General features: G+C 67.7%; 83 protein-coding genes and 1 pseudogene. 72 read left to right on the top strand and 12 right to left on the bottom strand.

All coding sequences use genetic code 11. The annotated features are described in order from the left end of the window. The first annotated feature begins 62 nt into the window (after nt 1-62). The 11 genes from C1876_RS10295 to C1876_RS10245 all read left to right on the top strand — a co-directional run bounded on the left by C1876_RS10295 (nt 63) and on the right by C1876_RS10245 (nt 11,538). Nucleotides 63-1,031: a LysR family transcriptional regulator gene (locus C1876_RS10295; RefSeq protein WP_158544668.1), complete on the top strand. Its 969-nt coding sequence runs from the start codon at nt 63-65 to the stop codon at nt 1,029-1,031. Further along, entirely contained in the window at nt 1,028-1,228 is a 201-nt protein-coding gene (locus C1876_RS10290) for a 4Fe-4S binding protein (protein WP_114546639.1), read from the top strand. The genes C1876_RS10295 and C1876_RS10290 overlap by 4 nt, the downstream gene beginning before the upstream one ends. Nucleotides 1,229-1,395: 167 nt before the next feature. Next, nucleotides 1,396-3,732: a molybdopterin-containing oxidoreductase family protein gene (locus tag C1876_RS10285; protein ID WP_114546638.1), complete on the top strand. Its 2,337-nt coding sequence runs from the start codon at nt 1,396-1,398 to the stop codon at nt 3,730-3,732. Nucleotides 3,733-3,734: 2 nt separating this feature from the next. Beyond that, the gene (locus tag C1876_RS10280; protein ID WP_114546637.1) at nt 3,735-4,340 is read left to right on the top strand and encodes a 4Fe-4S dicluster domain-containing protein; all 606 of its coding nucleotides are present in this window, start codon (nt 3,735-3,737) and stop codon (nt 4,338-4,340) included. After that, the gene (locus tag C1876_RS10275; RefSeq protein ID WP_114546636.1) at nt 4,319-5,161 is read left to right on the top strand and encodes a DmsC/YnfH family molybdoenzyme membrane anchor subunit; all 843 of its coding nucleotides are present in this window, start codon (nt 4,319-4,321) and stop codon (nt 5,159-5,161) included. Before C1876_RS10280 ends, C1876_RS10275 begins: the two co-directional genes overlap by 22 nt. 58 nt (nt 5,162-5,219) lie before the next feature. Next, nucleotides 5,220-6,497 (top strand): MFS transporter, encoded by a 1,278-nt coding sequence (locus tag C1876_RS10270; protein WP_114546635.1) that lies wholly within the window; start codon nt 5,220-5,222, stop codon nt 6,495-6,497. A gap of 196 nt (nt 6,498-6,693) precedes the next feature. Then, nucleotides 6,694-7,491, top strand: coding sequence for a class B sortase (locus C1876_RS10265; RefSeq protein WP_244910106.1), 798 nt, complete (start codon nt 6,694-6,696; stop codon nt 7,489-7,491). 136 nt (nt 7,492-7,627) lie between these two features. After that, on the top strand, nt 7,628-8,350 hold the full coding sequence (locus C1876_RS10260) for an NPXTG-anchored protein (RefSeq protein ID WP_244910105.1): 723 nt from the start codon (nt 7,628-7,630) through the stop codon (nt 8,348-8,350). Between the two features lie 376 nt (nt 8,351-8,726). Then, a complete protein-coding gene (gene pyrR, locus C1876_RS10255; RefSeq protein ID WP_114546633.1) occupies nt 8,727-9,314 on the top strand; it encodes a bifunctional pyr operon transcriptional regulator/uracil phosphoribosyltransferase PyrR in 588 nt (195 codons plus the stop codon). 3 nt (nt 9,315-9,317) lie between these two features. Further along, a complete protein-coding gene (locus C1876_RS10250) occupies nt 9,318-10,262 on the top strand; it encodes an aspartate carbamoyltransferase catalytic subunit (protein ID WP_114546632.1) in 945 nt (314 codons plus the stop codon). Then, a complete protein-coding gene (locus C1876_RS10245) occupies nt 10,246-11,538 on the top strand; it encodes a dihydroorotase (protein WP_114546631.1) in 1,293 nt (430 codons plus the stop codon). The genes C1876_RS10250 and C1876_RS10245 overlap by 17 nt, the downstream gene beginning before the upstream one ends. 61 nt (nt 11,539-11,599) lie before the next feature. Here C1876_RS10245 and C1876_RS10240 read toward each other — a convergent pair whose 3' ends face one another. Further along, nucleotides 11,600-13,102 (bottom strand): response regulator transcription factor, encoded by a 1,503-nt coding sequence (locus tag C1876_RS10240; protein WP_158544667.1) that lies wholly within the window; start codon nt 13,100-13,102, stop codon nt 11,600-11,602. Nucleotides 13,103-13,373: 271 nt separating this feature from the next. Between C1876_RS10240 and C1876_RS10235 the strand changes: the two genes are divergently transcribed. The 4 genes from C1876_RS10235 to C1876_RS10220 are packed head-to-tail and all read left to right on the top strand — an operon-like array spanning nt 13,374 to nt 18,629. Then, nucleotides 13,374-16,481 carry a molybdopterin dinucleotide binding domain-containing protein gene (locus tag C1876_RS10235; protein ID WP_114546629.1) on the top strand — a complete coding sequence of 1,036 codons (3,108 nt, stop codon included), beginning with the start codon at nt 13,374-13,376 and terminating at the stop codon, nt 16,479-16,481. 12 nt (nt 16,482-16,493) lie between these two features. Next, nucleotides 16,494-17,123 (top strand): 4Fe-4S dicluster domain-containing protein, encoded by a 630-nt coding sequence (locus C1876_RS10230; RefSeq protein WP_114546628.1) that lies wholly within the window; start codon nt 16,494-16,496, stop codon nt 17,121-17,123. Continuing rightward, the gene (gene nrfD / locus C1876_RS10225) at nt 17,123-17,983 is read left to right on the top strand and encodes an NrfD/PsrC family molybdoenzyme membrane anchor subunit (RefSeq protein ID WP_114546627.1); all 861 of its coding nucleotides are present in this window, start codon (nt 17,123-17,125) and stop codon (nt 17,981-17,983) included. Before C1876_RS10230 ends, nrfD (C1876_RS10225) begins: the two co-directional genes overlap by 1 nt. A 16-nt stretch (nt 17,984-17,999) precedes the next feature. Next, entirely contained in the window at nt 18,000-18,629 is a 630-nt protein-coding gene (locus C1876_RS10220; protein ID WP_114546626.1) for a molecular chaperone TorD family protein, read from the top strand. A 59-nt stretch (nt 18,630-18,688) separates the two neighbouring features. Here the strand turns inward: C1876_RS10220 and C1876_RS10215 are convergent, their stop codons facing one another. After that, nucleotides 18,689-20,923, bottom strand: coding sequence for an oxidoreductase (locus C1876_RS10215; RefSeq protein WP_114546645.1), 2,235 nt, complete (start codon nt 20,921-20,923; stop codon nt 18,689-18,691). 297 nt (nt 20,924-21,220) lie between these two features. Between C1876_RS10215 and C1876_RS10210 the strand changes: the two genes are divergently transcribed. Continuing rightward, nucleotides 21,221-22,693, top strand: coding sequence for a helix-turn-helix transcriptional regulator (locus C1876_RS10210; RefSeq protein ID WP_114546625.1), 1,473 nt, complete (start codon nt 21,221-21,223; stop codon nt 22,691-22,693). A gap of 26 nt (nt 22,694-22,719) precedes the next feature. On the opposite strand, the gene C1876_RS17630 is transcribed toward C1876_RS10210, so the two are convergent. Both C1876_RS17630 and C1876_RS10200 read right to left on the bottom strand, forming a co-directional pair. Continuing rightward, nucleotides 22,720-23,142: a C-GCAxxG-C-C family protein gene (locus C1876_RS17630; protein ID WP_158544666.1), complete on the bottom strand. Its 423-nt coding sequence runs from the start codon at nt 23,140-23,142 to the stop codon at nt 22,720-22,722. A gap of 152 nt (nt 23,143-23,294) precedes the next feature. Next, nucleotides 23,295-24,230 carry a helix-turn-helix transcriptional regulator gene (locus tag C1876_RS10200; RefSeq protein WP_114546623.1) on the bottom strand — a complete coding sequence of 312 codons (936 nt, stop codon included), beginning with the start codon at nt 24,228-24,230 and terminating at the stop codon, nt 23,295-23,297. A 17-nt stretch (nt 24,231-24,247) separates the two neighbouring features. Here C1876_RS10200 and C1876_RS10195 point away from each other — a divergent pair, with 17 nt between their 5' ends. From C1876_RS10195 to carB, 8 genes are all read left to right on the top strand, one after another. Beyond that, on the top strand, nt 24,248-24,667 hold the full coding sequence (locus tag C1876_RS10195; protein WP_148707943.1) for a hypothetical protein: 420 nt from the start codon (nt 24,248-24,250) through the stop codon (nt 24,665-24,667). Nucleotides 24,668-25,057: 390 nt separating this feature from the next. Next, nucleotides 25,058-25,834, top strand: coding sequence for a molybdopterin-dependent oxidoreductase (locus C1876_RS10190; protein ID WP_114546621.1), 777 nt, complete (start codon nt 25,058-25,060; stop codon nt 25,832-25,834). Between the two features lie 150 nt (nt 25,835-25,984). Next, the gene (locus C1876_RS18185; RefSeq protein ID WP_114546620.1) at nt 25,985-28,150 is read left to right on the top strand and encodes a molybdopterin dinucleotide binding domain-containing protein; all 2,166 of its coding nucleotides are present in this window, start codon (nt 25,985-25,987) and stop codon (nt 28,148-28,150) included. Between the two features lie 14 nt (nt 28,151-28,164). Further along, the gene (locus C1876_RS10180; RefSeq protein ID WP_211309538.1) at nt 28,165-28,782 is read left to right on the top strand and encodes a 4Fe-4S dicluster domain-containing protein; all 618 of its coding nucleotides are present in this window, start codon (nt 28,165-28,167) and stop codon (nt 28,780-28,782) included. 5 nt (nt 28,783-28,787) lie between these two features. After that, nucleotides 28,788-29,669, top strand: a complete 882-nt coding sequence (gene nrfD, locus C1876_RS10175) for an NrfD/PsrC family molybdoenzyme membrane anchor subunit (RefSeq protein WP_114546618.1) — start codon at nt 28,788-28,790, stop codon at nt 29,667-29,669. A gap of 26 nt (nt 29,670-29,695) precedes the next feature. Further along, a complete protein-coding gene (locus tag C1876_RS10170) occupies nt 29,696-30,334 on the top strand; it encodes a molecular chaperone TorD family protein (RefSeq protein ID WP_158544665.1) in 639 nt (212 codons plus the stop codon). Between the two features lie 238 nt (nt 30,335-30,572). Continuing rightward, on the top strand, nt 30,573-31,919 hold the full coding sequence (carA, locus tag C1876_RS10165; RefSeq protein WP_114546616.1) for a glutamine-hydrolyzing carbamoyl-phosphate synthase small subunit: 1,347 nt from the start codon (nt 30,573-30,575) through the stop codon (nt 31,917-31,919). Then, on the top strand, nt 31,919-35,155 hold the full coding sequence (gene carB / locus C1876_RS10160) for a carbamoyl-phosphate synthase large subunit (RefSeq protein ID WP_114546615.1): 3,237 nt from the start codon (nt 31,919-31,921) through the stop codon (nt 35,153-35,155). Before carA ends, carB begins: the two co-directional genes overlap by 1 nt. Before the next feature lie 63 nt (nt 35,156-35,218). Here carB and C1876_RS10155 read toward each other — a convergent pair whose 3' ends face one another. The 4 genes from C1876_RS10155 to C1876_RS10140 form a co-directional block, all read right to left on the bottom strand. Continuing rightward, nucleotides 35,219-35,644 (bottom strand): VOC family protein, encoded by a 426-nt coding sequence (locus C1876_RS10155; RefSeq protein ID WP_114546614.1) that lies wholly within the window; start codon nt 35,642-35,644, stop codon nt 35,219-35,221. A 12-nt stretch (nt 35,645-35,656) separates the two neighbouring features. Beyond that, nucleotides 35,657-36,067, bottom strand: a complete 411-nt coding sequence (locus C1876_RS10150) for a VOC family protein (protein ID WP_114546613.1) — start codon at nt 36,065-36,067, stop codon at nt 35,657-35,659. A gap of 102 nt (nt 36,068-36,169) precedes the next feature. Then, entirely contained in the window at nt 36,170-36,799 is a 630-nt protein-coding gene (locus C1876_RS10145) for a DUF3267 domain-containing protein (protein ID WP_114546612.1), read from the bottom strand. A gap of 14 nt (nt 36,800-36,813) precedes the next feature. Beyond that, nucleotides 36,814-37,281: a UCP014422 family protein gene (locus tag C1876_RS10140; RefSeq protein WP_114546611.1), complete on the bottom strand. Its 468-nt coding sequence runs from the start codon at nt 37,279-37,281 to the stop codon at nt 36,814-36,816. 176 nt (nt 37,282-37,457) lie between these two features. On the opposite strand from C1876_RS10140, the gene C1876_RS10135 reads away from it, so the two are divergent. From C1876_RS10135 to C1876_RS18180, 5 genes and pseudogenes are all read left to right on the top strand, one after another. Continuing rightward, a complete protein-coding gene (locus tag C1876_RS10135) occupies nt 37,458-37,970 on the top strand; it encodes a helix-turn-helix domain-containing protein (RefSeq protein ID WP_114546610.1) in 513 nt (170 codons plus the stop codon). Continuing rightward, nucleotides 37,967-38,746: an alpha/beta fold hydrolase gene (locus C1876_RS10130; RefSeq protein WP_114546609.1), complete on the top strand. Its 780-nt coding sequence runs from the start codon at nt 37,967-37,969 to the stop codon at nt 38,744-38,746. Before C1876_RS10135 ends, C1876_RS10130 begins: the two co-directional genes overlap by 4 nt. A 28-nt stretch (nt 38,747-38,774) precedes the next feature. Next, nucleotides 38,775-39,623, top strand: a complete 849-nt coding sequence (locus C1876_RS10125; protein ID WP_211309537.1) for a class I SAM-dependent methyltransferase — start codon at nt 38,775-38,777, stop codon at nt 39,621-39,623. A 76-nt stretch (nt 39,624-39,699) separates the two neighbouring features. Continuing rightward, nucleotides 39,700-40,317, top strand: a complete 618-nt coding sequence (locus C1876_RS10120; protein ID WP_114546643.1) for a helix-turn-helix transcriptional regulator — start codon at nt 39,700-39,702, stop codon at nt 40,315-40,317. A 142-nt stretch (nt 40,318-40,459) separates the two neighbouring features. Further along, a pseudogene (locus C1876_RS18180) lies at nt 40,460-40,987 on the top strand (phosphatase PAP2 family protein); the annotation flags it as partial. 75 nt (nt 40,988-41,062) lie between these two features. On the opposite strand, the gene C1876_RS10110 reads toward C1876_RS18180, so the two are convergent. Both C1876_RS10110 and C1876_RS10105 read right to left on the bottom strand, forming a co-directional pair. Next, entirely contained in the window at nt 41,063-41,968 is a 906-nt protein-coding gene (locus C1876_RS10110) for a radical SAM protein (protein WP_114546608.1), read from the bottom strand. A 103-nt stretch (nt 41,969-42,071) separates the two neighbouring features. After that, on the bottom strand, nt 42,072-43,877 hold the full coding sequence (locus tag C1876_RS10105; protein WP_158544664.1) for an FAD-binding protein: 1,806 nt from the start codon (nt 43,875-43,877) through the stop codon (nt 42,072-42,074). 208 nt (nt 43,878-44,085) lie between these two features. Between C1876_RS10105 and C1876_RS17515 the strand changes: the two genes are divergently transcribed. The 12 genes from C1876_RS17515 (at nt 44,086) to holA (ending at nt 55,740) form a co-directional block, all read left to right on the top strand. Continuing rightward, nucleotides 44,086-44,799, top strand: a complete 714-nt coding sequence (locus tag C1876_RS17515) for a LytR/AlgR family response regulator transcription factor (RefSeq protein WP_158544663.1) — start codon at nt 44,086-44,088, stop codon at nt 44,797-44,799. Further along, entirely contained in the window at nt 44,796-46,127 is a 1,332-nt protein-coding gene (locus C1876_RS10095; protein WP_114546606.1) for a sensor histidine kinase, read from the top strand. Before C1876_RS17515 ends, C1876_RS10095 begins: the two co-directional genes overlap by 4 nt. A gap of 132 nt (nt 46,128-46,259) precedes the next feature. Further along, nucleotides 46,260-47,063: a dihydroorotate dehydrogenase electron transfer subunit gene (locus C1876_RS10090; protein WP_114546605.1), complete on the top strand. Its 804-nt coding sequence runs from the start codon at nt 46,260-46,262 to the stop codon at nt 47,061-47,063. Further along, on the top strand, nt 47,063-48,016 hold the full coding sequence (locus C1876_RS10085) for a dihydroorotate dehydrogenase (RefSeq protein ID WP_114546604.1): 954 nt from the start codon (nt 47,063-47,065) through the stop codon (nt 48,014-48,016). The genes C1876_RS10090 and C1876_RS10085 overlap by 1 nt, the downstream gene beginning before the upstream one ends. Then, a complete protein-coding gene (gene pyrF, locus C1876_RS10080) occupies nt 48,010-48,735 on the top strand; it encodes an orotidine-5'-phosphate decarboxylase (protein WP_114546603.1) in 726 nt (241 codons plus the stop codon). Before C1876_RS10085 ends, pyrF begins: the two co-directional genes overlap by 7 nt. Nucleotides 48,736-48,933: 198 nt before the next feature. Then, a complete protein-coding gene (gene mihF / locus C1876_RS10075) occupies nt 48,934-49,242 on the top strand; it encodes an integration host factor, actinobacterial type (protein WP_114546602.1) in 309 nt (102 codons plus the stop codon). A gap of 8 nt (nt 49,243-49,250) precedes the next feature. Continuing rightward, complete coding sequence (gmk, locus tag C1876_RS10070) at nt 49,251-49,823, top strand: guanylate kinase (protein WP_114546601.1); 573 nt, start codon at nt 49,251-49,253, stop codon at nt 49,821-49,823. Nucleotides 49,824-49,830: 7 nt separating this feature from the next. Further along, nucleotides 49,831-50,091, top strand: a complete 261-nt coding sequence (locus C1876_RS10065; RefSeq protein WP_114546600.1) for a DNA-directed RNA polymerase subunit omega — start codon at nt 49,831-49,833, stop codon at nt 50,089-50,091. A 104-nt stretch (nt 50,092-50,195) separates the two neighbouring features. Continuing rightward, nucleotides 50,196-51,413 (top strand): tRNA uracil 4-sulfurtransferase ThiI, encoded by a 1,218-nt coding sequence (gene thiI, locus C1876_RS10060; protein ID WP_114546599.1) that lies wholly within the window; start codon nt 50,196-50,198, stop codon nt 51,411-51,413. A gap of 328 nt (nt 51,414-51,741) precedes the next feature. Beyond that, on the top strand, nt 51,742-52,428 hold the full coding sequence (locus C1876_RS10055; protein ID WP_114546598.1) for a ComEA family DNA-binding protein: 687 nt from the start codon (nt 51,742-51,744) through the stop codon (nt 52,426-52,428). Continuing rightward, the gene (locus C1876_RS10050) at nt 52,416-54,752 is read left to right on the top strand and encodes a DNA internalization-related competence protein ComEC/Rec2 (protein WP_114546597.1); all 2,337 of its coding nucleotides are present in this window, start codon (nt 52,416-52,418) and stop codon (nt 54,750-54,752) included. Before C1876_RS10055 ends, C1876_RS10050 begins: the two co-directional genes overlap by 13 nt. A 10-nt stretch (nt 54,753-54,762) precedes the next feature. Further along, nucleotides 54,763-55,740, top strand: coding sequence for a DNA polymerase III subunit delta (holA, locus tag C1876_RS10045; protein WP_114546642.1), 978 nt, complete (start codon nt 54,763-54,765; stop codon nt 55,738-55,740). A gap of 240 nt (nt 55,741-55,980) precedes the next feature. Here holA and rpsT read toward each other — a convergent pair whose 3' ends face one another. Then, nucleotides 55,981-56,481, bottom strand: coding sequence for a 30S ribosomal protein S20 (gene rpsT / locus C1876_RS10040; protein WP_114546596.1), 501 nt, complete (start codon nt 56,479-56,481; stop codon nt 55,981-55,983). A 375-nt stretch (nt 56,482-56,856) separates the two neighbouring features. Here rpsT and C1876_RS10035 point away from each other — a divergent pair, with 375 nt between their 5' ends. The 17 genes from C1876_RS10035 to C1876_RS09950 all read left to right on the top strand — a co-directional run bounded on the left by C1876_RS10035 (nt 56,857) and on the right by C1876_RS09950 (nt 73,190). Further along, nucleotides 56,857-57,291, top strand: a complete 435-nt coding sequence (locus C1876_RS10035) for a cupredoxin domain-containing protein (protein ID WP_114546595.1) — start codon at nt 56,857-56,859, stop codon at nt 57,289-57,291. A gap of 100 nt (nt 57,292-57,391) precedes the next feature. Then, entirely contained in the window at nt 57,392-59,197 is a 1,806-nt protein-coding gene (gene lepA / locus C1876_RS10030; RefSeq protein WP_114546594.1) for a translation elongation factor 4, read from the top strand. A 41-nt stretch (nt 59,198-59,238) separates the two neighbouring features. Continuing rightward, nucleotides 59,239-59,427: a hypothetical protein gene (locus C1876_RS10025; protein ID WP_114546593.1), complete on the top strand. Its 189-nt coding sequence runs from the start codon at nt 59,239-59,241 to the stop codon at nt 59,425-59,427. Between the two features lie 10 nt (nt 59,428-59,437). Further along, entirely contained in the window at nt 59,438-60,427 is a 990-nt protein-coding gene (dusB, locus tag C1876_RS10020; protein ID WP_114546641.1) for a tRNA dihydrouridine synthase DusB, read from the top strand. Between the two features lie 17 nt (nt 60,428-60,444). After that, complete coding sequence (gene hemW / locus C1876_RS10015; RefSeq protein WP_114546592.1) at nt 60,445-61,557, top strand: radical SAM family heme chaperone HemW; 1,113 nt, start codon at nt 60,445-60,447, stop codon at nt 61,555-61,557. Nucleotides 61,558-61,832: 275 nt separating this feature from the next. Beyond that, entirely contained in the window at nt 61,833-62,846 is a 1,014-nt protein-coding gene (gene hrcA, locus C1876_RS10010) for a heat-inducible transcriptional repressor HrcA (protein WP_114546591.1), read from the top strand. Between the two features lie 57 nt (nt 62,847-62,903). Continuing rightward, nucleotides 62,904-64,043, top strand: a complete 1,140-nt coding sequence (dnaJ, locus tag C1876_RS10005; protein WP_114546590.1) for a molecular chaperone DnaJ — start codon at nt 62,904-62,906, stop codon at nt 64,041-64,043. A gap of 7 nt (nt 64,044-64,050) precedes the next feature. Further along, entirely contained in the window at nt 64,051-64,851 is an 801-nt protein-coding gene (locus tag C1876_RS10000) for an RsmE family RNA methyltransferase (RefSeq protein WP_114546589.1), read from the top strand. Beyond that, on the top strand, nt 64,848-66,335 hold the full coding sequence (locus C1876_RS17985; RefSeq protein WP_244910103.1) for a MiaB/RimO family radical SAM methylthiotransferase: 1,488 nt from the start codon (nt 64,848-64,850) through the stop codon (nt 66,333-66,335). Before C1876_RS10000 ends, C1876_RS17985 begins: the two co-directional genes overlap by 4 nt. A 5-nt stretch (nt 66,336-66,340) precedes the next feature. Further along, nucleotides 66,341-67,492 (top strand): C39 family peptidase, encoded by a 1,152-nt coding sequence (locus tag C1876_RS09985; RefSeq protein WP_114546588.1) that lies wholly within the window; start codon nt 66,341-66,343, stop codon nt 67,490-67,492. 111 nt (nt 67,493-67,603) lie between these two features. Beyond that, nucleotides 67,604-68,560: a PhoH family protein gene (locus C1876_RS09980; protein WP_114546587.1), complete on the top strand. Its 957-nt coding sequence runs from the start codon at nt 67,604-67,606 to the stop codon at nt 68,558-68,560. A 5-nt stretch (nt 68,561-68,565) separates the two neighbouring features. After that, nucleotides 68,566-69,033 carry an rRNA maturation RNase YbeY gene (gene ybeY / locus C1876_RS09975; protein ID WP_114546586.1) on the top strand — a complete coding sequence of 156 codons (468 nt, stop codon included), beginning with the start codon at nt 68,566-68,568 and terminating at the stop codon, nt 69,031-69,033. Between the two features lie 24 nt (nt 69,034-69,057). Beyond that, entirely contained in the window at nt 69,058-69,537 is a 480-nt protein-coding gene (locus C1876_RS09970; RefSeq protein WP_114546585.1) for a diacylglycerol kinase family protein, read from the top strand. A 22-nt stretch (nt 69,538-69,559) separates the two neighbouring features. Then, nucleotides 69,560-70,483 (top strand): GTPase Era, encoded by a 924-nt coding sequence (gene era, locus C1876_RS09965; RefSeq protein WP_114546584.1) that lies wholly within the window; start codon nt 69,560-69,562, stop codon nt 70,481-70,483. Nucleotides 70,484-70,615: 132 nt separating this feature from the next. After that, entirely contained in the window at nt 70,616-72,151 is a 1,536-nt protein-coding gene (locus tag C1876_RS09960) for a PASTA domain-containing protein (protein ID WP_114546583.1), read from the top strand. A 7-nt stretch (nt 72,152-72,158) separates the two neighbouring features. Further along, complete coding sequence (recO, locus tag C1876_RS09955; protein WP_114546582.1) at nt 72,159-72,929, top strand: DNA repair protein RecO; 771 nt, start codon at nt 72,159-72,161, stop codon at nt 72,927-72,929. A 12-nt stretch (nt 72,930-72,941) separates the two neighbouring features. Beyond that, nucleotides 72,942-73,190, top strand: a complete 249-nt coding sequence (locus C1876_RS09950) for a TIGR03905 family TSCPD domain-containing protein (RefSeq protein WP_114546581.1) — start codon at nt 72,942-72,944, stop codon at nt 73,188-73,190. Here the strand turns inward: C1876_RS09950 and C1876_RS09945 are convergent. Beyond that, on the bottom strand, nt 73,175-73,945 hold the full coding sequence (locus C1876_RS09945) for a C39 family peptidase (RefSeq protein ID WP_114546580.1): 771 nt from the start codon (nt 73,943-73,945) through the stop codon (nt 73,175-73,177). The genes C1876_RS09950 and C1876_RS09945 overlap by 16 nt on opposite strands. A gap of 295 nt (nt 73,946-74,240) precedes the next feature. On the opposite strand from C1876_RS09945, the gene C1876_RS09940 reads away from it, so the two are divergent. The 14 genes from C1876_RS09940 (at nt 74,241) to recA (ending at nt 91,867) form a co-directional block, all read left to right on the top strand. Further along, nucleotides 74,241-74,939: a response regulator transcription factor gene (locus C1876_RS09940; protein WP_114546579.1), complete on the top strand. Its 699-nt coding sequence runs from the start codon at nt 74,241-74,243 to the stop codon at nt 74,937-74,939. 12 nt (nt 74,940-74,951) lie between these two features. Further along, nucleotides 74,952-76,100, top strand: coding sequence for a sensor histidine kinase (locus tag C1876_RS09935; protein WP_114546578.1), 1,149 nt, complete (start codon nt 74,952-74,954; stop codon nt 76,098-76,100). A gap of 54 nt (nt 76,101-76,154) precedes the next feature. Continuing rightward, a complete protein-coding gene (locus C1876_RS09930; protein ID WP_114546577.1) occupies nt 76,155-76,637 on the top strand; it encodes a GNAT family N-acetyltransferase in 483 nt (160 codons plus the stop codon). A 245-nt stretch (nt 76,638-76,882) separates the two neighbouring features. Next, nucleotides 76,883-77,170, top strand: coding sequence for a 30S ribosomal protein S15 (gene rpsO / locus C1876_RS09925; RefSeq protein ID WP_114546576.1), 288 nt, complete (start codon nt 76,883-76,885; stop codon nt 77,168-77,170). 153 nt (nt 77,171-77,323) lie between these two features. After that, on the top strand, nt 77,324-79,564 hold the full coding sequence (locus C1876_RS09920; protein ID WP_114546575.1) for a polyribonucleotide nucleotidyltransferase: 2,241 nt from the start codon (nt 77,324-77,326) through the stop codon (nt 79,562-79,564). Between the two features lie 167 nt (nt 79,565-79,731). Further along, nucleotides 79,732-80,499, top strand: coding sequence for a 4-hydroxy-tetrahydrodipicolinate reductase (gene dapB / locus C1876_RS09915; RefSeq protein ID WP_114546574.1), 768 nt, complete (start codon nt 79,732-79,734; stop codon nt 80,497-80,499). Nucleotides 80,500-80,590: 91 nt separating this feature from the next. Further along, the gene (dapA, locus tag C1876_RS09910) at nt 80,591-81,487 is read left to right on the top strand and encodes a 4-hydroxy-tetrahydrodipicolinate synthase (RefSeq protein WP_114546573.1); all 897 of its coding nucleotides are present in this window, start codon (nt 80,591-80,593) and stop codon (nt 81,485-81,487) included. A gap of 217 nt (nt 81,488-81,704) precedes the next feature. Beyond that, nucleotides 81,705-83,633: a ribonuclease J gene (locus C1876_RS09905; RefSeq protein ID WP_114546572.1), complete on the top strand. Its 1,929-nt coding sequence runs from the start codon at nt 81,705-81,707 to the stop codon at nt 83,631-83,633. Nucleotides 83,634-83,734: 101 nt separating this feature from the next. Next, on the top strand, nt 83,735-86,230 hold the full coding sequence (locus tag C1876_RS09900; RefSeq protein ID WP_114546571.1) for an FtsK/SpoIIIE family DNA translocase: 2,496 nt from the start codon (nt 83,735-83,737) through the stop codon (nt 86,228-86,230). Nucleotides 86,231-86,242: 12 nt separating this feature from the next. Continuing rightward, complete coding sequence (locus C1876_RS09895; protein ID WP_114546570.1) at nt 86,243-87,379, top strand: helix-turn-helix domain-containing protein; 1,137 nt, start codon at nt 86,243-86,245, stop codon at nt 87,377-87,379. A gap of 144 nt (nt 87,380-87,523) precedes the next feature. Next, complete coding sequence (locus C1876_RS09890) at nt 87,524-88,021, top strand: YajQ family cyclic di-GMP-binding protein (RefSeq protein WP_114546569.1); 498 nt, start codon at nt 87,524-87,526, stop codon at nt 88,019-88,021. A 13-nt stretch (nt 88,022-88,034) separates the two neighbouring features. Further along, entirely contained in the window at nt 88,035-89,357 is a 1,323-nt protein-coding gene (rimO, locus tag C1876_RS09885; protein WP_114546568.1) for a 30S ribosomal protein S12 methylthiotransferase RimO, read from the top strand. A gap of 5 nt (nt 89,358-89,362) precedes the next feature. Then, nucleotides 89,363-90,568, top strand: a complete 1,206-nt coding sequence (pgsA, locus tag C1876_RS09880; protein ID WP_420870324.1) for a CDP-diacylglycerol--glycerol-3-phosphate 3-phosphatidyltransferase — start codon at nt 89,363-89,365, stop codon at nt 90,566-90,568. A 240-nt stretch (nt 90,569-90,808) separates the two neighbouring features. Continuing rightward, the gene (gene recA / locus C1876_RS09875; RefSeq protein WP_114546566.1) at nt 90,809-91,867 is read left to right on the top strand and encodes a recombinase RecA; all 1,059 of its coding nucleotides are present in this window, start codon (nt 90,809-90,811) and stop codon (nt 91,865-91,867) included. The last annotated feature ends 89 nt before the right edge of the window (nt 91,868-91,956 follow it).

Genomic DNA, 91,956 nt, shown 5'->3' with positions numbered 1-91,956 from the left:
CCCCCTGAGGCCCTTTGTGCTACCATAGGCGCACGGTTACCGCAGTAGGTAGGGGGCTTCCTGTGCGTATCGAATCCATCGCGCTGTTTCTTTCCGTCGTCGAGAAGGGGTCCATCTCGTGCGCGGCGCGCGCGTCCTATATTTCCCAGCAAGGGGCGAGTTCCGCCATCAAGTCGCTCGAGCAGGACTTCGGCGTGGAGCTGTTCGAGCGCGGCGGGACGGCGCTGCAGCTGACCACCGCCGGCGAGCGCATCGCCCGCGAGGCGGCGGCGGTGATGGCGGCGTATCGGCGTCTGCAAACGGTCGCGGCTCTGGGATGCACGGCCGACGACGCCGAGACGGGTCCGGTGCGGGTGGTGACCACGCCGCACGCCATGCACGTGCTGTCGCCCATCTTCGAAGCGTATCGCGAGGCGAGCGGTGGAGGCGAGCCGTTCGTGTTCGTTGAAGAGAGCATCTTCGACATCATGCATGCCTACCCCTCGCTCGACGAGCAGGCGCTCCACCTCGTGAACATCCCCGCGTTCATGGACGGAATCATCGAGCGCGTCGGGTCGGCGTTCGAACCGCTCGTCGTCTCGGACCTCATGCTGTACTGCGGCCCCGGATCGCCTTTCCTCGAGCGGCGCCAGGTTGCCTGCACCGAGCTGGCCGGCGCGCGCATCGCCTGCTACAACGAAGCGCTGCTGATCCGTCTCGTGCGCCACCTGCTCAAGGACGTCGAAGGTGCCGATATCTCCATGAGCACCTCCAATCTCGAGCTGCTCGGCCGCATGATCGCCGAGCCCCATACGGTCAGCTTCACCGACTCGCTGTCGCTGTTCCTCAACGGCCTTCCCGCCGGATACGCCTGCGTGCCCATCGACGACAGCGTGCGCTTCGCCACGGGCATCCTCGGCCCGGTGCGCGGTGCGGCCGCCCGGCGGTTCGTCTCGTTTTTCCGTCGCTATCTGGAAACGGTGTGCGCCGACTACGTCAAGCGCTTCGCGTTCTCGTGGCCTCCGACCCCCGTGGATGAAGCGCTCCGATGAAGCTGACCCGCTACGACATCGACCAAAGCATCTGCCGCCGGTGCGGTTCGTGTCAGCGCGTTTGCCCGCGCGGCGCCGTGCTTGAGACGGATGACCGGTCACTCGTCATCGACCCGAAGCGCTGCGACCGGTGCGGGCGGTGCCGCGACGCGTGCAAGCTGCGCGCCATCGCGAAGCGCACGGGGCTGTTCGCCTGATCATCGCTCCTCCCAGGGCCTCCCACAACAAAACCTTGTGGGAGGCCCTGCTCTTTCCTGTTTGCCAACCGGGTTCGCGGTTCTCACAATCGGGAGTATCAGACGGGCTCCGAGGAAAGGGGGTTGCGGCGTAGCGGGCCCGAAACCGAGGAAAGGAGAGAGAACCCATGTCATCGGTCATTGATCTTCCCGACGGCGGCAAGATCGTCAAGACGAACTGCTTCGAGTGCCACGCGAAATGCGGCGTGCTCTGCGAGGTGGACAAGGACGGCGTGCTGGTGGGGGTGAAGGGCAACCCCGAAGATCCACGCAGCGAGGGCCGCATGTGCGGCAAGGGGCTGTCCGCTCCCAAGATCTTGTACGATCCCGACCGTTTGCGCTACCCGCTCCGCCGCTTGGGCGAGCGCGGCGCCGGGAATTGGGAGCAGATATCGTGGGACGAGGCCATCGAATGGCTGGCCGGGCGCGTCGAGGCGCTCACGGCCGACTACGGTGCCGAGACCATCGCGTACGGCCAGGGCACCGGTCGCGGCACGAACCAGTGGACGGGACGCGCCGGCAACGCGGGCGGGCGCGTGCATCACAGCCTGTCTCCCGGCAATATTTGCCTCGTGCCCATGATGGTGCAGGCGTTTTTGCAGTTCGGCATGTTCCCTACGTTCGACGGGTGCGATTTCGACCATGCCGACTGCATCGTGTTCTGGGGCGCGAACTCGGTGTGGACCGAGCCGACCTACACGTCGGGCCAGGTGGGACGCAGCCGTGATCGCGGGGCGAAGCTCATCGTCATCGACCCGTTCTTCGAGCATCCGCTGGCTGCTCGGGCCGACCATTTCCTGGGCGTGCGCCCCGGGGCCGACGTGTACGTCGCCTACGCTTGGCTCAACGTGATCATGAACGAGGGCCTGTACGATCGTGACTTCACCTTGAAGCATACGAATGCGCCCATGCTCATCATCGAGGGTGCCGAGGTGCCCCTCAACGAAGCGCTCGTGAAGGAGGGCGGCAATCCCCAGGCGATGCTCGTGTGGGACAAGGCCACCCAAGCCTTCGCGGAAATCCACGCCAAGGGCATCGATGAGGACTTGGAGTACCGCGGCATGGTCACGACGGTGGACGGTCAGGAGGTGCCTGTCAAAACAGTGTGGCTCGGGCTCAAGGAGCGCGCCGACCGCTGGACGCCGGAAGCCGCCGAGGAGAAGTGCTGGGTGAAGGCGGACGTCATCCGGGAATCGGCCCGTACGTACGCGACGGCTCCTGCGGCCACCATCAACGTGTTCCAGGGGCTCGAGGAGCAGACGAACTGCAAGGACATCCTGCAGCTGGTGAACTGCATCATCGCCATCTGCGGCAACCTGGAGAAGCCCGGCGGCAACCTGAGCATGCCCTTCTGGAACCAGATGGGCCCGCTCACCGGCTCCGATCCGGAAACGCAGAAGGAGCTGCGCATCGTTGACGAGCGCGCGGCGGGGACGGTGTACGGTATATCGAATCCCAGCTGCCTGTTCGAGGCCATGCGCACGGGCAAGCCCTATCCCATCAAAGGCTACATCATGGTGCAGGGCAACCCGCTGTCGTGGGCCGAGAACACGGCGCTCGTGAAGGAGTCGCTGCTGAACCTCGATCTGCTCGTATGCATGGACTACTACATGTCCCCCACCTGCGAGCTTGCCGACCTCGTGCTGCCGTCCACGCACTGGACCGAGCGCGACTACCTGGCCGACGAGGTGTGCAGCGAGTGGGTGTTCGGCCAGCAGAAGGCCGTCGAGCCGCTGTACGAGCGCAGGAGCGACGTGTGGTTCTGGCGAACCTTCGGTCATCGCCTCAGCCCCGAGTGGTGGCCCTGGAAAACGGACGAGGAGCTGTTCGACTGGCAGCTTGAGCAAACCCATGCCGGCATCACCTGGGAAGAGCTCAAGGAGAAGTGGATCCACCGGGTGCCCATGATGCCCTCGCGCGATTACGAGCGCAACGGGTTCGGCACACCCACCGGCCGAGCGGAGCTCTACTCGGTCATCGAGCTCATATCGGGTTCGAAGCCCTTCCCCGAGGCGACCGAGCCGAAGGAGAGCGTGTACGCCACGCCCGAGCTGGCGGCCGCGTACCCGCTGACCGGCGTGACAGGGCGCCGTTATCCCATCTACTACCATTCGGCGTATCGCGGCATCCCTCATCTGCGCGAGATCGTGCCCGAGCCGCAGGTGATCTTCCATTCCTCGCTGGCCCGCGAGCTGGGTATCGAGCGTGACGAATGGGTGTGGATCGAGTCGCCCACGGGCCGCATCACGATGAAGGCGCGCCCGAGCGACGGCATCGATCCGCGCGTGTGCGTCATACCGCACGGGTGGTGGCAGGCATGTCCTGCCCTGGGTCTGCCGGGATATCCCGACGGTAGCTCGAATGCGAACACGTTGACGAGCGATCGGGTGTACAACGACGAGTTCCTCACGCCGGGGCTGCGCAGCACGCTGTGCCGCATCGTCAAGAAGCGGGAAGGGGAATGACCATGACCGAGGCGAAACGTCGATATGGAATGGTCATCGACCTCGACAAATGCACGGGCTGTCAAGCGTGCGCCGTGGCGTGCAAGATGGAGAACGACGTCGATCTAGGCGTGTTCTGGAGCCGCGTGTACCGCATGGGGCCGGTGGGGGAGTACCCCGACAAGCTCGAGATGTTCTACTTCCCCAATCAGTGCATGCACTGCGAGAACCCAAGCTGCATAGCCGTGTGCCCGACGAAGGCAACTTACAAGACCGAGGACGGCGTCGTGCTGGTCGATTCCTCGAAGTGCTTCGGCTGCCAGTACTGCATCTGGGCGTGCCCGTACGAGGCGCGCACCCTTAACCCGCTTACGAAAACGGTTGAGAAATGCATCCTGTGCGTGCACAAGCTGGAGCAGGGGGAGAAGCCGGCTTGCGCGTACACCTGCACGACGGGGTGCCGCGTGGTGGGCGACCTCAACGACCCGGACAGCGAGGTCTCGCGCGTGCTGGCTGCGAACGCCGATCGTCAGTACCGCGTGCACCCCGAATTCGGCACGAATCCGTCCGTCATCTACCTTGTGCCGCGGAAAGGAGCTGAGACGCTATGCGCATCCATTGGCCGTTAGTCGTATCAACCGTCTGCCAACGCGTGGGCCTCGGCATGTTCGTATGCACGCTGCTGGCGAACCTCTGCTTCGGATCGGCGTTGCCCGTCAACTACGTGGCGCTCGCAACGCTTGCATTGCTGTGCGTCGGAGGGGTGGTCTCCATCTTCCATCTGCAGACCCCCGCGCGGTTCTTCAACGCCTTCTCGAATCTCGGCTCGCACCTGACGCAGGAGGCGCTGCTCACTCCGTTTTTGGGTATCGCGCTGCTGGCCTGCGGGTTCGACGGCATCCTGTACGACCTGGCCGGTATCGGCTTGGCCGTGCAATGCCTGGCCGCGCTGCTGGCGGTGGCGTTTCTCGTGTGCACGGGCCTCGCGTACCAGATGGGCTCGCGTCCTGCATGGAACACCCCCTTCGTGCTCGGCCTGTTTCTGCTGACGGCCGCCGAGGCGGGCGGTATCGCAGCTGTGGGCGTGTGCCTGCTCGTGCGGGGCGCCGCGCCGGTTGCGCTGCAGGCGAGCGCGGCGGCGCTGTTCGCCGCATGCGCGGCGGTGCAGTTAGCCTACGTCGCGCGCATGCGCCACGTCGGCTACGGCGTGAACGTGCAGGTCGGCGCGGCTCCGTATCGTACAGCCTACCTTGCATGGTTGACGTGCGGCGTGGCGCTCGTCGCCGCGTGCCTGGCGGCCGCGATCGCGCTTTCCTCGCCGCTTGCGGCATGGGCCGCGCTCGCGGCGTCCGCGGCGGGCATCGTCGCATGGACCGTGCTGTTCTTCAAAGGCGCGCTCAAAGTGAAGATGTTCCCCCAGTACCCGGTTGATCTGAACCTCGATATGTAGACAAGGTCGCATCGCGGGCGCGCGAGGGGCGCGCCCGCCCTTCAACAAAGGGGTCTCCATGAAAAAGAACTTCATCGGATGGCGCGTTGTCGTCGCCACCGGTTTGCTGTACGCATTGCTCGGTAACTTCGGGTTGGCGGCGGCCCAGCTGGCCATTCCCGCCATGGCCGTCGATCCGGCCGTCGCCATGAACCGCAGCATGATCGGGCTCGGGTTCACCGTGTTCATCCTCATGCAGGGACTGCCGGGGCCGCTCATCGGCAAGTTCATCGCGAAGTACGGCGCGAAGAAGGCGTTCATCGCCAGCTCGGTTCTCATCATCGCCACCGGCGTGCTCATGGGTCTGTTCGCGGGCGCGAGCACCGTGGCCTACGTCGTGCTGTTCGGCGTGCTGCTCAGCTTCTCCTGCACGCTCGGCGGCCAGATTGCCACCCAGACCACCGTGGGCAGCTGGTTCGTGCAGAAGCGCGGGCTGGCCATGGCGGTGACCATGGGCTTGGGCGGCCTCGTGGCGTTCGCCTTCCCGCTCATCACGAATGCGGCGCTCGGAGAAACGGGCGATTGGCATCGGGGCTTCTACCTTATCTCCGTCATGGCGCTTTTCGCGCTCGTCATCGCGTTTCTGTTCATGAAGGATACGCCTGCGGAGGTGGGGCAGGTGCCCGACGGCATGTCGGCCGGCGCCGAGGACGCGGGTCTGCCGGCGCAGGCGGCGAAGAAGCCCGTGCCGTCGGTGTACAAGAACATGCGCTCGAAGACGAGCAAGGAAGCGCTGCGCTGCCTGCCGTTCTGGCTGATCTGGCTCGGGTCGTTCAGCGTGTTCGTCGCGCTCAACATGGCGGTTTCCTCCGGCGTTCTGTACTTCTCGGGACTGGGCCTCGACACGGGTGTCGTCGCAGGTGCGGTGGCCGTGCAGGGCATCGCGGCCGTGGCCGTGAACCTCGTGATCGCGCCGCTGGCCGACCGCATCGAGCCGGCGCGCATCCTCGGCGTATGCGCGCTCTTGACGGCGCTCGGCGCATTTCTGGCGTTCATCTGCGGGCCGGGCGACGTCGCGATGCTGTACGCGTATTACATTCTGCTCGGCATCGGGTTCGGCGGCAATACGAGCGTCATGCCCACCGCATTCGCGAATTACTTCGGCATCGAGCACTTCCCGAAGATCATGGGCGTCGTGCTGCTGCTGTTGTCGGTGTTCTCGGCGCTCGTGCCGCTCATCGCGGGCGCGATCTTCGATGCGACGGGCACGTACGCGTCCATGTTCCTCGCGGTGGCTGTCGTCGGGGCGGTTGGCGGCATCGCCTCGCTGTTGGTGCCGTTCCCCAAGAAACGCTAGCATGATCGGGCGCCCTTCGGGGCGCCCGATTGGGTTTTCGCGTCATGCCCCCGGCATCTCGACTCGGTATTCCTGCCCGGTTTCGGCGTGGGGGCGGCCGGTTTCGGCGGGCGCCTTGACCGCGTTCGCCGGTTGCCTTTGAATTGCCGGGACGGCGCGCGGCGCGTAGGCGCGCTCGAACGAGAAAGGGCTTCCTTTGGGACATTCCGGGCGCGCACGACGCGATCCGGGCGCGTTGGCGCTCGTCGTGCTGCTGGCGCTGCTGCTCGCCGGGGCGGCTGCGGGGTTCGGCTATCTCGCCTGGCAACAGCAGCAGGCGGCCGATGCGGTGCGCGCGGTCGAGCGCGAACCGCTGCCGGCGGTGGAGCGCGCCTTCGACGCGCCTGCGGACGAGCCGGCGGAGAACCCCATCGACTTCGAGGCGCTGCGCCAGGAGAACCCCGACGTCTACGCGTGGCTCTCCGTGCCGAACACGAACGTCAACCTGCCCGTGCTCCAGCGGCCGGGAGACGACTTCTTCTACCTCGACCACGACCGCTACGGCGAGCCGGCCGTCGAAGGCGCGGTGTTCTCCCAGATGGCGAACGCGACCGACTTCTCCGATCCCGTCACCGTGCTGTACGGCCACAACATCGTGGACGATGCGATGTTCGCCACGTTGCACGCCTACGAGGACCCGGCGTTCTTCGCCGACAACCCCGAGCTGTACGTCTACCTGCCCGATCGCATCCTCGCCTACGAGGTGGTGGCGGCCTACGAGTACGACGACCGGCACATCCTCAACTCGTTCGACTTCTCCGATCCCGCCGTGCGAGCGGGCTACTTCGCATCGGTGCTCGCGCCCGACGACCCGAAGGCGAACGTGCGCGACGGCGCGCAGCTCGACGCCGACGACCGCATCGTGCAGCTCAGCACGTGCCGCTCGGCGTGGACGAGCGACCCGGTGCGCTATATCGTCACGGCCGTGCTCGTGGGCGAGGAACCTGCCACGTGAGCTGCGCGCCCGCTTTCGCAGCGGGCGGCGCCGCTTTCGTCGGAGGGGTCGAACGGCATGTCTCCATGCTCTAGCATGAAGTGGCTGTGGAATGCTTGCGCCTTCGGGTAGGCGCATCGACGAGAGAGGTGCTGATATGAAGAAGAAGCTGGCCGCGCTTTTGTGCGCTGCGATGCTCGCGTGCGCGCTCCCCGCGCTCGCGTGGGCCGACGAGGCGGCTGAGCCGACGGCGGATCAGGCGACCGCACAGGAGCCGGCGGCGACCCGCTCGATCGGGCCGTGGCAGGAGAGCGCGTCGAACGAAGACGGCTCGTGCCTCCTTTCCGGCGAGACAAGGGCGGCCTCGTTCGCCGTGATCGCTACGAGCGAGGTGACCGACGACGCTCTGGACGGCATGCCCTCGTTCAGGGTCGTTGCCGAGAACGCGACCAAGAAGATCGATTTCGGCGTGGCGCTTCTCGCGGGCGGCCAATACGCCGGTTGCAACAAGCTCGAGGTGCACGTGAAGCCGAGCGCGGGCAGCGCCGGCGTCGCCAAGACGTTCGAAGTGACGAGGGCCGTCGACCAGAGCAGCTTCAACTTCACGTCCGAGATGTTCAACCTCGGCGACCAGGAGGGCGATGCCTCCTACAACGCCGACTTCGTCGTGACGCTCGTCCCCTCGAAGGTGGATGCGGACGAGCCGGCCGCCGACGAGCCTGCTGCCGATACGCCGGCTGTGCTGCCGTCCGGCGCCGACACGGGCGCGACCTCGCCCAAGACCGGCATGGACGCCGGAGCGCTGGCGGGCGCCTCCTTCGGCATGCTGGCCGCCGCCGGCGCCGTGGTCTGCGCGCTGCGCCGCAAGCTCGCGAAGTAAGCAGGCCCCGCCGTTTTGAGCGAAGCGCCGCAAGGCGCGCAGTCGAAGGACCCCGTGAGGGGTCCTTCGTTCCGTCTATGCACATTCCCATAAATTTCTGCATAAAAGGGGTTACATATCGCGGGCAAACCGCATATACTGCGAGCAGTCCTTTAAAAGCGGTACAGAGAGACCGACAAGGTAACACCCCAAGCGTTCACCTCAACAAGAACGCGAGCGAGTAGAAGCCTTCGTCTGTCGCGAGGCTTTTTTTACGCCCTGCGCCAGACGCCGCCAACTCGGAGGCGAAGCGAACGCCCGGCCCGGCCGGAACGTGCGCGGAACCTGGCGGATACGCAGGTCCGTCTGTACGCACTCGACGTTAGAAAGGGTGTGTATGAACGACGCAGGAACGGTCAAAACCGTCTGCATGGATGCAGACGAGATCGAGCGCTCGCTGACGCGCATCGCGCATCAGATCCTCGAGACCAACAAGGGCGCGGGCAACATCGCGCTCGTCGGCATCGTGACGCGCGGCGATCTGCTCGCCAAGCGCCTGGCCGAGAAGATCGAGCAGATCGAAGGGACGAAGGTGCCCATCGGCAAGCTCGACATCAGCTTCTATCGCGACGACTTCGCGACGCATCTCTCGCCCGAGGTGCACTCCACCGACATCCTGTTCGACCTCGACGGCAAAGACGTCGTGCTCGTGGACGACGTGCTGTACACGGGCCGCACCATCCGCGCCGCCCTCGACGCGCTCATGGACATCGGCCGCCCGGCCACCGTGCAGCTGGCCGTCCTCGTGGACCGCGGCCATCGCCAGCTGCCCATCCGCGCCGACTACGTGGGCAAGAACGTGCCGTCCGCGTCCGACGAGAACGTGCGCCTGTTCCTCGAGGAAACCGACGGCAAGTCCGAAGTAGAGATTCTGGAAATCGCACCGGGCTCCCGCGCGGGTTCGGCACCGCTGGGAGGTGAATAGGGCATGGCCTTCAACCACAAGCACCTGATCGATATCACGGAGTACTCCGCCGACGATATCATGACCGTCCTCGAGACGGCCACCCGCTTCAAGGAAGTCAACGAGCGCCGCATCAAGCAGGTGCCCACGCTCAAGGGCGTCACCGTGGTCAACATGTTCAACGAGCCGTCCACGCGCACGCGCTCGTCGTTCGAGATCGCCGAGAAGCGCCTGAGCGCCAACAGCCTGAACTTCGGCGGCAGCTCCACCTCCACGGTGAAGGGCGAGAGCCTCGTGGACACGGTGGAGACGCTGTGCGCCTATAAGATCGACATGATCATCGTGCGCGACAAGCACGCCGGCGTGCCGCGCAAGATCGCCGACGTTTCCGGCGCGCACGTCATCGACGCGGGCGACGGCAAGCACCAGCATCCCACGCAGGCCCTGCTCGACCTGTACTCCATCTGGGAGCGCAAGGGCGACCTCGCCGGCCTCAAGGTGGGCGTCGTGGGCGACATCGGCCACTCCCGCGTGTGCGGCTCGCTCATCCCCGCGCTCAAGATCATGGGCTGCGAAGTCACCGTCGTCGCGCCGCCCACGCTCATGCCGGCTCGCCCCGACATCCTCGGCGCCGACCACGTGACCACGAAGCTCGACGAAGTGCTGCCCGACCTCGACGTGGTGTACATGCTGCGCATCCAGCGCGAGCGCCTCGAAGGCGCGCCGTACCCGTCGCTGCGCGAGTACAACATGCTGTACGGTCTCACGAAGGACCGCGAGCACCTCATGAAGCCCGACGCCCTCATCTGCCACCCCGGCCCCATCAACCGCGGCGTCGAACTGGATAGCTACATGGCCGACCACCCGAAGCGCTCGGTCATTCTCGATCAGGTCTATGCCGGTATCCTCACCCGCATGGCCGAAATGTACCTGCTGCTCGGAGGGAGCGAAGATGGCCTTACTGCTTAAGAACGCCCACGTGATCGACCCGCAGGTCGGTCTGAACGACACGTGCGACATCCTCGTGCGCGACGGCAAGATCGTCGAGATCGGCACCGATCTCACCATGGAGAAGGGCGTCGAGCGCGACCTCGAGGGCAAGATCGTCGTGCCCGGTCTCGTGGACATCCACGTGCACCTGCGCGAGCCCGGCTACGAGCTCAAGGAAGACATCGCGTCCGGCACGCGCGCCGCGGCCCACGGCGGCTTCACGGCGGTGTGCTGCATGCCCAACACGAAGCCCATCATCGACAACGCGCTGGGCGTCGAGTACGTCCAGGCGCGCGCCGCAGCCGTCGGCAAGTGCCGCGTGCACGTGGCCGGCTCCTGCTCGCAGGGGCTCAAGGGCGACACGCTGTCCGAGATGGGCGACATGGTGGCGCACGGCGCCGTCGCCTTCACCGACGACGGCCGCGGGGTGCAGGGCACCGGCATGATGCGCCGCGTCATGGACTACGCCGCCCAGTTCGACCGCGTGGTGATGAGCCACTGCCAGGACGAGGACCTCGTCGGCGACGGCCAAGTGAACGAAGGCGTCGTGTCCACGCGCCTCGGCATGCTGGGCTGGCCGGCGGAGGGCGAGGAGATCCAGATCGCCCGCGACATCGCGCTGTGCCGCCTCACGGGCTGCCCGCTGCATGTCCAGCACCTGACCACCGCCCGCGGGTTGGACCTCGTGCGCGCCGCGAAGGCCGAGGGCCTGCCGGTCACCTGCGAGGTCACGCCGCACCACCTGTTCCTCACCGAAGACGCCATCGGCGACGACTACAACACCTCGCTCAAGGTGAACCCGCCCCTGCGCACGGCCGACGACGCCGCCGCGCTGATCGAGGGCGTCAAGGACGGCACGGTGGACGCCATCGTGACCGACCATGCGCCGCACAACGACTTCGAGAAGAACGCCGAGTTCGAGCTTGCCCCCTTCGGCATGATCGGCCTCGAGACGTCGCTCGCGCTCGTCATCACGAACCTCGTGAAGCCGGGCATCATCAGCTGGGAGCGCGCTATCGAGCTCATGGCCGCCAAGCCCCGCGAGATCCTGCGCGTCGAGCGCGTGGCCCTCGAGCCGGGCGCGACGGCCGACCTCACCGTCATCGACGAGGACGCCGCCTGGACGGTCGACGCCGCCGACTTCCTGTCGAAGGCCGTGAACTCGGGCTTCATCGGCGCCGAGCTGACGGGTCGCGCCACCGACGTCTACGTGGGCGGCTACGCCACCCTCGAGGACGGCGCCATCGTCGAGTAGCGCGCCTGCGCACCGAGCACTTCGCGGCCCCCGCATCGCCTTCGATGCGGGGGCCGTTTTGCTACCGGTCGCTCTCGCTCGGCGTCGGCGAGCCGTTGCGGGCGAGAAGCATGAGCTCCTGCTGGGAGTGCACGCAGCATTTCGAGAATATGCTGCGCACGTGCGTGCTCACCGTGTTGATGGATACCACGAGCTCATCGCGGATGAAGGGCCGGCTGCGTCCGGCCAGTAGAAGGGCGGCCACGTCGGTTTCGCGACTCGTGAGGCCGTAGGCCGCTTGGAGGGCCTGCGCCTCCTGCCTGCATAGAAGCCCGATGCCGTCTTCGCTTCCGACATCGGCGTCCATCGTGCGCATCCCGGCGTCGTCGTCTCCGCGTGCGGCGCTCGGCCGGTCGAACAGCCAGGCCGGGTTGAACCCGGTGACCATGACGGCGAAGATCACCGTCGCCATGAGCGCGATGGACACCTCCATCATGCCGTGCGCGTCCATCGACTCAACCACGTACAGGCCGATGACGCAACCGGCGAAAATGCCGAGCCCCTCGCCGAACGCATACGTGCCGAGCAGCCGCAGGGCGTTGCCATGCGAGCGGTGCAGACGCTTGCACATGCCAATCCAGCTCCCGAACTGCACACCGAACATGCCCAGGAAGTTGATGGCGTAGGCAAGCATGCGCAGCTCGGCGTTGTCGTAGTCGGCGAAGATGGGAAGGTAGCTGAGCATGAACAACGGCAGGCTCCACCGGTAGGCGAGCGAGATGTTCAAATAGCGCGACATGCGCAGGCACAGCAAGAACATGGCGAACGACAGCGCGCAGGCGAAGGAGAACGGCAGCAAGTAGTGGGTGAAGCGATCTCCGGTGAGGCCTGGGGTCGATATGATGCGGAAGAACGCCACCTGCAACCACGACACCGTCATGAGCGTGGCGAACGAGAGCAAACCCTGCCGGTCGTCTTCGCCGCGTTTCGGGAGGCTGCGTTCTGCCCGAGGAGCTTTTTTTGAGTGCTCGGCGACGTTGCCGCGCACGGCGAAGAACGTCGAAGCGGCGATCATGAGGACGAGCGCGAGGAATATGGGGATGTGCCCCTGTTTCGTAAGCAGCAGCACGAAGTACAGGGCGAAGGCCAACGTGAACGACAGCGGAATGGCGAATTCCGCGTACGCCTCGTCGTAGGAACCGAGGCGCGCTCCCCACAGCAAGATGAACAGCGCGATGGCCGTGCCGGTCAGCGCTCCGCCGAGCGGATACAGCTGCCAGAACAGGCCGGGGAAATCTGCCCATGCGGTCATGGTGACGTAATTGCCCACGACGGCGCACGCAAGCGCGAGCGCGCCCACGATGCGCCCTTGCAGCGGGCGATCGGGTATCCGGACGAAGCGGGAGGCTGCGATGCCCACGATGCCCCCCAGGGCTTCGAAGAGCCCGCTCACCATCCAGATATGCTCGAGGTTGTACACCGTCGTCACGCCGACGGGCGAGTTCTCGTAACTTGCCAAACCGCAGCCGAACAGGCTGCAGTACACCCACGCGAGGAAAAGCGCGAATCCCAATGTTTCACGCACGTACAACGATTTATAACGAGTGCAGTATTCTCTCATGGTTCCTCCCACGCTCGATTATAGGGCATCGACCCGCTGGGCTTTCTGAGGATGACAAGCTCGTCATCTCGGATGCAACTCTGTGACCAGGCACGATGCAAAACTCACTTGATCAGGTGAGGCTCGATCAATCGATTTTACCGTCAAAAATCCCTCGACTAGGTGATGAAGCCCTTGGTGCCGGAGCGCTAGACTCCTCGCTCGGAGAACCCCGAATGTCGAAGGAGGAGAACGAATGGGGGACATGAATATGGATCGACGCACGTTCGTCGAGGCGATGGGGGCGCTCGGCGCGCTGTCGCTCGCAGGCGCGAGCCTGGGAGCGCATCCGACGGTCGCCGTTGCCGCCGAGACCGCTTTCCCGGAACCCGGGACAGGCAAGCCCATCGAGGCGCGCATCGATCCCAAAACAGGGGACGTTACGGTCAACGAAGACGTGATCGTGCGGTACTCGGGCTGCGTGGGATGCTACAGCTCGTGCGGCAATCGCGTGAAGCTCGACCGGGCAACCGGGCGCGTGCTGGGCGTGGGCGGCAACCCGTACAACCCCGCGTGCGCATACCCGTACCTGAACCACGAGGAGCCGCTCGAGGAGGCGTACCGCTCGATGAGCTATGCCAACGGCAAGGGCAACATGCTGCACGGGACGGTGTGCGGGCGCGGCAACGGCACGCTCGACGCGGTCAGCCAGCCCGATCGCATCACCGTGCCGCTCAAGCGCGCGGGCAAGCGCGGCGAGGGAAAGTGGAAGCCCATCGGCTGGGATCAGCTTATCAAGGAGGTGACCGAGGGTGGCAAGCTGTTCGCCGACATAGGGGAAGATCGCGACATCGAAGGATTCAAAGCGCTCTGCGACACGTCGACGCCGATGAACCCCGAGCAGCCCGATCTGGGCCCCGTCTCGAACCAGCTGGTCATGTTGGGCGGGCGTGCCGACGGTCGCGGCGCGTTCAGCAGCCGCTTCGCCGCTTCGTTCGGCACCCTCAACCAGTACGGGCACGTGTCCAGCTGCGCCGGAGCCAATGGCGCGGGCTCGCTTCTGCAAGAATCGGTCAACACCATGATGCCGGATCCTGAAGAGGCCGAGTACGCGCTGTGGTTCGGCGGGTTCCCCGGAGCGAGCGGGATCAACTTCCAAAGCTCGGCCAAACGCACCACGAAGAACCTCGCAGCAGGCAAGCTCAAGATCGACGTCATCGATCCCACGCTTGCGAACGGCGCCGTGACGCCCACGATGCCCGGCATCAACTGGGTTCCCATCAAGCCGGCCACGAACGGCGCGTTCGCCTCGGCCCTGACGCGCAGCATCATCGACGGCAATCGCCATAATGCCCGGTTCCTGGCGTTTCCCAACCAGGAGGCCGCCGTTGCGGGCGGGTACGCCTCGCATACCAACGCCTCCTACCTCGTCATCGTCGACGAGGAGCATCCGAACTACCGCAAGCTCATGCGCGCGGCCGACGCGGGTATCGAGGCGCCCGAAGTCAAGGACAAGGCCGGCAAGCCGGTCGAGCAGTACGTCGTTGTCGACGAGTCCACCGGAGAGCCGGCCTTGCACTCCCAGTGCTCCCAGGGCGTGCTCGAGTACGAGGGCGAAGTGAACGGCGTCAAGGTGCGCACGGGCTTCCTCCTGCTCAAGGAGACGGTGAGCGCCTACACGATGGACGAGTACGCCGATATCACGGGCATTTCCGTGGACGAGCTCGAGCGCATCGCGAAGGAGTACACCTCCCACGGCGTCAAGACGAGCATCTGGGCCAATGGCGGTTCCTGCATCGCGGTCAACGGACTGGACGCCTCCATGGGCACGGTCGTGCTGCGCGCCCTCATCGGGTCGAACCAGATGACCGGCGGCAACGTGCCGTACAGCATGACTCCCGTGGCCATGGGCAACGGGGCGCGCTACAAGCTGAACGACATCGAGGGCAAGCCTGACGTATCGGCCAAGAACGCCACGGCCATCGCGCGCACGGGCAAGGCATGGGAGGGCATGGCGGAGTACGCCAACCGCGTCGCGGCTGGCGAGAAGGCTCCCAAGCCCACGCTGCCCTGGTACCCCAACGCGCCGCTTTCGGACGCCCAGACGCTTATGTCCATCGTCAACCGCTACCCTTACCAGGCCAAGATACTCACCACATGGATGAACAACGTGCTGCAGGCCACGCCGGGCGCGATGCGCGACGAGGTGATCGACCGGTTCAAGGATCCGGCGTACGTGCCCCTGCACATCGCCTGCGACCTCGTCATCGGCGAAGGCACTCAATACGCCGACTACGTCGTTCCCGACGTCAGCCAGTACGAGAGCTTCGGCATCCCGCAGGTGGGAACCGCGTTCACGGGCTACGGCAGCACGGTGCGCTGGCAGGTGAAGGAGCCCGAGAGCATCCAGCTCGACGACGGACGCCATGCGAGCTGGGAGGCGTTTTTGGCGGACGTGGCGAAGGCTTGCGAGCTTCCCGGTTGGGGCGAGGGCGCCATCAAGGATGTGGACGGCAAGGCGTGGCCGCTCGACGATGCGGTCGACTACTACCTGAAGGCGGTGGCGAACCTCGCGTACGGCGAAACGCCGGTCGAGGACATCTCGCCCGAAGAGGCGCGCCTGCAAGGCCTCGACGAGCTTCCGCCTGCGTTCGCCGATGCGGTGTCGGCCGAGGAGTGGCCGAAGGTGCAGAGCGTGCTTTCGCGCGGCGGACGCTACTGGCCCATGTCGTTCATCTTCGGGGACGACGGACGCAGCAGGTGGTACGAGGACAACTACCGCGCCTTCGTATACAGCGAGAAGCGAGCGCTCGCGAAGAACTGCTACTCGGGCGAGCGGCTACCCGGCACACTGCACTATCGGCCCCAGACGTTCAGCGACCTGTCACCCATGACCGAACGGTTCTCGACCGACGAGTTCCCGTTCACGGCTTCCGAGCACAAGCCGCGCTTCCGCTCGGTGTCGATGCTGGCGAACAGTCCCATCATGCGCGACCTGTGCGACCACAACTACATCGAGATCAACGAAGAGGATGCCGCCGCCCTCGGCATCGCCGACGGCGATGCCGTCAAGATCACGAACCCGATCGGCGACGTGAGCACGGGCGAGGCCATGGTACGCGCCGGGCAGGTGAAGGGCGCGTTCAGCTCGTCGTTCGGTTACGGGCACCGCGCTTACGGCGCGCAGGACGTCGAAGTGGATGGAACGCTGACGAAGGGCAACCCCGCCATCGCCGCGGGCGTCTACGTGACGACGATGCTCGATCCCACCGTCACGACCGACGGCGTGCTCGGCATCATCGCGGACAACGACGCTTCGTGCCCCGGACGCTCCGGCGGCATGTTCAAAATCGAGAAAGCGTAAGGAGGAGCTCCCATGAGCGAACAGAGACTGGGTATGGTCGTCGACCTCGCGCTCTGCATCGGCTGCAACGCGTGCGCGGTGGCCTGCAAGCAGGAGAACGACGTGCCGTTGACGAAATTCAACACGTGGGTGGAAAGCTGGGACGTGGACGACGGAGGACGCATCCGCCGCGCCAATCTGCCGAAGCTGTGCAACCATTGCGCGAACCCCGCGTGCGTGCACGTGTGCCCGACGGGTGCCAGCTACGTGGATGCGGACGGCTCGGTGCAGATCGACGTCGATAAGTGCATCGGCTGCAAGTACTGCATGGCCGCATGCCCTTTCGGCGTGCGCTACGCCAACGAGGAGACGGGCGACGTGCATAAGTGCACGTTCTGCCACCACCGCACGGCCAACGGGTTGCTGCCGGCGTGCGCCGGGACGTGCGTGACCCATGCGCGCGTGTTCGGCGATCTGAACGATCCCGACAGCGACGTATCGAAGCGGCTGGCCGCGGCGGACGACGCGGGCGTGCTGCTCGACGATATGGGCATGAACCCGTCGGTGCACTACCTGGGCTTGGACAAGACGATGGCGATGGAGCGCGTGTCCGCCGTGCACAAGGGCGGCAACGTGAAAACGCCGTACGAGGGGAGGCTGTAATGGTGTGGGACGGTATCGTCGCCTGCGACCTGTTCTTCGCCGGATTGGGTGCGTGGGCGTTCGTGTTCACGGTGCTGGCCGGCGGCAGGGGCGCAGCAGCGCGCAAGGTTAAGCTGGTCGGCATAGGGACGGCGTTCGTCGCCGTGGCGCTCGGCGCGCTCATCCTGGCGGTGGACGCTCGCGGCGGGCTGCTGAACCCGTTGCGCTACCTCAACTTGCTGGGCAACTTCGGGTCGGTGATGACGTGGGGCGTGGTGCTGATCAGCCTGTTCCTGGCGTCGGCGTTCGCCTGCCTCGTGCTGCTGGCGCTGCGCAAGGACCCGCCGCGCGCCCTCGAGCTCGTCGGGTCGGCGCTGGGCGTGGGCGTGTCGCTGTACACGGGCGTGCTGCTGAGCACCGCTCCGGCGTTCCCTCTGTGGAACCTCGCCGTGCTGCCGGCCGCGTTCGCGGTGTCGGCCGCTTACACGGGCTATGCGGCATACGGCCTAGCCGCGCGCATCGCGGGTGCAGACGGCCAAGCCGCGCCCGCGTGGATGGGCAAGGCGGGCATCGTGCTCCCCGTGGTCGAGGCGCTGCTGGTCGTCGCCCTTCTTGCCGTGGTGTCGGCGACGCAGGGCAGTGCCGCCCTGTCCGCGGCGGCTTCTGTGGCCCAGCTGCTGACGGGCGTGTACGCGGCAGCGTTCTGGGGCGGCGTGGTGGTCGTGGGATTGGCGGTGCCCTGCGCGCTGGCCGTCGTGCGCGGCAAGCGAGGCGAAGCGGCACCCGGCTGGATGGGTCCCGTCGAATGGATCTGCATCCTCGTCGGAGGACTTGCGTTCCGCTACGTCGTCGTGATGGCGGCTGTGCCGCTGTTCGCCTAAGGGAAGGGGTTCGAAGATGAACGAGGAGGAGCCGTTGTCGGCGGACGCATGCCGAGGATTCGCCGTCATCGCCCGCGCTTGCGTCGAGGCCTTGGCGAACGAGCCGGTCGAGGAGGTCGTCGACGGCGTGCGCCGCGCGGCGCAGGCAGTGGGCGAGGCGCGGTTCGACGGGGCGAGGGCCGACGCGGCGCTTCGACAGCGCTATTACGACCGGTTCTTCGTGTCGGCGAGCCCCTTCTTCCTGCCGCTGTGTGAGAGCACCGTGCGGGGCGCGGTGGAGGAGGGCGGACGCCTGAGGTACGCGCCCGCCGGCGGTGCGCGGGCCGATCATGTGCTGGCGTGCTATAGGGTTGCGGGCTTCGAGCACCGCGACGTCGGGGGCTTCGATTTGGCCGTCAAGACGCTGAAGCCCGATTCGATGGTCGCCGAGCTCGCGTTCATGGCTTCGCTCGCCGATGCCGCTGCCGCCGACGCGGAAGATCCTGCCGCAGCTCGCAGGGCGGCCTTCCTGCTGCGGCAGTTCGCTTGCGAGCACGCCGCCGGCTGGTTCGCCGCGGCAGCGCGCTACGCCGCGCGCGCCGACGACGATTTCTATGCTGGCGTATGCACTCTGGCGGCGCGGGCCGTTAAGGCCGTCGCCGCCTGAACGGAGGGGGATGAGGGGCGCGCGATGCGCCCCTCATCGTTTCGTGCGCGCGGCGGCGTTTAGATCGCGCGACCGACGTCGTTGCCGGCGCGGATGGCCAGCGCGATGTTGAACGGTTCGTTGCAGTCGCCGATGGCGTAGGTCTCCGCGACCGAGAGCCCGTCGAGCAAAGATGCGTTCGGCGTCATCTCGGCGCCGTCGACGATGGCGTCGCAGTCCACGGTCACTTCGGTGCCCACCTCGGTGGCGATGACGGCCTTGCCGTCCTTGGCGTCTTTGATGGACGCGCCCGGCCACACCTTCACGCCGAGGGCGTACAGCGCCGTGGTCATGAAGCGGATGGCGTGCTGCGACTGCTGCATGTCGAGCTCTTCGTTGGCGTGGGGCGTGACGATGGTGACGCGCTTCTTGCGCACGGTGAGCCACAGCGCGCAGTCGAAGGCCTGGGCGTTCGAGCCGTGCACGATCACGTTATCGCCCATCTCGGCGGCCATGAAGGAATCGAAGTCGATGACGGGCGCGTCGCCGGGAATGTCGGCCTTGTCGCGCACGCCGCCCACGGCGAGGATGACGGCGTCGGGGGCCTCGGACTCGATGAACGCCCGGTCGACCTCCTTGCCGGTGGTCACCTGCACGCCCGTGACTTCGAGCTGGCGCTTGAGGTAAGCGGTGAGATCGTCGAGGTTCTCGTGGGGTCCCTTCACCATGCTCGCAAACGACAGGAGGCCGCCGAGCGTGCCGCTCTTCTCGTAGAGCGACACCTCGTGCCCGCGTGCAGCAGCGATGCGCGCGGCCTCCATGCCGGCGGGGCCGCCGCCTACCACCATGACCTTCTTAGGCGACGAGGCGGGCTCGAGCTCGTAGGTGGCCGGCCCGTTCTCGGTCATAACGCGCTGGGTGAGCGCATTCACGCGGCAGTAGCCCATCTTGCGGTTCAGCTCGTTGCTGCCGATGTGGCAGTGCAGGCAGCGCGTGCAGGGGGCTATCTCGTCGGCGCGGCCGTCGCGCAGCTTGGACACGTACTCGTTGTCCACGGTCAAAGGCCGGGTCATCATGTAGAAGTCCACTTTGCCGTCGGCGAGCGCCTGTTCGAAGAAGTCGGGCGCGTGCGCCGGGTCCATGTACGTGACGGTGCCGCAGGGGATGGAGACGGCCTCCTTGTAGCGCGCGACGACGTCGATGAGCATGCCCGCGCCGCTATGGTCGGCGATGAGCGAACCCTGGAAGTGGCGCTTGAAGTCCCATTGCGTGCCGTAGCCCGTGGCACCCTCGATGCCGTAGAGCAAGAAGTACAGATCGCTCGCGAACTGGCAGGGATGGTTGCCCAACGGCCCGAGCCGCAGATGCATGGAGTCGCAGCCGGCAGCCTCGAACAGCTTCGCGAACTCGATGCCTTCCTCGATGGTGATGACGAGGTTGCTTGGCGAGGTCAGCGTGTTGTCGAGGTCCATGAGCGTGGCGTTGTTGGTGAGGTTGTCGTTCTCCTCGACGCAGTCGATGAGCATCTGCACGACGAAGTCGTCGCCGCACGCCTGCTTGATCTTCTCGATGCATTCGGTGATGAACCGGGCGCGGTTCTCGAGGCTGCCGATGCCGTACTGGTCCGTGCGCGTGTTGTGGTAGCGCGACAGGAAGTGCTCGCCTATGTTGAAGCCGGCGGCGTTGATCTCGAGCCCCTTGAAGCCGAAGCGCTGGATGGTCTGCGCGAGATTCACGGCGATGTCCTCGACGGCGACGATCTCGTCGACGGAGAGTTCGGCCACGTCGGGTCCGAAATGCGCCCACTGCAACCCGAGCGAGGCGCCGTGCTTGGCGCATTCGTCCACGAGGCGCGTGCAGAAGCTCTCGGCGTCCGCGTCGGCGGTCTCCCCGGTGACGAGCGATTCGAGCTCGCCTTCGACCCAGATGAGCTCGACGCCGCCCTTCGCGAGGTTCACGTAGTACTGGAAGAATTCGTCGGTGAGCCCGCCCAGGTAGGTGGCCGACCCCGCCGCCGACTTGATCATGCGGTGGCTCGACTCGATGGATCCTATCTTCACCGGCGAGAACAGCGTGGAGAAATCGGTCGTGCTCTGGCGGTAGTCGTAGTCCTGCGGGTTCACGTACGCGGCCGGGATGAGCTCGGATTCGCCCGCTGAGCCTGCGGCCGCCGATCCTGCCGCGTCCGCGCCATCCGCGGCCTTCGTCGCGGGTGCGGCGCTCGGCGCGCATCCCGCGAGCCCGGCTCCCGCAACCGCGATGCCCGCTGCGCCGAGCCCGGTCAAGAAGCTTCTTCTCGATATCTGCGTTTCCATGTTCTCCTCCTGATTGTTTCCCGTGCGCGCCGCGTCCTGCGTGTACATCGTCTGGTTGCCGTTCGCTCGCGGCGCCTCGCCTCCCTTCGGCGATGAGGGAAAGGCTACGCGACGTAAGGCGGAAACGCCTCACATGCGGCATGTGAAATAGCGGAAAGCGGGTTGGGAATTGCCACATGGCACGGGCGATTTCGAGAACAACGATTACAATAAGCCGGAAGAAGGAGACGGGGAAGGTTTGCTTGGCGCGCGGCATCGAACGCCGTGAGGTCGCGCGCTGGGGATGAGGAGGGTAGCGTGAAGGATCGCGCGATCAGATGCCTGGGCTTGTCGTCGGTGCTGCTGATCGGAGTGCTCACCATTTGGGGAGGGCTTCCCTTGGGAGCGCTCACCCGGCTGGAGCTTTCGGATATCTTGAAATGCTGGTCGATCCCCTTGTCGATCGCGCTCGGGATGACGCTGTGCCTGGCCTTGCTGAAGCGCACGCGGCCCTCCCGGCGTTTCGTCGCCGCGGTGGCCGCGGTGGCGGCCGCGTGTCTGCTCGGCGGCTTCGCGCTGCTCTACACCTCGGTCGAGGGCGTTTCCCGCGTGCTCTTCGTGGTGCTGTCGTCTTCGGCGGCGGGGGTCGGGTACGGCCTGTTCTCGCTTGTGTGGCAGGATATCCTCTCGCGGCTGTCGTTCAACGGCATGACCAAGACGCTCCTGCTCTCCCTCGCCCTGGGATCGGGGGAGTACCTGGCGTTGTCCGCGCTCCTTGGCGGAAACCTGCAGGCGGCGTTCCCGCTCCTCGTGGTCGCTGCGACCGTTCTGAGCGCGCTCGCGCTGCGCGCGCCAGACGATCCCGGCGTCGAAGGCCCGCAACCCGGCGGCCGCGCGGAAGGCGTGCGCGGCTTGGCGAAGGAGGTGGGCAGCCCGCTTCTCTGCGTGTGCGCCATCGCGTTCGCGGTGGCCTTGACGCGCACCATCACGCTCGACGGGATCGAGAATTCCGATCTGGTGAACATCGTGGCCAGCGGATGCATCATCGTCGTCTCGTTGGCTCTGTACGCGGCCTGGTGCTCCCCGCGCAGCGAGCGCACGGCGTTCGGGAAGCTCGGCATCCTGGGACTGTACCGCATGTTCTTCCCCATCATCGTCACCGCGCTTCTGGCGCTTTCCATCGTAGGCGAGCCGCTCGCGCTCGCCGTGGCCACGCTCGCCTACGTGCTGTTCTCGTTCGTGGCGGTGTTCATGATGTCGACGAGCGTCTCCATCGCGCGGAGTCGAGGGCTCTGGTCGCCGCACGTGTACGGGGCGTTTGCGGGGGTGACGTACTTCGTGTTCGCAGGAGCCACGGCGTTGGGCGCATGGGTGTACCATCCGCGCAGCTTCGGCGCGGCCACGCTCCCGGTCGTCGTGCTCGTGGTGTTCTACATCCTGGCCATGTCGTACGCGGCGATCCAAGCGCGCAAACGCAACGGGGAGGGGCGCGCGCCCGCCACCGCAGAACGGGACGGCGGTGCGCAGGCGTCCGTCGCGGCGACTGCCGTCGTCGACGAAGTGGCGCAGCGTTGCGCGATCGTAGCCGAAGAGGCAGGGCTGACGAAGCGCGAGCGGGACATCCTGTTGGTGCTGGCGAGGGGACGCGACGTCCCCAGCATCGCCAAGCAGCTGTTCATCTCCGAGAACACCGTCCGCTCGCACAGCAAGAGCATCTACCGCAAGCTCAAGATCCATTCAAAGCAGGAGCTGCTCGACCTTCTCGAGCGCGTCCCCCTCGACCGCGGGTAGCGGTGCGGGCCTTCGCGGGCTTTTTGCTACGAAGCCGGCTCTTCGCTCGCTTTCTGCATCTTTTCCACGATGAGGGCGGCGTTCTTCACCTTCTCGGCGCACTTGAACGGCACGGGCGGCTCTCCTCGGAGCACGTCGAAGCACGTGACGCCGTGGTACTTCTGCTCGAACTCGCCCAGAGCCGCGCGCACCTTGCCGAACACCACGGCGCGGCCCTCGAGGTCGCCCGGCACGCCGGTGCTGTACCGATGGCTGATGATGGCGGTGGCGGCAACCATCGCCCCGCACATCTCCTGGGTGGCGGCGAACCCGCCGCCGTACCCCTCGGCCATCTTCAGGGCCCCCTCCTCGTCCAAGCCGAGCTCGTCGGCGAAGGGCACGAGCACCGATTGCGCGCACGTGCATCCCTTCGCATACAGCCTGACCGCTTCCTTCGCTTGCTCACCCATGGAAACACCTCGCTTGCCTCGTCTTGACGCGCCGCCGCTTCTGCCTCCCATGATAGGAAAGACGACGGGAAACCACAATGAAAACCTGGTGGAAGGTGGAAGGGGAGAAGAAGCACGCGCGCACGGGCGCACGCGCCCGTGCCCCCCGGGACTCACGCCGGCGCGCCCTGCGCACCGCCTTGCTCGCCCTCGTCGTTGCGGGCAAGGTCGATGAGCTCCTGCTGCGAGTGCACGCCGCATTTCGAGAAGATGCTGCGCACGTGCGAGCTCACCGTGTTGATGGACACCGTCAGCTCGTCGCGGATGAACGGGCGGCTGCGTCCGGCCAGCAGCAGCGCGGCCACGTCGGTCTCGCGCTCGGTGAGGCCGAAGCGTCCCTGCAGGGCCACGGCCTCGCGCAGGAAGATGGCCTCGAGCTCGGCGCGCGGGGTGGCGTCGGCCCCCGGCCCCGCGTTCGCTCGGCGGCGCGGAGGGTGGGTGCGGTGGAACACCCAGTTCGGGTTGAAGCCCGTGGCCATGGCCACGAACACCACGAGCGACATGAGCGCGAACGACAGCACCATGATACCCTGCGCGTCGAGTAGCTTCACGGCGAACAGGCCGCCCAGGCTGCCCGCGAAGATGCCCGCGCCCTCGCCGAGCGCATAGCGGCTGAACAGGTCAACCGTGCTGCCGCCTCGGCGGCGCAGGTACTTGCACGCGCCGATCCAGCACCCGAACTGCACGCCGAACATGCCGAGGAAGTTGATGGCGTAGGCCAGGATGCGCAGGTTGGCGTTGCTGTAATCGAGGATGATGGGCACGTAGCTCAGCATGAACAGCGGCAGGCTCCATCGGTACGCCAGCGACACGTTCATGTAGCGCGACATGCGCATGCACAGCAACAGCATGGCGAGCGACATCGCGCAGGCGAACGAGAAGGGGATGAGGTAGTGGGTGAACCGGTTGCCCGACAGCGCGGGCGTCGAGATGACGCGGAAGAACGCGATCTGCACCCACGAGGCGAAGGCGAGCAACGTGAACGACCGCAGCCCGCGACGACCCGCTGCGCGTCCCTCCGCAGCGGCGTCGGGGGGGGGGGGCTTCATCGCTGCGCGCGAAGTACATGGACCCGAAGCACATGGCGGCCACGAGCAGCAGCACGATGAGGCCGCTCTCCTTCGTGAGCAGGATGACGAAGTACAGCAGAAACGAGACGGTGAACGCGCAGGGGATGACGAACTCGAGCCGCGCCTCGTTGAGCGCGCGCAGCCGTGCGCTCCAGATGACGGTGAACAGCACGATGGCGATGCCGCTCAGGGCGCTTCCGGCTATGAACACCTCGTCGAACAGCAGCATGCGGTCGGACCAGGCGAGCCAGATGAAGAAGTTCCCCGCCGCGGCGAGCGCCGCCGCGGCCGTGAGGAGCCGGCCGCTCTGCAGCAGCCGGTCGGCCGCGGGCACCTTGCGCGCGATCAGCATGCCGGCAACGCCGCCGAGCGCCTCGAACAGGCCGCACATGAGCCAGATGCGCTCGAGGTGGTAGGTGGTCGGCACGCAGGCGATGGGCTCCGTGGCCGAGGACAGCCCGCAGCCGAACAGGGCGCAGTACACCCACGCGAGAAACAGCGCGAAGCCGACGGTCTCGCGCCAATGGGCCACCAGGTTTTCACGGAAATGATCGATCATACGCCCTCCCTCGTATGGCATAAGTATAGCGTGAGCCTTATTGCTTGCCGCTGTCATAGTTGTGCGGCAACAAGCGTGCGACCTGGGTAAACCATAATTTCACCGGATTAAGGTGAGACGTTCTCGGTCGCAATTCCATCCTCCCCGCCCACAAAACACCTTGATCAGGTGATGATCTGCGCCCGTTTGCCCCGTAGGCTCGACGACGTTGTAATCCCTGGACGAGGAGTGAGGCAAGGAGGAGGATATGGTTCAACCGAACATGGATCGAAGGACGTTCGTCGAGGCGCTGGGCGCCTTGGGGGCCCTGTCGATCGCCGGCGTGAGCGCGGGGTCCCCGTCGTCCGTGGCGGTGGCCGCGGAATCGGCGTTCCCGCCGCCGCGAACCGGCAAGCCCATCGAGGCGAAGGTCGATCCCAAGACGGGCGACGTGTCCGTCAACGAGGACGTGATCGTGCGCTATTCGGGATGCGTGGGGTGCTACCAAGCCTGCGGCAACCGCGTCAAGCTCGACCGCAAAACCGGCCGCGTGCTCGGCGTAGGGGGCAATCCCTACAATCCGTCGGGCGCCGTCAAGCCGCTCGCGTTCGACGCGCCGCTCGAAGAGGCGTATCGCTCCATGAGCTACGCCAACGGCGCGGGCAACATCACGCGCGGCACGATCTGCGGGCGCGGCAACGGCACGCTCGACGCGGTCAGCCAGCCCGAGCGCATCACCACGCCGCTCAAGCGCGCCGGCAAGCGCGGCGAGGGCAAATGGAAGCCCATCGGCTGGGATCAGCTTCTCAAGGAAGTCACCGAGGGAGGCAAGCTGTTCGCCGACATCGGTGAGGATCGCGAGATCGAGGGCTTCAAAGCCGTGCACGACACCGTCACCCCGATCAATCCCGAGCAACCCGATCTGGGCCCGAAGTCCAACCAGATCATCATCTGGAACACGCGCGCCGACGGGCGCCGCCAGCTGAACGCGCGGTTCGCCCAGACGTTCGGGACGCTCAACAACTTCAGTCACAACTCCAGTTGAGGCGCGGCAGGTGGAGCAGGTGCGCTCTACAAAAACAGCAGTAACAGCTGCGGTCTCGATATCGACAAATCGGAATACATCCTCTGGAGCGGATCGTTCCCCGGAGGAAACGGCGGGCTTCAGACGAACAGCAAGCATCTGATCCCCCGCTTGCTCGACGGCTCCCTGAAAGTCGACGTCCTCGACCCGACGTTGGCGAACGGGCTCGTGACGCCCACGATGCCCGGTATCAATTGGATACCCATCAAGCCGACCACCAACGGCGCCCTCTACGCCGCCATCGTGCAGATCATGATGCGCGACAAGACCTACAACGCCGACGTGCTTTCGTTCCCCCAGCAAAAGGCGGCCGAGGCGGCCGGATACGGGGCGTTCACCAACGCGAGCTACCTCGTCATCACCGACGAGAGCCATCCCAACTACCGCAAGCTCATGCGCGCGGAGGACGCCGGCATCGATATGCCGGAGGAGAAGACGGCCGACGGCATGACGGTGCAGCACTACGTGGTCATCGATGCGGAAACGAACGAGGCGGCGGCGCACACCGCCTGCGACAAGGCCGTCTTCGACTACGAAGGCGAAGTGAACGGCGTGCAGGTGCGCACCGGCTTCGCCATCATGGGCAACACGGTGAACGCGCACACGCTTGAAGAGTACGCCGAGATCACGGGCGTTCCCGTGGCGGAAATCGAGCGGATGGCGAAGGAGTACACCTCGCACGGCGTGAAGGTGAGCGTCAACGCGGGCGCGGGCTCGACCGCCGGCGTGAACGGTTTCGACACCCCCAACGGACGCGAGGTCCTGCGCGCGCTCGTCGGCTCGAACCAGATGTCGGGCGGCTCTTTCCCGTCCGGCATGCCCAACGTCGAGGGCAAGGGCGCGGCGCGCTACGACCTGACCACGGTCAAGGGCCAGCCGGACGTCACGACGAAGAACGCCACCATCCTGTCGCGCGGCGGCAAGGCGTGGGAGAAGACCGACGAGTACAAGAACCGGGTGGCCAAGGGCGAGAAGGACCCCAAGCCGATGCTGCAATGGTTCGCCACCGGCACGCAGTCCGATTCGCAGGCGCTCATGTCCGCGGTCAACCAGTACCCCTACCAATGCAAGATCATGATGACCTGGATGTGCAACGTCATCCAGGGCACCCCGGGCGCCATGCGCGACGAGGTGGTCGAGCGCTTGAAGGACCCCGAAGTGCTTCCCCTGCACATCGTGTGCGACGTCGTCATCGGCGAGATGGCGCAGGTGGCCGACTACATCGTGCCCGACGTGACGCAGTACGAAAGCTTCGGCATCCCCTCGGGCGGCGGCGATTACGGCGCCGAGGTGCGCTGGCAGGCGAAGACGCCCGAGACCCCCGAGCTCGAGGACGGAAGCTACCTGTGCTGGGAAACGCTGCTGATCGACGTGGCGAAGGCGTGCGAGCTGCCCGGTTGGGGAGAAGACGCCATTCCCGACGCCGAGGGCGGCATGCACCCCTTCGACAACGTGGCCGATTACTACTTGAAGGCGGTGGCGAACCTCGCCTACGCCGACACGCCCGTCGCCGACATCGACGAGGCCGAGATGAAGCTGCAGGGGCTCGACGAGCTTCCCCGTAACTTCAAGGCCGCAGTGAGCGACGAGGAATGGCCGAAGGTGCTGAACGTGCTGTCGCGCGGAGGGCGCACGTGGCCCGACGAGTACATCCGGGGCGCCGACGGACGCTACAAGTTCCTCAAGCCCTTCGAGACGTACATCTACAACGAGAAGCGTGCGTTGATGACGAACTGCTACTCCGGCAAGCGCCTTCCTCCCACGCTCAACTACAACCCGCCGATGTTCAGCGATCTGTCGCTCATGACCGACCACTATGCGGTCGAGGAGTTCCCGTTCACGAACTCCGAGCACAAGCCGCGCTTCCGCTCCATCTCGATGCTCTCGAACAGCCCCATCATGCGCGACATCTGCGCGCACAACTACCTCGAGATCAACAAGGAGGATGCGGCGGCGCTGGGCATCAAGGACGGCGACACCGTGCGCGCCGTCACGCCGCTCGGGGACGTGTCCGAAGGCGAGGCGATGGTCCGCGGAGGCCAGGTGCAGGGTGCGTTCAGCGTGTCGTTCGGATACGGGCACAGCAACTACGGAGCGCAGGACATCGACGTCGACGGGCAGGTGACCAAGGGCAATCCGGCGATCGCCGCCGGCGTGCGCACGCACCAGATGCTGGACCCGCTCGTTTCGGTCGACGGCGTGCTGGGCATCCTCTCCGACCACGACGCGTCGAGTCCGGGGCGTTGCGGCAGCATGTTCAAAATCGAGAAGGCGTAAGGGGGTATGCGATCATGAGTGAGAAACGACTTGGCATGTTGATTGATCTTGCCCTCTGCATCGGCTGCAACGCCTGCGTGGTGGCGTGCAAGATGGAGAACGACGTGCCGCTGGGCAGCTTCAACACATGGGTTGAGAGCTGGGACGTGGAGGACGGGGGAAGAACCCGCCGCGCCAACGTTCCCAAGCAATGCAACCACTGCGAGAACCCGCAGTGCGTGAAGGTGTGCCCCACGGGGGCAAGCTACACGGCGGACGACGGCACCGTGCAGATCGACGCCGAAAAGTGCATCGGCTGCAAGTACTGCCTGGCCGCATGCCCGTACCAGGTGCGCTACGTAACCGCGTCCGGCGAGGCGGGGAAGTGCTCCTTCTGCCATCACCGCACAGCGGAGGGGCTGCTTCCGGCCTGCGTGGGCACCTGCGTGACGAGCGCCCGCTACTTCGGCGATCTGAACGACCCGGACAGCGACATCTCGCAGAAGCTCGCTTCCGGCAGCGGCGAGGTGCTGCATCCCGACCTGGGTCTGAACCCGTCGCTGTACTACTTCGACCTGTCCGAAGCCGAAGCCATGCCCGTCGTGTCCGCCGTGCATCGGGGCGGCAACGTCTACAAGCCGTTCGAGGGGTGATCCAGATGGTATGGGATGGATTTGTCGCGTGTTACCTGTTTCTCGCCGGCCTCGGCGCGGGAGCCTTCGTTCTGGGCGTGCTGACGAACGGGGCGAAGAAGCCTGCCGGGCGCATGAAGAAGATCGCGTTCGTCATCGCGCTCGTCGCGGTTGCCGTCGGCACGCTGGTGCTCGTGTTCGATGCGAAAGCCGGGCTCGGCAACCCGATGCGCTTCTTCCTGCTGGTGATGAACCTCTCGTCGGTCATGTCGTGGGGCGTCATCATCCTGAGCGCGTTCTTGATCGTGGTGTTCGTCGATCTGGTGCTTTTGCTCGTGAGGAAGAAGACGCCGAAGGCGCTCGATGCCGTCGGCCTGGTTCTCTCCGTGTGCGTGGCGGCCTACACCGGCGTGCTGCTGGGCGATGCGGGCGTGGCGTTCCCGCTGTGGAACATGGCCGTCCTGCCGATCCTCTTCGTGGTGTCGGCGGCGTCGACGGGCTTCGCGGCCGTGCTCGCGGTCACGCGCCTCGCGGCGCCTGACGAGGCGGCCAGCCTGCCCTTCCTGGCGAAAACCGGCTTGGTTCTGCCCGTTCTCGAGCTTGTTCTGGTCGCCGTCCTGTTGGCGGTGACGGCGTCGGTGCAGGGCTCGGCCGCGGAAGCGGCGGCGGGTTCGGTGGGCGCTTTGGTGAGCGGCGGCTACGCCGTGCCGTTCTGGGTGGGCTTCATCGGCATCGGCCTCGTGCTGCCGTTCTGCCTCGAGCTGGCGGGCCGCAGGAAAGCCGGCGCCGACGAGGCTGCAGGCTCCGGCACGACGCGCGCCGTCGTCGGCGAGCTGGCCGTGCTGGTGGGCGGCTTCATGCTTCGGTACCTCGTGATCATGGCCGCATTGCCGGTTGTCATCGCTTAGCGAATACGAGTCGAGAGGAATCTGCTTTGAACGACGCATCGACGTTTCATGACGCGGTTCGGCGCGTGCACGGCTGCAGCGTGCTGTTGAGCGCCTGCGCAGCCGCATTGATCAACGAGCCGACCGAGCAGGTGGTCCGGGACGTGCGTCGTGTCGCGGAGGCGCTGGGGGACTCCCGTTTCGACGGGATCGAACCCGGCGCCCCTCTCACCCAGCGCTATTACGACCGGTTCTTCGTCTCCGCGAGTCCCTACTTCGTGCCCCTCGTCGAAAGCTGCGTTCGCGGCGCGTTCGACGAGAACGGCCGCACCGTGTACGCTTCCACCCGCAGCTCGAAGGGGGATCACGCGCTTCTCTGCTACGAGGCGGCGGGATTCGACTATCGCGCGTTGCAGGGGTTCGAGGCGGCGACGAAGGCGCTCAAGCCCGACTCCCTGGCGTGCGAGCTGGCGTTTCTCGCCGCATTGGGGACTTCTGCCGCACAGGCTGACGACGAGGCGTGCGCCCGCGCCGGCGTGCGGCTCTTCGACGAGTTCGCGCGCGAGCACGTGGGGGCCTGGATTCCCCGGGCGGCGCGTTGCCTGGCAGCTGCGGACGACGATTTCTACGCCCGCCTCGTCGCCCTCGCCGCCGAGGCCGTGCAGGCGCTTGCGGGGCGAGGCTAGCCGCGTCGCCCCGGGGGCTCCGCGTATCCTATAACTGCATATTTATGTCCTAAAAGCTGAAAATACTGCATTTCTTATCGATAAAACTCGGAATAGGCGTATACTGCTCTTCAACCTTTAAGGCGGTACGGAGAGACCGACAAGGCAAGCAGCATACCTTTCCGCATTTCGTGCGCCTCACGTCGACGACGGGGCGCTTTTTTGTACGCGTGTGCTGCCCACACGGAAGGATGGAAGCTTGAGCGAGATCAGCGAGAAGCTCATGGAGGGGACGTCGAAGCCGGCGGGGGCGCCGGCGGCGCTCGTGCTCGAGGACGGCGCCGTGTTCCGCGGCACGTCGTGCGCGGCGGCGGGGGAGGTGTTCGGCGAGATCTGCTTCAACACGTCCCTCGAGGGGTATCTGGAGGTCATCACCGACCCGTCGTACGCCGGGCAGATCGTGACGATGACGTATCCCCAGATCGGCAACTACGGCGTGAACCCGGACGACGCGCAGGCGGAGACGCCCGCGCTGCGCGGCCTCGTCGTGCGCGACCTGTGCGCCACGCCGTCGAACTGGCGCTGCACGCGTACGCTGCCGGAGTACCTGCGCGCGCACGACGTGGTGGCCATCGAGGGCGTGGACACCCGCGCGCTCGTGCGGCATGTGCGCGATCACGGCGCGCAGCGCGCGGTGCTGTCCACGCTCGACGTCGACGAGGCCAGCCTGCTGGCGAAGGTGCGCGCGAGCGCGTCCCTCGTCGGGCAGAACCTCGCCGCCACGGTCTCGTGCACGGCCCCCTTCGCCTTCGACGCCGCCGCGCTGCCCGCGAGCCAGGCGTTCGCGCTCGCCGACCCGGCGCCCGCGCGCTTCAAGGTGGCGGCCTACGATTGCGGCGCCAAGCGCTCCATCCTCGAGAACCTCGTGCGCGCCGGCTGCGCCGTCATCGTCGTGCCGTGGGACACCCCGGCCGAAGACGTGCTGGCCATGGGCCCCGACGGCGTGTTCCTGTCGAACGGCCCGGGCGACCCCGAGGCGGTCGAGGGCACGTACGCGCAGGTGGAGAAGCTGCTCGGGCGCGTGCCGGTGTTCGGCATCTGCCTGGGGCACCAGATGATCTGCAAGGCGGCCGGCTCGGACATCGAGAAGCTGAAGTTCGGGCACCGCGGCGGCAACCATCCGGTGATGAACCTGCTCACCGGGCGCGTGGAGATCACCGCGCAGAACCACGGCTTCGGCCTCGTGTTCCCCAGCTTGGGCGCGCTCGTGCCCGAGCTGTCGGGCGGCCGCGTGCGGCACGAGGACGACCTGCGCTGCTGGGTGGAGGCCGGCGTCGCGCCCGTCGTGCAGAACGAGCGCTTCGGGCGCATCCGCCTCACGCACGTGAACCTCAACGACGGCACGGCCGAGGGCATCGCGTTCCTCGACCTCCCGGCGTTCTCGGTGCAGTACCATCCCGAAGCTTCGCCCGGGCCGACCGACGCCCACTACCTGTTCACGGCGTTCGCGCGGCTCATGGAGGGTCGCGAGGACTACCTCGACATCGACATCGCCGAGGATCGCCTCGCCGGCTGGTCGTTCGCATCCGGGAAGGGAGCCGCATAATGCCGAAGCGCACTGACATCCAAACCATCCTCGTCATCGGCTCCGGTCCCATCGTCATCGGGCAGGCGTGCGAGTTCGATTACTCGGGCGCGCAGGCGTGCAAGGTGCTTGCCGCCGACGGCTACCGCGTGGTGCTCGTGAACTCGAACCCCGCCACCATCATGACCGACCCCGGCCTGGCCGACCGTACCTACGTCGAGCCCATCACGGCCGAGTTCGTGGAGCAGGTCATCGCGAAGGAACGCCCCGACGCGCTGCTGCCCACCCTGGGCGGGCAGACCGGCCTCAACACCGCCGTCGAGCTGGCGCGCGCGGGCATCCTCGAGCGGTACGGCGTGGAGATGATCGGCTGCGACCTCGACGCCATCGAGCGCGGCGAGGATCGCAAGCTGTTCAACGACTGCATGGCCGAGCTGGGCATCGAGACGGCTCGTTCGGGCTATGCCTATTCCCTCGACGACGCCGAGGCCATCGTGGCCGACCTTGGCTATCCGGTGGTGCTGCGCCCGTCGTTCACCATGGGCGGCGCGGGCGGCGGCATCGCGCACGACGAGGCGGAGCTGCACGAGATCGTGGGGCAGGGGCTCGAACTCTCGCCGGCCGGCGAAGTGCTCGTGGAGGAGAGCATCGAGGGCTGGAAGGAATACGAGATGGAGGTCATGCGCGACCACGCCGGCAACGGCATCATCGTGTGCTCCATCGAGAACTTCGACGCCATGGGCGTGCACACGGGCGACTCCATCACGGTGGCGCCCGCGCAGACGCTCTCGGACGTGGAGTACCAGCGCATGCGCGCGGCGTCGCTCGCCATCTTGGAGAAGATCGGCGTGGAGACGGGCGGCTCGAACGTGCAGTTCTCCATCAACCCCGAGAACGGCCGCATGATCGTCATCGAGATGAACCCGCGCGTGTCGCGCTCTTCGGCGCTCGCCTCGAAGGCCACCGGCTTCCCCATCGCGAAGGCGGCGGCGAAGCTGGCCGTGGGCTACACGCTCGACGAGATCGTGAACGACATCACGAAGGCCACGCCCGCCTGCTTCGAGCCGTCCATCGACTACTGCGTGGTGAAGGTGCCGCGCTTCGCGTTCGAGAAGTTCCAGGGCACCGACGACACGCTGTCCACCCGCATGAAGGCCGTCGGCGAGATCATGGCCATCGGCCGCACGTTCGAGGAGTCGCTCGGCAAGGCCATGCGCTCGCTCGAGAACGGCCGCGCCGGCCTCGGCGCCGACGGCAAGGGCGACGAGGCTGCCGCGGGCGACGACGAGCTGGAAGACCTCGTGCGCCGTCCCACGGCCGAGCGCATCTTCTACCTCGCCGAAGCCCTGCGCCGTGGCTGGTCGGTGGAACGCGCGAGTGCCGTGAGCAGGGTCGATCCGTTCTTCGTGGCGCGCATGGCCGATATGGTGGCCGTGCAGGAGGCGCTGCGCGGGATGCGCCTCGACGAGCTCGACGCCGACGCGTTCCGCACCCTCAAGCGCTTCGGGCTGGCCGACGCGCAGATCGCGCACCTCACGAACTCCGACGAGCTCACCGTGCGCACGTGCCGCAAGATGCTCGGCGTGAAGCCGGCGTTCAAGACGGTGGACACCTGCGCCGCCGAGTTCCCGAGCGCCACGGCCTACCACTACAAAACCTACGACGCCGACGAGTCGGAAGCCGCTCCCAAAACGCGCAAGCGCGCCATGATCCTGGGCGCGGGCCCGAACCGCATCGGACAGGGCATCGAGTTCGACTACTGCTGCGTGCATGCGTCCTACGCGCTCGCCGAGGCCGGGTTCGAAACCATCATGGTGAACTGCAACCCCGAGACGGTGTCCACCGACTACGACACGTCCGACAAGCTGTACTTCGAGCCGCTCACGTTCGAGGACGTCATGGACATCGTGGACGTGGAACAGCCCGACGGCGTGGTGGTCACGCTGGGCGGCCAGACGCCGCTCAAGCTGGCGCGGGCGCTTCATCAAGCGGGCGTGCCCATCATGGGCACCTCGCCGGAAGCCATCGACCTGGCCGAAGACCGCGACCGCTTCGCCGCCGTCCTCGACGAGCTCGACATCGTCTACCCGGCCGCCGGTATGGCCTCCACGTTCGAGGAAGCATGCGTGGTGGCCGACCAGATCGGCTTCCCGCTGCTCGTGCGCCCCAGCTACGTGCTGGGCGGGCGCGGCATGGGCATCGTGTACGACGGCGCGCAGCTGGAGAAGTACATGGCGGAGGCGGCGAAGATCTCGCCCGACCATCCGGTGTACCTCGACCGCTTCCTCGAGGGCGCCGTCGAGGTGGACCTCGACGCGCTCTGCGACGGCGAGCAGGTGTACGTGGGCGGCGTGCTCGAGCACATCGAGATGGCCGGCATCCATTCGGGCGACTCGGCCTGCTGCACGCCGCCGTTCGCGCTGTCCGAGGCCGTGCAGGCGCAGCTGCGCTCCATCGCGCGCCGCCTGGCGCTGCGCCTGGGCGTGGTGGGCCTCATCAACATCCAGTTCGCCATCAAAGACCAGGTCATCTATATCATCGAAGCGAACCCGCGCGCCAGCCGCACGGTGCCGTTCACCTCGAAGGCCACGGGCGTGCCGCTGGCGAAGTGCGCCGCGCGCGTCATGGCGGGGGAGCGCATCGCCGAGCTCGGCCTGCCGGAAGACGACCGCCGTCTCGAGCATTTCAGCGTGAAGGAGGCCGTCATGCCCTTCGGCCGCTTCCCCGGCGCCGACACGGTGCTCGGCCCTGAGATGAAGTCCACCGGCGAGGTCATGGGCATCGCCCGCAACTTCCCGGCGGCCTTCGCCAAGACGCAGCTGGCCATCAGCTACGCGCTGCCCGAGGGTGGCACGGTGTTCATCAGCGTGTGCGACCGCGACAAGCGCGCCATCGTGAGCATCGCCCGCGACATCGCGCGCCTCGGCTTCCGCATCGTGGCCACGGGCGGCACCGCGCGCGCCCTGCGCGCCGCGGGCGTGGAGTGCGAGCAGGTGAAGAAGATCCACGAGGGCGAGGACAACGTGCGCGACATGATAGCCGCCGGCGACATCGCGCTCATGATCAACACGCCTTTCGGCCACGCCACGCGCGCCGACGGCTACGAGCTGCGTCTCGAGGCCGTCAAGCACGGCGTGACCCACGTCACGAACCTCGCCGGCGCCCAGGCCATGGTGGCCGGCATGGAGATGGCCCGCTCCGCCGGCCTCACCGCCGTAGCCCTGCAAGACCTCCCGCAGTGGGAGCCGATGCGCTGACGCTGCCGCCGGATGGCGCGCCGCGCTTCGCGCGCCATCCGGCTCTCCTGCGCTGCGGACGCTCTAGAACGTCTTGCCGCTTTCGTGGGAGAGCTGCCACGTGACGCCGAAGCGGTCGGTGACCATGCCGAACAGCTCGCTCCAGAACGTTTCCTGCAGCGTCATCACCACCGTGCCGCCTTCCGAGAGCGCGGCGAAGCGCCGGCGCATCTCGTCCTTGTCGGTCGACGTCACCACCGGGCTGATGTTGGTGCCCTTCACGAGGGGCATGCCGGAAGGCACGTCGGAGAACATGAGGGTGACGCCGCCGATGGGCACGGCGCTGTACATGATGCGGTCCCGATCGGCCTCGTTCGCGGGTTGCTCGGGACCGTCCGGCACCTGTGCGAACGTCATGAGGCCCTGTACCTCGGAATCGAACACGTGCGCGTAGAAGTCGACCGCCTGCCGGCAGTCGCCGTCGAAGTTGATGAACAACGAAAATCCCATGATCGTTCCTTTCTAGTGCCAAACGAGTTGCCACGTGACGCCGAAGCGGTCGGTGAACCAGGTGCATTTCCGCAGGTCCATCACCGGCTCGGGGCCCATCATGACGCTGCCGTCCTCGGAGAGCTGTGCGAACAGCTCGTCGAACTGCTCTTCGGTATCGCAGGTGACGAACAGCGAGGTCGCCCAGCTGAACGCCGGGGCGGGGAAGGCGGCCTCCATGTCCATGAACAGCAGCGTCTGCCCGCCGAACGTCAGCATGCCGTTGAGCACGGTGCCCTCGTCGCCGTGCGGCTCGTCCTTGCCGAACAGCACGAGCGATTCGATGCGCGCGTCGGGCAGCGTTTCGGCGTAGAACTCCATGGCCGCGCGGGCCGTTCCGTTGAAGGTGAGAAACGTGCAAAGACGCTGTGCGGGTAGGTTCATGGCGCTGCCTCCTCGAAGTTGTGGGCGTGCGCCTATGATCCTCGAAACGGGGGAGCGCGCGGCGGGCAACGGCACGCTGCTACGCGCCCGTTGCCGAACCGCTCAGCGCACGAACGCCGCGAGACCGCATTCGTAGGGGTGGTCGAGGTAGAGCACGTCGGCGCCGTCGGGCTTGAAGCGCAGCATCTTGAGCACGATGGCCAGGTCGCCGCCGCCTCCCAGGATCATGAGCATCCCGATTCCCAACCAGAGGATGGACCCGGTGGCGTACGCGACGGCCACCGGCACGAGGCCGAGCACGATGGTGGGCGCGAGCGCGCCTGCGACGTAGGCGCGCCGGGACAGCGGCTCGTCGCACGTGCAGTACGGCGTGAGGTACTTCCAAATCACGCCGAACGAGACGGCCTTCCAATGCCGCTTCGCGCAGATGCCCCACGCCAGGCCGTGGATGAGCTCGTGCACGACGATGAGCGCGAGGAAGGCGAACAGTACGAGCAGCATCCCGAGGAGGTCGAACGTGCCGCCGCCTTCGGGGTGCAGCAGGAAGAACCCGATACCCAGCAGGATGTCGAGCGGCAGCGCGAGCGCGACGGCGCCGACGTTCGCCGCGATCACGCTGATGACGAGGGGGCGGTAGCGGTAGCCCTGCGCCTCGTAGGCGGCCCGCGTGCGCTCGAAGGCCTCCTTGCGCGCCTGCTCCGCTCCGGTCAGCTCCCGTTCCTGATCGGCCATGGCCTGCCCCCCCCCTACCCGCGCTTCGCAGCCGGCGGTTTGATCGAGCCGCGCTTCATCACCAGGTCGAGCGCGCGCAGCGCATCGTGCACCGCCTGCGCCGCCTCCTGTACGCGCGCCTCGTCAAGCCCCCGCGCCTCCACGACGTGCGCGACGGCCGCGGCGTAGTCGCGCTTGTGCGCCGCGTTGAGCTCGGTCCAGTTCACGCCCGCGAACCCGTCGGCCACCGCGCGGTCGAGCGGCAGCGCGCCCCGCTCCATGAGCACCGCGATGACGGGATAGCCCGCATAGCCCTGCCAGTACGTGGCGTTGTCATCGGAGGAATACGCCGTGCCGTCCTCGCTCCACGACACCGTGTACTCCTTCGCGCCGTTCGACGAGGTTACCGTCGCGCGCCGCTCGTCGGGATGCAGCGCCACGCGCCCGTCGGCGACGGCGCTCCATGCTTCGTAGACCTTCTCAAGGGGCGGTAGCTTCTCCATGGTCCTCCTCGTTTTCGTCATGACGGAGTCCATGTTCCCCTATCGAGGCCGCAAGCGCAAGGTTTGCCGGGCGCTTTGCCAACGCATCGACACCTTCGCTGCCGCCTCTCGCATCGGCCCATCTTGTATAGTCTAAAAACTTGGACTATGATGGGGAACCGTCGAGAAAGGAACTCATGGACACTGACAAGCTTCTGCTCAATCCCGCGCGCCTGCGCATCATGCAGTACCTGCGCCTGCACGGTCGCGTGCGCACATCGGATCTCGTGGCGTATCTGGACGACGTGCCGCGCGCAACGGTGTACCACCACGTGAAGCTGCTCGAGGAGCACGGCATGATCGCGGTGGTGGAAGAGCGTCCCGTGCGCGGGGTCGTCGAGAAGGTGTACGCGCTTGCGCACGCCGGCGGCGTGGACGAGGGGGACGTGACCGTCGCGCTTTCGACCGCCTTCCACGCGGGCCTCATGCGGCAGATGAACGACTACCTGGCGCGCGAAGACCACGATTGCGCCCGCGACCTCGTGTTCTTCAGCACAGCGGTGCTCAACCTCGACGACGCCGAGTACCGCGCGCTGCTCGACGAGCTGGCCGGCGTGCTGCGGCCCTACCTCGATCGCGCGCCCGCTGCGGGGCGCGCGCAACGCAGCCTCAGCCTGATATCGTCGCCGCCTGAAGGGGGCCGCGCATGAACTTCCACGAGTTCGGGCCCGAAGACGCCCCGTGCATCATCCTGATCCACGGCGGCGGCAACTGCTGGTGGAACTACCTGCGCCAGGCGCGCGCCCTGTCGGATCGGTACCGCGTGGTGCTGCCCACGATGGACGGTCACGGCGAGGAACGCGACGTTCCCTACGTGTCAACCGAGGCCACGGCCGACAAGTTGCTGGCCTATATCGACGAGCGGTGCGGCGGCAGCGTGTTCGCGCTCGGCGGCGTGTCGCTGGGCGGCCAGATCGTCATGGAGCTGCTGGCGCGCCGTCCCGACGTGGCCGAAAAGGCCATCATCGACGGCAGCCTGTGCATCCCGCAGCCGTTCATGGCCCGCTGCTGCACCGCGCTCGTGCGCACGTGCTGGGGCCTCATGTTCGGCGAGAAGGCGGCGCGGCGTCAGATCGAGGCCATGCCGAAGACGCTGCCGGCGAAGATGCTCTACCCCGACGAGCTCGTCGCCTGCTACCTCGAGGACATGCCGCGCCTGCCCAAGCAGACCATGGTGAGCATCTACGACACGTACATGCGCCGGTACCGGCTCAAGGACGGCGTGCGCGCCACGAAGGCCGAGGTGCAGTATTGGTACGGCGAGAAGGAGATGGAATGCGTGAAGAAGTCGGCCCGGCTCTTCCAGAGCTACGTGGGGTCGGCTACCCTTTACGAAGCGAAGGGCTACGACCACGGCTACCTGTCCATCTACCTGCCCGACGAGTGGCTCGCCCGCGCCGTGCCCTTCTTCGAACGCGAGGCCTGATGCCGGTTCCCGATCGAAAGCGATGCCGATGACGCTCTACGACGACCTGGCTTCCCTCATGAAGCCGCCCGAGCGCTACGCCGTCACCGGCGAGCCGTTCTGGGACGACGAGCATATCTCCTCCCAGATGCTCGCCGCCCATCTCGACCCCGCCTACGAGGGCGCGAGCAGGGCGCACGCGTTCATCGACCGCTCCGCCGCATGGATCGCCTCGGTTGCGCCGCCCGAAGGGCACCCGCGCCTGCTCGATGCGGGCTGCGGCCCCGGCCTGTACGCCGAGCGCCTCGCGCGGGCGGGCTACGCGGTCACCGGGGTGGAATTCTCGCGCCGCTCCATCGACTACGCGTCCCGCGCGGCCGCGCGTCAGGACCTCGCCATCGACTACCGCCTGCAGAACTACCTGGAGCTCGACGCGGGTGGGCCCTTCGACGCAGCCATCATGATCTACTGCGACTACGGCGCGCTGTCGACGGAGGACCGCCGCACCGTGCTGCGGAAGCTGTACGCGCACCTGAAGCCGGGCGGCCTGCTCGTGCTCGACGTCTTCTCGCCGTGCGCCTTCGACGCCTTCGCGGAAGGCCGGACCTGGGAAGACCATCCCGACGGCGGGTTCTGGCGGCCGGGCCCGCACCTCGAGGTGCAACGCCGCCTCAAGTACGGCGACGACGCCACGCTCGAGCAGATCGCCATCGTGGACGAGGCGGGAGCTGCTGCCTGCCATCTGTGGAACACGTACTTCGCGCCCGAGGCCCTCGCGCGCGAGCTGGAAGCGGCGGGCTTCGCCGTCGAGTCGCTGCACGGCGACGCGGCCGGCGCCCCCTACGCCGCCGACAGCCCCACCATCGCCGTCGTGGCCCGCGCCTGCCATCAGGCGTGATGGGCGACGACGCGAAACGTGTCTTGCCGCCACGGCGCGGGTCGGCCATCCTGAGAGCCGAAAGGAGGGCATGCCCGTGGAATTTCCGGAAAAGCTCAAGACGCTGCGCGCCGAGCGCGGCTTGACGCAGGAGCAGCTGGCCGCGCGCCTTTACGTGACGCGCACGGCCGTGTCGAAGTGGGAGACGGGCGGCGGCTCGCCGAACCTCGATTCGCTGCAGGCCCTCGCGCGCCTGTTCGACGTGTCGGTGGACGACCTCCTGTCAACCGACGACCTCATCGTGCTCGCCCGCGACGAGCGCCGTTCGACCGCGGCGAGCGGCGGCCTCTTGGCGTTCGGGCTGCTCGACGTGCTGGCCGTCCTGTTCGTCTTCCTCCCGCTGTACGGGGTTCGGGACGGATCGTTCGTGCGCATGGCGGGCCTCGTCGAGTATGGGTCGTCCGTCGGGTACGGCGTTTCGTTCGCCTGCATCGCCGTCGCCGTGGGCGCGCTCGTTGCCGTGGGCGTCGTGGAGCTCGTCTGCGCCCGGCACGATGCGGCGCGCATCGTGCGATCGGCGGCGTTCGCCGGATTCGCGGTGCAGGCTGCGGCCGTCGTCCTGCTCACGGCCGCCATGCAACCCTACGCCACGACGCTTCTGTTCGCGCTCCTCGTGGTGAAGGCCGTCATCGGCTATCGCATCCTGCGTTCGTAAGGCCCGGTCGGAGGCGGCGACACGCACCGTGTCGCCCTACGCGGGCACCGTGACGAACCGTCGCTTGCCCGCCGCCTCGGCGCATCGTTTCATGGCGGAAGGCGGTTGCCCGCACGGGTGCCGCGAACCCTGAAACGAAAGGATGCCGATGGATACCCCGATGACCTTCGCGGCCGGATGGCTCAACGACGTGTTCGCCCCCTTCGACCTCGCCGTGCTCGGAGCGCTGCATGCGCTTGCGGAAGGCGCCGGTTTCGCGCTCACCCCGCTGTTCGAGGCCGTGAGCTTCGTCGGCGAGAAGGGCGTGTGCTTTTTCGCGCTCGCGCTCGTGCTCATGCTGTTCAAGCGCACGCGGAAGGCGGGCGTCTGCGTGTTCGTCGCCCTCTGCCTGGGCGCGCTCGCCTCGAACGTCGTGCTCAAAGACCTCGTGGCCCGTCCGCGGCCGTTCGAAAGCTCGGCGCTCTACTTCGACTGGTGGCGGTTCGCCGGCGCGGCGCCCGAAGACGGCTTCTCGTTCCCCTCGGGCCACATGACCGCCGCGTCGGCCGCGACGGTGGTCCTCATGCTGGTCGCTCGCAGCCCGAAGGCCGTGCTCGGCGGCACGCTCGTCATCGCGGCCATGGGTACCGCGCGCTGCTACCTCGTGGCGCACTATCCCTCCGACGTGCTCGCCGCCCTCCTCGTCGGCGCCGCCGCAGCCGCCGCAGCCTACCTCCTCGTCGACGCCGCGTGGCGCCGGCTCGGCTCAGCACGCCTCCACGCGCGCGATGTACGTCGAAGGGTCGTCCGTGTGGGCCAGGTACCGGCCGAGGTCGTCGGTGTTGACGGAGCATACGCCGTCCAAGCGCGTGCGCGCGCCCAATCCCAGCCCCAGCACGTTCGCGCCGGCGTGCTCGAGAGCCAGGTAGCGCGACGCCTCGCCGGCGACGGCGAAGCGATGGGGCGCGTACTGGGTGAATCCCCGTGCGGTCAGCAGCGCGGTCGCGAACCCCAGCAGCTCCGCACGCATTTCGAGCCATGCCGCGCGCGCGGCATCGGAATCGCCGTCCCGCCTGTCGCCCCGTTCGAGCGGGAAGAGGGAGAGGTGGCGCGCTCCCCGCTTCAGCACGTGGTCGATGCTGCGCCGCAGCGACTCGCCCGTCTGCCCCTCGATACCCACCACCAGGTCGAACCCGAGACTGAGCGCCGAGGAGCCGAGCACGGTCATGGTGACGTCGAGCGCGGAGGGGTCGAGGAAGCGCCCGAGGCGCCGGTATTCGGCGGGGTTCGCCGTGGCGAAATCGAGGTTGAGGCGGCTCACCCCACCGCGGCGGCAGGCGTTGAGCGTCTCGACGCTCACCATGCCGGGATGCGCCGTGATCGTGATCTCCGCGTCGGGTGCGACGGGCATCAGGCGCGGTAGACGCTTGAGCAGGGCGCCCAAGGCGTCGTCGAACATGTGCGCCGCGATGCCGCCGCCCACCCACACGGCTTCGACGGGCGCATCCTGGAAGTCGGGCGCGCTCGCCTCGAGCTCCCGCTGCAGCGCGTCGGCGTACGCGTAGCGCAGCTGCGAGCCGCCCGCGTCGAGGGTGCGTCGGGTGCAGTACGCGCACGGCTTCGGGCAGAACGGCACGGACAGGTAGAGGATAAGCGGAGCGGGGGAGGTCATGGGTCGTTCCTGTCGATCGGGAAGCGGGAGGGGCGCGCCGGCAACGATGCCGCCCGAGAGGGGGAGGACGGTCGTTCCCGGCGCGAGGGAGGGGCGGTATGCGTTATGACAGCGTGGCCAGGTGCTCGCCCAGCAGCGCGCCGAACACGGTGGCGAACCCGATGCTGATGCCGTTCATGGGCGCCGTGTACTGCAGCGGGAAGCGCCCGCCCGAGGCGTTGCCGGTGGCGAACAGCCCTTCGATGGGCTCGAAGTTCTGATCGAGGCATTGCCCGTTTCCGTCGATGAACAGCCCGGCCAGGGTGACCAGCACGATGTTGGCGTTGCGCTGCAGCTTCTCGGCGTAGTACGGCGGCTCGCTGATGCGGAACATCATGTCGGCGGGCTTCGCGTAGTCCTCGTCCTTGCCGGCCGCGGCGTAGGCGTCGTACGTGGTCACCGCGTCGACGAAGTTCGCGGCCGCGTCGCCCTCGAAGCCCAGGTAGCCGGCCAGCTCCTCGAGCGTGTCGGCCGTCCACAGGCTGTCGTTCACGCCCGCGGCCCCCGCGTCGACGGCCGATTGCAGCGTCGTGGCGATGGCGTCCAGGGCGGCGTCGCTGATATCGCTCGCATTGAAGTGTCCGAGCGCCTGGCCCTGGGCGAACGCGCGCCAATGCCCGCCGTCCCACACCTGGATGATCGAGCTGTCGATGGGCTGGCGCGCGGATTGCACCCCGGCGACGAACGGCACGCCGAACGCCTCGTTGCAGTAGCGCTTCCCGTACTTGTTGATCCACAGGCCCGCCGCCGCGCCGAACGTGCCCATCGGCAGGGCCGACGTGCAGCCGCCCATGGCCGCGCGCGGTCCCAGCTCCATGACGCCGCCGGCCCAGATGCCCATCCTGATGCCGTAGCCGTCGCGACCGGACCCCAGCAGCTCGGTGTAGGGATTGGACTCCTGCACCTCGGTGCACAGGGCGTTGTACATATCGGAGTTCGCGCTGAAGTCGCCCGTGGCAAGCACCACGCCGATCTTCGCGTTGAACCGGTACATCGTCTCGCTCGCGTCGTCCTGCGCGATGACGCCGGTCACGGCACCGTTTTCCTTGACCAGGGTACGAGCGCTGTACCCGTAGAACGCTTGCGAGCCCGAGCTCGCCTTCAGGCCCGCGTCCACCGAGGCCGTGCAGAACGCCCCGGACGTCTCGAACGCGCCGGAGCCCAGGTTGATGACGGCGGGGTACGTCCAGAAGTAGCCCTTCTTGTACTGGTAGCTTCCATCGTCCACCAAACCGTTCACGCCCGTCACCGCGCTCAGATCGGGCTGCAGCTCCATCATCCAGTCCACCAGCTCGCCGTTGCGATGCGCGAACTGCTTGATGAGATCGGGGTTCGCCCGTCCGGCCGACTGCAGCTGGTAGCTGTCGATGAAGTCCACGGGGTCGAAGGTGCTCTTGGGAACGCCGAGCACCTCTTCCTGCCAGGTGGAGTTGAAGTGCCCGAGCTGGCCGCCGTAGGTTTCGAACGCGTCCTTCTGCTGCGTGTCGAGCACGATGCACGTCAGCCCCTGCTCGCACGCCATGCGGAAGCACTGCGAGCCCGCGTAGCCGGCTCCGACGATGACCACGTCGGCCTCGTAGGTGTCGGCCAGGTCGCTCTCGGCGATCTCGGGCGCTTCGCCCACCCAGCTGCGGCGCATCGAGTAGTAGACGGAATTCCCGTTCGCGTCGGTCTGCAGCACCGCGTCGCTTCCCGTCGCGGCCTGCGCGGCCGTCCCGGCCGTCTGCTCGGTTTCGGCCTGCGCGCTGCTGCCCGGCGCGCAGCCGGTCAAACCGGCTCCCACCGCCGCCGTTCCGGCCATGGCCGCTCCCATGAGGAACGATCGACGGGAGAACGCCGTTCCCTTCCCCTTTGACGTGTTGATGCTCATGGCAATCCCTTCTCTTGTGTGCGTGCTTGCCCTCGCGTCCGCATTCTGCTTCCGGGACGGGTGGGCGGCAAGGGAGGCGGAATACTTGGCCTTGAGCGGCAACCGTTTGGGCGCAGGGAGCGCCGCCGGACTTGCTATACTTCCATCGGGCCCGCGCGCTGCGGCGACGGGCCGTTCGATCGGAGCGAACGGGCGAGGGGAGGCTGCTGTGGAACGCGTGCGGGTCTGCATCGTCGAGGACGACGAGCGCGATGCTGCGCGCCTGCGCGCCGCGCTGGAAACCTTCGCGCGCGAGTCGGGCGTGGCCTTCGAGGTCGACGAGCGCCGCGACGGCGCCGATCTCGTCGCAAGCTACCGGGCCGATGTCGACGTGCTGTTCCTCGACATCGAGATGGATCGTCTCGACGGCATGGAGACGGCGCGACTCGTCCGCGAAACCGACCAGGACGTCGTCATATTCTTCGTCACGAACATGATCCAGTACGCCTTGGAGGGCTATACGGTGAACGCGTCGGGCTACATCGTCAAGCCGATCAAGTACCCGCAGTTCAAGAAGCACCTGCAGCGCACGCTGCTCGCGCTCGAGCGACGGCAGGTGCGCCTCGTCCCCCTGCGCAACGGGCGCGAGCGCGCCTACGTCAACAGCGCCAAGATCGTCTACGTGGAAACATCGCGCAAGCGCTCGCTCGTGCATACCGACACCGACGACATCCCGTGCAGCGAGGCCCTGCAGGCGGTGGAGAAGAGGCTCGACGCGAGCCAGTTCTTCCGCGTGCACGCGTCGTTCCTCGTGAACCTGGCCTACGTCGACGCGGTCACGGCGAAGGACGTCGTCGTGCGCGGGGTCGCCATCCCCGTGAGCAAGCATCGCAAGCGCTTCTTCATGCAGGCGCTCGCCGACTACAAGGGGCGTTCGCTGTGATCACCGACTACCTGATCGACACGACCGATCTCATCTGGCAGGTGCCGTGCCTGCTCGAGTGCGCGCTGTTCTTCGCCTTCGCGTCCAAGCTCGAGGCGCGCCGGCGCTTCGACGGGCGCACGGCCGCCCTCGCGGCGCTGCTCGCGGCCTACCAGATGCTCGTCACGCTGCTGCATCAGCGGTTCTACCTCGACTACGTCCTGTGCGCCGCCGGCTTCTTCGCCTACCTGTGCCTCACGAAGCGCTCGAGCAAGCAGCAGAACCTCTACGTCAGCTGCGTGTTCCTGCTGTGCATCGAGGCGGGTAAGATCGTCGCCATCGACCTGCTCATGCAGCCCTTCGTCGGCGCGCTTCCCGTCGGAGCCCCGCTTGCCGTCACGGCGGTGAACTTCGCGCTCACCTTCGCCGTCTCGGCACTCGTGGCCTTCGTCGTGGGGCGGTTCCTCTTCGAAAGCGGCGCCGAGAACCTGTCATGGCCGCAGTGCCTGTCCATCCTGCTCCCGCTCGTGCCGTTCATGTTCCTGCGCTCGCAGAACTACGCTTACGAGATGACCGGCGGCACGCTGTACCAGGACATGGTGCTCACGCTGCTCATGCTGCTGGGATGCACCATCGTCATGATCGTCGTGAACGCCAAGAACCTGTCCTCGGTCGTCAAGCGCGCGGAGCTCTTGCAGATGGAGGCGCTCATCCAGGAGCAGCACCGGCATTACGCGACGAAGAAGAGCGCCGCCGACGCCGTCAGACGGCAGTACCACGACTTGAAGCATTACCTGGGAACGCTCGAATCGAGCCAAGACGTCAAGCAGGTGCGCGCGTTCGTCGACGGGATGAACCGCAGCATCGTGCCCTACGAGACGTTCGTCGAGACGGGCAACGAGGCCGTGGACATCATGCTGGCCGAGAAGGCCGCGTGGTGCCAGCGCGAGCGCATCCGACTCGTGCCCTTCGTCGATGCGAGCCGGCTCGGCTTCATGAGCAGCTTCGATCTGTGCGCCCTGTTCGGCAACGCGCTCGACAACGCGATCGAGGCCACCGTGCCGCTCGAAGACGACGCGCTGCGGGAAATCCTGATCGAGGTGTCGAACGACCGCGGGTTCGTCCTCGTGCGCGTGTCGAACAACTACGACGGCGAGCGTCTCGGCAAGGAGCGCTGGCTCGCCACGACGAAAAAGCAGCGCGATCGGCACGGGTTCGGCATGGAGAGCATCGCGTCTATCGCCGAGAAGCGCGGCGGGGCGATGAGCTACGAAGCCCGGGACGGCTCGTTCTCCCTGAACGTGGTCATTCCCCTGCCCGCGTGCCCGACGGACGCGCCGAGCGCCTGATTTCTGTCTTTTCTCGCGCATTCGCGCAAGGTGCAGGCCCTCTCAGCAGCGGTGATGCTACAATCAGCGCCGAAGAGACACGCATGCCGCCGCCGACGACGCGGCGGCTTCGACGAGAGGGAAGGTACGTACGTGGCGCATGTCAACGAACGGGCGCGCATCCTCGGCAACGCGAAGGTTGGCCCGAACCTCTACCTCATGACGCTCGAGGCGCCCGACATCGCGGTGTCCATCGAGCCGGGGCAGTTCGTGCATATGAAGGTGCCGGGCATGGAGGCGCACATCCTGCGCCGCCCGTTCTCGGTGTACGCGCGCGACGCCGCCGCGGGCACGCTCGAGATCCTGTATCAGGCGGTGGGCTTCGGCAGCGCGCACATGACGGGCCTCGAGGCCGACGGCCCGTTTGCCGGCGAGGCCGAGCTCATCGGGCCGGTGGGGAACACCTGGCATCCGGCGGGCGCCCGCCGCGCGCTGCTCGTGGGCGGCGGCGTGGGCGCGGCGCCGCTGTTCATGCTGACCGAGTCGCTCGTCGCGGCCGGCGTGCGCACCGACGTGGTGCTGGGCGCGCAAACCGAGGCCGCCCTCACGTGCCGCGCGCGCTACGAGGCGCTGCTGGCCGCGCCGCCGCGCTGCGCGACCGACGACGGCAGCTTCGGCCGCGAGGGCTTCTGCACGACGCTTGTCGAAGAGGCGCTCGCCGAGGCGGCGGACGCGGGGGAGCCGTACGACTACCTGGCCGTATGCGGCCCCGAGCCCCTCATGAAGATCGTGGCGCGCATGGCGGCGGACGCGGGCGTGCCCTGCGAGGTGTCCATGGAGAAGCGCATGGCGTGCGGCGTGGGCGCCTGCCTGTCGTGCGTGGTGGACACGGTGGACGGCAAACTGCGGGCCTGCGTCGACGGCCCCGTGTTCGATGCGGCGAAGGTGGTGTGGTAATGGCTGGAATCGAGAACGCGCTGCCGCTCACGACGGCGCCGACGAACGTGGCGCTCGCCGTCAACCTGGGCGGCCTCGCCATGAAGAACCCCGTGACGGTGGCGTCGGGCACGTTCGCCGCCGGGCGCGAGTACGGCGACTTCGTGGACGTGGAAAGCCTGGGCGCGGTCACCACGAAGGGGGTGTCTTTGCACGGCTGGGAGGGCAACGCGAGCCCCCGCATCGCCGAGACGCCCTCGGGCATGCTCAACTCCATCGGCCTGCAGAACCCCGGCGTCGCGCACCTTAAACAGGTCGACCTGCCGTGGCTGCAGGAGCGCGACGCGACGGTCATCGTGAACGTGTCGGGCCACAGCTTCGACGAGTACGTGCAGGTCATCGAAGCGCTCGAGGACGCGCCGGTGGACGCCTACGAAGTGAACATCTCGTGCCCGAACGTGGACGCGGGCGGCATGACCATCGGCACGTGCACCGATAGCGTCGAGGCCGTCGTGTCCCGCTGCCGCGCCGCCACGAAGCGCCCGCTCATCGTGAAGCTCACGCCGAACGTCACCGACGTCACCGAGATCGCCCGCGCCGCGGTGTCCGCCGGCGCCGACGCGCTGTCGCTCATCAACACGCTGATGGGCATGGCCATCGACGCGGAGCGTCGCCGTCCGCAGCTCGCGCGCGGCGTGGGCGGCCTGTCGGGCCCGGCCGTGAAGCCGGTGGCGCTGCGCATGGTGTGGGAGTGCCACAAGGCGGTGGACGTGCCGCTGCTCGGCATGGGCGGCATCTCGAATGCGGTCGACGCCGTCGAGTTCATGCTGGCCGGAGCCACAGCGGTGGCCGTCGGCACCGCGAATTTCGTGAATCCGCACGCCACGGTTGAAATCATCGACGGAATAGCGCAGTATTGCGAAAGGCACGGCATCGACGACGTGCAGGATCTGATAGGAGCGTTGGAATGGTGAGTTCGTTCGAAGAGGTGCCCGCGCGCGACCGCGTGATCGTGGCGCTCGATTGCGGCATCGAGGAGGCCTTCGACCTCGCGGACCAGCTGCAGGGCAAGGCGACGTGGATGAAGGTGGGCATGACGCTGTTCTACGCGAACGGCCCGGCCATCGTGTACGCCCTCAAGGAGCGCGGCTTCAAGGTGTTCCTCGACCTCAAGTTCCACGACATCCCGCATCAGGTGGAGGGCGCCGCGTACGCCGCCGCCGGGAGCGGGGCCGACATGCTGACCATGCACACCGTGGGCGGCGTCGACATGATGGCGGCAGCGCAGAAGGGCGCCGAACGGGCGGCGGCCGAGTACGGCCATCCCGCGCCGGCGACGCTCGGCATCACGGTGCTCACCAGCATGAACGACGCGGCGCTTGCCGAGACGGGCGTGAGCCGCGCCATGGCCGACCAGGTGGTCGTGCTGGCCGAGCAGGCGAAACGCGCCGGCATCTCGGGCGTGGTGGCCTCGCCGCAGGAAGCCGCGCGCCTGCGCGAGATCCTCGGGCCCGACGCCTACATCGTCACGCCGGGCGTGCGTCCCGCCGGCAGCGACAAGGGCGATCAGAGCCGCGTCGCCACGCCGGCGCAGGCGTTCGAGAACGGCGCCTCGCACATCGTCATCGGACGTCCCATCACGCAGGCGGCCGATCCGGCGGCGGCGTTTGCGGCCATCATCGCCGAGCTATAGCGCCCCTGCGTCGACGCTATGCGCCCAACCTGGTAAAATGACGATTAGGCGACGAAACATCGACAAAGGTGCCAACAGCTTCTAGAATGTGTGACCGCGCGCTGAAATTTTTGCAATTTGTGGTAAAAGACAAGGTGAAGTGGGCGAATGCGTGATAGTATCACGACATCGCTTTTGGAACAGAAGGAGAGAAACACGATGGCTATTCCTCAACTCAGCCCTGAAGAGCGCCAGGCCGCTTTGGAGAAGGCGAAGGCGGCTCGCATCAAGCGCGCCGAGGTTCGCGACGAACTGAAGTCCGGCAAGCTCACGCTTGAGAAGGTTCTCGAAATGAAGAACGATCCGGTTGTGGGCCGCATGAAGGTGTCCACCCTCATCGAGACGCTTCCCGGCTATGGCAAGGCCAAGGCTGAGAAGATCATGAAGGAACTCCAGATCGCCGAGAGCCGCCGCCTGCGCGGTCTGGGCGAGCGTCAGCAGACCGCTCTGCTGGAGCGCTTGGGCTAATCGCATCCATGCGCCACGGCAATCTGTTCGTCATTTCAGGGCCATCGGGTGCCGGCAAAGGCACGCTGGTGGCCCGACTTGTGCATGAGGTGCCCGACGCCTGGGTATCCATGTCGGTGACCACGCGCGCGCCGCGCGAGGGCGAGGTGGACGGCGTCCACTACCGCTTCGCCTCTTCGGAGGAGTTCCAGCAGCTCGTCGACAGCGACGGCCTGTTGGAATGGGCGACGTACGGGGGAAACTGCTACGGCACGCCCCGCGCGCTCGTCGAGGAGCACATCGCCCGCGGCGACCAGGTCATCCTCGAGATCGACGTGCAGGGAGGGTTCCAGGTTCGCAGCAAGTTCCCCGCGGCGCACCTCGTGTTCATCGAACCGCCCTCGCTCGACGTGCTCGAAGCGCGCCTGCGCGGCCGCGGCACCGAGTCCGACGAGGCCATCGCTACGCGCATGGAAACAGCGCGGGTGGAGCTTTCCCGCAAAATGGAGTATGATATACGGCTGGTAAACGACGATTTGGACGAAGCCGCCGAAGCATTGGTGGGCTACGTGAACGAACAAGCCGAGAAAATACGAGGTTAACACGCATATGAGCATTATCGAACCGAAGATCGACGTCCTGCTGAACGAGACCGACAACGATCGTTTCCTGCTGTGCGCACTCGCTTCGAAGCGCGCCCACGACATCAACGACATGATGCGCGGCCAGCGCGATCGCGCCATCCAGCTGCAGACGGCCGTGGAAATCGCCCGCGCCGCCGACAAGAAGCCGCTGTCGCTCGCCTTCAACGAAGTCGCGCGCGGCGAAGTGTCGTTCGACCCGACGTCCATCGACGTCAAGAACCACTAAAGGTCGCCGTTCTCGCACGGTGAACCCGGTAGACAATGAAAAGCCGCGCACGGATTCGTCCCGGCGCGGCTTTTGCTGTTCGTCCCTCTTCACGTTAGGCCATCATGACTGAATTCCAACGCATCTGCCTCGTCCATTACCACGAGATCGGGCTCAAGGGCCACAATCGCTCGACGTTCGAGATGAGGCTGCTCAAGAACCTCGAAGCGCTGCTCAAGCCCTATCCGGTGGTGACGATCCACCGCATCGCAGGCCGCCTGTGCGTGTTTTTGCGCGAGGGCACCGCATGGGAGACGGCGAAGGAGGCGGCCGACCTCATCGGCAAGGTGCCGGGCGTGGCGCGCGTGTCGTGCGGCTTCAAATGCGAGCGCGACCTCGACGTCATGACGGAGGCGGCCGTCGCCGCCATGGCCGAGGCGGGCGACTTCGACTCGTTCAAGGTGGCGGCGCGCCGCAACCACACCGACTTCGCCACGGGCTCGATGGACATGAACCAGATCATCGGCTCGGCGCTGTGCGCGGCCTACCCCGACAAAACCGTGAAGATGAAGAAGCCCGACCTCACGGTGGGCGTCGAAGTGGTGCAGAACGCGTCGTACGTGTACGCGCGCTCGCTGCCGGGCGTGGGCGGGCTGCCGGTGGGCAGCTCAGGCGTCGTCATGAGCCTGCTGTCGTCGGGCATCGACTCCCCGGTTGCCACGTGGAAGCTCGCGCGGCGCGGCGCGGTGTGCATCGGCGTGCACTTCTCCGGCCGGCCGCAAACCTCGGACGCGAGCGAGTATCTCGTGGACGACATCGCGCGCGTGCTCGAGCGCACGGGCTGCATCGGGCGCGTGTACACGGTGCCGTTCGGCGACTACCAGCGCGAGATCGCGCTGATCGTGCCGCCCGAGCTGCGCGTCATCATGTACCGCCGTCTCATGTTCAAGGTGGCCGAGGAGCTGGGTCGCCGCGAGCGCGCCGGCGCGCTCGTCACGGGCGAGAGCCTGGGGCAGGTGGCCTCGCAGACGCTCGACAACATCCGCTGCACCGACGCGGCGGTGGACATGCCCATCTTCCGCCCGCTCATCGGCACCGACAAGCTGGAGATCATCGCGGACGCCGAGCGTTTGGGCTCGTTCGAGATCTCGTCGCAGGATGCGCCCGACTGCTGCACGCTGTTCATGCCGCGCAGCCCCGAGACGCACGCGAAGCTGCCGATGGTGCTGGAAGCCGAGGCGGCTCTGCCCATCGAACGGTGGGTGACCGAGATCGCCGACTCCGCCGAGATCCGCGACTACGCGTGCCCGGCGTACAAGCCGAAGAAGAAGCGCACCGCCTAGCGGGCGGTTGGCGCGGCCCGCCGCGCGCGATCAAGCTGGCTCATGCGAAGCGGCGTCCGAGAGGGCGCCGTTTTTTTGAGCTTCGGGGCGGGGCGCTGGGGCGCGGTGCGCGCTTGGGCGGGACGCTCGGCGCGCGCTGGATTCGCGTTGGATTCGGGGGTGGAGCGTGCTGGAAACGCGCTGGATCGTCGCACGTCGCGCGCGAGATGAACGTTCGATGCGCGTCGGAAAGGCGCAAGACCCACGGGATCGTTTCGCTGGACGCACGCCATCGATGTGCTGGATGCGGTTGCTATGCTGGAGGGGCAGGCAACGCGAGGAGGGCGGCATGGGGTTCGTGGAACAGGCGGAATCGTGGCGGGCGAAGGCGCACCTGAGCGGCGTGCGCCTCCCCGTGCTCGTGGGCGTGACGGCGCTCGCCGCGCTCGTGCTCATCGGCGCAGGGTCGGCGCTCGTGCATGCGGCCGCGTCCGACGGGTTCTCCGTCTCGCGTGACGACGGCGTGCTGGCGCAGGGCGGCGAAGCTCGGGGAAACGAAGGGGAGGCCGAAGCAGCGCCGGTGCGCATCGCGGTGCACGTGGGCGGCGCGGTGGCGGAGCCGGGCGTGCGCGAGCTGGACGAAGGCGCGCGGGTGCAGGATGCGGTGGATGCGGCGGGCGGGTTCGCCGAGGGAGCCGCGCGCGACGCGCTCAACCTGGCGCGCGTGCTCGTCGACGGCGAGCAGATCGTCGTGCCGACGTTGGACGAGGTCGCTGCGGCGGCGTCGGGAGGAGCGGGCGAGAGCGGCACCGCGACGCTCGAAGGTGCGACGACGGCGGGCGGCAAGGTAAACCTCAATAGAGCGACGGCGGCCGAGCTCGATGCGCTGCCGGGCGTGGGGCCTTCGACGGCCGAGAAGATCGTGGCCGACCGCGAGGCGAACGGTCCCTTCGGCACGGTGGAGGATCTCAAGCGCGTGTCCGGCATCGGGGACAAGAAGTTCGCCGATTTGGCCGACCTCGTATGCGTCGGGTAGGCGACGTCCCGCTGCCGCCGCGCCCGTCGCTGCCGCCCGTGCTGGGCTGCGCGCTCGCGCTGTGGGCCGCCTGCGCAGCAACGCTCGCGGTCGCCGAGGGGCTGTCCGTCGCGGCATGCCTTGTGCTGGGCACGCTCGGCGCGGCGACGGGCGCGGCGTGCGCCGCGGGGCTGTGGCGCCTGCCGGGCGCGCTGTGGTGGTGCGTCGCGTTGGGGGCCGCGCTCGGCGTAGCTTGTGCCGGCGGCTGCGCGGCGGCCCTGCACGCCGCGCAGGAGGAGGGGGACGGCATGGCGGGACGGTGGCGGTTCGAGGCGATCGGAGACGGCTCGACCGGCTTGTTCGGCGCCTCGTGCTTCGCGCGCGTCGAGCTGCCGGGGACGGGTTCGACCACGGTGCGGCTGAACTTCGACGGCGACGAGGAGCCTCCGCGCTACGGCGACGTGTTCGAGGCCGATGCGACGCTCACGGTTCCCTCCGGCACGTCGGCATCGTACTGCTGGCGGCAGGGCGCGGCGCTGAGCGGGTCGGCGCGCGCGGTGGAGCGCGTCGAGCGGGATGACGCGCTGGGAGCCCTGCTCGCCTTGAGGAACCGTGCGATCGAGGTGCTGGCGCAGACGGGGCAGGGCGACGGCCCGGCGGTGCTCGCGGCCCTCGTGTGCGGTTGGCGCGGCGCCCTCGAAGAGGGAGACGCGTACGCCGCCTACCAGGTGACGGGGCTCGCGCACCTCGTGGCGGTGTCGGGAGCCCACCTGTCCATCGTGGCGGGATGCGCTTCGGCGCTGCTGGGGGCCCTGCGCGTCCCGCGCCGAATCGCGCTCGCCGTGCAGGGCGGGCTGCTGCTGTGCTTTCTCGTGTTGGCCGCCGCTCCGCCGTCGGCCGTGCGCGCGGCGGTCATGGCGGGGGCGGGCATGTGCTCGTTCGCCGCGCGGCGGCGTCCCGCGGCGCTCAGCGCGCTCGCCGTGTGCATGATCGCCTGCATCGCACTCGCGCCGCACACCGCGCTGTCCGTCTCGTTCGCGCTCAGCGCGCTTTCAACGCTCGGCATCGTGCTGTTCGCCGGCCTGTGCTCGGCCTGGATCGCCCGCATGGTACCGCGAGCGCCGCGCCTCGCGCGCGATGCGCTCTCGCTCACGTGCGCCTCGAACATCGCGGCCACGCCGCTTGCGGCGGCGCTGTTCTCGCAGCTGCCGCTCGTCGCGCCGCTTGCCAACATCGCCGCAGCGCCGCTCTTCCCGCTCGTCTGCGCCGGAGGTCTCGTCGCGGTGCTCGGCGCGCTCGCCGCGCCCGCGGCCGCGCCCGTGCTGCTCGGGTGCGCGTCGGCGGGGGCGACGGCGCTCACCGCGCTCGTGCGGGCGCTTGCGACGATTCCCAACGCGAGCATTCCGATGGCCCTTCCGCTCGAGGTCGCGCTCGGCGTCTCGGCGGCGGGTGCCGTTGTGCTGTGGCTCGCTTGGCCGCACCCGCGGCTCCGCATCGTGCTCGGCTTGGCGGCCTCGTTGTGCTGCGCGGCCGTCGCGGCGTTCGTCGTCATGCCGCGGGTGGCAGGCGACGAGATCATCATGCTCGACGTGGGGCAGGGCGACGCGTTCGTGGTGCGCAGCCGCGGCGCGGCGGTGCTCATCGACACGGGCAACCAGGAACGCCTGCTGCGCGAGGCGCTCGCCCGGCACGGCGTGTACCGTCTCGACGCCGTCCTCATCACGCACGGCGACGACGACCACAAGGGCGCGCTGACCTCGCTCGCCGGCGTCGTGGACGTGGGACGCGTGCTCGTGGCGCAGGACGCGTTGTCGTGCGGATGCGGCTCGTGCGCAAGCCTCGTGGCGGACGCGCGAGCGCTCGTGGGCGACGAGGGGGTCGCCGGCGTGCGGCAGGGCGACGAGCTGCACGTGGGGGCCTTCGACCTCGCGGTGGTGTGGCCCGAGCGCTTCGTCGACGAGGGCGGCAACGCCGACAGCGTGTGCCTGCTGGCCGATGCCGACGTCGACGGCGACGGAGCGTCCGACTGGCGCGCGCTGTTCACGGGGGATGCCGAGCACGAACAGCTGCGCGCCCTCGTCGATGCGGGCCTCGTCGGGGCGGTGGACATCTACAAGGTCGGCCATCATGGGTCGAGAAACGCGCTCGACGACGAGGAGGCCGCCGTGCTCGCGCCGCGCATCGCGCTGGTCAGCGTGGGGGAGCGCAACCGCTACGGCCATCCTACGAAGGAGACGCTCGCGCGGCTCGACGCCGTGGGCGCGCGCATCTGCCGCACCGACGAAGAGGGAGATGTTTCATGCAAATTGACGGACGATCGGATCGAGGTGGAAACCCTGCGCTAGAATGGACGGCATGGCTACTCAAAAGAAACAAGAAGCACCGCTCTTGCCCGTGTACCTCGTCGTCGGCGAGGACGCGCTCAAGCGCGATACCGTGATGAAGCGCCTTCGCGCGCGCCTGTCCGCGATGGGCGACCTGTCGTTCAACTCCGACGAGTTCGGCGGCGAGACGGCTGCGGGCGCCGACATCGTGACGGCCTGCAACACGGTGCCGTTCGCAAGCCCCGTGCGCCTCGTGGAAGTGCGCGCGGCCGACAAGCTCAAGAAGGCCGACGCCGAGGAGCTCGTCGCCTACCTGGGCGCGCCGAACGAAACCACCGTGCTCGCCCTCGTCGCCGAGAAGCTGGCGAAGAACACGCGCCTGTACAAGGCCGTCGCGGCCCACGGCAAGACGGCCGTCATCGACTGCACGCCCCTCAAGCGCTACGAGCTGCCCAAGACGGTGCGTTCCATGGCCGTGAACCACGGCGTGACGCTGACGGAGGGTGCGGCCGTCAAGCTCGTGGATCTTGTGGGCGAGGACACGGTGCGCCTCAACAACGAGCTCAAGAAGATCGCGCTCGCGCATCGCGGCACCGATGCCGTGAACGAGCACGAGATCGTGGGCATGGTGAGCCGCACGGCCGAAGTGAAGCCGTGGGAGTTCGTCGACGCCTTCTCGGCGCGCGACGTGCGCAAATGCCTGCTGTACCTCGGTCGCATGGACTCGGTGTCGCCCCATGCGCTTCTGGCCATGTGCACGACGCGCCTGCGCGAGCTCATCTGCGCCCGCGCCATGGCCGATCGCGGCAACCCCCGCGCCGTGGCCGGCGCCCTCAAAGCGCCCGATTGGCGCGTCAAGAACCACATAACCTGGGCCCGCGGCTTCACCGCCGCCGAGCTCCGCCACGCGATGATAGCCGCCCGCGACACCGAGCGGGCCATGAAAAGCGGCACCGACCCGAAGAGCGCCTTCGTCGACTGGGTGCTCGAAGTGACCGCGAAGAGGTAGGGCCGCTTCGCCCCTTTTTCCTGTTGCGCCCGCAGCACGTCTTCCATTTCGCACACCCTTTCGCGGGCGCAACGAGCGGGGACGCAGGTCGCAAGGGGTAGACCCCGGTCGGCAAAGAGCACGGGACGCAGGTCGCAAAGCTAGCCCCCCCCCCAACGCGAGAGGGCCCCGGATTTCCGGGGCCCTCTCGCTCTTGATATGCGGACGGATCGCGGGGCGATTGCCGTATGCGCATCGATGTTATTCGGCGGCAGCTTCCTCAGCACCGGCAGCCTCGGCCTTGGCGGCTTCTTCGGCTTCCTTCGCCTTGCGCTTCTGAGCGGCGGCTTCTTCCTTGAGCTGCTTCTCGCGGCGCTTGGCCTTCTCTTTGGAAGCGGCTTCCATCTCGGCAGCGCGCGCAGCCTTGCGCTCGGCCTTCTTGGAGCCCGTCTTCTGCTCCTTCTTGGCCGGCTTCTCGTAGGCGGCACGATCGGCGTCGGTCGCCACGGTGTTGGCCAGGGCCATCACGCCGCTCTTGCGGTTCGCAGCCTGGTTCTTGTGGATGACGCCCTTCGAGGCGGCTTTGTCGAGCAGGCGGCACGCGGCGCATGCGGCGGCGTAAGCCTCGGCGCCGTTTTCGGCGGCGACGGCGTCCTTCACGCGACGGGTCGCGGTCTTGAGCTCAGACTTGACCGCGCGGTTGCGCATACGGGACTTTTCGTTGGTGATGATGCGCTTCTTCTGGCTTTTGATGTTCGCCATGGGTGATGTTCCTCCAATATACAAACCTATCGAATACCGTGCGTTCCCGGTAGCGCAAGCGCCCTGCGGCTTCGAGATACGACTGCCACGGTGCCGATAGCCTCGCATGCATCCCTCAAAGGGCGCGGCTCGTCCGCGACGCGGACAGCCAACGATGCATGTGGAAACAGGCGGGATTTCTCTGTTTCGCGGACCATTCGGTCACCCAGCACTACGAATCTTAAAGCGCAGCCACGTCTGCAGATCGGCGATGAAACCATCGCGCGAACGTATTTGCCGGATACACAATGCGATAGAATAGCAAAGGTTGCCGATGTTTTCACGAAGAATTGTCGAAAACACGTTTTTTCTCCCCGTCTCGAAAGGACGACCGCCATGAGAACCGCCGCCCTTCGACCGCTGTCCCTCGCGCTTGCCGCATCCTGCGCCCTCGGCGCCCTTGTCGGCTGCTCGAGCGGCTCGCACCAGGTCATCGACGCGAACGAGGGATGCGCGAGCTGCCATTCCGACGAGAAGGAAACCTTCGCGCCGGGCGAAAATGCGCCTGCGGGCACCCTGGAAAGCGGCTCGACCGTGACCGTGCGCGCCGACGCGGCCTCCATCGCGGTGTGCACGCCCACCCTCACCGCCGCGGACGGCTCGACATTCGTGCCCGTGCAGCAGTCGACGGCCGTCCTGAGCGGGGGAGAGGCCGCGCTCGAGCTCGACGACGGCCTGTGGGCCCTCTGCGTCGACGAGGGCGACCACGCCCGCTCGCAGCTTGTGCGCGTCGATTCGTCGAACGGCGAGACCGCCGTCGTTGAGCTGTAGGCGCCTCGAGGCTCGCCATCCGCCGCGAATAAGGTAGAATAGGCTTTCGTTTCTCAAGCGCCCGCATTGGCGCGCGCCCGTACGATGTGAAAGACAGGCTATGACCACCGATCCGAACTTCATCCGCAACTTCTCCATCATCGCGCACATCGACCATGGCAAGTCGACGCTGTCCGACCGCATCCTCGAGCTCACCGGCACGGTGGCCAGTCGCGACATGCAGGAGCAGCTGCTCGACAGCATGGACATCGAGCGCGAGCGCGGCATCACCATCAAGAGCCAGGCCGTGCGCGTGGACTACGTGGCCGACGACGGTCAAACCTACCAGTTCAACCTCATCGACACGCCGGGCCACGTCGACTTCACCTACGAGGTGAGCCGTTCGCTGGCCGCCTGCGAGGGGGCCGTGCTCGTGGTGGACGCCACGCAGGGCGTCGAGGCGCAGACGGTGGCCAACGCCATGATGGCCATGAACGCGAACCTCGAGATCATCCCGCTCATCAACAAGATCGACCTGCCCGCGGCCGAGCCCGAGCGCGTGCGCGAGGAGATCGAGGAGGGCCTCGCCATCCTCGCCGACGACGCGGTGCTCGCCTCCGGCAAGACGGGCGTGGGCGTGCACGACCTGCTGGAAGCCGTCGTGTACAACATTCCCGCGCCCGAGGGCGACGCGGACGCGCCGTTGCGCGCGCTCATCTTCGACTCCTACTTCGACCCGTACCGCGGCGTGGTGGCGCTCGTGCGCGTGGTGGACGGCTCCATGAAGAAGGGCGACAAGGTGCTCATGATGGCCACGGGCACCGAGGTGCTCGTGGAGGAGGTGGGCGCGCGCCGCCCCGCCGAAACGCCGCTGCCGACGCTGTCGGTGGGCGAGGTGGGCTACCTGGTCACCGGGCTGAAGGACGTGCGTCAGGTGAAGGTGGGCGACACGATCACCGCCGTCAAGGGCGGCGTGGAGAAGCCGCTGCCGGGGTACCGCGAGGCTAAGCCCATGGTGTTCACGGGCCTGTTCCCCATCGACGGCGACCAGTACGAGCCGCTGAAGGAGGCGCTCGAGAAGCTGTCGCTCAACGACCCGGCGCTGGCCTGGGAGCCCGAGAAGTCGCACGCGCTCGGTTTCGGCTTCCGCGTGGGCTTCCTCGGCCTCTTGCACATGGAGGTCATCAAAGAGCGCCTCGAGCGCGAGTTCGGCCTCGACCTGCTGGCCACCGCCCCCAGCGTGGAGTACCACGTGTACCGGCAGGGCGGCGAGATGATCAGCCTGCACAGTCCCCAGGAGATGCCCGACCCCGGCGAGATCGAGCGCATCGAGGAGCCTTACCTCAAGGCGAAGATCCTCATCCCGCCCGACTACGTGGGCGCGGTCATGGAGCTGACCACCGCGCGTCGCGGCACGTTCGTCACCATGAACTACCTGTCGCCCACGACGGTGGAGATGCTGTGGGAGATCCCGCTTTCCGAGCTCATCATGGACTACTTCGATAGACTCAAGTCCAACACGAAGGGCTACGCCTCGCTCGACTACGATTTCGACGAATACAAGCCCTCGAAGCTGGTGAAGCTGGATATCCTGCTGTCGGGAAAGCCGGTGGACGCGCTGTCGTTCATCATCCACAAGGACAAGGCCTACGATCGTGGCCGCGTCCTCACGGAGAAGCTGCGCAGCATCATCCCGCGCCAGATGTTCGAGGTGCCCATCCAGGCCGCCATCGGCGGCAGGGTGCTCGCGCGCGAGACGGTGAAGGCGAAGCGCAAGGACGTGCTGGCGAAGTGCTACGGCGGCGACATCAGCCGCAAGCGCAAGCTGCTCGAGAAGCAGAAGGCCGGCAAGAAGCGTATGAAGAACATCGGCAACGTGGAGGTTCCGCAGGAAGCCTTCATGGCGATTCTGAAGGTGGACGATTAGAGCGCGGCAGAGCGGCATCCGCGCACGGATAGGTTGATAGCATGGCACGTAAAGACGATTTCGACTGGCTCGACGACCCGTTCGACGAGAAGAAGGCGCACCAGCAGCAAGGGGGCATGGGCAGCGGCTCGAAGCTCGCGCTCGGCTGCGGGTGCCTCGTTGCGGTGGTGGGCATCGTCGTGCTGCTCATGTTCGCGCTCGTCAACGTCATCGACATCGTGGCAGCGTAGGGGAGCGGCCCTGATGGACATGCGCGCGTTCTTCAAGACGCACCGCCTGCTGCTCGCCCCCATGGCGGGCGTGAGCGACGAGGCGTTCCGCACGCTCTGCCGCGAGCAGGGCGCCGACGTCACGTACACCGAGATGGTGTCGGCGAAGGGGCTTTCCTACGCGAACGAGAAGACGCGGCACCTGCTGCGCCTCGCGCCGGGGGAGGACCAGGTGGCGGTGCAGCTGTTCGGCCACGAGCCCGACACGATGGCCTCGCAGGCCGCATGGATCGAAGACGAGATGGGCGCGTCGCTGGCCTACCTCGACATCAACATGGGCTGCCCGGCCCGCAAGATCGTGTCGAAGGGCGACGGCTCGGCGCTCATGAAGGACCCCGACCTTGCCGTCTCCATCGTGCGCGCCGTGTGCGCGGCGGTGAGCCATCCGGTGACGGTGAAGTTCCGGCGCGGATGGGCCGAAGGCGTGGAGACGGCGCCCGCATTCGCCCGCAGGATGGAGGACGCGGGCGCGGCGGCGCTGGCCGTGCACGGGCGCTACGCCGAGCAGCTGTACCGCGGCAGCGCCGAATGGGACGCCATCGCGCGGGTGAAGCAGGCCGTGTCGGTGCCGGTGGTGGGCAACGGCGACGTGAAGCGCGGCGCGGACGCGGTGGCCATCACCGAGCGCACCGGCTGCGACGCCGTGATGATCGCGCGCGCTGCGGAGGGCAACCCCTGGGTGTTCGCGCAGGCGAAGGCCGCCCTTGCGGGGGAGGCCGAGCCGGAGGCGCCCGGCGTGGAAGAGCGCATCGCCCTGGCGCGCCGTCACGCGCGGCTGCTGAGCGAGCGCGAGGGCAAGAACATCGTGCGCATGCGCAAGCATGCCATGTGGTACATGGCGGGCATTCCCGGCGCAGCGGCCGCGCGGGAGAAGATCAACGCCTGCGTGTCGGTCGAAGACTTCGACGTCGTGTTCGACGAGCTGGTGGCGTGCGCACGCGAGCACGCGGCCGGCGTATGACGAAAGGCGGGCCCCTCATGCCCCATGATCCCTACCGCGCGCTGTACGTGCACCTTCCGTTCTGCGTGAAGCGCTGCGCCTACTGCGATTTCGCCACGGCGGCGGTGCCGGCTGACGCGCCCGAGATCGACGCGTACGTCGACGAGCTCGTGCTGGACATCCGCCGCAAGGCGAAGGAGGGCGAGCTCGGCGCGCTCGAGACCGTGTACCTGGGCGGCGGCACGCCGTCGCACGTGGGGCTGGCGCGCCTGTCGATGCTGCTGTACACGCTGTCGCTGTCCATGCACCTCACGCCCGAGGTGGAGTGCACGATGGAGGCGAACCCCGAGAGCCTCACCGAGCGCATGGTGCGCGATATCTGGGCGCTCGGCGTGAACCGCCTGTCCATCGGCGTGCAGAGCTTCGACGACGACGTGCTGCGCACCCTCGGGCGCGCGCATTCGGCCGACGAGGCGCGGCGCGCCATCGAGGCCGCCTTCACGCGCTTCGAGAACGTGAGTCTCGACCTCATGTGCGGCATTCCCGGACAAAGCGACGAGAGCTTCGAGGAAAGCGTGCGCGAGGCGGTGCGCCTCGGCGCGACGCACGTGAGCGTGTACCCGCTCACCATCGAGCCGCACACGCCCTTCGACGCCGCCGTGCTGGCAGGCGAGCTCGACGAGCCCGACGACGACGCGGAGGCCGCGCACATGGAGATCGCCGAGCGCGTGCTGACCGAGGCGGGCTTCGCGCGCTACGAGGTGGCCAGCTACGCCCGGCCGGGCTGCGAGAGCCGTCACAACATCGCGTACTGGACCGGCGTGCCCTACCTCGGCCTCGGCCGTTCGGCCGCCACGATGACGCAGAACGCTGCTCGCCGCATGCGCGTGAAGGACGGCCAGGTCACCGACGACCTCGACGCGCGCCAGATGGCCGCCGAGGACCTCATGCTGGGCATGCGCATGACCGTCGGCGTGAGCGACGAGCGCGTGGAACAGGCCGCCGCGCTGCTGCCCGAGCTGCCCGCGACGCTGGACGGGCTGGCCCGGCGGGGGCTGGCGGAGCACCGCGAAGGCCGCTGGAGGCCCACGGAGCTCGGCTGGCTCTGCGGCAACGAGCTCTACGGGGACCTGTACGACCTGGCACCGTAGGGGCGCGCTTCGGTCTCCATCCTCCCATGGCGCGCCCGTTGTCGTGCCGGTCGTGCGCGCTTCGCGCGCCGACCGGGGGACCCGCAGGTTCTCCGACGAGCCCGCGCGCACGGCGGGTTGACCGCGCGTCTCCCTGCGGGCAGGGGCCAACCAAGGGGTCTCACCGTAGTTTCTTCACATTTCTGCACTCTCGTTAGCACTCGAGGCTTTCGGCTGCTAATATGATGCGTTACCATAGGTGGGGACCAACCAGTGAGAGAGGCAGGTGAACGAGCGTGCTTTCGGATCGTAGGCAACGGGTGTTGAGCGCCCTTATCGAAGAGTACGTCGCGCGCGCTCTGCCCGTGGGGTCGCGCACGCTGACGGAGCGGTACCAGCTGGGCGTGAGCCCGGCAACGGTGCGCAACGAGCTGTCCGTCCTCGAGGACGGCGGCTACATCACGCAGCCGCACACCTCGGCGGGCCGCATCCCGACCGATTACGGCTACCGCGCGTTCGTGGACAACCTGCTGCAATCCGACCTCGCGGGCGACGACGAGCGCTACCGTCCCGTGGTGGACCAGCTGCGCCGCAGCGCGAGCGAGCTCGATGCGCTGCTCGAGCAGACGTCGTCGGCGCTCACGCGCCTCACCGACTGCCTGTCCATCGTGCTGGCGCCGTCGGTGCTCAACCTGCACATCAAGCAGCTGTCGCTCATCTCGCTGTCCCCGTACCGGGCGCTCGTCGTGCTCGTCACCGAGGACGGCCAGGTGTTCAACCGTCAGATGGAGTTCGCCGAAGAGGTGGCTCCCGACGAGCTCGCCCAGGTGCAGCGCTTCCTCGGCGACGTGTTCAACGGCAAGTCGCTGCACGAGATCGAAGACGGCCTGGGCGAGGGCATGGTCGAGGCCTTCCGCGATCCGCTCGTGCGCATGGCGCTCGACGAGGTGCTGTCGTGCTTGCAGGAAAGCGAGCTGTCGCGCACGCACCGTCTGGGCGTGAGTTCTTTGCTGACGAAGCCGGAGTTCAGCCAGTCGCAGGCGCTGCTGCCCGTCATGCAGGTGCTCGAGGACGACACCGTGCTGCTGCACATCCTCGACGACGCCGCCCGCCAGGGCGCGGGCGTGCCGAGCGTGCGCATCGGGCGCGAGAACCCCGCGGCGGAGCTTGCGGGCGTGTCGGTGGTGGCAAGCCGCTACGGACGCGGCGCCGCAGCCGGCGTGGTGGCCGTGGTGGGTCCCACGCGCATGGACTATTCCAAGGTGATACAGGCGGTGCGCATAGCGAGCGCAGCGCTCGGAGACGTATAACGACATGGTGCGGCGGCGCGCCGTGCGCCGCCCGTGAGGAAAGGTTTCGAGAGCAAGATGGCGAAGGATCTGTACGAAGTTCTGGGCGTGTCCCGCGAGGCAACCGAAGACGAGATCAAGAAGGCGTTCCGTCGGCGCGCGCGCGAGCTTCATCCGGATGTGAACAAGGCGCCCGACGCCGAAGACCAGTTCAAAGAGCTGAACGAAGCGTACGACGTGCTGTCGGACGCGCAGAAGCGCGCCCAGTACGATCGCTTCGGCACGGTTCCCGGCGCGGCCGGCGGCGGCAACCCCTACGGGGGCGGCGGCTACGTCGACTTCGAGGACCTGTTCGGCGGCGGCTTCGGCATGGGCGACATCTTCAGCTCGTTCTTCGGCGGGCAGGCCACCGGCCGCACCCCCATGCGCAAAGAGGGCCGCGACATGGGCGTGGGCCTGCGCCTCACCCTCGAGGAAGTGGCCGCCGGCGCGAAGAAGGAGATCGTGTACGACCGCCTGGCGCCGTGCCCCGACTGCGAGGGCTCGGGCCTCGGCCCCGACGGGCGCGAGATCACGTGCCCCGACTGCCACGGCCAGGGCCGCGTCGTCACCATCCAGCACACGTTCCTCGGCGACATGCAGACGGCCACCACGTGCAAGACCTGCGGCGGCACGGGCCACACCATCGAGAACCCGTGTCCCGAGTGCGAGGGCCAGGGTCGCGTGCCCGACCGCCAGCGCGTCACCGTCGAGGTGCCCGTGGGCATCCGCGACGCGCAGCAGCTGCGCCTGTCCGGCTTCGGCGAGGCCGGCATGCACGGCGCGCGTCCGGGCGACCTCATCGTGACGTGCCGCATCCAGCCGCACGAGTTCTTCGAGCGTGATGGCGACAACCTGCATGCGCGTGCGAACGTGTCCATCGTGCAGGCCACGCTGGGCGCCGAAATCGAGATCGACGGCATCTTCGAAGGCGAGAAGGTGCAGGTGCGCATCCCCGAAGGCTGCCAGAACGAGCAGGTGGTGCGCGTGAAGGGCTTCGGCATGCCGCGCTTCCGCAGCGACGCGCGCGGCGACATGTACGTGCACGTGAACGTGGTGGTGCCCAAGAAGGTGACGAAGAAGCAGCGCGAACTGCTCGAGCAGCTGGCCGGGGAGCTGGGCGAGGACGTGTCCGACGCCCGCACGCCGCTGCAGAAGCTCCGCGACGCGTTCAACTAGGCCCGCCATGTCGCTGCCGCACTTCTATCTTGAGAGCCAGGTCATCGCCGACGAAGGCGCGGCGGCCTTCCCGCTGCGCCTCGCGGCCGACGACGCGAAGCACGCGCGCGTGCTTCGGCTTGCGCCGGGCGAGCACGTGGCCGTGGTGGACGCGGCGCGCGACTACTTCGAATGCGAGATCGTGGCCTTCGACGACAACCTGCCCGTGGTGCGCATCGCGCAGCGCTTCGAGGACGAGCCCGACCGTCCGATGGTGGTGCTCGCGCAGGGTTTGGCGAAGGGCGACAAGATGGACACGGTCATCCGCCACGCCACCGAGCTGGGCGTGTCCGCGTTCGCGCCGTTCGCGTGCGAGCGCTCCATCGTGAAGCTCGACGACAGGAAGGCGGCCGCCCGCGTGCAGCGCTGGCGCTCCATCGCGAAGAGCGCCGCCATGCAGTCGGGGCAGCGCGCGATGCCCGAGGTGACCGACGTCGGCGCCCTCGAGGACCTCTGCGCCCTGTTCGCGCACAGCACGGCCGTGCTCGTCTGCTGGGAGGAGGCGCCGGGCACCGCGCGTATCGACGAGGCCATCGAGCGCGCGCTCGTGCAGCTGCGCGCGGGTGCCGCGAACGCCCGCGTCGGCGTGGTGGTGGGCCCCGAGGGCGGCCTGACCGAGCGCGAGGTGGATGCGCTGCTCGCGTGCAACCCCCGTGCGTCGCTCGTGTCGCTGGGCTCGTCCATCCTGCGCACCGAAACGGCCGGCATCGTGGCGCCCGCGCTCGTGCTGCACGAGCTCAACCGCCTCGCCCGTCGGGAGCCGCGATGAACTTCGCCGTGGTCAATCTGGGCTGCAAGGTAAACCGCGTGGAGTCGGACGACGTCGCCGCGCACCTCGCCGCCCGCGGTGCCGAAACCCCCGAGGCGGACGCCGACCTCATCGTGGTGAACACGTGCACCGTCACCGGCGAGGCCGAGAAGAAGACCCGCAAGGCCGTCCGGCGCGCCCTGCGCGCGAACGACCGGGCCCGCGTCGTGGTAACCGGCTGCGCCGCCGCCATCGACCGCGCATTCTACGAGAACCTGGACGAGCGCGTAACCGTGCTGGGAAAGGCCGAGTTGGGAAAGCTGTGGGAAGGGGAGGGCGGCTACCAGGTTTGTGGACCCGCGGTCTCCCTCTGTGACGGCGAACCTGCGGTCTCCCTCTGTGATGGTGGACCTGCATCCTCCCCCCGTGACGGTGGACCTGCGCTTTCCCCCCATGGCGCGGCAGGCGAGCTCGCCGGTCCTGCAAGCACTCGCGCCGCGCAAGGAGCAGGGGGCGCAGCACGAGGAGTGAAACCCGCATCCTCCCCCCATGGCGCGGCAGGCGTTCTCGCCGCGCAAGGAGGAGGTGCCGCAGCTCGAGGAGCGGCACCTGCATTCTCCCTCCTCCGTTTCGGCCCTTCTTTCCGCAGCCGGGTGGGCGTGAAGGTGCAGGACGGGTGCGACAATGCGTGCACGTACTGCATCGTGCACGTGGCGCGCGGGCGGGCGACGAGCCGGCCGGCCGACGACGTGGTGGCGGAGTGCGTCGCGTACGCGCGGGCGGGCGCCGGGGAGATCGTGCTCACGGGCATCAACCTGGGCTCCTACTGCGACGGCGCGAAACGCGACCCGGCCGCCGTGCGCCTCGCCGACCTGCTGCGCCTGCTGCTCGACGCCACGGCGGACGCCGCGTGCCGCTTCCGCATCTCGAGCGTCGAGCCGCGCGACGTGGACGACGCGCTCGTGGACGTCCTCGCCGCATCCGACGGGCGCGTCTGCCGCCACCTGCACCTGCCCCTGCAGGCCGGCAGCTCGAAGGTGCTGCGCGAGATGGCGCGCCCGTACGACGCTCCGCGCTTCGTCGCGCTCGTGGAGCGCTTGTACGCCGCCGTGCCCGAGCTGGCGCTGTCCACCGACATTATCGCCGGGTTCCCCGGCGAGACCGACGCGGAGTTCCAGGAGACCCTCGACGTGGCGCGCGCCTGCCGCTTCGCGAAGATCCACGCGTTCCCGTACTCGCGCCGCGACGGCACGCCCGCGGCGGCCCGCGCCGACCAGGTGCCGCCCGCCGTGCGCGAGCGCCGCGCCGCCGCGCTGCGCGCCCTCGGCGACGAGCTGCGCGCGCAGGAGTACGCGCGCCGCGTCGGCACCGTCGAGCGCGTGCTCGTCGAGTCGCGCGGGCGGGGCACCACCGAGAGCTACTTCGAGATTCCCGTGCCGCCCGACGCGCAGCCGGGCACGCTTCGGGAGCTCGTCCTGCCGCCAGCCGAGAACAGCGAGGGGTAACCGCCATGGGGGAGCAGCGCCGCACCGACGAACGTCGCCCGACCTCGACCGACGACGACGCCCGCGCCCGTGCGCGCCAGCGTCTCGCCGAGCGCGAGGCGCGCCTCAACGGCCGTCCCGCCCCGCAGCAGCACGCTCCCGCGCGCTCCTCGGCGCCCCGGCAGGCATCCGGCCGCCCTCCGCGCCCGGAGCAGGACGCCGCATCGAACCCCGTGCTCGCCGTTCTCGGCAGCGTCGTCGAAGCCGTGCGCGCCAACCCGCGCCGCGCCCTGCTCGCCGCCGCGGCGGCAGCGGCGCTGCTGCTCGTCGTCCTGATCGTCTCCGCCATCCGCGGCTGCGTCGCGGGCGCCCCGGCCGAGCCTGCGCCCGCCGCATCCGATGAGGCGTCCGCGACGCAGCAGGTGGCGCGCGATCCCATCGACGAGGCCGCGCTCTCGTCCGTGCTCGGCGACGACCTGACCGCGAGCCTGCTCGCCGCCGCCGAATCGAGCGACGACGCCGCGTGGATCGCCGCCCACCCGGATGCCTACGTCATCGACGGCGAGGCGGTGCAGTACAAGCTGCTCAAGCTCGCGGCCACCGAGCCCGAGGCCGTCCCGTTCGTGCGCGGCTTCCCCGATGCGTACCCCGCCGATGCCGCCGAGGCCACGGGCGACCCGGCGGCAGGCGAGGTGCCGCGCTTCTACCAGTGGGACCCGCGCTGGGGCGCCACGGTGTACAGCTCCACGGCGTTCGCGGTGACGGGTTGCTGCCCCACCTCGCTTTCCATGGTGTACCAGGGGCTCACCGGCAAGGGCGACCTGTCGCCCTACGACATGGGCGTCCGGGCGCGCGACGGCGGCTACATGGCCGAGTTCGACGGCACCGATTCGTCGTTCCTCGTGAACGAGGCGGCCTCGCTCGGCCTGTCCTGCACCTCCATCGACGCCGATGCCGACGCCCTGCGCGCGGCGCTCGAGGGCGGCGCCGCGGTCATCTGCAACGTCGGCCCCGGCGATTTCACCGACAACGGGCACTTCTTCGTCATCACGGGCGTCGACGGCGACGGCAACCTTGTCATCAACGACCCGTACTCGGCCGAACGCTCGAACCAGGCGTGGGACGTCGAGAAGGTGCTCGGCCAGACGAAGGCGCTGTTCGCCTACGAGCGCGCCTAGCTTCGCCGCCCCGCGCGCCGCTCCCGTCCGAATTTGAGCACCTGCACCATATTCCCTTGTCGGTTCGATGACATCGGGGCGGGGCGATGCCATGCGTGGTACAATGCCCCCATGACAGACCAAACGCAAATCACCCTCACGGCCCCGCAAAGCGTGAACATGGCGCTCATCGTCGGGCCGGCCGACGAAATCCTCCACCTCGTGCAAGACGCGTTCCTCGCGCGCATCACCGTGCGCGGCGACACGATCGTGCTCGAGGGCGACCCGCTCGAGGTGCAGTCGCTCACGGCGCTGTTCTCCGACCTCATCAAGCTGGTGGAAGGCGGCGACGAGCCGAGCATCGACTACGTGCGCCACGCCATCGACCTGCTGCGCACGGCGGAGTTCTCGCCCCGCGCGCTGCGCGAGGACATCCTGCTCACGTACCGCGGCCGCGCCATCCGCCCGCAAACCGCGGGCCAGAAGCGCTACGTCGACGCCATCCGCGAGAACACCATCACGTTCGGCATCGGGCCGGCGGGCACCGGCAAGACCTACCTCGCCATGGCCATGGCCGTGGCCGCGCTCAAGCGCAAGGAGGTGGGCCGCATCATCCTCACGCGCCCGGTGGTGGAAGCGGGGGAGAGCCTGGGCTTTCTGCCCGGCACGCTCACCGAGAAGGTGGACCCCTACATCCGCCCGCTCTACGACGCGCTGTTCGACATGACCGACATGGAGCGCGCTACGCAGCTCATCGAGAGCGGCGTCATCGAGATCGCCCCGCTCGCGTTCATGCGCGGCCGCACGCTCAACGACAGCTTCATCATCCTCGACGAGGCGCAGAACACCACGCCCGAGCAGATGAAGATGTTCCTCACGCGCCTCGGCTTCGGCTCGAAGATGATCATCACGGGCGACGTGACGCAGCTGGACCTGCCGCGCGGCATATCGGGCCTCAAGGGCGTGCGCGGCATCCTCGAAGACATCGACGGCATCGCGTTTTGCGAGTTCACCGGCAAAGACGTGGTGCGCCACTCGCTCGTGGCGGCCATCGTGAGCGCCTACGATCAGGCAAGCAGAAAGGCTTGAGTACCATGGATATCCAGATCAACTACGACTACCGCAAAGAGGACCTCGAGAAGCTGCCGCTGCACGAGCTCACGCAGTTCGTGCTCGCGCGCGAGGATAAGCCCTTCAACACCGAGGTGTCCATCAGCTTCGTCACCGACGAGGCCATCGCCGAGCTCAACGAGAAGTACCGCCACAAGGAGGGTCCCACCGACGTGCTGTCCTTCGAGTGCGACGGCGTGGACGACGACCTGTCGGCCATGACGCTGGCCGAGGACCCGGTGTTCGAGCTGGGCGACGTGATCATCGCCCCCGACGTGGCCAGCCGCCAGATGCGCGAGTTCGGCACCACGTTCGAGGAGGAGATCTGCCTGCTGCTCGTCCACGGTCTGCTGCACCTGTGCGGCTACGACCACATCGAGGACGACGAGGCCGAGGTCATGGAGAAGCGCGAAGCCGAGATTCTCGAGGCGTGGTCCAAGCGCACGGTGTAGCAGCGAGGGGGAAGGCGGGCTTGCATGGACGTGATGAGCGCCATGGATGACGAAGAGCGCATCGAGGGGAACGAAGCGCCGCGCGAGGAGCATCGCAGCGAGGGACGCTTCGTGCGCAACCATGCGGACAAAGGATCGCGCGCCCGGTTTTCGCTCGGGCGCGCGTTTTCGTGCGCCTGGGAGGGCATCGCCTACACGACGCGCACGCAGCGCAACATGAAGATCCACTTCGCGGTGGGGGCGGCGGCGGTGATCCTGGGCTTCGCGCTGGCCATCGATCCGCCCTCGTGGGCGGCCATCGCCATCTGCATCGCGGTCGTGCTGGCCGCCGAATGCTTCAACACCGCGCTCGAGTCCGTGGTCGACCTCGTGTCGCCGGGGTACGCCGAGCTCGCCAAGCACGCGAAGGACTGCGCTGCGGGCGCGGTGCTCGTGTGCGCGCTCGGCGCCGTGGCCGTGGCCGCCGCCGTGTTCGTCCCGCGCCTTCTGGCGCTCATCAGCTGATACCGAGAAAGGCACCCCACCTATGAACGATATGCTCTCCCCGGCGGACGAATCCTTCAAGTCGGGCTTCGTCACGCTCGTCGGCCGCCCGAACGCCGGCAAGTCGACGCTCGTCAACGCCATCATGGGCAAGAAGATCGCCATCACGTCGAACACGGCGCAGACGACGCGCCACCGTTTCCGCGCGGTGTACACGCGCCCCGAGTTCCAGCTCGTCCTCGTGGACACGCCGGGCCTGCACAAGCCCCACGACGCCCTCGGCGAGGAGCTGAACACGTCGGCCCTCAAGGCGCTCGAGGGCGTGGACGTGGTGGCCTTCCTCGTGGACGCGTCGAAGCCGGTGGGCACGGGCGACGAATGGGTGGCCGCGCAGCTTTCGCGCACCCGCTCGAAGAAGATCCTCGTGCTGTCGAAGATCGACCTCGTGGACGGCGAGCAGCTCGACCGTCAGCGCTTCGCCGCCGCGCAGCTGGGCGACTGGGACGCCGTCGTGGAGCTGTCGAGCGAAACGGGCGAGCACGTGCAGGACTTCGTCGACGAGGTGGTGGCGCTGCTGCCGCCGGGGCCGGCGTGGTTCCCCGCCGACATGGAAACCGACCAGCCCATCGAGGTGGTCGTGGCCGAGTTCATCCGCGAGAAGATCCTGCGCTCGTTCCACGACGAGGTGCCCCACGCCATCGGCGTGCACGTGGAGGAGATGGAGTACGACCGCAAGAAGGACCTCTACCGCATCTTCGCCATCGTCTACGTGGAGCGCGACAGCCAGAAGGGCATCATCATCGGCAAGAAGGGCGCGGCCATCAAGCAGATCGGCACCGAGGCCCGCGCCGACCTCGAGCAGCTGCTGGGCTGCCGCGTGTTCTTGGACCTGTCGGTGAAGGTGAAGAAGAACTGGCGCCGCGACGCGAGCCAGATCCGCCGCTTCGGGTACGGCGAAGGGGCGTAAGGCCCCGCCGCCGGCCCTTATTTCTGCAGGTATTGTCACGAATGCGGGCAAACGCCGGGTTGCCCGCCCGCGCCGGACGCGTTTTCGGCTACAATTTGTCGCGTAGACCCATGTGCGAGGGAGTAAGCCAGCATGATCTGTCCTCAATGCCAATCCGAAAACCGTGACGACGCGAAATTCTGCAACGAGTGCGGCTTCCCGCTCTCCGGCAGGATCGCGCAGGTCGCTGCGGCCACCGCGGCCATCGAAGAAGCCGAGCAAGCGGCGAAGGCCGAGCGCGCTGCCGTTGCGTCCGACGAAGCCGCCGACGAGCTCGACCCTGATTTCGAAGGCGTCGTGTCCGCCGACGAGCCCGTAGCCGAGCCGGCCGACGACGACAAGCCCGACACCTCGGGCCCGCTCGATCGCGCCACTCTTCCCGCCATCGACGTGGCGGGCGTGAACGTCGACGAGAACGGCAACGCGTTCGACTTCGGCTCCGTCGATGACGGAGCGAACGACGTCGCACCCGCTGCCGACGATCTCTCCGCGTTCGTCCCGCGCCGCCCCGACGACGACCCGTCGGCCACCGCGCGCAACGACTTCTCCGGCTTCGACGAGTGCCTCGTCGACGCGGGCTACGTGCCGCCGCAGAAGACGTGGGGCCCGGGCGACACCATGGAGATGCCGCGCATCGAGGGGCAGGCCGCCCCGAAGCAGAAGGAATTCCGCGCGCCCGACGCCAACAAGAAGAAGGGCGGCAAGGGCAAGGCCGCGCTCATCGTGCTCGCGTGCCTGCTCGTCATCGGCGTCGCCGCAGCCGGCACCACGTACTACCTCGAGCTGTGGGGCGGCAAGATGCTGCCCGACGTGGTGGGCATGACGCAGGCCGACGCCGTGTCCGTGCTGGAGAGCAAGGGCTTCGCGGTGCGCGAGGAGAAGGTGAAGTCCGACGCCACCGAAGGGGTCGTGCAGCGCATGGACCCCGGCGCAGGCGCGCGCGAGGAGAAGGGCACCGAGGTCACCATCGAGGTGTCCGAGGCCCGCACGATCCCCGAGGCCGTGGGCATGCAGCGCGACGAGGTGGCCGCCCTGCTGGCCGACGCCGGCTTCGAGAACGTCAAGTTCGTCACCGAGAAGTCCGACGAGCACGAGGGCCTCGTGCTGAGCATCGATCCCGAGGTGGGCACGAAGGCGCAGGCGAACACCCCCGTCACCGTCACGGCGGCCGTGCCCTACACCGTGCCCGACGTGGCGGGCAAGACGTGGGACGAGGCGTCGAAGCTGCTGCAGGACGCCGGCTACGAGCCCGTGGCCTCGTACATCTACGACGACAGCGTGGCGCCGGGCACCGCGCTCAGCACCGACCCCGCCGCCGGCGCGAAGGCCGATTCCGGCTCGTCGGTGACCGTGTCCGTGGCCCTGTCGCGCGGCAGCGAGCTCGAGCAGGCCGCGCAGAACTACCTCGGCGGCCTCGTGTCGTCGGGCGAGCCGCTTTCCATCGGCGGCACGGCCTACCTCGTGGAATCGGTGGACGCCGTGAAGTACGAGGGCGGCGAGACCACCTCGTTCACCATCACGGGCAAGGCGGTGACCTCGCTCGACGGCGAGACCGTCTACGGCTCCTCCAAGCAGAAGAGCGGCTCCATCGTGTGGACGAGCGACAACATGATCTCGAGCGTTTCGTAGCACCCGCGTGTCAGCGCCCACCTACGACGCGCGCGTCATCGTGCTGCGCAAGACGAAGCTCGGCGAGAGCGACCTCATCGTGACGCTGCTCGCCGAGGACGGCTCGCAGATGCGGGCGGTGGCGAAGGGGGCGCGGAAGCCCACGAGCTCGTTCGCCGCGCGCCTCGAGCTGTACTCGGTGGCCGACGCGTTCTTCGCGCGCGGCCGCAGCCTCGACATCGTCAAGGAAGTGCGGCTCGTCGAGAGCAACGACCGCCTGCGCCGCGACCTCGAGCACGCCGCCGGCGCCGCCCCCATGGCCGAGCTGCTCGACCGCGTGACGCAGATGGGCCTCGAGAACGAGCGGCTGTTCGCGCTCACGCGCGCCGCCCTCGCCAGCCTCGGCCGCGTCGAGGCCGCGCAGGTGCCGGCCGTGTGCGCGGCCCATCTGCTGAAAACCCTCGCGTTCGCCGGGCTGCGCCCGAGCCTCGACACGTGCGTGGGCTGCGGGCGCGCCCTGCCCGCCGGACCGCCCGAGGGCAACGTGGCGCTCTCGTACCACGAGGGCGGCGTCGTGTGCCCGCTGTGCCGCAGCGGCATGGAAACCGTCATGGTGCCCGAGGCTGCCCTGGCCTGGTGCCGGGCGCTGCTGGGCTCGACGTTCGCCGAGATCGAAGCGCTCGAGGTGGACCCGTCGGCCTCGTTCGGCGTGCTGCGGTTCTGCCAGCAGTGGATCGGCGAGCACGTCGGCGCGAACCTCAAATCGCTCAACTTCCTGTTCACATCCGGATTGTTCTAAAGGAGTCTTCGCATGTACACCTTCCAACCGCAGGGCGTGTGCTCGCGCGCCATCCATATCGACCTCGACGGAGACCGCGTGTCGCACGTGGAATTCGTCGGCGGCTGCAACGGCAACCTCAAGGCCGTCTCGGCGCTCATCGAGGGCATGACGGTGGACGAGGTGGCCGCCGTGCTGGAGGGCAACACGTGCGGTCGGCGCTCCACGTCGTGCGCCGACCAGCTGGTGAAGGGGTTGCGCGCCGCCTACGCGGCGGAGTAGGCCCAGATGGCGCGGCTCTGAGCGAGCACCGTGTCGAAGTCCCACGCGCGGTTCGTGCGCTCGGGGCTGTTCGGATCGCGGATGAGCAGACGGCCCTGGCCGTCGATGCCCGTGAGCACGATGAAGTGGCCCGTCGTGGTGAAGTCGCCGGGGCCCACGCTGCAGATGACGGGAGAGCCCGACAGCAGCGCGCCGCGGATGCTCGACTCGTCGGCCGGCACCTCGGTGGCGACGAGGCCGAGTTCGGCCGCGCCTTCGGTCATGAACGTCCAGGCGGTGCCGTCGGGGGAGGCGCACCCCATGCGCTCGGAGAGCGCGCCCATCTCGGCAGGCCCCTTGTCGGTGGCGCCGGTCAGCGCCGCGTACACCATGGCGAGGCAGGTGGGGCCGCACCCCGTCGTGCCGAACTCGTCTTCCGCGTAGGTACCCTGCGCCCATTCCGGGTCCTTCTGGTACAGCGCGGGAACCTCGCCGCGGCGCCAGTCGCCGCGCGGCGTGGACTGCGGGCCGGCGGACGCGCCGGCAGCCGGCGTCGCTCCCGCCACCACGCCGCTCAGCGTGGACACGGCGTACCAGCCTGCGGCGGCGAGGGCTGCCAGCAGCACGAGCACGGCGACGAGTTGCAGCGGTGAGCGGGAGCGACGCGAGCGCGGTGCAGGGGCGGCGTAGCTGACGGAGCCGCGCGGCGGCATGCGCCGCATCGGCGCGGTGCGGCCTGCGGGGGAGCGGTAGTCGAACGAATTGGAATACGACATGGAGCGCCTCCTTGGTCGTCGTGTCGGTGGCTCGGTAGCGAGGCGTCGTCCGAAGCGGTTCGCTTCGGACGACCTCCGGTGCGGGTCGCCCCGCGCCGTCCTCGCCATCAAGTATCGCCAAGCGCCCCTGTTCTGTCCCGGAAGAAACAGCAACCGATCTCTTAAGTTTTCCTTAATCTTGCCAGGTTACAGCGGTGTTGCGCCCGATGGGCCGATACAATGGCCTTACCGGAACACGTCGCCCGAAGGGCGTGCAGGCGGCTCGAGCGAAGAGCCGCGAAGACAGGAGGAACGGGTGGAATCGAAGATGCGCATTGCCGTGTGCGACGACGAGCAGGCCATCGCCGACTTGGTGGGGCAGCTGCTCGTGGAGGCCGGGTTCTCGCCCGCCGTGTTCTACGCGGCCCCCGACCTTCTGGCGCAGCAGGGCATCGACCCGTTCGACCTCGTCATCCTCGACATCATGATGCCCGGCATGGACGGGTTCGCCTGCTGCCGCGAGCTGCGCCGCACGAGCTCGGTGCCCATCATCTTCCTCACGGCCAAGGACGAGGAGATCGACAAGGTGGTGGGGTTCGAGCTGGGCGCCGACGACTACGTGGTGAAGCCCTTCAAGCCACGCGAGCTCGTGGCGCGCGTGCGCGCACGGCTGCGCCGCACCGCATCGGCCGACGCGGGCAACGCGGCCGATCGTCGCGCGCTCGAATGCGGCGGCATCGCGCTCGACGAGGGCGCCTACACGGCCACGCTGCACGGCGAGCCGCTCTGCCTCACGCCGAAGGAGTTCGCCATCCTGGCCTGCCTCATGCACGATCAGGGCCATCCCGTGGCCTCGCGCGACCTGTTCGAGACGGTGTGGGGCGAGACGGCGAACGCCCAGAGCAACAACACGGTGATGGTGCACATCCGCCATCTGCGCAAGAAGCTGGCCGCCATCGACTCGTCGCAGGAGTTCGTCGAGACGGTGTGGGGCGTCGGCTACAAGCTGGGTTAGAAGGAGCATCCCATGGAAAACACCCCGCGCTCGCAGGCGCGCCTCGATCAGACGAAGCGGCTCTCCAACGCCATCCTGCGCCGCACCGTCGTGAACGTCATCCTGTTCGTGGTGGTGTACCTCGTGCTGTTCGTGGGCTTCATGACCACGCTCGGCTCGGCGGTGTCGAACCTCGTGTACGACCTGCTCAACTACAACTACGTGCTGCACACCGCCCTCTCGTCGCTGTTCCTCCTGCTCGCCGCGTTCGGGTTCGTGGCAGGCCTCGTGCTCGTGGTGCGCTCGGGCATCAACCGGGCGCTGCGCTACTTCGACGTGCTGCTCGACTCGGTGTCGGGCATCCTCATGAAGAGCGACGAGCCGGTCATGCTGCCGAGCGAGCTGGCTCCCACCGCCATGGCGCTCAACGCCATCAAGGCCGAGTCCGAGCAGAACGAGCGCGCGGCGAAGGCGGCCGAGGAGCGCAAGAACGAGCTGGTGGTGTACCTTGCCCACGATATCAAGACGCCGCTCACGTCCATCATCGGCTACCTCACGCTGCTCGAGGAATCGCCCGACCTGCCGCTCGACGTGCGCGCCCGCTACACGGGCATCACGCTGGACAAGGCCTACCGCCTCGAGGAGCTGCTCGACGAGTTCTTCGAGATCACGCGCTACAACCTGCAGACCATCCCCATCGAGCGCTCGCGCTTCGACGGCGCGCTGTTCGTGAACCAGATGGTGGACGAGTTCTTCCCGCTGGCCGAAGGACGCCGCCTCGACCTCGTGTACGACGGCCCCGACGAGCTGTCGGTGTTCGCCGACGCCGGACGCGTGGCGCGCGTGCTCAACAACGTCATCAAGAACGCCATCGCCTACGCCGACCCCGAGACGGCGGTGCGGGTGCGCACGGGCCTCACCGTGGCGCCCGACGGCTTCGTGTGGTGGGAGCTCACGGTGACCGACCAGGGCCGCGAGCTGTCGCCGCAGCATCTCGAGCGCGTGTTCGAGAAGTTCTACCGTGCCGACGAGTCGCGCGGCTCGCAGGCAGGCGGCGCCGGGTTGGGCCTGGCCATCTCGCGCGAGATCGCCCGCGCCCACGGCGGCGACATCTACGCCACGAGCGACGCCGGCGTCACGTCGTTCACCATCTGGATTCCCCAGGGCCCGAGCGTGCGCTGAGGCGCCTCACGCGCGCCGCGCGCGGAAACCTCCGCGAAACGAAGGAGGGCTATCATGGAAGGCTCCCCAGTGAAAGGACCGTCCATGATCGAGCTCGTCGCCTACGAACCCCCGCTCAACGAGGCGCTGTTCGCCTTCCTCGACCGCTGCCTGCCCGAGTCGGGCCGCTCGTTCGACTCGACGGGGCGCCATGCGCACCTCCGGCGCATCGCGGAGGCCTACGAGGCTCTCTGGTGCCTCGTCGAAGACGGAGGCGCCGTCGTCGGCTGCGTGGGTGTGCGACCGCTCGCCCCCGGCGTGTGCGAGCTCAAGACGCTGTTCGTGTTCGAGCGGCTGCAGGGGCAGGGGTGGGGCCGACGGCTCGCCGAGCGCGCCGTCGCCCATGCACGCGAGCACGGGTACGCCGCCGTGCGCCTCGACACCATCTCCACGAGCAAAAACGCCATCGCGCTCTACCGCCGCCTCGGCTTCGAGGACATCGAGCGCTACGACGACAACCCGATGGCCGACACGTTCATGGAGCTCCGTCTCGCCTGATGACGGGGCGGCAACATAACCTTGAGCTTTGTGCTGAACCTGTGGGCCCGGCGCGCGCCGCTTGCCGCGCACGGCCCTTCCCGCTACAATGGGCGGGCTGCGAAAACGCAGGTACTTCTCGCTTGGTCTGCATGCTCACCGTATGCTCACCCAGAGGGAAGCGCATACGACGCACGACGGCCCGTGGGTCGGGCGTGCAAGGAAGCGGCCCCATCGGGCGCCGCACACGAAAGGTGGAATAGCACATGGCCAGCAAACTCAGCATCAGCAAGGAGCGCACTGCCGAGCTCGTCAAGGAATTCGGCAAGGGCGAAGGCGATTCCGGTAGCCCCGAGGTGCAGATCGCGATCCTCACGGAGCGCATCCGCAACCTGACCGAGCACCTCAAGGTGCACAAGAAGGACAACCACACCCGCCGAGGCCTCATGATGCTTCTCGGTAAGCGCCGCGGTCTTCTCAAGTACGTGAAGGCCCGCAACATCGAGGAGTACCGTACGCTCATCAAGAAGCTCGGCATCCGCGACACCATCTAGTGTATGAAAGCCCGCTCCGGCGGGCTTTTACATAGCAAGCGGGCGGGACGCAAGGGCGCATCCGTTCGCGACGGTTCGGGAACTCTAAGTACCGACGTCGAAGAAGCTGGGCGGCACTAGGGCTGCTCAGACAGAAGAGAAAGAACGTAGCATATGGAAAAAATCGTCGAATCTTTCGAGCTGTACGGGAAGCAGTACCGTTTGGAGACAGGCGAGCTTGCGAAGCAGGCGACCGGTGCGGTCGTCGTGACGCAGGGCGACACGACCGTGCTGGTCACGGCCGTCATTTCTAACCAGGAGAAGGACTACGACTTCTTCCCCCTCACGGTCGACTTCATCGAGAAGATGTACGCCGTCGGCCGCATCCCGGGCGGCTACCTCAAGCGCGAGGCCCGTCCTTCCGACAAGGGCACGCTGACGGCCCGCATGGTGGACCGTCCCATCCGTCCCGGCTTCGTGGACGGCTTCAAGCGCGAGGTGCACATCGTGTGCACGACGCTCGTCGTGGACAGCGTCAACCCGCCCGACACCATCTGCACGATGGGCGCGAGCGCCGCGCTCATGCTGGGCGCCGCTCCCTTCGACGGCCCGGCCGCCTGCGTGCGCATCGGCCGCAACGTGGAAACCGGCGAGTTTATCGTGAACCCCACGTTCGAGGAATCCGAGCAGTCCGACCTCGAGCTCACCATCGCCGGCACGGCCGACTACATCTCCATGGTGGAAGCCGGCGCCGACGAGATCTCCGAAGAGGACATGCTGGCCGCCATGACGTTCGGCCAGGAGGCCATCGCCGCGTTCTGCGAGGTGCAGCAGCGCTTCCTCGACCGCGCGAACATCCAGCCGCGTGAGTGGCCGGTGCACGTGGCCGACCCCGCCATCGCCGAGCGCGTGAGCGCGTTCGAGGGCGAGATGGCCGCCGCGCTTCGCGACGCCGACAAGCTGTCCCGCATGGGCAAGGTGGAAGAGCTCAAGGAGCGCATCAAGGCCGAGCAGTTCACCGACGAGGAGCGCGCCGCGTGGAAGGGCGACATCCCCGCCGAGCTCAAGAAGCTCGAGAAGAAGGCCATGCGCGCCATGGTCATCGAGACCGGCGAGCGCGCCGACGGCCGCGGTGCCGCCGACATCCGCCCGCTGTACATCGTGCCGGGCTACCTGCCCCGCGTGCACGGCTCGGGCCTGTTCCAGCGCGGTCAGACCCAGGCGCTCTCGGTGGTCACGCTCGGCATGCTGAACGAATGGCAGCGCCTCGACACCATCGACCCCGCCGAGGGCAAGCGCTACATGCACCAGTACAACTTCCCGCCGTACTGCACGGGCGAGACCGGCCGCATGGGCGCTCCGAAGCGCCGCGAGATCGGCCACGGCGCCCTCGCCGAGCGCGCGCTCATCCCCGTGCTGCCCGATACCGACGAGTTCCCCTACGCCATCCGCGTGGTGTCCGAGGTGCTCGAGTCCAACGGCTCGTCCTCCATGGCCTCCACCTGCGGCTCCACGCTGGCCCTCATGGACGCCGGCGTGCCCATCAAGGCGCCGGTCTCCGGCATCGCCATGGGCCTCATCAAGGAGGGCGACGACGTGGTCATCCTCTCCGACATCCAGGGCATCGAGGACTTCCTCGGCGACATGGACTTCAAGGTGTGCGGCACGGAGAAGGGCATCACCGCCCTGCAGATGGACAACAAGGCCCGCGGCCTGTCCGTCGACATCCTGGCCCGCGCGCTGAAGCAGGCGAGCGAAGGCCGCGCCTACATCCTCAAGGCCATGCTGGAAACCATCGAGGCGCCGCGCGCCGAGCTCTCGCAGTTCGCGCCCCGCATCGAGACCATCCACATCCCGGTCGACAAGATCCGCGACGTCATCGGCAGCGGCGGCAAGGTCGTCCGCGGCATCCAGGAGGAGACGGGCGCGAGCATCAACATCGAGGAAGACGGCACCATCCACATCGCCGCCATCGAGGGCCCGGCCGGCGAGGCCGCCAAGGCCATGATCCTCGGCATCGTGAAGGAGCCCGAGGTGGGCGAGGTGTTCGACGGCGAAGTCGTGGGCATCAAGGACTTCGGCGCCTTCGTGAAGCTCACCCCCGGCAAGGACGGCCTCCTGCACATCTCGCGCGTGGCCAACGGCCGCGTGGGCAAGGTGGAGGACGTGCTGAACCTCGGCGACGTCATCAAGGTGGAAGTGCTCGAGGTGGACCCGAAGACGGGCAAGATCTCGCTCGACCGCATCGACAAGCCGGACGCTCCCGAAGGCTCCGCGCCGAGCGGCGAGCGTCGCGAGCGCAGCGACCGCGGTGAGCGCAACGGCAACGGCGGGCGCGACAACCGTCCGGGCCGCAGCGGCCGCGAGGGCAACGGCGGCGGCAACCGCACGCCGCGCCGTCGTCACGACGCGTAAAGCAGGTTCCGACGGCTGAGCGTTGCCATCGGCGTTCTCGGAGGGGCCGTACGCGGCCCCTCCGTTGCGCATGGCCGACGAATCGTGCCGACCGGGTAACGGGGGCGCGAACAGCGCATCCCACGTGGTAGGATACGCACGAACCAAGAAGCGAAAGGCAGGTAGCGATGATCAAGGTGGCAGTTTCGGGATGCGCGGGCCGCATGGGCCAGACGGTGGTCGGCACGGTGCGCGCCGCCGATGACCTCGAGCTCGTGTGCGGCATCGACCCGCACGGCGCCGAAGCCGATTTCCCCGTCTACTCGACGGTGGCCGAGGCCCTCGCGGGCGAGGCGTTCGACGTGCTCGTGGACTTCACCCAGCCCGCCGTGGTCGCCGACAACCTGCGCGTCGCGCTTCCCGCCGGCGTCGACTGCGTGGTGGGCACGACGGGCTTGTCGACCGAGACGCTCGAAGAGCTCGCGGCGCTCGCTCCGGCGGGCACCTGCCTGTTCTACGCGCCGAACTTCACGACGGGCGCGGTGCTCATGATGCAGTTCGCGAAGGCGGCGGCGCCGTACTTCCCCGAAGCCGAGGTCATCGAGTTCCACCACGCGCGCAAGCTGGACGCCCCCTCGGGCACGGCGGTGCGCACGGCCCAGATCATCGCGGAGGCCCGCGACGGCCGCGCGAGCGAGGCGCCGGGCAAGGAAACCGAGATCGAGGGCGGCGAAGGCGCGCGCGGCGCGCTCGTGGACGGCGTGCCCGTGCACGCGGTGCGCTCGGCGGGCTACATGGCCAGCCAGGAGGTCATCTTCGGCTCGCTCGGCCAGGTGCTCACCATCCGTCACGATTCGACGGATCGCGCCTGCTACATGCCGGGCGTGCTGCTGGGCATCCGCAGCGTGGGCGAGCGTGAAGGACTCGTTGTAGGTTTGGAGAACTTCATGTCGTAGTCGCGTGCGACGTGGCATAATAGCGGTTCAAGCTCTGGATGGTACGATGGACGAGCGCCTGCGCGGCGCGTATGGAAGGTGAGGAGTCAGCATGTCGCAGCCCCGGTTCGGCCGAATGATCCCGGCCATGGTCACGCCCTTCGATGAGAATCGCGAGCTCGATCTGAACAAGGCTCAGGCTCTTGCCGCGCGCCTCGTCGACGGCGGCAGCGACTCGCTCATCATCAACGGCACGACGGGGGAGAGCCCCACCGTGTTCTACCCGCAGAAGATGGAGCTGTTCCGCGCCGTGGTGGAGGCCGTGGGCGACCGCGTGCCCGTCATCGCGAACGTGGGCGACAACTGCACGGCCGACACGGTGAACTTCGCCCGCGACGTGGCCGAGCTGGGCGTCGACGGCTTCATGTGCGTGGTGCCGTACTACAACAAGCCCCCGCAAGAGGGCATGTACCAGCACTTCCGCACCATCGCCGACGCGGTTGAGCTGCCCATCATCCTGTACAACATCCCGGGCCGTTGCGTGGTGAACATGGAAGCCGAAACCACGCTGCGCCTGGCGCACGACTGCGGCAACGTCGTGGCCGTCAAGGAAGCCTCCGGCAAGATGGACCAGATCAAGGCCATCGTCGACGGCGCCCCCGACGACTTCGCCGTGTACTCGGGCGACGACGCCGCCACGTTCGATATCATGAAGCTGGGCGGCACCGGCGTCATCTCCACCATCGGCAACGTGTCGCCGGCGCGCATGAAGGAGATCGTGGACCTCTGCGCCGCGGGCGACTGGGAGGCCGCCGCCGCGGCCAACGAGCGGCTCATGCCGCTCATGACGGGGCTGTTCGAAACCTCGAACCCCATCCTCGTCAAGGAAGCGCTCAAGCTTCTGGGCTTCCCCGTGGGCGGCGTGCGCCTGCCGCTCGTGGACGCCACCCCCGAGCAGTCCGAGCGCCTGGCCGCGGTCATGCGCGAGGTGGGCGTGCTCGACGCGTAAGCGAAGCGCCGAAACCGTACGCGCGGCGCGCCATGGGGCGGAGCGCGCGTACGGTTTCAACGAAGAAGGACCGAAGCATTGCGAGAAGCGATGCATGACATAACCGCGACGTGCGGGCTTGCAGGTTCGGATTGTCCGGTTGACCTGCAGCGAGACAAAGCCGGGATGCCCGGCTCCTCGCATATGCGCGCCCCCGTCGCCTGAGAAAAGGAAGTATATGGAAGAGAAGAACCCGCGTCCTCAGCGCGGCACCGACCGCGCACGCACGGACAACCGTTCCGGCAACGCGGCACGCAGGAACAACGCCTCCCGCGGAAACGCGGAGAACGAGGGCGGTTCCTCGAACAAGAAGACTCGCACCTACAAGCACGTGCAGCTCGAGCGCAGGCGGCCGCAGCTCTCGAAGTCCGACCAGGGCAACGACGGCCAGCGCGCGGCAGGCGCCAACAACCAGAACAAGCGCCGCAGCTTCGCGTCCCCGAAGAAGGATCCGAACGCCACGCTCAAGATCATCCCGCTCGGCGGCCTCGACGCCATCGGCAAGAACATGACGGCCTTCGAGTGCAAGGGCGACATGATCCTCGACGACGCCGGCCTCATGTTCCCCGACGACAACCATCCGGGCGTCGACCTCATCCTGCCCGACTACACCTACGTGCTCGAGAACGCCGACAAGCTGCGCGGCATCATCATCACGCACGGCCACGAGGACCACACCGGCACGCTGCCGTACCTCATGAAGGACCTCGACCGCCAGGTGCCCATCTACGGCACGAAGATGACGCTCGGCCTCATCGAGGGCAAGTTCGCGGAGCATAAGATCAAGAACGCGAAGCTCGTGGAGATCAAGCCCGGCGACCAGATCAAGCTCGGCTGCTTCACGGCCGAGTTCTTCGCCGTGAACCACTCCATCCCCGGCGCCGTGGGCGTGTTCTTCCAGAGCCCGGCCGGCAACGTCCTGCACACGGGCGACTTCAAGCTCGACCAGACGCCCATCGACGGCGTGACCACCGACTTCGGCGCGCTGTCGAAGTTCAGCAACATCGGCGTCGACCTCATGATGAGCGACTCGACGAACGCCCAGAACCCCAACTTCACGCCCTCCGAGGCCGAGGTGGGCAAGGAGCTGGCGAAGATCATCGCGCAGGCCAAGGGCCGCGTCATCATCGCCTCGTTCGCAAGCCACATCCACCGCATGCAGCAGATCTGCGACGCGGCGGTGGCCAACGGCCGCAAGGTGGTGGTCACGGGCCGCTCGATGATCCAGAACACCGACATCGCGCGCCGCCTGGGCTACCTCAGCATCAGCGACGCCGACCTCATCGACGCCTACGACCTCAAGGGCATCCCGCCCGAGCAGGTGGTCATCATGTGCACGGGCAGCCAGGGCGAGCCGCTCTCGGCGCTGGCCCGCATCGCCAACGGCGAGCACCGCACCATCACCATGGACGAGGGCGACACCGTCATCGTGTCGGCCACGCCGGTGCCCGGCAACGAGAAGGCCGTCACGCGCGTCATCAACGGCCTGGCCAAGATCGGCGCGGACGTCTACGACAAGAACCGCGCCCGCGTGCACGTGTCCGGCCATGCCGGCGCCGAGGAGCTCAAGCTCGTGCTGTCCATCGTGCAGCCCAAGGCGTTCATGCCGGTGCACGGCGAGGCCACGCACCTGCGGGCGCACGCGCGCCTGGCCGAAGCCACGGGCGTGCCGGCCGAGAACGTGTTCATATGCGAGAACGGCGAGAGCCTCGAGCTCACGGCCCAGGGCGTGAGCCGCGGCGAGACCGTGCAGAGCGGCATCGTGTACGTGGACGGCCTGTCGGTGGGCGACACCTCGCAGGGCGTGCTCGACGAGCGCAACGCCCTCGGGTCGCAGGGCTTCGCCGCCATCGCGGCCGCCGTGTCCCCCAAGAGCAAGAACGTGGTGGGCACCGTGCAGGTTGAAATGCACGGCATCACGGGCGGCGACGACGACTTCCTCGTCCGCGAAGCGCAGAACACCTTGAAGAACGCGCTCGGCCGCGCCATGGGCAAGGGCGGCGGTCAGCGCGAGTGGAAGAAGGCGGGGCGCGACGCGCTGCTGTCGCTGCTGTGGGAGCGCACGAAAACCCGCCCCATGGTAATCATCAACTTGCTCGAGGTTTAAGCTATAATGGCCGCATGCGCTCGAACAGGGCGCATGCGGCCCATCACCGGCCGAAACGAACTCATGAAACGCAGATCAAACGCAGCATAAAGGAGTAGGGCGTGGCCCGACAGTCATCAAGTTCCGCGAAAGCGAAGCCGTCGGCGGCGGCAAAGTCGAAGGGTAAGGCGGCATCTCCCGCCGAGAAGCGCGCGAAGCAGGGCAAGAACGCGCGCGCGCAGGCACCCGAAGAGCCCCGTCTGTTCGACGAGCGCACCCGGCGCGACATCACGGGCGTGGCCTTCGCCGTGCTCGCCGTCGTGCTGTTCGTCGCCGCCGTGCTTCCCACGAACGCCGTGGTCACGTCGTTCGTCTCCACCGCGCTCCACCTCACGCTGGGGCTGGGCGCCTACCTGCTGCCGTTCTTCCTGCTCGTCATCGGCGCGAGCTTCCTCGCGCGCTTCGACCGCGAACGCGTGCCGCTGCGCGTGGCCGTGGGCCTCGTCATGATCTTCGTGGCCGTGCTCACCTTGCTGGCCCTGTTCACGCCCGAATCGCTGCCCGACTCCACCGACCGGCTGTTCCTCGCCGAGGAGCTCACCGCCCGCGGCGGTTACGTGGGCGCCGGCATCGCCTGGGTGGGCCTCAGCCTGTTCGGGCAGGTGGTGTCGTGCATCGTCATGATCGGCGTCATCCTCGTGGGCGTCGTGATCATCGGGTTCTCGCTGTCGAAGCTCATCGAGCGCGTGCAGGATGCGCGCGACGCCCTGCGCTCCGACGAGGCCGACGCCGACGTGCTGGCCGCGCCGCCCTACGCCCGCGTGAAGCGCTCGATGGGCGCGAAGGTGCCCGTGGTGCCCACGATGGGCGAGGCCGTGGAAGCGGGCGTGACGAACGTGCTGCCGCGCGCCAAGGACGGCGCCGCGAAGGGCCGCCCGAGCAAGCCTCGTCGCGCGTCGCAGTCGCTTGCCACGCAGGTCATCGGGCCGAAGGCCGCAGGCGCCGAGGATACGGTGGGGGAGGCCCCGCAGGTGCTCACGCGCAAGCTGGGCCGCAAGCACGAAAAGGAAACCGGCGTGCCCACGCCGCCGAAGACGTCCGGCAGCTCCACGCCGCTCGCGGCGCCGCGCCCCGAGGACGGCTTCGAGCTGCCCCCGACCGACCTTCTGGCCGTGTCGAAGAACACGAAGAAGGACAAGGCGTCCGACGCCGAGCTGGCCGACACCGCCGCCTGCCTGCAGGAGACGCTCGAGAGCTTCACCATCATGGCCGAGGTCGTGGGCTGGGTCGCCGGCCCCACGGTGACGCTGTTCAAGGTGGACCTGCCCGCCGGCGTGCGCGTGAGCCGCATCACGGCGCTCGAGCAGGACATCGCGCTCGCCCTGGCCGCCCCGGGCGTGCGCATCTTCGCGCCCATCCCCGGCACGAACTACGTGGGCATCGAGGTGCCGAACCGCACCCGTCAGAGCGTGCTTCTGGGCGACGTCATCAAAGACGCGCCCGCGGGCCCGCTGCAAATCGTCATCGGCAAGGACGTCGAGGGCCGCTCGATCATCTCCGACCTGGCCAAGATGCCCCACCTGCTCATCGGCGGCACGACGGGCTCGGGCAAGTCGGTGGCCATCAACGCCATGATCATGTCCATCCTCATGCGCGCCACGCCTTCCGAGGTGCGCTTCATCATGATCGACCCGAAGCGCGTGGAGTTCACGCCGTACAACGGCATCCCGCATCTGTACGTGCCCGTGGTCACCGAGCCGCGCGAGGCCGCGAGCGCCCTGTCGTGGGGCGTGGCGGAGATGGAGCGCCGCCTGAAGGTGTTCTCGAAGGTGGGCGCGCGCAACATCGGCCAGTACAACGCGAAGGTGCAGTCGGGCCAGCTCGAGGACGAGAACGCCAACGAGCTGCCCTATCTCGTCATCATCATCGACGAGCTGGCCGACCTCATGATGAACGTGGGCAAGGAAGTGGAGTTCTCCATCAGCCGCATCGCGCAGCTGGCGCGCGCGGCGGGCATCCACCTCATCGTGGCCACGCAGCGTCCGTCCACCAACGTCGTGACGGGCCTCATCAAGGCGAACATCACGAACCGCATCGCGTTCAACGTGGCCAGCGGCATCGACAGCCGCGTCGTGCTCGACACGCCCGGCGCCGAGAACCTCATCGGCTTGGGCGACCTGCTGCTGTCGAAGCCCGAGTATGCCAAGCCCCAGCGCATCCAGGGCTGCTACGTGTCGGAGGACGAGATCAACGCCGTGGTGGCCATGCTCAAAGACCAGGGCGAGCCGGAGTACCATTCCGAGATCCTGCAAACCAACCTCATCACGTTGGGCGCTTCTCAGCCCGACGGTTCGGGCGGCGGCGTCACCGACGACGACCCGCTCATCTGGGAGGCGGCCGACATCGTGGTGTCGAGCGGCCTCGGATCCACGTCGAACATCCAGCGCCGGCTCAAGGTGGGCTATTCGCGTGCTGGGCGTATAATGGACATGCTGGAGGAAAAGGGCGTCGTGGGGCCGCCGAACGGCAGCAAACCCCGCGAAGTGCTCGTGGACGCCATGGAGCTCGAGACGTTGAAGGCCTTTGAGGCGCACGACGCGGCGAGCCCGGAGGATTAACGAGGTGGCGCAGTGACATTCGGTACCATTCTGAGAGAGGCCCGCGAACGCAAGGGCTACGACCTGGCCACGGCCGCACGTCGCCTGCGCATCAGGCCCGACATCCTGCGCGCCATCGAGGAGGACGACTTCTCGCGCATGCCGCCCCGCGGCTACGCCCGCAACATGGTGAACGCCTATGCGCGCCTCGTGGGCCTCAACCCCACGGAAATGACGCGCATGTACCTCGACGAGGCCTACGCCTACCAGGTGGGACGCGCGCGCAACGACGCGCAGCCCTCCGGGTTCGACATGGGCGGCACGGCGCGCACCGCGCGCTCGTCGACGCGCCAGCGCTCCGCCGCCGCGCAGCAGGCCGACGAACGGCCCCCGCGCCAGAACGCGCTCGGCCGCACGATGTACGACGATCGGCGCGATTACGGGCGCGACTACGGCACGCGCAGCGGCGGGGCGGGGCGGCTCTATTCCGAGGACCGCACGCATCCCAGCCGCCATGCGGCGCTGCCGAACGCCGAGTACACGAACTTCTACGCCGGGCCGAAGGCCTCGAGCGTCGTGCAATCCAAGCTGCCCTTCATCATCGCGGGCGGCGTCATCCTCGTGCTGCTCATCGTGGTGCTCGTGCTCGTGTTCGGCGGTAAGGGCGGCGACGCGAACGACGACGTGACCAAGATGCCGGTCACCGGCCTCGCCGACACGACGCAGGGGGAGAGCGGCACGGACGGCACCGACAGCGCGCAGCCGCAGACGGCTCCCGTGGAGACGGCGCCCACCAGCGTCAAGGTGACGTACAAGATCGCCAAGAACACCGATGTGTACGCGGTCATCACGAAGAACGGCGAGTCGGAGGACAAGATGTTCTCGGGCGGCGAAGAGGACACGGTCGAGCTCGAGGCGGACGGCGTGTGGACGTTCGCCGCCTGGGCGAGCGACGGCGTGACCATCACGGTCGACGGCGAGGACGTCGCCTTCGACGGGGTCGACGCGACCGGCATGCCCATGGCCACGGTGGACTTCAACGACTACCTGGAGAAGTGGTACGAGGCCCATCCCGACGCGAAGAAGCCCGCGGGCGGCGGCACGTCGGATGCCGGCACGGGCGCGAGCGACGGCGGAACCGACGGCACGGGAGACGGGACCGCAACGTAAACGACCTGCCGCCCGTGGTGCCCGTTCGTCATGGAACACCTTTGGAATCGGCGGTTCAGGTGCAAAAATGCGCTATGCTGTGCGCAAACAGAAATTCGAGCGGCCCGCACGGATGCGGGCCGCGCTGCGCGGAAAGGATCATTCATGGCTAAAGAATCCAGCTTCGACGTCGTGTCCACGGTCGACATGCAGGAGATCGACAACGCTTTCCAGCAGGCGAAGAAGGAGCTCGCCCAGCGCTACGACCTGAAGGACTCGGGCGCCGAGATCTCCCTCGACAAGGCGAACAAGACCATGACGGTGTCCGCTCCGGCCGACTTCGTGGCCAAGCAGGTCATCGACGTCATCGGCTCGAAGCTCATCCGCCGCGGCATCGACCTGGCCGCCGTGCAGTGGGCCGCCCCCGAGGCGGCGACGGGCATGAGCGTGCGCCAGAAAGCCACGGTCGTGGAGGGCATCGAGAAGGACGTCGCCAGCAAGATCAACAAGGACATCAAGGCCGAGAAGTTCAAGGTGAAGGTGCAGATCGAGGGCGACAAGCTGCGCGTCAGCTCGCCGTCGCGCGATGCCTTGCAGGAGGTCATCGCCTTCCTCAAGGAGAAGGACTACGGCCAGCCGCTCCAGTTCGTCAACTACCGCTAGGACCCCCGCTATCATGACACGCCCAACCGATGCGGCGCCCGCGGCGCCGAGCGTGGCCTTCGTGACGCTGGGCTGCGCCAAGAACGAAGTGGACACCGCGCACATGCGCACGCGCCTGCTGCAGGCCGGCTTCCGCATGGAAGACGACCCCGCCTGCGCTGACGCGGTGGTGGTGAACACGTGCTCGTTCATCCAGAGCGCCACCGAGGAAAGCCTCGAGGCCATCTTCGACGTGGCGGGCCTGCCCAACGTGGCGGCCGGCGCGGCGCTCATCGTGGCCGGCTGCATGCCGGCGCGCTACGGCGACGACCTGGCGGGCGAGCTGACCGAGGCGCGCGCGTTCGTGCCGTGCAGCCGCGAGGACGACATCGCCGCGGTGGTGGCCGACGCGCTCGGCCTCGACGAGCTTCCCACGCCCGTTGAGGACGCGGCGGCCGTCGCAGCCGCGCAGCCGGCGTCGGTGTCGGCCTACGTCAAGATATCCGACGGATGCGACCGCTTCTGCACGTACTGCACCATCCCGTTCATCCGCGGGCGGTACCGCAGCTTCCCGCTCGACGACGTGCGTGCCGACGTGGCGGCGCAGGTGGCCGCAGGCGTGCGCGAGATCGTGCTCATCGCCCAGGACACCGGGCGCTGGGGCGCGGACTTCGACGAGCCCTCGTCGCTCGCCGCGCTCGTATCCACGCTGGCCGAGGAGTTCCCCGCCACGTGGTTCCGCGTCATGTACATCCAGCCCGAGGGCCTCACCGACGAGCTGCTCGACGCCGTGGCGGCGCACGACAACGTGTGCGACTACTTCGACATCCCGCTGCAGCACGTCGACGCCGACATCCTGCGCGCCATGAACCGCACCGGTTCGCGCGAGGAGTTCCTGGCGCTCGTGGAGCGCGTGCTGGCGCACGTGCCGGGCGCCACGCTGCGCACGACGCTCATCGCGGGCTTCCCCGGCGAGACCGACGAGCAGTTCGAGGACCTGTGCGCGTTCGTGGAGGAGGGCCTGTTCGACTACGTGGGCGTGTTCCCGTATTCCCGCGAGGAGGGCACCCGCGCCGCGAGCCTGCCCGATCAGGTTGACGAAGACGAGAAGAGCGACCGCGCGCAGCGGTTGCGCGACATCGCGGACGCCGTGTGCTGCCCGCGCATCGCGGCGCGCATCGGGCGCACCATGGACGTGCTCGTGGAGGGCTTCGAGGAGGACGGGCAGCTGTTCGGTCGCGCCATGTGCCAGGCGCCCGAGGTCGACGGCGTAACGTACATCGACGGGGGCGAGCCGGGCGAGATCCGCCCGGTGACCATTGCCGACACGCTGCTGTACGAGATGGAAGGGGAGTGAGGGCGGTGAGAGGGAAGGCCGCACCCGAGGTGGAGCCCACGCCGGCAGCCAAGCTGTGGACGCCGGCGAACGTGGTGACGCTCGTGCGCATCTGCCTCGTGCCCGTGTTCGTGGTGGCGCTGCTCAGCCCGTGGCCGCAGTGGTTCGGGCTGCCCCAGGTGGCCGACGATTCGAAGAGCCTCATCGCCGCCGGCATCTTCATCCTCATCTCCTGCACCGACTGGCTCGACGGTTACCTGGCCCGCAGCCGCGGCGAGGTGACCGATTTCGGCAAGTTCATGGACCCGCTCGCCGACAAGATCCTCGTGGCTGCGGCGCTGCTCGCGCTCGTGGAGCTGGGATCGCTGCCCAGCTGGGTGGTGCTCGTCATCCTCGCGCGCGAGTTCATCGTGAGCGGCGTGCGCATGGTGGCGGCCAGCGAGGGCGTCGTCATCGCCGCCAGCTGGTACGGCAAGTTCAAAACCGTGTTCCAGATGATCGCCATCGTGCTGTTCTGCATCAAGGACTCCCATATGGTGGGCGGCATCGGCTCGGCGTTCTCCGACGGCATGTGGCTTTTGAGCTGGGGCGTGATGATCATCGCCCTCGTGCTCACCGTGGTGTCCATGCTCGATTATATCGCGAAGGCGCGCCACCTCATCGGGTTCGGGCCGAAGCGCAAGGATATCGGCATCGAGGACGCGGACGATCGCGCGCTCAGCGCGGCGCAGGCGGCCAGCATCGCGCCCGAGGCGCTCGACGAGCTGGCGGGGCGCGTGCTCGACGCGGCGCGTGCCGCCGGCAAGACGGTGGGCACGGCGGAAAGCCTGACGGGCGGCCTCGTGGCCGCGACGCTCACCGACGTGCCGGGCAGCTCGCAGAGCGTGCGCGGCGGCATCGTGAGCTACGTCTCCGAGGTGAAGCGCGACGTGCTGGGCGTGGGATCGGACACGCTCGAGCAGCACGGCGCCGTGAGCGAGGAGACGGCGCGCGCCATGGCCACGGGAGCGCGCGCAACGCTCGCGTGCGACGTGGCGGTGGCGGTGACGGGCATCGCCGGACCGGGCGGGGCCGAGCCGGGCAAGCCGGTGGGCACCGTGTGGATCGGCCGTGCCGACGGCACCTCCGCCTGCGCGCGACGCTTCGAGTTTCCGGGGACGCGCGACGAAGTGCGCCTGCTCACCGTGCATGCGGCGCTCGAGTTCGTGCTCGAGGCGTTGGAAACGCGCTAGATTCGCGCGTGACGGGCGCTGGAATCGCGTCGGACGGGCGGGAGCGATGCGCTGGATGCGGGGCGGAACGGCGAATGGCGGGCGCTGGACGCACGCCATCGGGACGTGATACGGGCGCGCTATACTGGTGATGCAAGCTTCTTTCGCGAAAATGCTTGACCGACAAACAAATGTTCGTATAATGGTAAGCAGGAAACGCTCCGCGTCTGTGCGCAGGCGGTAGGGAAGAGAAGGAACCGCATGAACGAAGAAAAATCGAAGATGCTCAAGCTCACCACCGATCAGATCGAGACCAAGTTCGGCAAGGGCTCCATCATGAAGTTCGGCGAGGGCGGGCACGAGCTCAACATCGGCGTCATTCCGACCGGCGCGCTGCCGCTCGACGCGGCGCTCGGCATCGGCGGCGTTCCGCGCGGCCGCATCGTGGAGGTGTACGGCCCCGAATCGAGCGGCAAGACCACGCTCGCGCTCCAGATCATCGCCGAAGCGCAGGCTATGGGCGGCATCGTGGCCTTCATCGACGCGGAGCACGCGCTCGACCCCGTGTACGCGGCGCGTCTCGGCGTCGACATCGACGAAGTGCTCATCTCGCAGCCGGATACCGGCGAGCAGGCGCTGGAAATCTGCGATATGCTCGTGCGCTCGGGCGCCATCGACGCCGTGGTCATCGACTCGGTGGCCGCGCTCGTGCCCCGCGCCGAAATCGAAGGCGAGATCGGCGACACCACGGTGGGCCTCCAGGCGCGCCTCATGTCGCAGGCGCTGCGCAAGCTGGCAGGGTCGCTCTCGAAGTCGAACACCACGTGCATCTTCATCAACCAGCTGCGCGAGAAGATCGGCGTCATGTTCGGCAACCCCGAAACCACCACGGGCGGCCGCGCGCTCAAGTTCTTCTCGAGCGTGCGCATCGACATCCGCCGCATCGACTCCATCAAGAAGGACGGCGAGATCGTGGGCAACCGCGTGCGCGCCAAGGTGGTCAAGAACAAGGTGGCCCCGCCGTTCCGCCAGGCCGAGTTCGACCTCATGTACGGCGAGGGCATCTCGCGCGAAGGCTGCATCGTGGACATGGCCGTGGAAGCCGGCGTCGCCAAGAAGAGCGGCGCGTGGTACACCTACGGCGAAGAGCGCCTCGGCCAGGGGCGCGAAGCGGCGAAGCAGACGCTCAAGGAGAACCCCGACCTGCGCGACGAGCTGGAGACGAAGGTGCGCGAAGCCTTCGAAATCCCCATCATCACCCGCTCCACCGAAGAGGCCGACGCCATGAGCCCGGTCGCGAAGCCCACCAAGAAGAAGTAGCATGCCCGCCACCCCCGAGGAAATCCGCGCCGCCCTCCAAGCCCAAATAAAAGCCATAGAGGGCGGCGCCCAGGCACGCACCCCCTTCC

Source organism: Eggerthella sinensis (assembly GCF_003339815.1).
Taxonomy (GTDB): Bacteria; Actinomycetota; Coriobacteriia; order Coriobacteriales; family Eggerthellaceae; genus Eggerthella; species Eggerthella sinensis.
Note: the sequence above shows the minus strand (reverse complement) of the source record. Positions and strands in the feature narration are given on the sequence as shown.

Bases quoted from the DNA above. Each gene is read 5' to 3' on its own strand.
- C1876_RS09930 (WP_114546577.1), top strand. From the start codon at position 76,155: ATGGAAGGCTCCCCAGTGAAAGGACCGTCCATGATCGAGCTCGTCGCC.
- C1876_RS17985 (WP_244910103.1), top strand. From the start codon at position 64,848: ATGAACTTCGCCGTGGTCAATCTGGGCTGCAAGGTAAACCGCGTGGAG.
- C1876_RS10150 (WP_114546613.1), bottom strand. From the start codon at position 36,067: ATGAACCTACCCGCACAGCGTCTTTGCACGTTTCTCACCTTCAACGGA.
- C1876_RS09935 (WP_114546578.1), top strand. From the start codon at position 74,952: ATGGAAAACACCCCGCGCTCGCAGGCGCGCCTCGATCAGACGAAGCGG.
- C1876_RS10125 (WP_211309537.1), top strand. From the start codon at position 38,775: ATGACGCTCTACGACGACCTGGCTTCCCTCATGAAGCCGCCCGAGCGC.
- pyrR (WP_114546633.1), top strand. From the start codon at position 8,727: ATGAACGACGCAGGAACGGTCAAAACCGTCTGCATGGATGCAGACGAG.
- C1876_RS10285 (WP_114546638.1), top strand. From the start codon at position 1,396: ATGTCATCGGTCATTGATCTTCCCGACGGCGGCAAGATCGTCAAGACG.
- C1876_RS10275 (WP_114546636.1), top strand. From the start codon at position 4,319: ATGCGCATCCATTGGCCGTTAGTCGTATCAACCGTCTGCCAACGCGTG.
- C1876_RS10000 (WP_114546589.1), top strand. From the start codon at position 64,051: ATGTCGCTGCCGCACTTCTATCTTGAGAGCCAGGTCATCGCCGACGAA.
- C1876_RS10235 (WP_114546629.1), top strand. From the start codon at position 13,374: ATGGGGGACATGAATATGGATCGACGCACGTTCGTCGAGGCGATGGGG.
- C1876_RS10050 (WP_114546597.1), top strand. From the start codon at position 52,416: ATGCGTCGGGTAGGCGACGTCCCGCTGCCGCCGCGCCCGTCGCTGCCG.
- C1876_RS09980 (WP_114546587.1), top strand. From the start codon at position 67,604: ATGACAGACCAAACGCAAATCACCCTCACGGCCCCGCAAAGCGTGAAC.
- hemW (WP_114546592.1), top strand. From the start codon at position 60,445: ATGCCCCATGATCCCTACCGCGCGCTGTACGTGCACCTTCCGTTCTGC.
- nrfD (WP_114546618.1), top strand. From the start codon at position 28,788: ATGGTATGGGATGGATTTGTCGCGTGTTACCTGTTTCTCGCCGGCCTC.
- C1876_RS09890 (WP_114546569.1), top strand. From the start codon at position 87,524: ATGGCTAAAGAATCCAGCTTCGACGTCGTGTCCACGGTCGACATGCAG.
- holA (WP_114546642.1), top strand. From the start codon at position 54,763: ATGGCTACTCAAAAGAAACAAGAAGCACCGCTCTTGCCCGTGTACCTC.
- C1876_RS10245 (WP_114546631.1), top strand. From the start codon at position 10,246: ATGGCCTTACTGCTTAAGAACGCCCACGTGATCGACCCGCAGGTCGGT.
- C1876_RS10270 (WP_114546635.1), top strand. From the start codon at position 5,220: ATGAAAAAGAACTTCATCGGATGGCGCGTTGTCGTCGCCACCGGTTTG.
- rpsT (WP_114546596.1), bottom strand. From the start codon at position 56,481: ATGGCGAACATCAAAAGCCAGAAGAAGCGCATCATCACCAACGAAAAG.
- C1876_RS10145 (WP_114546612.1), bottom strand. From the start codon at position 36,799: ATGGCCGATCAGGAACGGGAGCTGACCGGAGCGGAGCAGGCGCGCAAG.
- C1876_RS10110 (WP_114546608.1), bottom strand. From the start codon at position 41,968: ATGACCTCCCCCGCTCCGCTTATCCTCTACCTGTCCGTGCCGTTCTGC.
- lepA (WP_114546594.1), top strand. From the start codon at position 57,392: ATGACCACCGATCCGAACTTCATCCGCAACTTCTCCATCATCGCGCAC.
- C1876_RS09950 (WP_114546581.1), top strand. From the start codon at position 72,942: ATGTACACCTTCCAACCGCAGGGCGTGTGCTCGCGCGCCATCCATATC.
- recA (WP_114546566.1), top strand. From the start codon at position 90,809: ATGAACGAAGAAAAATCGAAGATGCTCAAGCTCACCACCGATCAGATC.
- era (WP_114546584.1), top strand. From the start codon at position 69,560: ATGAACGATATGCTCTCCCCGGCGGACGAATCCTTCAAGTCGGGCTTC.
- dnaJ (WP_114546590.1), top strand. From the start codon at position 62,904: ATGGCGAAGGATCTGTACGAAGTTCTGGGCGTGTCCCGCGAGGCAACC.
- C1876_RS10250 (WP_114546632.1), top strand. From the start codon at position 9,318: ATGGCCTTCAACCACAAGCACCTGATCGATATCACGGAGTACTCCGCC.
- C1876_RS09920 (WP_114546575.1), top strand. From the start codon at position 77,324: ATGGAAAAAATCGTCGAATCTTTCGAGCTGTACGGGAAGCAGTACCGT.
- C1876_RS10195 (WP_148707943.1), top strand. From the start codon at position 24,248: ATGGACCCGAAGCACATGGCGGCCACGAGCAGCAGCACGATGAGGCCG.
- C1876_RS10260 (WP_244910105.1), top strand. From the start codon at position 7,628: ATGAAGAAGAAGCTGGCCGCGCTTTTGTGCGCTGCGATGCTCGCGTGC.
- carB (WP_114546615.1), top strand. From the start codon at position 31,919: ATGCCGAAGCGCACTGACATCCAAACCATCCTCGTCATCGGCTCCGGT.
- rpsO (WP_114546576.1), top strand. From the start codon at position 76,883: ATGGCCAGCAAACTCAGCATCAGCAAGGAGCGCACTGCCGAGCTCGTC.
- dapA (WP_114546573.1), top strand. From the start codon at position 80,591: ATGTCGCAGCCCCGGTTCGGCCGAATGATCCCGGCCATGGTCACGCCC.
- C1876_RS10215 (WP_114546645.1), bottom strand. From the start codon at position 20,923: ATGGAAACGCAGATATCGAGAAGAAGCTTCTTGACCGGGCTCGGCGCA.
- nrfD (WP_114546627.1), top strand. From the start codon at position 17,123: ATGGTGTGGGACGGTATCGTCGCCTGCGACCTGTTCTTCGCCGGATTG.
- C1876_RS10105 (WP_158544664.1), bottom strand. From the start codon at position 43,877: ATGAGCATCAACACGTCAAAGGGGAAGGGAACGGCGTTCTCCCGTCGA.
- C1876_RS10220 (WP_114546626.1), top strand. From the start codon at position 18,000: ATGAACGAGGAGGAGCCGTTGTCGGCGGACGCATGCCGAGGATTCGCC.
- C1876_RS10230 (WP_114546628.1), top strand. From the start codon at position 16,494: ATGAGCGAACAGAGACTGGGTATGGTCGTCGACCTCGCGCTCTGCATC.
- C1876_RS10085 (WP_114546604.1), top strand. From the start codon at position 47,063: ATGGCTGGAATCGAGAACGCGCTGCCGCTCACGACGGCGCCGACGAAC.
- rimO (WP_114546568.1), top strand. From the start codon at position 88,035: ATGACACGCCCAACCGATGCGGCGCCCGCGGCGCCGAGCGTGGCCTTC.
- C1876_RS10130 (WP_114546609.1), top strand. From the start codon at position 37,967: ATGAACTTCCACGAGTTCGGGCCCGAAGACGCCCCGTGCATCATCCTG.
- C1876_RS10280 (WP_114546637.1), top strand. From the start codon at position 3,735: ATGACCGAGGCGAAACGTCGATATGGAATGGTCATCGACCTCGACAAA.
- C1876_RS09970 (WP_114546585.1), top strand. From the start codon at position 69,058: ATGGACGTGATGAGCGCCATGGATGACGAAGAGCGCATCGAGGGGAAC.
- C1876_RS10155 (WP_114546614.1), bottom strand. From the start codon at position 35,644: ATGGGATTTTCGTTGTTCATCAACTTCGACGGCGACTGCCGGCAGGCG.
- pyrF (WP_114546603.1), top strand. From the start codon at position 48,010: ATGGTGAGTTCGTTCGAAGAGGTGCCCGCGCGCGACCGCGTGATCGTG.
- C1876_RS10065 (WP_114546600.1), top strand. From the start codon at position 49,831: ATGAGCATTATCGAACCGAAGATCGACGTCCTGCTGAACGAGACCGAC.
- C1876_RS10140 (WP_114546611.1), bottom strand. From the start codon at position 37,281: ATGGAGAAGCTACCGCCCCTTGAGAAGGTCTACGAAGCATGGAGCGCC.
- C1876_RS10135 (WP_114546610.1), top strand. From the start codon at position 37,458: ATGGACACTGACAAGCTTCTGCTCAATCCCGCGCGCCTGCGCATCATG.
- C1876_RS10200 (WP_114546623.1), bottom strand. From the start codon at position 24,230: ATGAAGCCCCCCCCCCCCGACGCCGCTGCGGAGGGACGCGCAGCGGGT.
- gmk (WP_114546601.1), top strand. From the start codon at position 49,251: ATGCGCCACGGCAATCTGTTCGTCATTTCAGGGCCATCGGGTGCCGGC.
- C1876_RS17630 (WP_158544666.1), bottom strand. From the start codon at position 23,142: ATGGGTGAGCAAGCGAAGGAAGCGGTCAGGCTGTATGCGAAGGGATGC.
- mihF (WP_114546602.1), top strand. From the start codon at position 48,934: ATGGCTATTCCTCAACTCAGCCCTGAAGAGCGCCAGGCCGCTTTGGAG.
- C1876_RS10180 (WP_211309538.1), top strand. From the start codon at position 28,165: ATGAGTGAGAAACGACTTGGCATGTTGATTGATCTTGCCCTCTGCATC.
- C1876_RS09960 (WP_114546583.1), top strand. From the start codon at position 70,616: ATGATCTGTCCTCAATGCCAATCCGAAAACCGTGACGACGCGAAATTC.
- C1876_RS09945 (WP_114546580.1), bottom strand. From the start codon at position 73,945: ATGTCGTATTCCAATTCGTTCGACTACCGCTCCCCCGCAGGCCGCACC.
- C1876_RS10025 (WP_114546593.1), top strand. From the start codon at position 59,239: ATGGCACGTAAAGACGATTTCGACTGGCTCGACGACCCGTTCGACGAG.
- ybeY (WP_114546586.1), top strand. From the start codon at position 68,566: ATGGATATCCAGATCAACTACGACTACCGCAAAGAGGACCTCGAGAAG.
- C1876_RS09905 (WP_114546572.1), top strand. From the start codon at position 81,705: ATGGAAGAGAAGAACCCGCGTCCTCAGCGCGGCACCGACCGCGCACGC.
- C1876_RS10035 (WP_114546595.1), top strand. From the start codon at position 56,857: ATGAGAACCGCCGCCCTTCGACCGCTGTCCCTCGCGCTTGCCGCATCC.
- C1876_RS10290 (WP_114546639.1), top strand. From the start codon at position 1,028: ATGAAGCTGACCCGCTACGACATCGACCAAAGCATCTGCCGCCGGTGC.
- C1876_RS10190 (WP_114546621.1), top strand. From the start codon at position 25,058: ATGGTTCAACCGAACATGGATCGAAGGACGTTCGTCGAGGCGCTGGGC.
- thiI (WP_114546599.1), top strand. From the start codon at position 50,196: ATGACTGAATTCCAACGCATCTGCCTCGTCCATTACCACGAGATCGGG.
- C1876_RS10055 (WP_114546598.1), top strand. From the start codon at position 51,742: ATGGGGTTCGTGGAACAGGCGGAATCGTGGCGGGCGAAGGCGCACCTG.
- C1876_RS09985 (WP_114546588.1), top strand. From the start codon at position 66,341: ATGGGGGAGCAGCGCCGCACCGACGAACGTCGCCCGACCTCGACCGAC.
- dapB (WP_114546574.1), top strand. From the start codon at position 79,732: ATGATCAAGGTGGCAGTTTCGGGATGCGCGGGCCGCATGGGCCAGACG.